Consider the following 115,013-nt stretch of genomic DNA (forward strand, 5'->3'; position numbering starts at 1 on the left):
GCGCCGACGCGCTGGTGCCGCTGGTCGAGAGCAAACCGATCATGCAGCCCTTCGGCGACCGCTCGAAGGTAGTGATCGAACCGATGCTGACCGACCAGTGGTTCGTCGAGACGTCAAAGATCGTGGGTCCCGCGCTGGACGCGGTGCGCGATGGCCGGGTCAAGATCATCCCGGAATCGGGTGAAAAGACCTATTACCACTGGCTGGAAAACATCGAGCCCTGGTGCATCAGCCGCCAGCTGTGGTGGGGCCATCAGATTCCGGTCTGGTACGGGCTGGACCTGTCCGCCGAGGATTTCAAGGATGACGAAAACGACGGCGAGCTGGACCTGGTCGAACTGGGCCGGCTGCTGAACGAAGGCGGCATGCTGCACCGGGGCGCGGTCATGGAGTGCGCCGCCAGCTTCGAGGACGTCACCGGGAAGTTCCTGGATGACAATGCCGACATTCCCAGCCCGCTCAGCCACGCCACGGTGATCGAGGTGGCCGACAAGCACGAGGCGATCCACCGGTTCGCCGAAAGCCTGGCGCAATACGCCATCGACCGCGATCCGACCAAGCTGGTTTATCCGGTCTGGCGCGATCCGGATGTGCTGGACACCTGGTTCTCGTCCGGCCTGTGGCCCATCGGCACGCTGGGCTGGCCCGAACAGACCGAGGAGTTGCAGCGCTACTTCCCCACCGATGTCCTGATCACCGGGTTCGACATCCTATTCTTCTGGGTCGCCCGGATGATGATGATGCAGCTGGCCGTGGTGAACGAAATTCCGTTCCACACCGTCTATCTGCATCAGCTCGTCCGCGACGAGAAGGGCAAGAAGATGTCCAAGACCACCGGCAACGTCATCGACCCGCTGGAAATCGTGGACGAGTTCGGCGCCGACGCGCTGCGCTTTACCAACGCGTCGATGGCGGCCATCGGCGGCGTGCTGAAACTGTCGCGCGAGCGCATCACCGGCTATCGCAACTTTGGCACCAAGCTGTGGAACGCCGTCCGCTTTGCCGAGATGAACGAGGTCTTTACCGACGCCGTCCCGCAACTGGACGTGGCCGAGTTGCAGCCCAAGGCCGCCGTAAACCGCTGGATCATCGGCGAAACCGCCCGCGTGCGCGAAGAGGTCGACTCGGCGCTGGAGAGCTATCGCTTCAATGACGCGGCCAATGCGCTTTATGCCTTTGTCTGGGGCAAGGTCTGTGACTGGTACGTGGAACTGTCCAAACCGCTGCTGCAGGGCGACGATGCCGAGGCCCAGGCCGAGACCCGCGCCACCATGCGCTGGGTTCTGGATCAGTGCCTGGTCCTGCTGCACCCGATCATGCCCTTCATCACCGAAGAGCTGTGGGGCCTGACCGGCACGCGGCCCAAGATGCTGGTGCATGCCGACTGGCCCAGCTATGCCGCCGACGATCTGGTCGACGCCGACGCGGATCGCGAGATGAACTGGGTGATCTCGGTGATCGAGAACACCCGCTCGGCGCGCGCCCAGATGCGCGTCCCGGCGGGCCTGTACGTGCCGATGCTGGTGACCGAGATCGACGCCCACGGCCAGGCCGCCTGGGACCGGAACGAGGCGCTGGTCAAGCGGCTGGCGCGGATTGACAGCCTGACCAAGACCGACACGCTGCCCAAGGGCACGATCTCGATCGCGGCGCCCGGCGCGTCCTTTGGCCTGCCGTTGGCCGACATCATCGACATCGGCGCCGAGAAGGAACGGCTGGAAAAAGCCAAGGGCAAACTGGCCAAGGAACTGGGCGGTCTGCGCGGGCGTCTCAACAACCCCAAATTCGTGGCCTCGGCCCCCGAAGAGGTGGTGGAAGAGGCCAAGGCCAACCTGGCCGCCCGCGAAGAGGAAGAGGCCCGCATCAACGAGGCGCTGGCCCGACTGGCCGAGATTGCCTGATCCGTCAGCCCTCCGCAGCTTGACGAAACCCCGCCGCGCACGCCCGGCGGGGTTTTTTGCACCCGGCCCTGTTCACCGGGCCAAACGGTTGCTAGCAATCTCGGGACCAATCCACCGAGGCCCCCATGTCCAGACCCTTTCCGCCGATGCAGACCGTTTCAACCGGGCTGGTCGTGGCCGTAGTCGGCTTTTTCAGCTCGTTTCCGATTGTCCTGCAGGGGCTGGACGCCATGGGCGCCTCGGGGCCTCAGGCGGCGTCGGGGCTGATGATGGCCGCCCTTGCAATGGGGCTGGCGGCGATCGTGCTGAGCCTGTGGTACCGCCAACCGATCAGCGTGGCCTGGTCCACGCCCGGTGCGGCGCTGCTGGCGGTTTCGGCCGCGCCGGCTGCGGGATTCTCGGGTGCCATCGGCGCGTTCCTGTTTGCGGGTGCGCTGACCGTGCTGGCCGGGATGTGGCGCCCGCTGGGACGGTTGGCGGCGGCGATTCCCACCTCCTTGGCGCAGGCGATGCTGGGCGGGGTGCTGCTGCCGCTGTGCATCATCCCGTTTCAGGCCGCGGTCGATATCCCCTGGCAGGCCCTGCCGGTGATCCTGACCTGGTTCATCGCCGGACGTGTGCACAGACTGCTGGCGGTCCCCGCCGCTGTTCTGGCCGCCGCGGTGGTCGTCGTTCTGTTTTCTGACGGACCGTCGGTCCGCCCCGACCACCTGCTGGCCGCGCCGGTCTGGACCACGCCTACCTTTTCGTTGGCGTCGATGATCGGCATCGGGGTGCCGCTGTTCGTGGTCACGATGGCCACGCAGAACATCCCCGGCATCGCGGTCATGCGCAGCTTTGGCTACGCCCCGATCGCAGGACGGCTGTTCTCGGCCGTGGGCGGGGCCAGCATCCTGTCGGCCCCCTTCGGCGCGCCGGCGACCTGCCTCGCGGCCATCACCGCTGCCATGTGCTCGAACGAGGACAGCCACCCCGACCGGGATCAGCGCTATTGGTCGGCGGTCATGGCCGGGGTGTTCTATTGCCTGTTCGGGGTATTCGCCGTGGCCATCACCGGGTTTGCCGCCCATGCCGATCCGATGCTGATGGGCACGTTGACCGGAGTGGCGTTGATCGGGGTCATGGCCAATGCCACCTTCGCCGCGCTCGAGGTTCCGGCCGAGCGCGAAGCCGCGATCCTGACCTTTGCCATCACCGCCTCGGGCATCACCGTTTTCGGTCTGGGCGCGGCGGTCTGGGGTCTGCTGGCAGGCGGCATCGCCCATGGGGTGACGACGCGCCTGCGGGGTTGAGTTGGATCTGGCCGCGGCCCGCGAGGTTTACTTGAACTCGGGCTTGCGGCCCTGCATCTGGGCCATCACCACTTCCATCTGGTCGGGTTTGCCGATCAGTTCGACCTGTTCGGCGGATTCGGCCAGCAGAACCTCGGCTCGCGACTTGGTTTCGGCCACCTCGATCAGGCGTTTCGCGGCGCGGATGGCCGAGGGGCTCTTGCCCGCAATATCCTCGGCCAGTGCGATGGCTTCGGTCAGCGGATCATCCGACAGGCTGGTGACCAACCCCCAAACGGCGGCCTGGGCGGCTCCTATGGGCCGCGCGGTGTAGGTCAGCAGGCGCAGCACGTCGGACCGCACCAGTTTCGGCAACAGGACCATGCCGCCCATGTCGGGGATGATGCCCCATTTCATCTCCATCACAGCCAGCTTGGCGTCGGGATGGACAATGCGGATATCGGCGCCCAGCGCGATCTGCAGACCACCGCCATAGGCCACGCCCTGAATGGCGCAGATCACCGGTACCGGCACGCGGCGCCAGATCAGCGCCAGTTCCTGCATCTCATTCGCGTCGTCATGGTTGCGGGTCATCAGCCACTCGGTCGGGTCCTTGTGCGCCATGGCCGCGAAGCTGGCCATGTCGAGCCCCGCGCAGAAGCTTTTGCCCTCGCCCGACAGCACCACGGCACGGGCGTCCGAGGCGGCGACTTCTTGCCCCGCTGCCAGGATCGCCTTGACCATCGCATCGTCCAGCGCGTTCATCTTGTCGCCGCGGGTCAGGGTGACATGGGCGATGTGGTTCCTGTATTCGACTGATACGCGCGCCATCTGGGCCTCCGGGTTTGATGTTCCGGGCAAACAATGCCCCGAAACCCACAGCCGACGCCAGCCCGACGTGAGGGCAGATCGGTCCGGACGCCCAGGCCCGATGCAAGGCTTGCCCCGGCCATGCCCTTGGGATTATCTGCGCCCATGACCGGACCCAGATACACCCCGCTTGCCCAATCCCTGCCCGCAACCGTGCCCTTCGTCGGCCCCGAGACGCAGGAGCGCCAGCGCGGTGCGCCCTTCGTGGCCCGACTGGGCGCGAACGAGAGCGTGTTCGGCCCCTCGCCCCGCGCGATCGAGGCGATGCGGCAGGCCGCTGACGGCATCTGGATGTATGGTGACCCCGAGAACCACGATCTGCGCCATGCGCTGGCCGATCATCACGGAATCAGCCCCGACAACATCGTGGTCGGCGAAGGCATCGACGGGCTGCTGGGCTATCTGGTGCGCCTGATGGTCGGTCCCGGCGATGCGGTCGTGACCTCGGACGGGGCCTATCCCACCTTCAACTACCACGTCGCGGGCTATGGCGGGGCGATCCACAAGGTGCCTTATGCCAACGATCACGAGGACCCGGCCGCTGTGTTCGCCAAGGCGGCCGAGGTCGGCGCCAAGCTGGTCTATCTGGCCAACCCGGACAACCCGATGGGCAGTTGGCATCGCGGCGCGGACATCGTCGCGGCGCTGGACGTCCTGCCCGACGGCTGTCTGCTGGTCCTGGACGAGGCTTACGTGGAATGCGCGCCTGAAGGCACTGCCGCGCCGGTCGCGGCGGATGATCCACGCGTGATCCGAATGCGCACCTTTTCCAAGGTCTACGGCATGGCCGGCGCCCGGGTCGGCTATGCAATCGCAGCGCCCGAGTTGATCTCGGCCTTCAACAAGGTGCGCAACCATTTCGGCATGAACCGCATGGCGCAGGCCGGAGCGCTGGCCGCCCTGCACGATCAGGACTGGCTGACGCAGGTACAAGCACAGATCGCCTCGGCCTGCGACCGGATCGGCGCGATCGCGCGTGACAACGGGTTGGCCCCGCTGCCCTCGGCCACCAATTTCGTGGCGATCGACTGCGGGCGCGACGGAGCATTTGCCAAGGCGGTGCTGGATGCGCTGGTGGCGCAGGGGATCTTTGTACGGATGCCATTTGCAGCCCCGCAGAACCGCTGCATCCGCGTCAGTTGCGGCACCGAAGCCGACCTGAACGCCTTTGCCGCCGCCCTGCCGCAGGCGCTGGCGGCCGCGCGCAGCGCCTAGCCCGCCAGAACCCCCGCCGCAGCCTCGAGCGCGCCGGACCCGCGTGGGATCTCCAACGCGGCCATGGCGGTTTCGATGCCGCCCAGCAGACCCATGACCATGTGCCCGTTCAGATGGCCCATGTGGCCCAGCCGGAAACATGACTCCTCGTCCGCCATGCCCAGCCCGATGCCAAGGGTCAAGCCCAGGTGCCGCTCGGTATAGCTGCGCAGGGGCGTGCCGCGACCCTCGGTCAAGCGCAGAGCGGTGACGGCATGGCTGCGATGCGTGCGATCGCCGACGTTCAGGTGCAGCGCCCCGGCCTCGGCCCACTTCTCGCAGGCGGCCCAGACGGCATGGGCCAGCCGCGCATGGCGGGCCCAAACCTGCTCAATCCCATCGGCATGGATCAGATCCAGGGCGGCGCGCAGGCCGTACAGGTGGTGCGTCGGCGCGGTGCCGCCGAAATACTGATAGAACCAGTCGGGCTCTGATCGTGGCTGCCAGTCCCAATAGGCCGAAACCCGCGGCATCGCGGCCCGTTTGGCCTTGGCCCGGTCGTTGAAGAACACGAAGGACATGCCCGCAGGGGTCATCAGCCCCTTCTGGCAGGCGGTGACCATGACATCGACGCCCCAGTCATCCATCTCGAACCGGTCGCAGCCCAGCGAGGCGATGCAATCCACCATCAGCAATGCCGGGTGGTTCAGGTCGTCCAGCAACGCCCGCAGCGCCGGAATGTCGTTGCGGATCGAGCTGGACGTGTCCACATGCACCGCCAGAACCGCCTTGATCCGGTGGTCGGCATCAGCCCGCAGGGCCTGCGCGATCCGATCCATGTCCCACGGGTCGGAGGGGCCGAAATCGATCAGTTCGACCTTGACGCCCAGACGCTCGGCCATTTCCGCCCAGCCATGGGTGAACCGCCCCGAAGCCGGAGCCAGCACGGTTTCCCCCGGCGCCAGAACGTTGGACAGCGCCGCCTCCCACGCGCCGTGGCCGTTGGCGATGTAGATCGCCACCTCGTGCCGGGTACGGGCCACGCGGCGCAAGTCGGCCGTCAGGTCGGGCATCATCTCGACCAGTTCACCGGCATAGATATTGGGTGACGGGCGGTGCATCGCCTGCAGTACCGCGTCCGGAATCACGGAAGGGCCCGGAATGGCCAGATAATTTCGCCCTTGGGCGAAGGAAATACTGTCTGTCATGTGGATCAACCTGCCTGTAATGGCGCCCACCCTAGCGCCCGGCCCGGCAAGGTCAATCCATCAGGGCGGCCGCCTCACGCGCGAGGGCTTCGATCCCCGCCCAGTCGCCCTGCGCCACCATCTGTTTCGGCGCAACCCAGCTGCCGCCCGCGCAGATCACGTTGGGCAGGGACAGGTAATCGCGGGCGTTGGCGGGCGACACGCCGCCCGTCGGGCAGAAGGTGATCTGCGGCAACGGCGCGCCGATCGCCTTGAGCGCAGGTGCCCCGCCCGAGGCTTCGGCCGGGAAGAATTTCAGCATGTCATAGCCCTGCTCGAGCAGGCGCATCGCCTCAGTCGCGGTGGCCGCGCCGGGCAGCAGCGGCAGGCCCTCGGCCTCGCAGGCGGCGATCAGGGCATCGGTGGCACCGGGCGATACGCCGAACTGCGCGCCGGCCTCTTTCGCGGCGCGGACATCGTCGGGCGTGACCAGCGTGCCGGCCCCCACGACCCCGCCGGGCACCTGCGCCATGGCGCGGATCGCGTCCAGCGCTGCGGGCGTGCGCAAGGTTACTTCGAGCGCGGGCAGGCCACCGGCCACCAGTGCCTCGGCCAGCGGGCGGGCATGGGCGGCGTCATCGACGACCAGAACCGGGACGATGGGCGCCAATGCGCAGATCTCGCGGGTGCGTTGAGTTTTTGCGGACATAGGCTCAGGCTCCGAAAATGCTGGCACCGGCATCGGCCGAGCCGACGGCGTTGCGGAACGTGGTGAACAGGTCGCGGCCCACCCCGTGTTGATGCGCCGAAAGATCGGCGGTGGCGACGGGGCGCTCCAGCACGCCGGGGGTCAGGATTTCGAGCTGGCCCCGCACCGCATCGACCCGCAGCAGGTCGCCATCGCGCAGCTTGGCGACCGGGCCACCATCCAGCGCCTCGGGGCAGACATGGATCGCCGCGGGCACTTTGCCCGAGGCCCCAGACATGCGGCCATCGGTCACCAGCGCCACCTTCTGCCCGCGCCCCTGCAGGATCGACAGGATCGGGGTCAGCGAGTGCAGTTCGGGCATACCATTGGCCTTGGGCCCCTGAAAGCGGACCACGACGATGACATCATCGGTGAACTCGCCCGCCTTGAACGCGGCCTTGACCTCGTCCTGGTCGTGGAAGACGCGAACCGGGGCCTCGACCACCTGGTGTTCGGGGGCCACGGCCGAGACCTTCATCACTCCGGTGCCCAGATTTCCGCTCAGGCGCGACAGGCCGCCGGTGGGCTGGAACGGGTCATTGGCCGGGCGCAGGATCTTTTCGTTCAGGCTGTGGCCTGCGCCGTCCTGCCAGACCAGCGCGCCATCGATCAGCTTGGGTTCCTGCGTGTAATGATGCAACCCTTGCCCCGCCACGGTCAGAGTGTCGGGATGCAGCAGGCCTTCATCCAGCAGCGTGCCGATGGTATACCCCAGACCGCCTGCGGCGTGGAAATGGTTCACGTCGGCCAAACCGTTGGGATAGACCCGCGCGACCAGGGGCACGACGCCCGAGATATCCGAGAAATCCTGCCAGTCCAGCACAATGCCCCCGGCACGGGCCATGGCGATCAGGTGGATCAGCAGGTTGGTCGACCCGCCCGTGGCCATCAGCCCCACGATACCGTTCACGAAAGCCCGTTCGTCGAGGATCTGGCACACCGGCGCGTAATTGTTGCCCAGCGCGCTGAGCGACAGGGCACGGCGGGCGCCTTCCTCGGTCAACGCATCGCGCAGCGGCGTGTTGGGGTTGACGAAGCTGGAGCCCGGCAGGTGCAGGCCCATGAACTCCATCAACATCTGGTTGGTGTTGGCGGTGCCGTAGAAGGTGCAGGTGCCCGGCCCATGATAGGCGGCCATCTCGGCGGCCATCAATTCTTCGCGCGTGGCTTCGCCGGCGGCGAATTTCTGGCGCACCTTGGCCTTTTCGTCGTTGGGCAGGCCGCTGGTCATCGGACCGGCGGGCAGGAACACCGCCGGCAGGTGGCCAAAGCTCTGCGCCGCGATCACCAGCCCCGGCACGATCTTGTCGCAGACCCCCAAAAACACCGCCGCGTCGAAGGTATTGTGGCTGAGCGCAACCGCAGCCGCCAGCGCGATCACGTCGCGCGAGAACAGCGACAGCTCCATCCCGGCCTCGCCTTGCGTGACCCCGTCGCACATGGCCGGAACCCCGCCCGCGACCTGCGCGGTGCCGCCCGCGGCACGGGCCGCGCGGCGGATCAGTTCGGGATAGCGCTCGAACGGCTGATGCGCCGACAGCATGTCGTTATAGGCGGTGACGATGCCGAGATTGCCCACGCTGGTCGTGGCCATCGTCTGCTGATCGGCCCCTGCCCCGGCATAGGCATGGGCCTGTCCGCTGCACGACAAGTGCGCGCGCGCCGGCCCTTCGGACCGGGCCTGCTCCATCCGCTGCAGATAGGTACGGCGGGGATCGGCGCTGCGCTCGATTATTCTTTGGGTGACATCGGTGATGACGTTGTGAACCATCTCAACCTCCGATCTGGCGCCAGCGGCGCCCGTCGCGATGCATCAGCATCAATGCGTCTTCCGGGCCAGAACTGCCCTGATCATAGCGCGAGGGACGGTCGCCGCGCTCTTCCCAGCCCTTGATGATGGGATCGACCCAGGCCCAGGCGGCCTCGACCTCGTCGCCGCGCATGAACAGGGTCTGGTCGCCGCGGATCACGTCCATCACCAGCCGCTCATAGGCGTCCTGCGCGCGCACATCAGCACCCAGCGCCTCGGCAAAGCTCATGTCCAGCGCCACGTCCGTCAGGCGGAAGCCGCCTGGGCCGGGATCCTTGATCGTGGTGCGCAGGGTGATGCCCTCGTCAGGCTGCAGGCGGATCACCAGAACGTTGCCGTGCAGCGGGCCGACATTGGGAAAGATCGTGTGCGGCGGGTCGCGGAAAAACACCGCGATTTCGGATTCCCGCGCGCGCAGACGCTTGCCCGTGCGCAGATAGAACGGAACCCCCGACCAGCGCCAGTTGCCCACGCGCACCTTCAGCGCGATGTAGCTTTCGGTCAGGCTGTCGGGGTTGCCCACATGATCGACATAGCCGTCGCCGCCCTTGTCCGCCCGGTACTGGCCGCGGGCGATGTCGGTCGGGGCGACAGGTTCCAGTGCCTCGATCACCTTGACCTTTTCACTGCGCACCGCGTTGGGCGAGAAGGTCGAGGGCGGCTCCATCGCAGTCAGGCACAAAAGTTGCACCAGGTGGTTCTGCACCATGTCCCGCATCGCGCCGGACTGGTCGTAATAGGCACCACGCCCTTCGACCCCGACGGTTTCGGCCACGGTGATCTGGACATGATCAACATGGGTCGCGTTCCACAGCGGTTCGAACAGCGAGTTGGCAAAGCGCAGCGCCATCAGGTTCTGCACCGTTTCCTTACCCAGGTAATGGTCGATCCGATAGATCTGATGCTCTTCGAAACAGGCGCGCAGACCTTCGTTCAGCGCCTTGGCCGAGGCCAGATCATGGCCAAAGGGTTTCTCGACCACGATGCGGCTGTCGGGCGTGGCAAGCCCGTGATCATGCAGGCGCTGTGCGATGCCGGGAAACAGTTTCGGACCGACCGACAGATAAAAGGCGCGCACCACGTCGGGGCGCAGCGATTTGGCCAGCTTGTCCCAGCCGTTTTCGCCCAGCGCATCGACCGGCACGTATTCGACCCGGGCCAGAAATCGGTCCAGCACGTCCTTTTTGAAGGACGGAGCGAATTCCTTCATCGACTTGCGCACCTGCGCGCGGAACCCGTCATCGTCCATATCCGACCGCGCGGTCCCGATGATGCGCGCATCTTCGGGCATCTGCCCCACTTCGAACCGATGGTAGAGGCCCGGCAGGATCTTGCGCTGGGCCAGATCTCCGGTCGCGCCGAACAGGACCAGGTCGAACGGATCTACCGGGATTACGCGTGAAACCATGGCTGGCTCCCTTCTTCGGACAATCCGGCGCGGTCTGCAGCCAGACACCCTGTTACCGCTAACATTCGTGGCTTGGATAGAAAGACCAAGCCCAAAAAGCAAGCCCGGATTTCGGAATCGGGCCTTTTTTCGCGGTCATCATGGCCTCAGCCGTTGTCGCGCAGATACTCCATGATCGCCGGGCGCACCGATTGTTCGCCGCGATGGCGCGCGTCGGCGATGATCTTGCGGACATCCTGCAGGTTGGACCGCAACAGCAGGCTTTTGACCGGGCCGATCGAGGCCGGGCGCATCGACAGGGTGCGGATACCCATCGCCGCCAGGCACAGTGCCTCGATCGGGCGGCCGGCATCCTCGCCGCAGAAACTCAGCGGCGTGTCGGAAATTCCGCACCGTTCGACGATGCGCTCGATCAGGCTGAGGAAGCTGACATTCAGCGTGTCATAGCGTCGGCGCACCAGCTCGTTTTCACGGTCGGCGGCGAAGAAGAACTGTTTCAGGTCGTTGCCGCCGATCGAGATGAAATCGACCTCGTCAAAGAACTTCTGGGGGGCGAAGGCCAATGACGGTGTTTCCAGCATCGCCCCAACTTCCAGCGTTTCCGGCAGGACGTGACCCAAGCGCTTTTCGCGCTCCAGCGTCTTGTTCACTTCCCAACGGGCCTCGCGGTATTCGTCGGCCTGGGCGACAAACGGGAACATGACCGTCAGAGGACGGCCATCCGCCGCGCGCAACAGGGCCTGCAACTGCATCCGCATCACGCCGCGCTTGTCCAGGCCAACACGAATGGCGCGCCAACCCAGCGCCGGGTTGGGCTCGGCGACATGCTTCATGTAGGGCAGCACCTTGTCCGATCCGATATCCAGCGTACGGAATACCACGCGCTTGCCATCGGCCGAATCCAGAACACGTTTGTACTGCGCCACCAGTTCGGACCGTTTCGGCATCTGGTTGCGGATCAGGAACTGCAATTCGGTGCGGAACAGGCCTACGCCCTCGGCCCCGGACGTCTTGAGCGACGGCAAGTCGGCCATCAGGCCGGCATTCATCACCAGATTGATCCGCTCGCCATCCTTTGTCACGGTCGGGGTTTCGCGGATCGAGGCATAGCGTTTCTGCGCCTCGGCCTGCATGGCCATCTTGTCGCGGAAGGCGCTGACGACGGTATCCTCGGGGCGCAGATGCACGACGCCCTCATCCCCGTCGACCAGAATATGGTCGCCGTTCAAAGCCTCGGTCGTGATCCGGCCCACATGTACCACCAGCGGGATGGCCAGAGCGCGGGCGACGATGGTGGCATGACTACCGACCGAGCCCTCCTCGAGCACGACACCTTTCAGCGAACGGCCATATTCCAGCAGGTCACCCGGGCCGATATTCCTCGCCACCAGGATCGGATCGGGCGGCAGTTCTTTACCGTTCGACCCGCCCTGCCCTGTCAGAATGCGCAGCAGACGGTTGGACAGATCGTCCAGATCCGCCAGACGCTCGCGCAGATAAGGGTCGGTGACCTGGCTCATCCGGGCGCGGGCCTGCGACTGCTCCTTTTCCACCGCCGCCTCGGCGCTGAGACCGCGGGCGATGTCCTCTTCCATCCGGCGCATCCAGCCCTTGGAATTGGCGAACATCCGGTAGGCTTCCAGAACCTGCAGCTGTTCCGTGTCGCCGCCCCGCGAGATTTCAAGCATCTTGTCGACGCCCACGCGCAGCTCTTCGACCGCCTCGTTCAGCCGCTCCAGCTCGCGATGTGGATCGTCGGCGATCGGGTTGGTGACGACGACACGCGGCTCATGCAGCCAGACATGCCCCTCGGCCGAGCCCTCCTGTGCCGGGCCACCGCGCAGCAATATGGATTGCTGATGCAACGGTGAAAGGGCGGCACCTTCGCCCACAAACGCACCCAATTCGGCCATTTCCGCAAGGACCATTGCCACGACTTCAAGCGCATAGACCTCATCCGCGGAAAATTCGCGTTGAGCGCGGGACTGGACCACAAGAACCCCAAGCTTCTGCCCCAGCCGCTGAACGGGCACGCCCAGGAACGACGAAAACCGCTCCTCGCCCGTTTCCGGCATGTACCGGAAGCCTTTCTCGGAGGGCGCATCGGCGGCGTTGACGACCTTGCCGAACTTGGCCACCCGGCCAACGAGACCTTCCCCCAGACGCATCCGGGTCTGGTGCACGGCCTCGGGGGCAAGACCTTCGGTGGCACACAGCTCCAGGGTTTCGTCGTCGCGGAACAGATAGATCGAGCACACCTCGCACCGCATGCTGTCGGCGATCAGGTGAGTGATCCGGTCAAGACGCTCCTGACCGGCAGCCTCGCTTGCCATCTCCTCGCGCAGCCGCCCCAGCAGCTTGCGGGATTCTGTTTCCATTCCGTCTGCCATCGCCCGATCTACTCTGCGGTGTCAGGCGGGACCTTGGCCGAGATGCTCAGGCCGCCTTTTCCAGTTCAAAGGCATCATGCAGCGCCTGAACGGCAAGTTCCATGTATTTCCGGTCGACGAGGACGGAAATTTTGATCTCGGAGGTTGTAATGACCTTGATGTTGATCCCCTCATCCGAGAGTACCTTGAACATCTTGGCCGCCACGCCCGACTGCGAACGCATACCGATGCCCACCACAGAAACCTTGGCCACATCGGTGTCGGCGACCAGCTCGGCATAGTTCAGCTCGCCACGCTCCTTGACTGCCAACAGCGCCTTTTCGGCGCGCGCCACCTGGTTGGTGGGGCAGGAAAAGGTCATGTCCGTGCGCCCCTCGTCCGAGATGTTCTGCACGATCATGTCGACGTTGATCCCCTCATCGCTGAGCGCGTTGAAGATGATCGCGGCGATGCCGGGGCGGTCGGCGACCGACACGACGGTCATCTTGGCCTCGTCCCGCGAATAGGCCACACCCGAGACTACATTGGATTCCATGATTTCCTCCTCGTCGACGACCAGGGTTCCGGCCTCGTCGGACTGTTCCTCGAAGCTTGAGAGAACACGCAGTTTCACCTTGTACCGCATCGCCAGCTCGACCGAGCGGGTCTGCAGCACCTTGGCCCCCAACGAGGCCAGTTCGAGCATTTCCTCGAACGAGATCTTGTCCAGTTTGCGCGCCTTCTCGCAGATGCGCGGATCGGTGGTATAGACGCCGTCCACATCCGTGTAGATGTCGCAGCGTTCGGCGTCGAAGGCGGCGGCAAAAGCCACGGCAGTGGTGTCCGAACCGCCCCGGCCCAACGTGGTGATCCGCCCCTCGGGGCTGAGACCCTGAAAGCCTGCCACCACCGCGACCTTCATGCCCTCGCCGAACTTCTGGTTGATGTTGTCGGTCGGAATATCAAGGATCCGCGCCGCCGAATGGGCGCCATCGGTCAGCAGCGGCACCTGCCAGCCCTGCCAGCTGCGGGCGGGGATCTCCATTTCCTGCAGCGTCAGCGCCATCAGACCGGCGGTGACATTCTCGCCCGAAGATACCACGGCATCATATTCGCGCGCGTCATACAGCGGCGAGATCTCGTCGACCCAGCCCACCAATTCGTTGGTCTTGCCCGACATGGCCGACACGATGACGATGACGTCATAGCCCTTGGCCACTTCGACGCCGATGCGCTTGGCCGCGCGGCGGATGCGGTCGAGGTTGGCGACGGATGTGCCGCCGAATTTCATCACGAGTACGGGCATGGGGGCAAATGTCTCCGCGCCTTGGATTTCCGGTCCCGAGCGTCTTATGCGAGGCAACACACAAGAGCAAGGGCACATAGAACGGCAGGACACTGCAGCGCAACGCTTTACAAGGACCGGCAGCAATGTCAGCGTATCGTCAAGGATTTAAACCATGAGGAATACCATGCTGCGTTTTGTTTTCGCCTGTGCTCTGATGTCCAGCCCGGCTCTGGCCCAGGTGGCTTCACTGTCCGGAACGGACGGCCAGAACGCGTTGGGAACGGTCCCCTGCGCCGCGTTGGCGGGTCAGCCATTGAAAAATTGCCCTGCCGAGTTGCGGCGCAAGGATGATGGCACTGCAACCCTGGCGGTTCAGTTGGATACTGGGGAAGTACGCCGCATCTATTTCACCGATGGAAAGCCGGATTCCAGCAGCTCGACGTCGAAGATCACTTCGGAAACGCGGGGCGAAATTCTGGTGATCTTCATCGATCCCGGTGAAGTCTACGAGATCCCCAAGGCAGCGCTGGCCGCTCAGTAAGGATGTGCCTGCCCGTCCCAGGTTTCAAAGCAGCCGGTGGAGTCCAAACTCAGCGCATCGAAACGCTCGGTCAACCCGGCAACGGCCTGTGACACGGTGATGTCGGCGGCCTGACCGCCCATGTCCGTCTGCACCCATCCCGGGTGATAAATGCCGACGGCGATGCCATCGTCCTTGATATCCACCGCCAGGTTGCGCCCAAGGTTCAGCACAGCCGCCTTGGAGGCCCGATAGATATAGCTGCCCCCGGGCGCCCGCGTGTGCGAGGCCATCTGCGACGAGATGATCGCGATCTTGCCGCGCGCCGCACGCAGATTGGGCAACAAGGACTGAATGGTCAGAAACACCCCGGTGACGTTGGCCGCAAAGGTCTGGCCCCACATCTCGGCCGGGTAGCCGTCGATTGTTTGGCCTTTGTCCAGATAGACACCTGCATTGCAGATCAACAGATCTACGGGCTGGCCATCCAACTTGCGCGCCATCTGCGCCTGTTGCGCCGGGTCGGTAACGTCCAGACGAATATCGGCGGAATCGTCCCGTGCGGTGCCGGTGACAGTATCGCCGCGGCCACGATAGCATTCAGCAAGAGCACGCCCAATGCCGCGATTGGCGCCGGTGATAACAAGATGCACGGTTCAGTTCGTCTTTCGGCTTGGAATGAACGGCAGAGGGGCCACGGGAACCCCATCTTCGATCAGGGCCTTGGCCTCTTCCGGCTTGGCCTCGCCATAGATGGCGCGCTCCGGGGCCTCGCCCAGATGTATCTTGCGGGCCTCGCGCGCAAATTCGCGGCCGACATAATCGGAATTCGCCTCGACCTTGGCGCGCAGGGCGTTGAGAACGCGCTCTATCTCGGCCTTGGTCGGTTGGTGCTGGGCTTCGGGTCGATCACTGTTCTCCGCGCGCGGCATTGCAGCAGATGAGCGCGCAGACTGGACCCGCGGCGTCATGATCGCCTTTTCGACCTGGGTGCTGCCGCAAGTCGCGCAAGAGACCATTCCAACCTTGGACAGCTTGTCGTAAGCGTCCGCAGACTGGAACCAACTGTCAAACGCGTGACCATTGCAGCATTTCAGTGAATATTGAATCATCTGTCGCCCAAAATGTCGGTGGGCCAATAGATACTGACAGACATGGCAATATCAAGTCTTTACAGAGGCGGTTCAATGAGGATTGAGCGCATTTGACCGCAACAGCCCGGAAAGCCCGCCGATCGAAACCGCTTGTGCTGCTTTTTCCGGCAGCATCCATCTACGCCGCCGTTCTGCGACTTCGGGGAACCGATCCGCCGTCTTGGTAACAAGCAACGGGTAGACATCAACGACGCATGTCACCCGCCCCAGATCCCGGTGGTGTTTGTCGAAAGAGAACTGCCCGATACTGCGCGTCTCACAACGGCCTGTCACACCGGCTTCTTCCCAAGCTTCCTGCGCTGCGGTCTCAGACCCGCTAAGGCCGTCGATCATGCGGCCTTTGGGGATGATCCACCGCCCCGACCCCCGGGTCGTGATCAACAATATCTCAGGCACCCCGCGCCGAAGCCGGTAGCATAGAGCCGCAGACTGCGGCAGAACCGGAAATGCCCCGGTTTCGGACAGAATGTCTGGTGACAGCCCTGCGCTTTTCACGCTGCCCCGCCTCTTGTTTTGTTCTTCTTGCCTGTTTTCGGCCACTTATCTTGCGGGCCGATTGGGTGCAGGATACCACATCCTGCGGTTCTGTCCAATTTTGAAACTGAGGATCAGGCCAACATGCGACGTTGCAGACGCTGCACAAGCTCGTCATGCGGAATATCGGCATCGATCGCCAGACGCCGCAGGCCGAAATGCACACGGGCAATCTGCTGATAGTACCGGGCGTAGAGGTAGTTCGCGCCACCTCCGGCCAAGGCCCCCAATACCGGAACGGTCTGTGCCGCCAGTTTCTGCCCCAAAACGACCGACAACCTCGGAGCGACGGCGGCAATGATCTTTTGCAGAGCGGGGCCCGTCACGGTCAGTCGGACTGAAAAGAACCCCATGTCTGCGCCGTCGTCATGCGCCAAGGGACCTGCCGCCGACAAAACGCGGATGCAATCGAACTGCACGTTCCTTGCCGAGGGGTCAAAACCTTCACGCGATGCGGCACCCTGTATTGAGCGCAACAACATGGCCGTGGTCGCCGGAAGCTCGATCAACGCCGTCGTCAGGCCGCCAGCCCCACCCGCGGCGCCCATCGTGGTCGATATGGCGGTGTTGACCCACGGCTTCTGGTCGGGAACCGCGCGGCGCGATCCGTCAGCGGCACGAACTGCAAGCCACAAGGCCTGCTCGGTTGCACCGGTCAGCCCATCGCGCACCGAACCGGGCAGCTGTTCCAGCAGCGACTCAGCCGATCCACCCAGACGATTGAGCAACCTGATACCGCTGCCGCCCGCGCTGCGGTAGTGGCTTGCCAGCCGGTCCAACTCAGCGTCGGGGTCGATTTCTCCGACGAGAACGACGTCATTCATTCGGTGTCCTCCTGACCCTGAAACATTGGCATTTCACAACGCCGTTTCAATAGATCAGCGCGTCCAGCGGGTCACCGAACCACTCACTCCGTGCCATGCGCCGGTGGTCAAATCCAGCCCGAGAACCCGATCCGGGTTGGTTGGTGGGGGCATCTCAACACCCTCGAGCCGGGCAAACCCAAAGCGTGAATAATAGGGCGCGTCACCGACCAGCATGACCCGGTCCCACCCTTTGGCCCGCCCGGCTTCGATACCTTCGTGGATCAGAAAACCACCCAAACCTTCCCCCTGGTGGGTCGGGTGGACGGCAACGGGCCCCAGCAAAAGCGCGTCGTGTGCGCCAACATGAACCGGCCAGAATCGGATGGCCCCAGCCAAGATGCCCTGCCCGTCACGGGCAATCATCGACAGGCCCGGCACTGGCGGAACATCGTCGCGCAAGCGGTAAGACGACAGCGCCTCGCGCCCCGGCGCAAAACACAGGTCGTAGAGGGCTTCGACTTCCCACCAATCCTCCGGCTCTTCCGGCCTGATCCCGAACTGCTGCACCGCGGCCCTCTTTTCGACTCTGGCAATCGCCCTAGCACTTCGCTAGGCCTTGAGCAAACGCTTGGAGATCAGATGTTCTATCGCCCCGAAGACGGTCACGGTTTGCCGCACAACCCGTTCAACGCCATCATCACGCCGCGCCCGATCGGATGGATCTCGACCCGCAGCGCCGATGGGATCAACAATCTGGCGCCCTATTCATTCTTCAACGGGGTCGCCTATACGCCGCCGCAGGTGATGTTTGCCTCCACCGGCACGAAACACGACCAGGACCGCGGAAAGGACAGCATCGCCAATATCGAGGCGACCGGCGTCTTTTGCGTCAACGTGGTAGCCCACGCCCATCGGGCTGCGATGAACGCAAGCTCGGCCAGCCTTCCGAAAGAGGTGGACGAGTTCGCCCACGCCGGCCTGACACCTGTGGAATGCGAAACCATCCCATGCGCTCGCATCGAGGGCGCCCCTGCCGCGCTGGAATGCAAACTGACCCAGATCGTCACGCTGCCCGGCCAGGCCAACCGGGTGGTTTTCGGAGAAGTCGTCGGCGTGCACCTGCGCGATGACTGCCTGAAGGACGGCAAGTTCGACGTCACCACCTTTCAACCCTTGTCGCGGCTTGGGTATCGCGACTACTCGGTGGTGACGGAGTTGTTTTCCCTCAATCGTCCAGACGATTGAGCCGGGTTTGGGGGCTCAATGGCCGCCCAGAATGCCGGTTCGAACAGAATAGTCGACCGCAAGGCCGTAATCCGGGTCATCGTCGCTGTCGACCATCAGGTGACCTGCTTTCTTGAGCAGCTTGTGGCAATCCCGGCTGAGATGGCGCAGCATGACGCGCTTGCCTGCCGCCTCATATTTCGCGGCGATGTTTTCGATGGCCTGCAGGGCAGATTGGTCGACCACGCGGCTGTCGGCGAAGTCCACGATCACCGTTTCCGGGTCGTTTTGGACATCGAACAGTTCGACAAAACCCTCGGACGAGCCGAAGAACAGCGGCCCCTTGATCTCGTAGACCTTGGCGCCTTTCTCGGTTTCCGAGTCGCGGGTGATCGCGTGGATGCGCTTGGCGTTGTTCCAGGCATAGGCCAGCGCCGAAACGATCACGCCGACCACGACGGCCACGGCGAGGTCTTCCATCACGGTGACGACGGTTACCAGAACGATGACGAAGGCATCCGTCAGCGGCACCTTGCGCAGGATGTTGAACGAATTCCAGGCAAAGGTGCCGATCACTACCATGAACATCACGCCAACCAGCGCGGCCAGCGGGATCTGTTCGATCAGGGATGAGCCGACAAGGATAAACACCAGCAGGAACAGTGCGGCGGCGATCCCCGCGATGCGCGTGCGGCCGCCGGACTTCACGTTGATCATCGACTGCCCGATCATCGCACAGCCGCCCATGCCGCCAAAGAACCCGGTGACGACGTTGGCGGTGCCCTGTGCAATGCATTCCTGCGACGCACCACCGCGCTTGCCGGTGATCTCGCCCACCAGGTTCAGCGTCAGCAGAGATTCGATCAGGCCGATGGCGGCGAGGATCACGGCGTAGGGCAGAATGATCTCGAAAGTTTCCCAGGTCAGCGGAACCATGGGGATGTGGAATTTTGGCAGTCCGCCCTCGATCGAGGCCAGGTCTCCGACGCGCGGGACATCCAGCCCGATACCGATCACCAGCGCGGCCACCACGACGATGCCCGCCAGCGGCGCCGGCACGATGCGCGTGATGCGCGGCATCACCCAGATCACCGCCATGGTCAGCGCGACCAGCCCCAGCATCGTATAGAGTTGCATCCCGGACAGCCATTCACCACCGCTCATGCCGTGGCCGGTGTTTTCCATGGTGCCCGGCACCTTGAACTGGCCCAGTTGCGCCAGAAAGATCACGATGGCCAGGCCATTGACAAAGCCCAGCATCACCGGATGCGGCACCAGCCGGATGAACCGGCCCCAATGCATGGCCCCCGCGATGATCTGCAGGATGCCCATCAGAACCACCGTGGCGAACAGGTATTCGACCCCGTGCTGCGCCACCAGCGCCACCATGACGACCGCCAGCGCTCCGGTTGCGCCCGAGATCATACCCGGACGGCCGCCGATCAGCGCGGTGATCAGCCCCACCAGGAACGCCGCGTACAGGCCTACCAGAGGATGAACCCCGGCGACGAAAGCAAACGCCACCGCTTCGGGCACCAGGGCCAGGGCGACGGTCAGGCCCGACAAAAGCTCGATCCGCAGGCGGGCGGGGGTCAGCTTTTCGTCCGGCATCCAGCTCAGATCGGGAATGGCGAGGCGATTGGCAAAGCTTGCCAGCAAGGCTCGGGGCATGGATTGGTCCTGTAGGTCAGAATGTTCGCGCGAAGGCGGTCGTATACCCGCCTTCGGCGCTGTCTGCTAGCCCATCGATCGCAGGCTGTCATGCAAAAACTGCAAGGCGACGCCCCTTGTGGCGCCTGTGCGGCGCAAAAACACCGGCAAGCCTTGCCAAATGCCCGACAAGCCCGCAGAAATTCCCACAGGCAGGTATCGCAGCGGAGAACGAAAGTGGCCCAGACAAAAATTGCCGTCATCGGCGGATCGGGAATTTATGACATCGATGGGCTGGAAACGCCGCAATGGGTTACCGTGGAAACGCCCTGGGGCGCGCCGTCCGACCAGATCCTGACCGGGACACTGGACGGCATCGAGATGGCCTTTCTGCCCCGCCACGGGCGCGGGCATGTGCATTCGCCGACGGAGGTGCCTTATCGCGCCAATATCGACGCGCTGAAACGGCTGGGGGTCACCGATGTGATCTCGGTTTCGGCCTGCGGCTCCTTCCGCGAACACATGGCCCCAGGCGATTTCGTGGTCGTCGATCAGTTCATCGACCGCACCTTCGCCCGCGAGAAAAGCTTTTTCGGCACCGGCTGCGTCGCCCATGTCAGCGTGGCCCATCCGACCTGCCCGCGCCTGGGGGATGCCTGTGAATCCGCCGCCCGGGCGGTCGGCATCACCGTGCATCGCGGCGGCACCTACCTGGCGATGGAAGGGCCGCAATTCTCGACGCTGGCGGAATCGAAGATGTACCGCGAGCAGTGGGGCTGCGACGTGATCGGCATGACCAACATGCCCGAGGCCAAACTGGCCCGCGAGGCCGAGCTTTGCTATGCCTCGGTGGCGATGGTCACCGACTATGACAGCTGGCACCCCGATCACGGCGAAGTGGACGTGACCGCGATCATCGCGACGCTGACCGGCAATGCCGAGAAGGCGCGCGCCTTGGTCAAAGGCCTGCCCGCCCTGCTGGGGGCGGACCGCGCGCCCTGCCCGCATGGCTGCGACCGGGCATTGGACCACGCGATTTTGACGGCCCCGGAAAAGCGCGACCTGCAAGTGCTGGCCAAGCTGGATGCGGTGGCGGGCCGGGTATTGTAGGCGGCCTTGACGGCCACGTGTTTTCTTAGGCTAGCTGCTGCGGATTTGACGGAGTTGGATGATGGATTTTGAACTTTGGCTGGCCTTTGTCGCCGCCTCGACCGCCCTTCTGCTGATCCCGGGCCCGACGGTCCTGCTGGTGCTCAGCTATGCGCTGTCCAAAGGGCGCAGCGTGGCCGTGGCCTCGGCCACGGGGGTTGCGCTGGGGGACCTGATTGCCATGACCGCTTCGCTGCTGGGGCTTGGGGCGCTGGTGCTGGCGTCGGCCACGCTGTTTTCGGTGCTGAAATGGGTGGGCGCCGCCTATCTGGTCTGGCTGGGCATCAAGCTGCTGCGCAGTGCGCCGTCCGGCGGGATGCAGGCGGTGGCCACCGGGCGCGACGTCACCGCGCGCGGCGTGTTCGGCCATGCGGCCGCCGTTACTGCCCTGAACCCGAAATCCATCGCCTTCTTCATTGCCTTCGTGCCGCAATTCCTGCGCCCGGCCGAGCCGTTGGGCCCGCAGTTCGCCATATTGATCGCCACTTTCGTTGGGTTGGCCGGGCTGAACGCGCTGGCCTATGCGCTGTTGGCCGATCGGCTGCGCCGCGTAATCGGCCGCCCCGGCATCATCACCGGCATGACCCGTTTCGGAGGGTTGACCCTGATCGGAATGGGCGTGGCCACGGCGGTACTGCGCCGCCCGGCCTGAAGGCAGTCAGGTCCCGGCGTTCTCGGCCATGAACGCGCGAATGAACTTGCGGATCTCGCGCGCGGCCGAGGTGTCGAGATCGCGGCACAGCGCAACGAACGCGTCGCGTTCGTCCTTGTCCAGGCGCAGAACCAGCTGGCTGTTCTTTTTGGTGGATCCCTTGAGGTCGGCCTTGGCCACGGCTGTCATCCTTGTTCTGGGCCTGCATCAGCGCGTGGCACCTTGTATAGACAAAGCGCATCGCTTGTCGATACCCGCAGCCCTCCAAGGGCGGGTGGTCCGGGCGCATCTGTTCCGCAGCAAATACGCGCAGGAAGGCAGCCGTGGCTTGCATGACTGGCCGTGATACGCCAAACACCGCCGTGTTTTGACGCAAGAAGGGTTGCCCCATGTCCAGAAGCAAAACGGTCAAGGATTACATTCGGACCATCGTCGATTTTCCCCACGAAGGGATCATGTTCCGCGACGTGACGACCCTGTTTGCGGATCCCCGCGGGTTTCGCATGGCCATCGACCAGATGCTGCACCCCTATGCCGGCGAGCGCATCGACAAGGTCGTGGGGCTTGAGGCACGCGGTTTCATCCTGGGCGGCGCGATCGCTCACCAGCTGAGCGTGGGCTTCGTTCCGATCCGCAAGAAGGGCAAGCTGCCGGGCACCACGATCAGCGAGGAATACAAGCTGGAATACGGCGAGGCCATCGTCGAGATCCACGATGACGCGATCCAGCCCGGTGAAAAGGTTCTGGTCGTCGATGACCTGCTGGCCACCGGCGGCACTGCCGCGGCAGGCATCAAGCTGATCGAACGGCTGGGCGGCGAGATTGTCAGCTGCGCCTTCATCATCGACCTGCCCGAGCTGGGTGGCCGGAAGGTGCTGGAGGAGATGGGCATGGACGTCCATGTCCTGTGCGAATTCGAAGGGCTGTGAACAGACAGCGGTCACGATTTCGTGACTTGCCGCTGGAAACGCCGCGCGCTTAGCGCGGCGTCGTTCGTTTTCCAGTCGGTTTTTTGCCCCCGACGCCTGATCTCCTTTCGGCATGTCGCCGTATAAACCGTGATGTCGCCGATGACATCCTCAACAAGGGAAGTAGATCATGTTTCGCAAATTCGCTGTTGCCGGTGTCGCCAGTATCCTGTTTTCGACCGCTGCCATGGCCGACGGCCACGGCAAGGACATTGTGGACACCGCTGTCGGGGCTGGCAGCTTCAACACTCTGGTCGCAGCCGTGCAGGCCGCCGAGTTGGTTGACACGCTGAAGGGCGAAGGCCCATTCACCGTTTTCGCGCCCACGGATGAAGCCTTTGCCGCGCTGCCCGAAGGCACCGTGGAAACGCTGCTGAAGCCCGAGAACAAGGATCAGCTTGTGGCGATCCTCACCTATCACGTGGTTCCGGGCAAGGTGATGTCGGGTGATCTGTCCGACGACATGACCGCCGCCACCGTGCAGGGTGGAGAGATCACGATCGATCTCGACAACGGTGTCATGGTCAATGACGCAAATGTCGTTCAGGCAGATATCGAAACCAGCAATGGCGTGATCCACGTAATCGACAAGGTTATCCTGCCGGCGTCGTAAACGACGCGCAGCTGCGGCCCGGAGCGTCCGGGCCGCACTTACACAGTTGACAGGACGGCGCCGGGGTTCATTACCCCGAGCGGGTCCAAGGCGGCCTTGATGGCGCGCATGGCCGACAGTTTGGCCGGATCACCATAACGTTCCAGATCACCGGTCTTCAGACGGCCCACCCCATGCTCGGCACTGACCGATCCTTCAAATTCATGCACCAGGTCATGAACCGCGCGCTTGATCGCGGCGCGCCGGTCATCGAACGCGCCCCGGTTGTGGCCTTTGGGGGGGAAGACGTTGTAGTGCAGGTTGCCGTCCCCCAAATGACCAAAACAGTTCACCCGGAAAGGTCCGAGGGCCGAAATCGCGTTGCCGCCTTGCCGGATGAAATCGGGGATGCGCGAAATCGGAACCGAGATATCGTGGCTGGACACCGAACCGATCAGCCGGTTCGCCTCGGGGATGCGTTCGCGCACTGACCACAGCGCGTCGCGCTGCGCGGCGCTTTGGGCGATGACACCGTCCGACACCAGACTACGGGCCTCGGCAGCGACGAACAAGGACTCCAGCGCCGCCTCGGGCTCGTGCCCGGCCGGCAATCCCAGTTCAATCAGGACCGACCATTCCGGCGGCGTGTCAAAGGGTTGCCGCACGTCCGGCAAGACCTCTGCCAGAAAATCCAGCCCCTGTCTGTGGATCAGTTCGAACGCGCTTACGGTTTCGCCCAGATGATCGCGGGCCAGGGCCAACAGGTCGATCGCCGCTTCGGGGCTGGCCACCTGAAAGACCGCCGTGCCCAGCCCGGCAGGGCGCGGGAAAAGCTTGAGCGAGGCGGCGGTGATGACCCCCAGCGTACCCTCAGACCCGATCAGCAGGTTGCGCAGATCATAGCCGGTGTTGTCCTTGCGCAAACGCCCCAGCCCGTGCCAGATGTCGCCGTTGGGCAGAACCGCTTCGAGCCCCAGGCACAGATCCCGCGCATTGCCATAGCGCAGGACGTTCACGCCCCCGGCATTGGTGGCGAGGTTCCCCCCGATCCGGCAAGATCCCTGCGCCGCCAGCGACAGCGGAAACAGCCGGTTGGCCGTCTCGGCCGCGGCCTGAATGTCGGCCAGCACAGCACCGGCCTCGGCGATCAGGATGTTTTCGGTCGGATAGACGGCCCGGATCGCGCGCATCCGCTCGAGCGACAGGATCAGGGGCTCGGGGCCATCCGCCATGACCTGTCCGCCCACAAGACCGGTGCCGCCGCCGTATGGCACCACCGGCACACGGGCCTCGGACGCCAAACGCACCAAGGCTGCAACCTCCTCAACCGTGCGGGGCAAGGCCAGCAGACCCGCCTGCCCGGCGAAGCGGCGGCGCGGCTCTTCCAGATAGCGCGGCTCGACCGGGCGCAGAACATCGTCACCCAGGCGGGCGCGGATGGTTTCGGCAAAGGTTTCGTCGGCAGGGTTCAAATGCATACCCTCTGCATGCCCAAGCCCGAGGCGCACGGCAAGGCTTATTCCAATTCCATCAGGTATCGCGGCTCGAGCACCACTACCGTCGGGCGGTCCGGCAGGGTCCGCAGCGATACTTCAATTTCCGAAACCCCGTCCCGGCGCACCGGGAAATCGGATCGGATATCGGCCAGGAACCGGTCCAGCGAATATCCCGAGAACCAATGCATCGGAATGATGACCGAACTTTTCAGCCGCTGCAGCACCGAGATCATCTCGGGCAAGGGCATGGTCGTGCCACCGTCCACCGCCGCCATGACCACGTCCAGCCGCCCAAGGGCCGCGAACTGCTCGTCGCTGGGGATGTGGTGCAGATGCCCCAGATGGCCGATGCACAGACCTTCGACCTCGAACACGAAGATCGAGTTTCCGCGCTCTTCCACCCCGCCATAAGCGGACCGGATGTCGGTCGATACGTTGCGCACCAGCAATTCGCCCAGGTCGAGGTGGTGTTCGATGCCCTGCCCGAACTCGCCCCAACCCGGCAGCACATGCGGGATGGCCGGGTCGGGATAGGCGGTCCAATGGGTGTCATGGGCGTGGTTCATCGTCACGATGTCGGGAATCAGATCCGCGCCGCCGATGAAGCCGGTATAGTCGGTCACGGCATTCAGCCCGCCGGGTGTCTGGATCAGAAAGGACGCATGCGCGACATAGCTGATCCGGACCGAGAATTCGGGCACCGGATCCTGCCACGCCGCCTTGTGCAGATACTGGATTCCAGGGGTGTTCTGGGCGATGGCGATGCAATGGCTCGGCCGACGCTCCTGCGCCGCCGCCGTCCCTGCCAGCAAGATCAGACCCGCCAAAACACTCCGCATGATCGGAAGTCTAGCGCATCGGCGCCTCGAGTCACGTCACTGGGCCCAAATTTCGGAAACAGTCCCGCCCACATCAGGTCCGAACGGGCGCCCTAGCCCGCGTCCGTCCGCCCGCGCCGGTCCGAGCGCAGCGACGCATAGAGCACATGCGTCCGCCACCGCCCGTTGATCTGCAGATAGGATTGCGCCACGCCCTCGTATTTGAACCCCGAGCTTTCCAACAGCCCGCGAGAGGCGGCGTTTTCCGGCAGGCAGGCGGCCTCGATCCGGCTCAGGTCCAGTCGGGTAAAGGCGTAATGCACCACGGCGCCGATGGCCTCGCGCATGTAACCCTGCCGGGCAAAGGCCTGCCCGGTCCAATAGCCCAGCGTTCCGGCCTGCGCCGGCCCCCGGCGGATGTTGTCCAGCGTAATGGCGCCCACCAGCATGTCATCCGTTCTGCGGAAGAGGAACAGCGGAACCGCCGTGCCATTGGCCACCGAGCGTTGCGCCCAGTAGACACGGTTGGTGAACGATTTGCGGGTCAGATGATCCTTGGCCCAGATCGGCTCCCACGGGGTCAGATACTCGCGCGAGGCCAGCCGCAGCGCGGCCCAGTCGTTGAAGTCGGAATGCACGGGCGGGCGCAAGCTCAACCGCTCGGTCTCGAGTTTCAGCCTGCGTCTGCCCAACAGCATCACGCCGCGCGCCTCTCCTGCAGCCTCTCCAGTGTCGGCGCACCACCCACAGGTCCGTAGAGCGCCAGTGCTGCCGGGGCCTGAACCGCCATCTTTTCGGCAAAGGCCCGGACGTCGGCGGTGCTGACCGCGTCGATCTTGGCCACGGTTTCCTCGAGCGGCGGAACACGGCCCCATATCTGCACCAGCCGGGCCAGACGTTCGGCCCGGTTCGAAGGGCTTTCCAGCCCCATCAGCATCCCGGCCTTCATCTGTGCGCGGGCGCGGGCAACCTCCTCGGGGCTCATGTCCTCGGCGGCGCGCTTCATCTCGTCGATGGTGATGGTGGCCAGCTCGCCCACCTGATCGGCCGAAGTGCCGGCATAGATCGTGGTCGTTCCCGTGTCGGCATAGGCGCCGGTCTGGGCAAAGATCGTATAGCACAGCCCGCGGGTCTCACGCACTTCCTGAAACAGGCGCGAGGACATGCCGCCGCCCAGCGCGGTCGAATAGATCTGCGCGGTATAGATCTCGTCATTACGATAGCCCGGGCTTTCCAGCGCCAGCGCGAAATGCGCTTGTTCCAGCGCCTTGTCCCGCCGCGCCTCACCGCCGGTGAACCGCGCGGGATCCGGTAGCAGCCCCTTGCGGGGTTGCAGGTGTCCGAACATCTCTTCGGCCAGTTTCATCAACTGGTCATGATCGACGGCGCCTGCCGCCGACAGGATCATCTGGTCGGGCGCATAGTGCTCGGCCACGAAGGCCGACAGGTCGTCGCGCGAAAAGGCGCTGACTCTTTCGGTCGGCCCCAGAATCGTGCGGCCCAGCGGCTGATCGCGATAGCTCTGTTCCTGCAGCCAGTCAAAGATCACGTCGTCGGGCGTGTCATGCGCCTGGCCGATCTCCTGCAGGATCACACCGCGCTCAACCTCGATCTCGCGCGGGTCGAAGACGGGGTTCAGGACGATGTCGCCGATCACGTCCATCGCCAGCGCCACGTCATCCTTCAGCACCCGGGCGTAATAGGCCGTCACCTCACGCGAGGTATAGGCGTTGATATAGCCGCCCACATCCTCGATCGCCTCGGCGATCTGCAGGGCCGAGCGCCGCTCGGTGCCCTTGAAGGCCATATGCTCGAGGAAATGCGCGATGCCGTTCTGTTCGATCCGCTCATGCCGCCCGCCAGCGGTCACCCAGATGCCGATGGCTGCCGATTGCAGCCCCGGCATCTGTTCGCTGACGATCCGAAAGCCGTTTGTTAGTTGGTCCAGTCTGACAGTCACTCAGCAATATGCCTTTTGATATGATCCTCGATTGTGCCCAGATCGTTGGCGATGCGGGTCACCCGTTCCGGACGTTCATACAGATCGGACATGCGCGAGGGAAGGGGCGGATGCACACCGCTGGCCTGCTCGACCGCGGCGGGGAATTTCGCAGGGTGGGCGGTGGCCAGCGTCACCATTGGCACATCGGCGGCGCGGGTGTCTTCGGCCACCTTGATGCCAACGGCAGTGTGCGGGCAGACCAGCTCGGCGCTGTATTCCAGCGTGGATTTGATCGTGGCGAGCGTTTCCTCTTCGGACACACGACCCGAGTCGAAGTTTTCGCGCAGGGCCTCCATCGCGCCCTGGCTGACGTGGAAGCCGCCCTGTTTCAGCTCGTCCATCAACTGCGCCACGGCCCGCCCGTCCTCGCCATAGGCATAGTACAGCGCGCGTTCAAAGTTCGAGCTGACCTGAATATCCATCGACGGGCTGATCGAGGGGATGGTGTCGCCCTTGAAATAGCCCTGCCCGGACAGGCAGCGATGCAGGATGTCGTTCTGGTTGGTCGCCACCACCAGACGGTCGATGGGCAGACCCATCCGCTTGGCGATATAGCCGGCGAAGATGTCGCCGAAATTGCCGGTGGGCACCGTGAAGCTGACCTTGCGATGCGGCGCGCCCAGGCTGGTCGCGGCCGAGAAATAATAGACCACCTGCGCCAGCACGCGGGCAAAGTTGATCGAGTTCACCCCCGCCAGCTTGACCCCGTCGCGGAAGTCAAAATCGTTGAACATGTCCTTCACGGCGGCCTGACAGTCGTCGAAATCGCCATCGACGGCCAGCGCGTGCACGTTGCTGTCGGCGGGGGTGGTCATCTGGCGGCGCTGCACCTCGGACACGCGGCCATGCGGGAACAGGATGAACACATCGACCGCATCCAGCCCCCGGAACGCCTCGATCGCGGCCGATCCGGTGTCGCCGCTGGTGGCGCCCACGATGGTGACACGCTCGCCCCGCCGCTTCAGCGCCACCTGGAACAGTTGACCGATCAGCTGCATGGCGAAATCCTTGAAAGCCAGCGTGGGCCCGTGGAACAGTTCCAGCAAAAAGTGGTTCTCGTTCAGCTGCTTCAACGGCGCGCGGGCATCATGGCCGAACCCGGCATAGGCGCGGGCGATGATCTCTTTGAACTCATCCCCGGCGAACGAGCCACTGACATAGGGCCACATGACGCGGAACGCGATCTCTTCATAGGGCAGCCCGGCAAGCGCGGCGATCTCGTCCTGACTCAGAACCGGAATCTCGGCAGGCAGGTACAGGCCGCCGTCGCGGGCCAGACCGGTCAGCATCGCCTCTTCAAAGCTCAGTTCGGGCGCCTGCCCGCGGGTCGAGATATATTTCATTGCGCGTCACTTTCTGATGGGGCGCGGCCGCGCCACAGGAAATATCCGGTCATTGCGGCCCAGACCAGCGCCAGGCCGAACCATGTCACCGCGTATTGCAGATGGTCGTTGGGAATACCCGCCGTATCCACCGGCAGCGGCGTGATGGCGGGATCGGTCTGGCTGCGGGCAACCATTAGGATCGGTTCGGCCCCAAGCGCATCGGCCAGCGCGGGCACATCGCGCGCAAACCAGATGTTGCCCGCCGGGTCCGGATCGGGGGTATAGCCGTCGATCTCATCGGGCCAATGCAGATTTCCGACAACCTGCATGGGGCCGATCTGGCGTTCGGCCTGCTTGGCCGTTGTGGGCACAAAGCCCCGGTCCACAAGGATCGTGCGATCACCGGTTTGGAAGGGCGCGATGACCCGATAGCCCGGCCCGACCTGTTTGACCGAAACCAGTACATGGATTTCGCCGGGCAGCATCTCGCCCGATACTTCGACGGGCAGATAACGGTCGGCTTCGGGATCGACCGCCTCGGGCAGCGGCACCGGATCGGCGGCGATCCGGGCTTCGATGTCGGCCAGAATGCCCTCTTTCCACGCCAGACGCTGAACCTGCCAAGTGCCTAGAGACACAAGAACCGCCAGCCCGGCGAGCCCGAAAATCAGCAGAAACAGGATGCGGCGCATGTATGGCCCTTGTTGCGTGTCATAGCGGCTCGGGGTCAAGCCGGCGTCTTGTTACGGTCTGTGCGCAAGGAAATGCAACCTTGCAATTGTACGGGGCGCAATCCCTTGCGCCCCTGATCGAGAAAAAGCCGCCCCGAGGGGCGGCTTTTGCAATTCGACAGCCTCGCGGGGCGTTACATCAGCGGTGCCTGACCCCAGATGTAGACTGCGAAGAACAGGAACAGCCAGACAACGTCGACAAAGTGCCAGTACCATGCGGCCGCCTCAAATCCGACGTGTTTCTCCGGGGTAAAGTCGCCACGCAGCGCGCGGATCAGACAGACCGTCAGGAAGATGGTGCCGATGATCACATGTGCGCCGTGGAAGCCGGTTGCCATGAAGAAGTTCGAGTAGAACTGATCGCCGCCGAACTCCCACCCTTCGTGGGCCAGCAGTTCGTAGTATTCGAAGGCCTGCAGGAAGGTGAAGGCGATGCCCAGGACGATACCGATCGCGAGACCCTGAATCAGCGCCTTGCGGTCGTTGTCGTGGACCAGCGCGTGGTGCGCCCAAGTGATCGCACAGCCCGACAGCAACAGAACCAGAGTGTTGATCAGCGGCAGGTGGAACGGGTCCACCGCGTGGATGTCAGGCTGGATGTATTCGGTGCCGGCATAGTCGTACATCGGATACATGCGATGTTTGAAGAACGACCAGAACCAGGCGAAGAAGAACATCACCTCGGACATGACGAACAGGATGAACCCGTAGCGCAGCCCGATCCGGACGACCGGAGTGTGATCACCCGCGCGGCTTTCGGCCACGACCTCGGACCACCAGGCAAACATCGTGTAGAGAACCGCCACAAGACCACCCCAGAACACGAAGGAGGTCATGCCGTGCATCCACAAGACGGCTCCGAACAGCATGACGAAGCCACCGATCGCGCCGATCAACGGCCAGATCGAAGGTGCCAGAATGTGGTAATCGTGGTTTTTTGCGTGTGCCATCAGCGTCCCTCACCTACAGGCGTTAGTTCGTGTTTGTTTCTGCCTGCGCATCCAGGGCGGCATAGCCCTCGGGCAGGTCTATTTCATAGAATGTATACGACAGTGTGATCGTATGAACATACTGTGCTTCTGGGTCTTCCACCATTTCGGGGTCGACGAAGAAAGTTACGGGCATCTCGACGCGTTCGCCGGGCTCCAGAACCTGCTCTTCAAAGCAGAAACAGGCGATCTTCTGGAAGTATCCGCCGGCGGAATAGGGCGTCACGTTGTACGATGCCTGTCCCGCAACCGGCTTGTCGGTCGGATTGTATGCTTCGTAAAAGGCCAGACCGGTCTCACCGATACGCACCTTCATCTCTCGCTCGACGGGTTTGAATTCCCACGGCATGTCCTTGGCCTTGGAGGCGTCGAAGCGAACGGTCACCACCCGGTCGAGGATATCGTCGGGCGTGGCCTCGGCAACGCCGGTGGTGCCCCCGAACCCGGTGACCCGACAGAACCAGTCGTAGAACGGCACGGCCGCCCAGGCCAGGCTGCCCATCAGAACAACCAGCCCAACGGTTTGTGCAACGGTCTTCTGCGGTCCGCTCAAAGCCATCAGTTCTGAACCTCCTCGCTGGGCACGCCGAAATCGCTGCCCGAGACCTTTACGATGGTCAGGCCGAAAATGATCACGATGAACGCCGCCAGCGTCAGCCCAACACCCAGGTTGCGGCCGAAGCGACGCTGGTGCAGCTCATGGCTTTTGCGCAGGCTCATGACCAGCCTCCCAACCCGTAGGGTTTCAGCAGCGCCTCGGCGAGGATCGCGCCGAAATGTAGGAACAGGTACAGAAGCGACAGCTTGAAAAAGCTGCGCTCGACCTTGAAATTGTCCGCCTCGGCATCGTCTTCGGTGCGGCGCGATATGGCCCACGCCCCCCGGAAGAACATAGCGTTCAACACCACGGCCACAGCCAGGTAAATCGGCCCACCAATGCCCGAGAACGCCGTGCCCACGGCCAGCAGAGCCAGCAATGCGGTATAGACCAAGATATGGGTCCGCGTGGCGCGGCGTCCATGCGTTACGGTCAGCATCGGCACGCCCGCGTCGTCATAATCCGAGCGCATGAACAGCGCCAGCGCCCAGAAATGCGGCGGGGTCCACATGAAGGTCAGGGCAAACATCAGCCACGGTTCGAGCGTCATCGAACCCGTGGCGGCAACCCATCCGATTACCGGCGGGAAGGCGCCCGCAGCGCCCCCGATCACGATGTTCTGCGGCGTCAGGCGCTTGAGCCACATCGTGTAGATCACGACATAGAAAAAGATGGTAAAGGCCAGAAACGCGCCCGCGAACCAGTTGGTCGCCAAGCCCAGCATGATCACCGACAGGCCCGACAGGGCCAGGCCCAGCGCCATCGCCTCGCCGGGCTCGACCTTGCCCGACGGGATCGGACGACCCTTGGTGCGCTTCATAACCTTGTCGATATCCGCATCCCACCACATGTTCAGCGCGCCCGAGGCGCCACCGCCGATGGCGATGAACAGGATGGCGCAGAAGCCGACGAACGGATGTACCGGCACAGGGGCGGCCAGCAGACCTACCAACGCGGTGAACACGACAAGCGACATCACCCGCGGCTTGAGCAGGGCGAAATAGTCGCCAAAGCCGGCCTCGTCCGCACGGGATTGTGCGGCAAGTGTGCTGGCATTGATGCTCGCGTCGGTCATGTCAGGTCCTTGTGGTGCGAAAGCTGCGCGAAACACGCGCAGCCTGTCCTTGGTTTCGATCGGGCCTCAGGCCCCGGGATCGTCAGTTCGAGGCGATCTGGAACGACGCCGGCTGGCCGGCGTATTCGTCCAACGCGCCCTGCAGCCATTCCTGATAGGCTTCTTCGCTGACGACTTTGACGGTGATCGGCATGTAGGCGTGGTCCTTGCCGCACAGCTCGGAGCACTGGCCGAAGTAGATGCCTTCCTTGTCGGCCTGGAACCACAGCTCGGCCAGACGGCCCGGAACGCCGTCCTGTTTGACGCCAAACGCCGGGATCGTCCATGAGTGGATCACGTCGGCCGCCGTGACCTGCATCACAACCACCTTGTTGACGGGAACCACGACTGCGGTGTCGGTGGCCAGCAGCCACTCATCCTCGCTGTAGCCGGCATCGGCCAGCTTGGCACGCATCGCATCGTCCAGAACGAACGGGGTTACATCCGCATCGGCGGGGCGTGCACCTTCGTCCAGGGTGGCCGGGTGACCCAGCAGGTAGCTGTCGAACGCAAAGTCGTGATCGACATATTCATAGGTCCAGTACCACTGGTTGCCGGTCACCTTGATGACGACTTCACCCTCGGGGATTTCCTGCTGCTTGAACAGCACCGGCAGCGAGAACGCTCCGATGAAGACCAGGATCAGGATCGGGCCGATGGTCCAGGCGATCTCGACCGGGGTGTAGTGCGAGAACCGCGCCGGGGTCGGGTTTACACGCTGGTTGTAGCGCACGATGCAGTATACCAGCAGGCCTGCGACCAGCAGACAGATCGCGGTGATGATAACCAGAATCATACCGTCAAGGCGGTGAATCCCTTCGGCCAGGCTGGTGGCCGCCGGCTGGAAGCCCATGCCGCCGTCGACCGGCTTGCCGATAATCTCAAGATCCTGAGCCATGGCGGGAAGGCTGGAGAGGGCTGCGAACACCCCCGAAAGCATCAAAGCATTCTTCATTTTCTGTCCTGATCGTTTGATCTTTGCGTCTCTGGCGAACAGGTGTGAATCGGTCACACCTCTCCCGTTGTCTTTGGCCGCGTTAAAAACCATATTCCGGGAGGTAGATAAAGCAAAATGCTTGCGTCAAACAGACGCTATTTTTGATCTGGATCAAACGCGAAAGGCCGCAACCCATGACTCAAGCCCCGTTTCGCCCGTTCGAGACCGCATTGCCGCATGACGAGGCACTGGCCGTACTGCGCTCGGCCACCGCCGGGGCCGAAGACGGCGAGCTGTTTGTAGAGCGTCGGAAATCCGAAACACTTGCCTTTGACGATGGGCGCCTGCGCACCGCATCCTACGATGCCTCCGAGGGATTCGGGCTGCGTGCCGTGCAGGGTGATGTGGCCGGTTATGCCCACTCGACCGATGTATCAATGCCCTCGCTGAAACGTGCTGCGGAAACCGCCCGGCTGGCGATTGGTGACGGCGGCGGCACTTTGGCCGACGCGCCAAGGCGCACAAACAAGCAGCTTTATACGGATGCAGACCCGATCGAATCCGCCAGCTTCCCGGTCAAGGTCGAGACTCTGCGCGAAATCGACGGATTTGCGCGCGATCTGGACCCCAGGGTGGTCCAGGTCAGCGCCGTGATCGCCGCGTCCGTGCAAGAGGTCGAGATCCTCCGCCCCGATGGCACCATGGTACGCGACGTTCGTCCGATGACCCGCCTGAACGTGTCGGTCATCGTCGAACAGAACGGCCGACGCGAAAGCGGATCGGCCGGCGGTGGCGGCCGCGTTGGTCTGGACGGCCTGATTGACCCGTCCGATTGGCAGGATAAGGTCCGAGAGGCGCTGCGCATTGCTTTGGTCAACCTTGACGCCGTTGCCGCTCCGGCCGGCGTGATGCAAGTTGCACTGGGCCCCGGCTGGCCCGGAATTTTGCTACACGAGGCCATCGGGCATGGCTTGGAAGGAGACTTTAACCGCAAGGGGAGTTCGGCCTTTGCCGGGCTGATGGGGCAGCGGATCGCCTCCAAGGGCGTGACCGTGGTGGATGACGGAACGATCCCGGATCGTCGCGGATCGATCACCGTGGATGACGAGGGGACACCGGGCTCGCGCACCGTGCTGATCGAAGACGGCATCCTGACTGGCTACATGCAGGACCGGCAGAATGCGCGCCTGATGGGCGTGTCCCCCACCGGCAACGGGCGCCGGCAAAGCTATGCGCACAAACCGATGCCACGCATGACCAACACGATCATGCTGGGCGGCGATGCCAACCCGGCGGATCTGGTGGCCGAGATCAAGGACGGCATCTGGGCCGTGGGTGTCGGCGGCGGCCAGGTCGACATCACCAACGGCAAATTCGTGTTCAGCTGTACCGAGGCCTACCGGGTCGTGAACGGCAAAATCGGCGCGCCGGTCAAGGGCGCAACGCTGATCGGCGACGGTCCTTCAGCGTTGAAACGTATCCGGGGTCTGGGCAACGACATGGCCCTGGATCCCGGCATGGGAACCTGCGGCAAGGACGGTCAGTGGGTGCCCGTGGGTGTGGGTCAACCCACAGTGCTGATGGAGGGGCTGACGGTCGGAGGATCGGCCGCCTGATGCGAATCGCGCGCCTTCGGCCGGCACCATGGTTAATCCGTGCTGCCGGCCACAAAAGGAATGAACCGTAGCGCATCGAAATAGGCGGCCTGAGAAAAGTTATTACTTTCAAATATTTGCGCACCCATTCCGCGAAACCCACACTGGAACACGCTAAAATTTTCTGCGATTCACAAGCTGTTAACCCGTCACGCCGTAAACCAGTTCTGCAATCAGGCGGAGCGACGGATGACCGAAGAGCAGCTTTCTTCCAATCACCCCCCACTCCCACCCACCACGGAAGAGGACCGGTTTTCCTGGCTTCGCCTGTTGCGCTCGCGCAAAGTTGGCCCGGCAACGTTCCGGCGCCTGATGCACGAACATGGCTCGGCGCAGAATGCGCTGGCCGCATTGCCGGAATTGGCACGCGCTGCCGGAATTGAAGGGTATGAAATATGCCCGCCCGGCGTCATCGAGGCGGAACTCAAGGCCGCAAAAACCGCCAAAGCGCGGCTTTTGTGCCTTGGGGCCGCCGACTATCCTATGGCACTGACCGATCTGAACGATGCCCCTCCTCTGCTTTGGGCAATAGGCGACGTTTCGGTGCTTCAGCGCCCGATGATCTCGCTTGTCGGCGCCCGCAACTGTTCGTCCTTGGGAACCAGGATGGCGCGGGCTCTGGCAGGTGGTCTGGGTGAGAGTGGCTATGTAGTCGTCTCCGGACTGGCCCGCGGCGTCGACACCGCCGCGCATCTGACCACGCTGCAAACGGGAACCGTTGCGGTCATGGCAGGTGGCGTCGACATCATCTATCCGGCGGAAAACAAGGAACTGGCCTGCGACATCGCAACCAGAGGATTGCGCATCTCCGAACAACCAATGGGCGTGACCCCGCAGGCCCGCCACTTTCCTCGCCGCAACCGGATCATATCGGGGCTGTCTCAGGCCGTCGTCGTCGTCGAGGCTGCCGCCAAGTCCGGCAGCCTCATCACGGCGCGCGACGCACTGGACCAGGGACGCGAGGTTCTTGCCGTGCCCGGCCATCCGTTCGACGCCCGCGCCGCCGGCTGTAATTTTCTGATCCGCGAAGGCGCCACACTTGTGCGCTGCGTGCAGGATGTAATCGACGCCCTGCCCCCGCAGCCGCGCAGAGCGCCCGAACCTGTCCCCGACACGGCGCCCGTCGCGCAGACAATCACTCCTCCCGAGGCGCTCCACGCCCGAATCCTGGAACGGTTGGGGCCTTCGCCTTTGGCCGAGGACCAGTTAATCCGGGATGTCGATGCGCCCGCCAGCGTGATCGGCCCCGCTTTGACCGATCTGGAGCTGGATGGTTTGATCCGTCGCCAACCGGGCGGTTTGCTGAGCCTCGCCGTCTAATCTGCCGAGGTGGTTCCAACCCGGGCCGCCGGTCTCAATTAGGCCGGATTTCGGGCCTTTCAGACTGTGCATTGACAAATCCATCTTGCCCTACACATTTTGCACGGCCATAGAAGGCGCCCAATCCGTCGAGCGAGGTTTTTAACTAAATGCCTGTAGTTGTTGTAGAATCCCCGGCCAAAGCAAAAACAATCAATAAATACCTTGGCCCCGACTACACGGTCTTGGCCTCTTACGGCCACGTTCGCGACCTTCCTCCGAAGGATGGATCGGTGGATCCCGACCACGAGTTTTCGATGACTTGGGAGGTCGGCACGGACAGCCGCAAACACGTCAAGGCCATCGCCGACGCGCTCAAGGATGACAACGCGCTGATCCTGGCAACCGACCCCGACCGCGAGGGCGAGGCGATCAGTTGGCACCTGCAGGAGGCGCTGACCAAACGCCGCTCGATCAAGAAGGATACGGCCGTCAGCCGCGTGACGTTCAACGCCATCACCAAGGATGCGGTGACCAAGGCCATGCAGAACCCGCGCGAGGTGGACATGCCTCTGGTCGAGGCGTATCTGGCCCGGCGCGCGCTGGACTATCTGGTCGGCTTCAACCTGTCGCCGGTTCTGTGGCGCAAGCTGCCCGGCGCGAAATCGGCCGGACGCGTGCAATCGGTCTGCCTGCGCCTGATCGTCGAGCGCGAGATGGAGATCGAGGCCTTCAAGCCCGTCGAATACTGGTCGGTCAAGGCGCTGTTCGAAACGCCGCGCGGCCAGACCTATGAGGCGCGTCTGGTCACGCTGGCCGGCAAGAAGCTGGACAAACATGACATCGCCAACGCCACCCAGGCTGAACTGGCAGTGCAGGCCATCACCAGCCGCGCGCTGAGCGTGACCTCGGTCGAGGCCAAGCCGGCCGCGCGGAACCCCAGCGCGCCGTTCATGACTTCGACCCTGCAGCAGGAAGCCAGCCGCAAATTCGGCATGGGTGCCCGCCACGCGATGCAGGTGGCGCAGCGTTTGTACGAGGCCGGACACATTACCTATATGCGAACCGACGGCATCGACATGGCACCCGAGGCCGTTGCCGCCACGCGGGACGCGATCAAGGACCGGTTCGGTGCCGAATACGTGCCGGACAGCCCGCGCATGTACAAGAACAAGGCCAAGAACGCACAGGAAGCGCACGAATGCATCCGGCCCACGGACATGACCAAGGATGCGGCCGCCCTGAAACTGTCGGATGACGATCAGCGCAAGCTGTACGATCTGATCTGGAAGCGCACGATCGCCTGCCAGATGGCGGCCGCGCGGCTGGAACGCACCACCGTCGAAATCGGCAGCGATGACGGTCAGGTCGGCCTGCGCGCCACCGGTCAGGTCGTGCTATTCGACGGCTTCATGCGCGTCTACGAGGAAGGCCGCGACGATGTCGAGGATGAGGATGACAAGCGTCTGCCCCAGATCATGCAGGGTGATCCGGCGCGCTTTGCCAAGGCCACGCTGAAGGATCAGTTTGACAAGGCCACCGCCGACGGCGCGGACAAGAAGGCCATCCTGTCGGAATACCAGGCGGTTCTGGCGCTGCAACACCACACCCAGCCGCCGCCGCGCTATACCGAGGCGACCCTGGTCAAACGGATGGAGGAGTTGGGCATCGGGCGACCCTCGACCTATGCCTCGATCGTCACCACGATTCAGGACCGCGGTTACGTCCGCAAGGACAAGAACCGCCTGATCCCCGAGGAAAAGGGCCGGATCGTCACGATCTTCTTGCTGAATTTCTTCCGCCAGTATGTGGGATACGAATTCACTGCCAACCTCGAAGAGCAGCTGGACGAGGTGAGCGCCGGCGCCCGCGACTACAAGGACCTGCTTTCCAAGTTCTGGCGCGATTTCTCGGCCGCGATCGCCGAGACGTCAGAGCTGCGGATTTCGGAAGTGCTCGACAAACTGGACGAGGCACTGGCCCCGCAGTTGTATCCCCCGCGCGAGGATGGCTCGGATCCGCGCATCTGCCCCAAATGCGGGGTCGGACGGCTGCACCTGAAAACCTCGCGGACCGGCGGATTCGTGGGCTGCGGGAACTATCCCGAATGCACCTATACCCGCCCCATCGCCGGTGAAGGCGCCGAGGGCGAGGAACGCATGCTGGGCATGGATGGCGAGGATGAGATCTGGCTGAAATCCGGACGCTTCGGCCCCTATGTCCAGCGCGGCGAAGCCACGCCCGAGAACAAGAAACCGCCGCGCGCCTCTTTGCCCAAGGGTTGGAGCAAGGACGACATGGACCTTGAGAAGGCGCTGACCCTTCTGAGCCTGCCGCGCGAGATTGGCGAACACCCCGAGGGCGGTATGATCAGCGCCAATTTCGGGCGCTTCGGTCCCTATATCATGCACCAGCTGCCGGACGAGGCGAAGCCGGTCTATGCCAACCTCAAGGATCCCAACGACGTGTTCGAAATCGGCATGAACCGCGCCGTCGAACTGTTGGCGGAAAAGCGCGCCAATCCCGGGCGGCGCGGACGGGCTGCGGCCAAACCGCTGAAGGAACTGGGCGAGCATCCCGATGGCGGCGCGATCCAGGTTCTGGATGGGCGCTATGGGCCTTATGTGAAGTGGGAAAAGGTCAACGCGACCCTGCCCAAGGACATCAAGCCCGAAGACGTGACGCTGGAAATGGCGGTGGAGCTGGCCAATGAGAAGGCCGCCAAGAAAGGCACCCGCAAAAAGGCCGCGCCCAAGAAGAAAGCCACCAAGAAGAAAGCCGGCTGATCCAAGCCCCCACGGGCGGTTAGGTAGAAATACCACCCGCCTGCGGGTTTCATTGACTTCCCAATGACGTGGCGGCACAACCTGCCCATCACCATGTCATTGGGGGAGTTTTCCATGAAGAAAGTCTATGCCAATGCCACCGAGGCCCTCGATGGGATACTTCGGGATGGCATGCTGATCGCGGCCGGCGGGTTCGGCCTGTGCGGCATTCCCGAATTGCTGCTGCAAGCGATCAAGGAGTCGGGCGTGAAGGATCTGACCTTTGCCTCGAACAACGCGGGCGTCGACGATTTCGGCATCGGCATCCTGCTGCAGACGCGGCAGGTCAAGAAGATGATCAGCTCGTATGTCGGTGAGAACGCCGAATTCATGCGCCAGTACCTGTCGGGCGAGCTTGAGCTGGAATTCACCCCGCAGGGCACCCTGGCCGAGCGCATGCGCGCCGGTGGCGCGGGCATCCCGGGCTTCTACACCAAGACCGGCGTCGGCACCGTGATCGCCGAGGGCAAGGAGCACAAGGAGTTCAACGGCGAGACCTACATCCTCGAGGAAGGGATCTTTGCCGATCTGGCCATCGTCAAGGCATGGAAGGCCGACGACACCGGCAACCTGGTGTTCCGCAAAACCGCCCGCAACTTCAACGTGCCGGCGGCGACCTGCGGCAAGATCTGCGTGGCCGAGGTCGAAGAGATCGTGCCGCGCGGTTCGCTGGATCCCGACTGTATCCACCTGCCCGGCATCTATGTGCACCGGGTCATCCAAGGTCAGCACGAGAAGCGCATTGAACAGCGCACCACCCGCAAGAAGGAGGAAGCGTAATGCCCTGGGACCGCAATCAGATGGCCGCGCGCGCGGCCGAGGAACTGGAAGACGGCATGTATGTGAACCTCGGCATCGGGATTCCGACGCTGGTGGCGAACTATGTGGGCGACAAGGACATCACCCTGCAATCGGAAAACGGCATGCTGGGCATGGGCCCCTTCCCCTATGAGGGCGAAGAAGACCCCGACCTGATCAACGCCGGCAAGCAGACCATCACCGAACTGCCCCGCACCGCCTATTTCGACAGCGCCACGTCTTTTGCCATGATCCGCGGCGGCAAGATCGCGGCGGCGATCCTGGGCGCGATGGAGGTCGACGAGAAAGGCGATCTGGCCAACTGGATGATTCCGGGCAAGCTGGTCAAGGGCATGGGCGGCGCGATGGACTTGGTGGCCGGCGTCGGACGGGTCATCGTGGTGATGGACCACACCAACAAGCACGGCGACAGCAAAGTGCTGAAGGAATGCACCCTGCCGCTGACCGGCAAGGGCGTGGTTGACCGCATCATCACCAACCTGGGCGTGCTGGATGTTGTCGAAGGTGGCCTGAAGATCGTCGAACTGGCCGATGGCGTCAGCGAAGAAGAGATGCGCGCGGCGACCGAGGCGACCATCGTCAACTGACTGCTGAGCAAACGGAGAAACCGCAAGGCCCGCCATTCGGCGGGCCTTTTTCAATTCATGGACTGAAAGACGCACCCGTCGGAAATCAGCATCGGCGGAGTGGCGCACAACGCTCGGGCCACCTGGAAGGCGGCAAGAACCTTGGGGACATAGTCCCGCGTTTCAGCATAAGGCGGAACACCATTGTGCTTTCGCACCGCGCCTTCACCGGCGTTGTATCCCGCCAGGACGAGAATCGGATCGTCGTTGAATTCACCCATCAGCCAATCCAGGTATTTCACGCCGCCGGCGATATTCTGTTCCGGCAACATGCTGTCGGTCACGCCGAACCGCTTGGCCGTGGCAGGCATCAGTTGCATCAAACCCTGTGCTCCGGCCGAGCTGACGGCAGTGGGGCGACCACCTGATTCAACGGACATGACCGCAAGGACCAGCGCTGGCGACACTTTTGTTCCTACAGTCGTACGGAGAATATCGACCCCGCGCTGCTCGACGATCTTCTGAAGGTTCTGCAGCCGCGGAGATGAAATCTGGGTCGCCGCCAGAGCCTGCAGGGCTTCGTCAAGGCGGCCAGGGCCGGCTCGAGTCATATCCGGCGATACCTTTTCCCAGAACGCCTTGTACGCGCCCTCAGGGGTCTTTTTCTTCATTATGTCCGGAAAGGCCGCCGGAGGGACTTTGGTCCGGGCTATGATATCGGGCACGACCAAATCGGGGCCCGTGCTGGGCGCTGAAGGTGCTGATGCGTGTTCTTGCGGACTGATCTGAACCGTCACTCGCGGGCGTTCCCCCGCTTTGGGAGCCTTGATCCGTTTGTAAACGCCGCGTGGCTCGATATCCGCAGCAGGTGCCGGAGCCGCCACGGCAACCAGCAACGCCAAAACGCCGGCGCATGTCAGTGCGTCCCGGAAAATCATTTCTGCCTGCCTCATCTGTTCTTTTGAGTTGATTTGATACGCGAATCTTCCCGCAAGGCCAGAAAAACAAAGCGAATTGGGGCGGTTTTGCCTCATTTGGCGCAATTTTGCACCGCCGAAACAGCGTGGCGGGTTGGTGTGGAAAAATTTTTATTATTTATTTCAATTAGTTAGCAGATTGGTGACCAAAAAGTTAAGCCTGAGGCAAAAAATTCGTTGTTTGGCCCAATTCCTGCCACGCACGAGGGGCAAACATAGTGCCATACCGAGACGGTCATGAGCCGACTGAGAGATGAAGCTCTGAAAGACCCCGAGGTTTTATTGACTTTTTGATCCTTTAGGAGGGACGTAACATGATCAAGTTCATCAAGAACTTCCGCAAAGACGAAGACGGCGCCGTAACTGTTGACTGGGTCGTTCTGACCGCAGCCGTTGTTGGCCTGGCAGCCGTTGCTTACCAGCAGATCGAAGGCGGCGCGACCGGCCTGGCAACCGACGTTTCCAGCGCCCTGACCAGCGCAACGATCAGCACCGGTTCGAACTCGGCAGCTGGTGGTATCACCACCGCTGGCAGCAACTAAGCTGACTTCATCCCAATCGGGATACAAGGCCGCGCCTGAGGGCGCGGCCTTTTCCTTTTAAGCAAGACAGACGCTGCGCATCGGATTTCGGGCGCCGGGCCAAGCATGGCCCACGTTTGGCCCAATTTCCGCCACGGAGACCGCGTTTAAGTCTTTGATAACTAGTATTTAGGTGCCCGCGAGAATTCTGGTCGCCATCAGAAACCGGAACTGGGCGGAATCACTCTGTCAGGAGGGACGCGAAATGATCAAGTTCATCAGGAACTTCAAAAAAGATGATAGCGGTGCGATCACCGTCGACTGGGTGGTCCTGACCGCAGCCGTCACCGGCCTGGCAGCGATTGCCTACGCTTTGATCCAAGGTGGGACCGAGGGCTTGGCTGACGATGTTGAGGCGGCCCTTTCCGACTCGGCAATCAGCATCAGCACCGGCGACAGCAACACGGCCGTTGGTGGGATCATCACCGGTGGATCGAACGGATCCGGCGGCAACTGATTTTCGGGAACTTGGCCGACCGGCCACATGACAACCGCGCCAGCCGGGCGCGGTTGTTCACGTTTGCCCCCTGCCTTCTCCGCACCGCGCAACCCATGCTGGGATACAGCAGACGCCACGTCACGAGATGCTCGTTCGCAACGCTCTGTGCCAATAAAACAACGAAAAATATCCATTTGTCCCACATTTCGACACAATTCCGATTTACGAAATATGCTGTTTCAATGTCCTGCCCGGACCGATACAGGTCCGGCCAGAGCAATAAAGAGGTATACGCATGCGAGCTGTATTTGGTCTTGTCCTGATCGTCGGGGTCGCCCTGGCTGGCGGTGCGGTCTATATGGCCCGCAACTATATTGCCGAGTATCAGAACGCCCTGGCGCGTGAACGGCAAATGGCCGAAGAGGCCCTTGCCAACGCCAAGGTCGACGTCGTTCCGACCGTCGGCGTGATCGTATCTGAACGTCCGCTGAAATACGGCGAACGCCTGACCCAGGAGGATGTGCGCGTCGTGGAATGGCCTGAGAATGCGGTTCCGGAAGGTTCGTTCACCGATATGACGGTTCTGTTCCCGGAAACCGGCAACAATGAACGCTTTGTTCTGCGCACCATGGAAAAGGACGAGGCCATCATGGAGGTCAAGATCACCCGACCGGGTGAGCTGGCCGGCCTGACCTCGCGTCTTGAAAAAGGTATGCGCGCGTTCGCCATCAGTGTTGATGTTGCCTCGGGCGTTTCGGGCTTTCTTCGCCCCGGCGACGTTGTTGATGTGTACTGGACCGGATCGCTGCGCAGCGCGGTCGAGGGGGCAAACGGCGAAATCACCCGCTTGATCCAGACCAATATCGAGTTGATCGCCGTCGATCAGACGGCAGGATCGGATGTGACCGGCACGACCATTGCCCGGACCGTCACCGTTGCCGCCACGCCGGAACAGATCGCGGCCCTGGCGCAGGCGCAAAACACCGGACGCCTGTCTCTGGCCTTGGTCGGGGTTCAGGATGAAACCATCGCAAGTGCGATCGAAGTTGACCAACGCAAACTGTTGGGAATCGAAGAAGCAGCCCCCGCACCGAAGAAAGAGGCAGAGAAGGTCTGCACCATCCGGACTCGCCGCGGCGACCAGATCGTCGAGACCCCGATCCCCTGCACAAACTGACGCCCATTCAGAGCGTTACCAAGCCCGAGCCGCGCATAATGCGCGGCTCGTTTCGTTTGGGTTGTTGCGCATTGTCCACATAAGGAAAATTCCAGAAACCCTTGATTATTGCAATAAATCCGGAATTCGCGCAGAGTTCGTCCCCATAGGGCATAAGACCCAAAAAAATAGAGTGGTGATCGGAGAGGCAGGTCACATGACAATACGTTCCTTGATTGGTTCGACCCTTTTGGGGTTGGCCCTAGTTCTGAGCCCGGTCGGCGATTCCGCCTGGGCCCAAAATCTTCGCGTGGTCAAAAAAGGCACGGCGGAAACGCTGGATGTGCCCATGAACCGCGCCATCGTGGTTGAAAGCGAACAGCCGTTTGCAGAGCTCAGCATCGCGAATGCCGGCATTGCGGACATCTCGTCGCTTTCGGACCGCACAATCTACGTCTTGGGCAAGGCACCAGGCATGACGACGCTGACACTGTTTGACGGCGCCGGAAACCTGATCACGAACGTCCGCGTTCGCGTTGCGCCCGATGTGACCGAATTCAAAGAGCGCCTGCGCCAGATTCTGCCAAATGAGCGAATCGAAGTGCGTACCGCCAATGACGGCATCGTTCTCTCGGGCACGGTTTCCAGCGCAGCCAAACTGGCACGTGCTCTGGAACTGGCCGAGCGCTATGCGCCCGAGCGTGTGTCGAACCTTATGAATGTCGGCGGCGTACAGCAGGTCATGCTGAAAGTCCGCTTTGCCGAGATGAACCGGTCGGTCGCCAAGAACCTGTCCGCCTCGCTTGGTTTTTCCGGCGGTGACGCGACCGGTGGTATCAACACGCTGAACAACCAGTTGTCCCTGAGCAACGCGTTGGCCAACAACATCCCGGCGGTTCAGTCGAATACTGGCGCGATTCTGTTCGGCTTTGGCGCAGGCTCCACCCAGGTCCGGCTGCTGCTGGAAGCGCTGGAAGCCAAGGGTCTGGCCCGTAGCCTGGCCGAGCCGAACCTGTCGGCACTGTCCGGGCAGGAGGCAACCTTCCTCGCCGGTGGTGAAGTGCCGATTCCGGTTCCTCAGGATGACGGTGTGGTTGCCATTGAATACAAGGCTTTCGGTGTCGAAATCGACTTCGTTCCGCGCGTCGTCGACGGTGACCTGATCAACCTTGAGATGGCGGCGGCGGTGTCCAGTATCGACACCAGCTCGAACTTCACCATCAACGGTGACACGGTCCCCAGCTTCATCACGCGCCAGACCAGCACAACGGTCGAACTGCGAGATGGTGAGAGCTTTGCGATCGCCGGCCTGATTCAGGACGACTTTACCGACCTGAGCAACCAAATCCCGTGGTTGGGTGACGTACCTGTTCTGGGTGCATTGTTCCGCAGCGCGGAGTACCAGCGCGAGCAGAGCGAACTGGTGATCATCATCACCGCGCATCTGGTTTCCCCGACCCGTGGCGAAGCCCTGGCGCTGCCGACCGACCGCGTGAAGCCGCCCAGCGAATTCGACCTGTTCATGAACGGCAGAACTGCCCGGACGGAACGGGTTGGCAATGGAGCCGCATCGGAAGTCGCCAAGCAGGACTTTGGCAACTCCTACGGCTACGTCCTGGATTGATAGGGAGGACAGACCAATGCAGAAGTGGATCATCACACTGGGTCTTACAGTCGCTGTCGCCAGCTGTACCCGTGAGGCCGGCTATGAAGTGGACCAGGGCGCATTCGGCAACGCAACGCTGAACAATATCCAGGTCATGAACGGCGAGTTGACCTATGGCCAGATCCTGGCGCAGCGATTCGCTGCCGAGGTTCCGACCCAGATCAACTTTGCGTTCGACAGTGCGCAGCTGGATTCGGCAGCACGCCAGATTCTGCTGTATCAGGCGAACTGGATCAAACAGTTCCCCGAAGCACGTTTCCGCGTGTACGGCCACACGGACGCCGTCGGATCCCAGTCCTACAACAACAGTCTGGGTCTGCGCCGCGCGCAAGCGGTCGTCAACTTCTTCGCGCAACAGGGTATTTCCCGCTCGCGTCTGGAAGCTGTTGTTTCGTATGGCAAAACGCAGCCACTGGTGGCCACGCCCAATCGGGATCGCCGCAACCGCCGCACCGTTACCGAGGTGTCGGGTCTGGTCGATCGCCATCCCAACATCCTGGATGGCAAGTATGCTGACTTCGTTTATCGCGAGTACATCGAAAGCGCGACATTCAAGAGCCAGCTGCGCCGCGAAACGGCCATCGGCGACACCAGCGAACAATAATCAGAAATTGGGCGGCATCGTCGCCCAATTCCCTACAATTGGTTTTTTTGCGCCCAATTCTTGCCCCACTTCCACGCAACATTGTGAACAATTGGGTGACCTGCGGCCAGAATTGACCGCTTAGGGCGACAGCAAGCTGAAACACGGACTGGTATTGTATCGACGTTTGCTGCGCTCTCACGACGAGGATTGTGTTAATGACGAGCGCAACGCCGCAAAACGACGACACCGGCATTCTGGCCTGTACCATCAGCCGAGATGTCCAGAACTTCGACCTGTTGATCGAAGACATGGAAGCCGCTTTGGGCGAGCGCTGGGGTGACCTTGGCTTTGCCGAGGCCCTTGCCTTTTTCAGCCAGCCTGAAGCTGAGTCGCTTCAATTCGTGGCCCTGGCGATCGACGGTGAGGACGAGGATAATCTGACCTTGATGGGTGAGATCATCACTCAGGCCAAGGAAAAGAAGATCAAAGTCGTCCTGATTGCCGAGGACGTGACCCCCGCCGCTCTTCATCAGTTGCTGCGCAAGGGGGCCGATGAATTCGTCCCCTACCCTCTTCCCGAGAACGAACTGCAGGAAGCGATCGACCGCATGAATGCGCCCGAGCCTGTCGTGACTCCGCAACAGGTTTCCGTCCCGCTGGCCTCAGGAGCTTCGAAAGAAGGCGCTTTGTTTGTTGTTCAGGGCTTGGCCGGTGGTGTCGGTGCAACGACTCTGGCCGTGAACCTGGCCTGGGAATTGGCAACCGTATCGCAAAAGGATGCACCCAAGGTCTGCCTGATCGATCTGGATCTGCAATACGGAACCATCTCGACCTATCTGGACCTGCCCCGCCGTGAAACCGTGTTCGAAATGCTGTCGGACACCGTGGCCATGGATGACGAAGTGTTTGGGCAGGCTCTGCAGACATTCGACGAAAAGCTGGATGTTCTGACGGCCCCGACCGACATGGTGCCTCTGGATATTCTCACGCACGAAGACATCCAGCGGGTGATCGATATGGCCCGCAAGCACTACGACTATGTCGTGGTCGACATGCCGAAGACGCTGGTGCACTGGTCCGAGACCGTTTTGCAGGCCGCGCATGTCTATTTTGCTCTGATCGAACTGGATATGCGGTCCGCTCAGAACGCGTTGCGTCTGAAACGTGCCCTTCAAGCCGAGGAATTGCCGTTCAACAAGCTTCGCTTTGCGTTGAACCGCGCACCCAAGTTCACGGACCTGAGCGGCAAAAGCCGCGTCAAGCGCATGGGTGAAAGCCTGGGAATCTCGATCGACCTGCAGCTGCCGGATGGCGGCAAGCCGGTCATGCAAAGCGGCGACCATGGTCTGCCTTTGGCCAGCTCGGCCGGCAAAAACCCTCTTCGCCGCGAAATCGCAAAGCTGGCTCAATCCTTGCACAGCCTCGGCAGCAACAGCGCCGAAGCGGCATAACAAAGGCTATTAGGGGGAGAAACCGCCGTGTTCTCACGTTACAAAAAACCATCAGGTGCGCAGCCGGTTGCGACCCCTGCGCAAGCCCCCAAGGCCGCCGAAGCCCCAGCTGCTCCGGCAGCGGCACCGTCGCCGTCCACCGCGATTGCCCGCAAACCGGTGGCCAAAACCGCCGCGGAAGCCAAGGGCAACGACCGCGAACGCAAGCGCAAGGAACGGCTGAGCGAAATCAAGATCGAGCTGCATCGGGAACTTCTGGAAAACCTGAACCTTGCGGCTCTGGAAAACGCAGCCGAAGCCGAACTGCGCGCCGAAATCAGCGCGATCGCGAGCGAGGTTCTGGAAGCCAAGAACATCGTTCTCAATCGCGAAGACCGGACCCAGTTGAACAAGGAATTGTACGACGAAGTCACCGGTCTGGGTCCACTGGAAACACTGCTTCAAGACGACTCGGTCAGCGATATTCTGGTCAACGGCCCGCATCAGATCTTTGTTGAACGCTTCGGCAAGCTCGAATTGAGCGACGTATCGTTCAAAGACGAAAAGCACCTGATGCGGATCATCGACAAGATCGTGTCCGCCGTTGGTCGACGGGTCGATGAATCCAACCCCTATGTTGACGCCCGTCTGCGCGACGGGTCTCGTTTCAACGCCATGGTTCCGCCGATCGCGGTGGACGGGTCCCTGGTTTCCATCCGGAAATTCAAGAAAGACAAGCTTGGCATCGACGACCTGGTCAATTTCGGGGCGTTTACCGAAGAAATGGCCGCGTATCTTCAGGCCGCCGTCTCCACGCGTCTGAACATCATCGTGTCTGGTGGTACGGGCTCGGGTAAGACGACCACGCTCAACGCGCTGTCCAGCTTCATCGATGACGCAGAACGCATTCTGACCATCGAGGACACAGCGGAACTGCAGCTGCAGCAGACCCATGTGGGCCGGATGGAAAGCCGCCCGCCCAACGTGGAAGGCAAAGGCGAAGTCAGCCCGCGCGACTGTCTGAAGAACGCTCTGCGGATGCGCCCTGACCGCATCATCGTGGGCGAAACGCGCGGCGCCGAGGTGATCGACATGCTGCAGGCCATGAACACTGGCCATGACGGATCGATGACCACGATCCACGCCAACTCGGCCCGTGACGGTATCTCGCGTCTTGAAAACATGATCGCGATGGCCGGGATCGAAATGCCGATCAAGGCCGTACGCAGCCAGATCGCAAGCGCTGTGAACCTGATCGTCCAGGCCAGCCGTCTGCAGGATGGTTCGCGCCGTATGACCTCGATCACCGAGATCACGGGCATGGAAGGTGACGTAATCTCGATGCAGGAAATCTTTAAATTCCAACGAGTTGGCCTGACGCCAGACAATAAGATCATAGGTCATTTCACGGCCACCGGCGTTCGCAGCCACTATTCCGAACGGTTCCGTCTGTGGGGGTATGACCTGCCCGCATCGATCTACGAACCGACGACAATGTAGGAGATCAGGGCATGCAACTGCCAACCGAGGCGCTCATCTATGTCGCGATCTTCGTCGGGGTTCTGGCGCTGGTCGAAGGTATCTATCTGGTGGCTTTTGGCAAATCCATCAGCCTGAACAGCCGTGTCAATCGTCGTCTGGACATGATCGACAAAGGCGTTGGACGCGAACAGGTTCTGGAGCAGCTGCGCAAGGAAATGCAGCAGCACATGAAGTCGCAGAGCATTCCGCTCTACTCGCTGTTGGCCGACAAGGCCCAGAAGGCGGCGATTGCCTTCAGCCCGCGGCAACTGGTCATGATCATGGCGCTTGTGTCCGTGGTCGCGTTCATGGGCCTGAGCATCGGCACCAGAACCGACACCATCCTGCGTGCGGCTCTGTCGATCGCAATCGGTGTCGGCGCTGTCTATGCCTGGGTCAATCACAAGGCCAAGAAGCGCATGGGCATGCTTGAGGAGCAGTTGCCCGATGCCGTGGAACTGATGGTGCGCTCACTTCGGGTCGGCAACCCTTTCGTTTCGACGATCCAGATCGTCGCAAACGAGGTGCAGGATCCGCTTGCGACCGAATTCGGCGTGATAGCCGACGAATGCGCCTATGGCCGTGACGTGGGCGAGGCGTTGAAGGACATGGCCGAACGTCTGGACATGCAAGATTTGCGCTTCCTCGCGGTCGCCGTTGGCATCCAGCAGCAGTCGGGCGGCAACCTGGCCGAGATCCTTGACGGGCTTGCCAAGGTGATCCGCGCACGGTTCCGACTGTTCCGCAGGGTCAAGGCGATCACGGCCGAGGCGCAATGGTCGGGCAAGTTCCTTTCGGGGTTCCCACTGTTCTGCCTGGTTTTCATTCTGGTCAAGGACCCCGGGTACTATGACTCGGTTCTGGACCACAAATGGTTCATTCCCGCCTGTTTTGTCGTGGGGATCATGCTGACGCTGAACCTGATCGTCATGCGCATTCTCACCAACATCAAGGTCTGAGGGCACGACCATGGAATTTCTGACCCAAATCAACGACATGCTGACGGATCAATTGGGCGAGTTCGGCCCGCTGATCGTCGTCGGCGTGCTGGGATTGTTCATGGTTCTGGTGACCATTCCGATCCTTTTGAACCAGCCGGAAGATCCCTTGAAAAAGCTGCAGCGTGCAAATGCTGCGCCCAAAAAGGAAAAGCGCGGCAAGAAGGATCAGTTGCGCAACTCGGGCCGGAACGAACAGCTTGAAAAGTTCGCGACCTTCCTCGAGCCGAAAGATGAAGAAGAATACTCGGCCATGGAGCTCAAGCTGCGCCAGGCCGGTTACCGCTCGAAAGACTCCGTTCGGTTCTTCCACTTTGCGCAATTTGCGTTGGGGATCACCGGGATCGTTTTGGGTGTTCTCCTGGTGACCGTGTTTTCAAACGGGCAGGAATTTACCGGCCAGCAAATGATGATCCGCGTTCTGGTACCGGGTGCCATTGGATACTACATCCCCAAATACTGGATCACGCGCCGGATCGAAGAGCGCAAGGAGAACATTACCGCGGGCTTTCCCGACACGCTTGACCTGATGCTGGTCTGCGTGGAAGCCGGTCAGTCTCTGGACCAAGCGATCGTGCGTGTAGCCGGCGAGATGAAGGCCTCCTACCCCGATATTGCCCAGGAATTCGAGATCGTCGCCTATGAGATGAAGGCCGGCAAAGAGAAGGATCAAGTTCTGCGCGATTTCGGGACGCGGTGCGGCGTCCAAGATGTGAGCTCTTTCGTGACGGTGATGATCCAATCGGCCACATTCGGTACGTCGATTGCCGACGCCCTGCGGGTTTATGCCGGCGAGATGCGCGACAAACGCGTCATGCGCGCCGAAGAAGCCGCGAACAAGTTGCCAACGAAAATGACCCTTGCCACAATGATGCTGACGGTGCCGCCGCTGCTGATCATTCTGGTCGGTCCCTCGGCGAAAGGCATCATGGAGTTCGGTAACAGAGGCCAATAAGCCCATGCCCTCACGCAACCGGTGCGCCCGCTTCGGGCTCCACCGCCTGATGATAGCCACCGCGGTTCTTGCCGTGGTGGCTTCGTGTACGGACCCAAGTCTTTCGAACGGGCCTTTCGCCCCCGGCGTCGACCCCAAAGGTGGGCCGATTGACGAAATTGCTGTCGGGAACCGATTGATGGCAGCCGGAGAATACGAACTGGCCATGGAATCGTTCACCCGCGCGGCCCTGACAGAGGGAATGACCCCGGAAATCCTGACCTCGATCGGAACCGCCAATCTCGGCCTCAGGCGGCTGGGACAAGCCGAGCCCCTGTTGCGACAAGCGGTCGAAGAAGACCCGGATTGGTCGGTTGCGTGGAACAATCTCGGCGTTCTGCTGATGGAAAAAGGTGAGTATGCCGAGGCCGCGCAGGTCTTCCAAAGGGCTTATGCGCTGGACAATGGCGAAAGTGACGCAATCCGTGACAATCTTCGCTTAGCGCTCGCAAAAATGGAAAATCCTGTTAATAATACACCACAAGAACAAGAATATACGCTGGAGCAGCAAGGGAACGGAGCTTTCCTGCTGCGGAAGAACCAGTAACAGAGGCAAGAGCAGTAAGGGACGCAAAAATGCGCCAACAATTCCTGATTCCGACAGTCGTCGTGTGCGGGCTGATCCTGTCTGCATGCGCAAAAGAAACCGAAGAGGAAAAAGTCGAACGCACGTTCCAGGAAGTGAACGTCATCGACGAGACGAACCTCAACGACGTGATGCTCAATGCGGCTGACCCGAACGAGGCAGTGACCTATTTCCGTGGAGCAGCCGGCAAGAATCCAGATCGGATCGATTTGCAGCGCGGCCTTGCCATTTCGCTGACCCGCGCCAAGCGCAGCACCGAAGCATCGGCCGCCTGGAAGCGCGTGACCGCGATGTCCGGTGCAACGAACGCGGATCGCGTCGATTATGCGGACTCGTTGGTCCGCAGTGGTGATTGGAAGGCGGCAAAGGCAGCGCTGGACCAGATCCCCCCGACCTACGAGACGTTCAAACGCTATCGGCTTGAAGCCTTGGTGGCAGACGCCAGCAAGGATTGGAAGCGTGCGGACCAGTTCTATGAAACCGCAATCGGGCTGACCACACGGCCGGCCGGCGTGATGAACAACTGGGGGTATTCCAAGTTGACCCGCGGCCAATATTCCGAGGCCGAGCGCCTGTTCACCGAAGCCATCAGACAAGACAGTTCATTGTTCACGGCGAAGAACAACCTGGTACTTGCCCGCTCGGCGCAGGGGAATTACTCCATGCCGGTGATCCCGATGTCCCAGACCGAACGCGCGGAACTCTTGAACACGATGGGCATCTCGGCCGTGAAGCGCGGTGACATCAACACTGCCAAGAACCTGTTCCGGGAAGCCATCGCCACCCATCCGCAGCATTTCGACGAAGCGGTTCGGTCGCTCCGCGCGCTCGAGGAAGCATAAAGCATGGCAATTCCTGCAGTGGCAGCCCTGTGGTTTCTACCATTTGTGCTGCCCATCTGTTTCTATGTCGCGTTCACCGACATGCGGGAAATGAAGATCAAGAACCATGCGGTCACAGCTTTGGCCTTGGTTTTTGTGGTGGTCGGGCTGATTGTGCTGCCACCTTGGTCCGGCGATTGGGTTGGGGCCAGCATCGGGCCTTTGCAGTTTTCTCTGCCGGTCTATGCTTGGCAGCTGTTCCATCTGGTGGTCGTGCTGTTTTTTGGCATTCTTCTCAATGCCGCAGGCGCCATGGGTGCGGGCGACGCCAAGTTCTGCGCGGCTGCGGCTCCGTTCGTATGGGTTGGTGATTTCTTGCTGGTGATGGTGATTCTGATGGTCACGACGCTGGCCGCGTTTGCCACCCATCGGCTGGCCAAATACTCCCGCCTGCGCCAGATCGCCCCGAACTGGGAAAGCTGGGATCAGGGCAAGAAATTCCCCATGGGGCTGGCCTTGGGTGCGAGTCTTGGCATCTATTTGATTTTGGGCGCAATTAACGGCTCGTAAACCATCATGTCTGCGCCTTGCCCGCGCCTTGGTCCTGCCACAAAGCTGCGCCAGATTTTCCGCAAGTGGTCCCTTTCGGGGCCCAAGGATTGACAACTGGATAGACGAGCCGCGCTCATGAACATGCAGACCTCATCCGTTATGGCTCCTCCTGCCCCGAAGGGTCTGGGGGAAATGCAGCTTCCGCTGGTTATGATGCGGGACATCCTTCTGAAGACCGTTTTCCGCAAGAATGTGGACACCGTGAGCGAGATCGCCGCCTCGATCTGCCTGCCGAGTTCGGTGACGCAGGAATTGGTCGACATCGCCCGCGAACAGAAGCTGCTTGAGGCAACGGGGACATTGAACGCCAACAGCGGCAACGAAATGGGCTATCAGCTGACCGACGCCGGCAAGGCACGGGCGTTGGACGCGCTGAGCCAGTCCGAATACTTCGGCGCCATGCCCGTTCCGCTGGAGGTCTACCGCGAGCAGGTCAAACGACAGTCGATCCGGAACATCCAAGTCACGCGCGATCAGTTGACCGGCGCCATGGGGCACCTTGTTCTGCCGGACAGCCTGCTTGACCACCTGGGCCCTGCGGTCAGCGCCGGTCGCTCGATCCTGATGTACGGCCCGCCGGGCAACGGTAAGTCTTCGATTTCCAACGGAATTCGGGATGCGTTGGGTGACAACGTCTTTGTTCCGTATGCCATCGAATATGCCGGTCAGGTGATCACCGTGTACGACCCGATCGTGCACACAGCGATCGAGCAAGAGGCTGACGACCCGAACAGCCTGCGCCGCCGCAAGCGGTTCGACACGCGGTACGTCCAGTGTGAACGCCCCACTGTGGTCACGGGTGGTGAACTGTCGTTGAGCATGCTGGACTTGGTCTACAACCCCACGGCGCGCACCTATCAGGCGCCGCTGCAGCTGAAATCGACCGGCGGCATCTTCATCGTGGACGACCTTGGCCGCCAGGCCGAGCCGCCGCAGGCCCTGATCAACCGATGGATCGTTCCGTTGGAAGAGGGCAAGGACATTCTGGGTCTTCAGTCGGGTGAAAAGTTCGAAGTTCCCTTCGACACGCTGGTCATCTTCTCGACCAACTTCCACCCGAACGAGATCTTCGACCAGGCCGCGCTTCGCCGGATCTTCTTCAAGATCAAGATCGACGGCCCGAACCAGGAAAACTTCCTGAAGATCTTCGCCATGGTGGCCCGCAAGCGCGGCATTCCGTTGGACGAAGCCGCACTGGTGCATCTGCTCAAGGTCAAGTATCCGACCATCAACAATGTCTATGCGAACTATCAGCCTATCTTCCTGATCGATCAGATGATCTCGATCTGCGAATTCGAGGGCATCCCCTATCAAATGAGCCCGGAATTGATCGACCGCGCCTGGGCGAACATGTTCGTCAAGGACGAGGAAATCGTTAAGTAAGACGGACCCAAACCGCATTCCGCTTTGTCACCGGGCGGGCTAGTCTGCGCATATGACGCAGATTCCCGCCCGGATTGACACCTGGTTTACCGCCAGGGGTTGGTCCATCCACCCGCATCAACAGGCCATGATCGACCGGGCGCAGGCCTCGGCGACGCTGTTGATCGCGCCCACGGGCGGCGGCAAGACGATGGCCGGGTTCCTGCCCTCGCTGATCGAACTGGCCGAGGGGCGGCACGCGGGGCTGCACACGATCTATGTCTCGCCGCTCAAAGCGCTGGCCGCCGACATCAAGCGCAACCTGCGCGGCCCGGCCGACGAGATGGGCTTGCCGATCCGGATCGAGGATCGCACCGGCGACACCACCCCCACACAGAAGAAACGCCAGCGCGTGGACCCGCCGCATATCCTGCTGACGACTCCGGAAAGCCTGGCGCTGCTGACGTCCTACGAAGATGCACCACGCATGTTTCACGGCGTCCAGCGCGTGATCGTGGACGAGATACACGCGCTGGCCGAAAGCAAGCGGGGCGATCATTTGATGCTGGCGCTAGCCCGCCTTCAGACCCTGTGCCCCGATCTGCGGCGCGTGGGCCTGTCAGCGACGGTCGAGGACCCGGACGCCATCGCGCGCTTTCTGGCCCGCCATCCCGACCCTTGCGACATCGTTCTGGCCGACCCAGGCCCCGACCCCGATATCGCCATGCTGCAAACGGCCGAAATGCCGCCCTGGGCCGGCGGCGGCGCGGCCTATGCCATCCCGGCGGTGCTGAAGCAGGTCCGGCAGCACAAGACGACGCTGATCTTCCACAACACCCGCGCCCAAGCCGAGATCTTCTTTCACAACCTGTGGCTGGCCAATGACGAAGGCCTGCCCATCGGCATCCACCACGGCAGCCTCGACCGGCAACAGCGCGAACGGGTCGAGGCGGCGATGGTCCGTGGAGACCTGCGCGCCATCGTCTGCACCGGCAGCCTCGATCTGGGGATCGATTGGGGCGACGTGGATCTTGTGATCCAGATCGGCGCACCCAAGAACGTCAAGCGCCTGGTCCAGCGGATCGGGCGGGCCAACCACCGCTACAACGCGCCGTCCAAGGCTTTGCTGGTGCCAGCCAACCGGTTCGAGGTGGTCGAATGCGTTGCCGCGCTGGAGGCCGCGCGCGAACACGATCTGGACGGCGAGCCGCGCGGCCCCGGACCGCGTGACGTCTTGTGCCAACACATCCTGGTCGCGGCCTGCGCCGGACCGTTCGATGCCGATGCCCTGTTTCCCGAGGTCACCTCGGCCGGTCCTTATGCCGATCTGTCTCGCGCGGCCTTCGATGCCTGTCTGGAGTTCTGCGCAACCGGTGGCTATGCGCTGCGGGCCTATGACCGCTGGCAACGCCTGCAACAGCGCCCCGACGGGCGGTGGCAGCTGCGCGACCCTCGCGCGGCGCAGCGAATCCGTATGAACCTGGGCACGATCCAGGACAGCGATACCCTGAAGGTCAGGCTGAAGCGAAACCGGGGCGGCAAACCCTTGGGCGAGGTCGAAGAGGCCTTTGCCGCATCGCTGACCCCGGGCGACACCTTCCTGATCGGCGGTCAGATCGTGCGCTATGAAGGGCTGCGCGAAACGGTTGTCGAGGTCACGCGCCGTGCGGACAAAAAGCCCAAGGTCGCCACTTTCTCGGGCACCAAGTTCGCCACCTCGACCCAGCTGAGCGACCGCATCCTGCGGATGTTCGCACAGCCCGACTGGCCGCAGCTGCCCGAACATACGGGTGAATGGTTGGCCCTGCAGCGCCGGATGTCGCGGCTGCCCGGGCGTGACCGGCTGTTGATCGAGAGCTTTCCCAATGACGGCCGCGAAAACCTGTGCGTTTACGGCTTTGCCGGACGCAACGCACAACAGACGCTGGGCCTGCTGCTGACCAAACGGATGGAGGAAACCGGGCTGGCCCCGCTGGGCTTTGTCGCGACCGACTATGCCACGCTGATCTGGGGACTGGACGCGGTGACCGACCCCAGCCCCCTGTTCCAGATCGAGGCCCTGCGCGACGGGCTGGACAACTGGCTGGCGGGCAATGCGGTGATGAAACGGACCTTCCGCGCCTCGGCCACCATCGCCGGGCTGATCGAGCGCAACACAGGTGGCCAACGCAAAAGCGGGCGGCAGGCGACGTTTTCGTCGGACATCCTGTACGACACGCTGCTGAAATACGACCCCGACCACCTGCTGATGCAGATCACCCGCGAAGAGGCCATGCGCGGGCTGGTCGATTTCGGACGGATCGAGGCGATGATCGCGCGCATCGGCGACCGGATCGACCTGATCCGGCTGGACCGGGTGTCGCCGCTGGCGGCGCCCTTGCTGCTCGAGGTGGGAAAGGTCCCGGTCAAGGGCGCGGCCGAAGAGCGGCTGCTGGCGGAAGAAAGCGCCCGTTTGCTGCGCGACGCCGGCCTGGAACCCGCCTGAAGAAACGACTTGCAAATCATGGCCCGGCAGGCAAAGAACGGACCATGAACAGCCTTGAATTTTCGTTTGCGGGTGCCCGGCTGCACGCCATGGGATCGGGCGCACTTTGGTGGCCGGGGCACGATCTTCTTTGTGTTTCGGACCTGCACTTGGGCAAGTCATCTCGGGTCGTTCGGCGGGGCGGACCGGCCCTGCCCCCCTATGACAACCGAGAGACACTGTCCCGGCTGGCCGCCGATCTGGACACGACCGGCGCCAAGACGGTGGTTTGCTTGGGGGACAGTTTCGATGATCTCGAAGCCTCGGAAACGCTGAGCGATGCAGATCGGCTCGAGATTTCTGCGCTGCAGGCCGGGCGGCTGTGGATCTGGATAGAGGGCAACCATGATCCGGGTCCCGTCGCGCTGAGCGGCACCCATCTGGCCGAGTGGGGCCAAGACGTGCTGGTCTTCCGCCACATAGCCGAACCCGACGCGCAAGGCGAAGTTTCAGGCCATTTTCACCCCAAGGTCCGGCTCAATGCGCGGGGCCGCATGATTTCGCGCCCGGCCTTCTTGTTTGACAGGTGCCGGCTGATCATGCCGGCTTATGGAACATATACCGGAGGGCTGCGCAGCTCGGATACCGCGTTGTCTCAGTTGATGCAGCCGGACGCCCGTGCCATTCTGACGGGCCCGCAGCCACAGCTGACGGCGATGCCGCGTTAGCTAACAGCTGGTTCAGATCACACCGTCTTCTTCCAGTTTGGGTTTGTACTTGCGGCTGACGGGAACCAGATCATCGTTCCGAAGGCGCAGGTAGGTCTTGCCGTTGTTTTTCTGGATTTCCAGAATGGCCGCGTCCGTGACCCAATGGGATCTGTGGGTACAATGGCCCGAAATCGGCTCCATCTCAGCAATCGCGTCAGTAAAGCGCGACCGGATCGTATAGGTTCCGCTGGTGGTCACCACATCAACGTAGTGATCCCGGACCGCAAGCCGCAGGATATCACCACGGAACCCATCCGGTAGGCGGCTCACCAAACGGGGTTGGGGTGCTTCGATGATTTCGTCATTTTCAGGCGGGGCTTCGCCTTTGCTGACAAGTACCAGACCTGTGCTAAACAGCGCACCGTAGGTGCCGACTGCCAGCAAACCGGGAGCATCGTGGCCACTGGCAGCGTACAGGATCCACGTCAGGATCCACAACGCAGGCGTGAACAATACAAGGATCACCAAGGCAAACGCCACGTCCCGGACCGTCAGTCCGACGTGGTCCAGACGATCTTTCACCAACTGCCGAGATCCCCACGTTGCCACAACCGCCAGAATCATCACTCCTGCCCAGAACGCCAGACGTACGGAGAAGGGCAGATCCATTTCTCGGAACGGTGGGAAAGTATAAGCGAGCAACGGGATGAACAGAATACCGGCGACCACCCTCTGAGGCGTGCATTCTGCAATGAAAGGGCTCAGTTTTGACAACATATCAAAATCAATGAGCAGCCTTTCGGGACCCAGCCCTTGTCCCTCAGACGCCCACTTATTCACTTCGTAACCGGCTGGAAACTCAAGCTTATCACGAAATGTCAGACAATCAAACACGTTTGCGGCGTGCTGGCGGGGGTCGTTTCATCCCCACGTTGGCCCCGGGGCGGACGCTCCGCCCCAAGACCGCCAGTGGTCAGGCCGTCAGTCCTTCGGGCTCGGGCAGGCCGTTCGACCGGCAACAGGCCGTCAAGGTGTTGGCCAACAGGCAGGCGATGGTCATCGGGCCAACACCACCGGGAACCGGTGTGATAGCGCCTGCGCGCTCGGCCGCGCTGGCGTAATCCACGTCGCCGACCAGCTTGTTTTTTTCATCACGCTCAATCCGGTTGATGCCAACGTCGATGACAGTGGCGCCCTCCTTGATCCAGTCGCCAGGCACCATCTCGGGGCGGCCCACGGCGGCCACGACGATATCGGCGCGACGCACGACATCGGGCAAGTCCTTGGTACGGCTGTGCGCGATGGTCACGGTGCAGCTGTCACCCAGCAGCAATTGGGCCATCGGCTTGCCCACGATGTTCGACCGGCCGATCACCACCGCATCCATGCCGGACAACGAGCCATGATGATCGCGCAGCATCATCAGGCAGCCCAACGGTGTGCAGGGGACCATGGATTTCTGACCGGTGCCCAACAGACCCACGTTCGAGATGTGGAACCCGTCGACATCCTTGGCCGGGTCGATCGAGTTGATCACCAAGTCCTCATTCAAATGCTTGGGCAGCGGAAGCTGGACCAGAATGCCATGCACCGCGGGATCGTTGTTCAGCTTCTCGATCAAGGCCAGCAGATCCGCCTCGGACGTGTCGGCATCCAGCTTGTGCTCGTATGAGTTCATACCCACTTCGACAGTCATCTTGCCCTTCGATCGGACATAGACCTGGCTGGCCGGATCTTCGCCGACCAGGACCACTGCCAGACCGGGGGTGATGCCGTTTTCTTCCTTGAGTTTTGCAACCTGATCGGCGACTTGCGCGCGGACCTTGGCCGCAAAGGCCTTGCCGTCGATGACTTGAGCTACCATCCTTTGATCCCTTCTTTCAAAAAGCGGATCGGGCGCGAAGGGCGCCCGGTCATTCAGTCAGGGCCGAGCACGTTCTCCTCGCGCGCAATCGACCAATCAATCAAGATGCGCCAAAGCCTTTCGGTCAGATCGGGGTCCATGCCCACCTCAACCGAGTTCGAACGCACCTTTTGCACCACATCCTCGACACGCTCGGGTATACGGGCCGGCAGGCCCTCGCCCGGTTTCAATTCGGACGCGCGATCGATGTAGGTTGCGCGCGTCGCCAACAGTTCGATCAGTTGGCGGTCCAGCTTGTCGATCTGAACCCGCAATTCCTGCATGGAATGACAGTCCTGCGGCAGTGTCAGAGTGGGCATCGCAATCTCCTCATGGCCCGGGGATTCCCCGGACCACGAGATGTCTTATTCAGCGGCTTAGAACAAGCCCTCGATCTGCCCTTCGTCGTTGAGGCGGATTGTCTCAGCCGCCGGTTTGCGGGGCAGACCGGGCATGGTCATGATCTCACCGCAGACCACCACGATAAAGCCGGCACCCGCCGACAGGCGCACCTCGCGCACCGGAACCGAATGGCCGGTAGGCGCGCCGCGCAGCGACGGATCGGTCGAGAAGGAATACTGTGTCTTGGCCATGCAGACCGGCAGGTTGCCGTATCCGGCAGCTTCCCATTCCTTCAGCTGGTTGCGGATCTTGGCATCGGCCAGAACCTCGTCGGCGCGGTAGATGCGCTTGGCGATGGTCTCGATCTTCTCGAACAGGGACATTTCGTCAGGGTAGATCGGCGCAAAATTCGCGGTACCGGCATCTGCCAGTTCAACGACTTTTTTTGCCAGATCTGCAGATCCTTCCGAGCCCAGTTCCCAATGCCGCGACAGAACCGCCTCAACCCCATGTTCGGCGCAGTAGTCCTTGACCGCCTGAACCTCGGCATCGGTATCGGTGACAAAGTGGTTGATCGCCACGACGACCGGCACGCCGAAGGATTTCACGTTCTCGATATGGCGGCCCAGGTTGGCACAGCCCGACTTTACCGCGTCGACGTTTTCCGCGCCCAGATCGGCCTTGGCCACGCCGCCATTCATCTTCATCGCGCGAACCGTTGCAACCAGCACCACGGCCGACGGCGCAATGCCTGCCTTGCGGCACTTGATATTCATGAACTTCTCCGCGCCCAGATCGGCCCCGAAACCGGCCTCGGTCACGACATAGTCGGCTACCTTCAGCGCGGTCTTGGTCGCGATGACCGAGTTGCAGCCATGCGCGATGTTGGCAAACGGGCCGCCATGCACGAAGGCCGGGTTGTTTTCCAGCGTCTGCACCAGGTTGGGCTGCATCGCGTCTTTCAGAAGAACGGTCATCGCGCCTTCGGCCTTGATGTCGCGGCAATAAACCGGGGTCTTGTCACGGCGGTAGGCCACGATGATGTCGCCCAGGCGCTTTTCAAGATCCTTCAGGTCGTTGGCCAGGCACAGGATCGCCATGACCTCGGACGCAACGGTAATGTCGAAACCTGCTTCACGCGGGAAACCGTTCGACACGCCCCCCAAAGAGGCCGTGATCTGGCGCAGGGCGCGGTCGTTCATGTCGACGACCCGGCGCCAAACGACGCGGCGGGTATCGATTTCCAGTTCGTTGCCCCAATAAATGTGGTTGTCGATCATCGCCGACAGCAGCGAGTGGGCCGAGGTGATGGCGTGGAAGTCACCGGTGAAGTGCAGGTTCATCTCTTCCATCGGCACGACCTGCGCATAGCCACCGCCCGCGGCACCACCCTTCATGCCGAAGTTCGGACCAAGCGAGGCCTCGCGGATACAGATCATCGCATTCTTGCCGATCCGGTTCAGGCCATCACCCAAACCGACGGTTGTGGTGGTCTTGCCCTCGCCCGCAGGCGTCGGGTTGATTGCAGTCACAAGGATCAGCTTGCCATCTTCGCGGTCCTGGACCGAGTTGATGAAATTCTGGCTTACCTTGGCCTTATCATGGCCATAGGGCAGCAGGTCGTCGCTCGAGATGCCGATTTTTGCACCAATCTCCTGGATTGGCTTCTTGTTCGCCTCGCGAGCGATTTCAATGTCGGATTTGTAGCTCATTGGGCAAGATCCCTGATTAAATTCCGTGCAAAACCGACGCCGCGCGTCGGTGCTGTCAAATCCATACCGTTGTGTACGGTTTGAATGGATGTGGATTCCGACATTTTCAGGCCGCGAAACGGCGTAGGCCTTGTTCGGACGTATCTAATCGGAAACCGCCGTCTGTTTTGGGTTCCATGCGCGCTGATCGGGGACGAACAGGGTCAAACTGTCTCCGAGCCTCAGAAGGCCCAGCCGTTCGACCCAAGCGGTCACCCCGCGCCGGCCCTGTGCGGCCGGTTTGAACCGGGCGCCGTGCCCCGGTGACTCTGCTTCGATTTCCCGTCCGGGCAGGACACAAGGGCGGTTCTCCATATCGACGGTCAGGGTCAATCCCGTATCCGCCTGCAGCCGTGACGAGGGCGGAACATGCGTGAAATCCGGAATGCCCTCGACAACGATACTTGCACCCAAAAGGGCCGGATCCAGCCGGTCCACGCCCATTTCAGAAGCAATGGCCGCCATTTCCTCGGCAGCCAGGATCGTCAACTGTCGCACGTTACGGATTTCGGTGCCTTCCGGGTACAGGTTCTTGACCCGCACGCAGGATGGTCGATTGAGCCCTTCATGACGCGCGCCCTTGTCGCCCGAGAACCCAAGGTCGAGCTGCGGCACTGGCTGAGCCCGCAGGGATTGCCCGGCAGGAACGTGGCCCAACCAGACGACCCGGGATTTGAATTCGGTTTCACGCAGGACAGGCATGCCATTTCCTTTCGACAGCGGATCAAAGTTCGCTGCAGCCTAACGCTCGCTGCCCTGATGGAAAGGCCGAAAAGAAAAGACCCGGCTCTGGGGCCGGGTCTCTTGCTTCATGCCGAAGGTTCAGGCTCCATCCCGCCCTCGGGCGGGGTCTTCTTGACCTTGGTCTTGGGAATCGCCGTCACGCTCGCGGCATTTCCGTGATCGGACTTGTCGCTTTCGTCGTCACTCTCATTCGGCGGTTCGCCATTCATGACGCGCTTGATTTCGTCACCCGTCAGAGTTTCGTATTCAAGCAGGCCCTGAGCCAAACGCTCCCATTCTTCCTTGTGTTCGGTCAGGATCTGATGGGCGCGGTCATATCCCTGTTGGATCAGCCGTTTGACCTCTTCCTCGATCAGTTCCTTGGTGTGGGCCGAAACCGAGAACCCGGCCGTGTTGCCCTGATAGCCTTCATGCGCCTCGGCATAGTCGATGTTGCCGACCTTGTCGGACATGCCCCAACGCATCACCATGGCCCGCGCCAATTGGCTGGCCTGCATGATGTCGCCGGCCGGGCCGTTCGAGACGTGGTCTTCACCGTATTTGATGACCTCGGCCGCCTTGCCCGCCATGGTCATGGCCAGCTTCTGCTCACATTCGTCCCTGTGATAGTTCAGCTGGTCCATTTCAGGCAGGCTTACCACCATGCCCAGCGCGCCGCCGCGCGGGATGATCGTGGCCTTGTAGACCGGATCGCACAACGGCAGGGTCATGCCGACCACGGCATGGCCGGCCTCGTGATAGGCGGTCTTTTCCTTCTGGTCCTGGGTCAGCACCATCGAGCGGCGCTCGGCCCCCATCATCACCTTGTCCTTGGCGTTCTCGAAGTCTTCCATGGTGACAAAGCGCCGACCGACACGTGCGGCCATCAGCGCGGCTTCGTTCACAAGGTTGGCAAGGTCAGCCCCCGAGAAGCCGGGTGTGCCGCGCGCGATGATGCGCAGATCGACATCCGGACCCAAAGGCGTCTTGCGGGCGTGAACGCCAAGAATCTTTTCGCGACCTTTGATGTCCGGGTTGCCGACGGTCACCTGACGGTCAAAGCGGCCCGGGCGCAGCAGCGCCGGGTCGAGCACGTCCTTGCGGTTGGTTGCAGCCAGGATGATGACGCCCTCGTTTGCCTCGAACCCGTCCATCTCGACCAGAAGCTGGTTCAGGGTCTGTTCGCGTTCGTCGTTGCCCCCGCCATATCCGGCACCACGATGGCGGCCCACGGCGTCGATCTCGTCGATGAAGACGATGCAGGGCGCGTTCTTCTTGGCCTGTTCGAACATGTCGCGCACGCGGGACGCGCCCACACCGACGAACATTTCCACGAAGTCCGAACCCGAGATGGTGAAGAACGGCACGCCGGCCTCACCCGCAATCGCGCGGGCCAGCAGCGTCTTACCAGTACCCGGAGGGCCAACCAGCAGCGCACCTTTCGGGATCTTGCCGCCAAGGCGCGAGAATTTCTGCGGGTTGCGCAGGAATTCGACGATCTCTTCCAGCTCTTCCTTGGCCTCGTCGATGCCCGCCACGTCGTCAAATGTGACGCGGCCGTGCTTTTCGGTCAGCATCTTGGCCTTGGACTTGCCAAAGCCCATTGCGCCACCTTTGCCGCCGCCCTGCATCCGGTTCATGAAATAGACCCAGACACCGATCAGCAGCAGGAACGGCAGCAGCGTGATCAGGAAAGACTGGAAACCCGATTGCTGTTGCTTTTCCGCCCGCACGGGAATGTCTTTCTCGATCAGCAGCTTGGTGACTTCGGCATCACCGGGCTTGATCGTGACGAAATTCCCGCCGGAACTGGTTGTGTAACGGATCTGCTCACCATCCAGCGTCACGCCTTTTACGTCGCCTGCTTCGACGGCGCTTACGAAATCCGAATAGGTTTTTTCATTGCTCTGGAGAGTTCCTCCCGGTCCGCTGAACAGATTGAACAGTGCAAGGATCAACAGGAAGAGAACGACCCAGAAGGCTATATTGCGAGCGTTGCCCAAGAAAATTCTCCCAAAAGACATCGGCAGATTAGGCGCTGCCGGGTTGCCTCTTAAAATAGAGATGATTGAAGCAGGTTCAATGCGATAAAAAAGAAGCCGAAAACTCGGGGAATTTCGGGTCCATTTCAAACGCCCATCCGTTCAAAAAACCGGCAAATGGCGCGGACACGATTTGGTCGCCCAGCCAAACGGCGGGCGTGACCATCAGCACCATGCGCGGCACCCCTGTCGCGCGCCAGTCGGGTACTTGTGGCAACCCCGTCTCGCCAAGCGCACGGATCTGTGCTCCGGGCGTGTCCGGTCCTGTCGCGATCCAACGCCCATCCCAGAGTTCGGCCGGTCGGGCCACGCATGCCGAAACGGCGGTCAGCTCTCTGCAAAACCACGAACTATTCCCGTCCGTCAGGATTTGACAACCGCTCAGCGTCGACGAACGTCCCGCAATAACGGCCTGTACGACCTGCTCGACTTTGGTTTGCCGCGGCGGGTACCCCGGACCCGAGATCCGCTGGAGGATACCGACTACAAGCCGACGCTGTATTTCCTCAGGCAGCGCGGCAAAACCGGCGCGATCCACACGCACCGCACAGGCTTTCTCTTTCGCGACACGGCGGGCGGATTCCTGCGCAAAATGCTCAAGCGCCCGGTTCGCACGCCCGAGGTTCGCAGCAACGCGCGACAAAGTTTCAGCCGTAATCCCCAAGCCGGACAGATGGCCCAACGCCTCGCGGGCTTTGATCCGGTCAAAGCGCAGGTCCTGATTCGAAGGGTCTTCGATCCATCGCACCCCCTCAGCCCGCAAGTAGTCCCGCAAAGCGGTGCGCGTTTCACCCAGCACAGGTCGCCAAAGCGTGACACCGTCCAGATCGCGCGCAAAAGACATGGCCGACAATCCGCGCACGCCGGCGGCGCGTCCAAGACGCATCAACACGGTTTCCGCCTGATCATCTGCGGTATGGCCCAGAGCGACCGCGGGAATGTCCTGCGACACCGCCCAGTCCCGCAGCAGGCCGTAGCGCGCCTGCCGTGCCTGATCCTGCAGGTTTCCCGACCAGTCCCATCCCGTCCATTTCAGAGTGACATGAGACACGCCCAAATGTGCACATGTCTCGGAAACACTGGCGGCCTCGGCGGCCGCATCCGGCCTCAGGCCGTGATCGACAGTGGCCGCAAACACCCGAACATCTTCATCCCGGGCGATCCGGACCAAAAGATGCAGCAATGCAAGCGAGTCGCTTCCACCGGACACGGCCACGCCCAGTCGCGACGGAAGCGTTTCAGGCAACAGTGCCCTGACGCGTTCCGGAAGGGTGTCGGCTGGTGAGCTCAAGAACAGCTCAGCGACGCCATTTCCTCGGTTGCCGTGGCCACAAAGGCCGACGACGGGAACCGGACGCCGACTTCTCCAAGCGTGATACAAGCCTGGTCTACCTGGCCCAACCGGCCCAATGCTGCCCCAAGTTCGTACAAGGCCTCGGGGGCCACCGGCCCTTCGGAATCGCCAGTAAAGCTGGCAAGGAAAGCCCGGGCCGCCTCGCGGGTATCACCCAGCCCTTCCAGGGCTTGCCCTCGCCTCAGATTGGCTTCGGGGGCCAGCGGGCTACCGGGATACGCGCTGTCAAATTGCGCAAAAAGATCGGCCGCCGTCTGGAAATCGCCGTCCGCAAGGGCTTGCGACGCGGCATCAAAATCGGCTTGTTCACCTACGGCCAGTTCGACCTGGTCGCCGTCGGCGGCATCGCCGGGCGTCGTCACCGGAGCGGTGATGGCCGCTGTGTCGCTATCTCCACCCAATGTCGGTGTGTCTTCGCCTGTGAACTCGCAACCGGGTTCCAGCTCGCAGAGACGGAACTCCAGATCTCCGATCCGGTTGGTTCCGTCCGTCACGACATTCTGAACACGCTGATTCAGCTGCTCGGTCTGCCGAGTCAGCCTCTGCAACTCGGCCTCGATGGCGTCAACGCGTTCCAGTATCGAACTGCCGGACAGGTTCGGCGCGGACGAGCCTGTCGTAGAAAACTCGCGCTTGAGCCGTTGGATTTCGACATGCAGCACCGTCAGTTCCTGGCGAATATCGGCCAGAGTCTGCTGATCCTGCGCTTGCGCGCCGCTGGCAAGGGTCAAAGCCGCCGCCAGAACCAATCCCGCAATTCTCATCCTGTTACCCCGTTGTGGATCCGGTCAGCACGGTGACCGCGCGGCGGTTCTTGGAATAGCATTCCTCGGTGCTACAGATTTCGATCGGGCGCTCCTTGCCATAGCTGATCGTCTGCAGACGGTTTCCGGCCACACCGCGGGAAATCAGGTATTCCCGCGCGGCATTTGCCCGGCGGGCGCCCAGCGCAAGGTTGTATTCCCGCGTGCCCTGTTCATCCGCGTGACCTTCGATCGTGGCGACGTAGTCGGTATTGGCCAACAGCCACTGGGCCTGCCCCTGAAGGATCGTCTGCGCCTCGGGCGAGAGCGTGGACTGATCCACGGCAAACAGGACCCGGTCACCGATCGCCTGCTGGAAATAGGCGGGCGAACGTGGGTCGCTGGGAGAACCCGGGACGATTGCGCCGTTGCCGCCGGCGCCACCGCCCAAAGCCGAGGGATCGTTGTTGGTACATGCGGCCACCAGCGCCAGCGCGCCCAGAGCCGCAAACTTGCTCAATACGTTCATTTCTGTTGCCTCTTGTCCCGTTTGTTTATTGACGTCTGTCTATCACAGCCAGCCTGCCTTGTGAACTTCGGCGCGACCGGCGGTCTCTTAATTCAACAGTGGCCCCCAGGACGGGTCACTGCCACCGTCCGGGGTGCGTACGGGGCGCAGGTTTCGGCCCGAAATGTCGACCGAGTACAGGGTCGAACGCCCGCTGGCGCCCTGGGTTTCCCGCGCAAACATTATGACCCGGCCATTGGGCGACCATGTGGGCCCCTCGTCCAGGAACGAGGCGGTCAACAGCCGCTCCTCGCTACCGTCCAGTCGCATCACGCCGATATGGAACCGGCCCTTGTTCTGCTTGGTAAAGGCCACCAGATCTCCGCGTGGTGACCAGACGGGCGTCCCATAGCGCCCTTGGCCAAAGCTGATGCGGGTCGCCTCACCGCCATTTGCCGGCATGATATACAACTGAGGGCTGCCTGACCGGTCGCTCTCGAAGACGATCCGCGATCCGTCAGGCGAATAGCTGGGCGCGGTTTCAATTGCGGGCGTGTTGGTCAGGCGCACGCTTTGGCCGGATGCCAGATCCATTTTCCACAGATCCGTATTGCCGCCCTGCGTCAGCGAATAGACGATCGAGCGGCCATCCGGCGAAAAGCGCGGCGAGAAACTCATCGTACCTTCCTGAGTCTGCAATTCCTGCCGCTTGACCCGGCCAACATCCAGAACGTAGATCCGCGGGCGGCCGCTTTCATAGCTGGTGTAGAGCAACCGGTCGCCCGTTGGCGAAAAGCGCGGGGCCAGAACGATCGCGGCACTGTCGGTCAGGTACTGAACATTCGCCCCGTCATAATCCATGATGGCCAGCCGCTTGCGGCGCTGATCCTTTGGGCCGGTTTCCGAGACAAAAGCCACTCGGCTGTCGAAATAGCCTCCCTCACCAGTAATGCGGCTGTAGACCTGATCAGCCACCTTGTGCGCCATTCGACGCCAGCCCTCGGTTGTACCAGCAAATTGCAGGCCGTTGCCCAATTCCTGACCCGAAAATACATCCCAGACCCGGAACCGGACGGACAGGGTATTGCCCGAGACATTCACCGCGCCGGTGACCAGCGCATCGGCATTGATCGCCTTCCAATCCGCAAATTGGACCGGCGCTTCGAAACTGCTGACACGGCTGATGAATGCATCCGGCGAAATCTCACGGAACAGGCCGGTTCCGGTCAGGTCCTCGGCGATGACGCGGCTGATGTCAGCCGCAAACTGGCTGGCCGCCGGACTGTCCGGTACAAAGCTGGGCACCGCAAATGGCAAAGGTTCGATGATGCCTTCATCCAATTCCAGCCGAAGTGGGCCGGTTTGCGCAGACACGGGGGCCGACAGAAGGGTCAGGCCAACGAAGAGGCTGGTCAGAAGTTTCATCATTTGATCCGCATCCTCTCGGGATTGAAGGTGATCTCAATATCCTTCCAATGCTCGTATTTGTCAGCAGGAAGGTCATATCCTTTTGCTCCACAGCGCAAAATCGCACGCCGGGCGGCCTCGTATGCCTGTTTTGCGGCCCCGTCCGAGCCACCGGAGCTGTCCAGAAGCTGCAGACTGCCGGGAACGATCGAGCCGTCGCGGTTCAGCGAGAAACCGACCACCACAACGGTCTTGAGCGCATCGGTCGACAACGAGCCCACGTTCCAGCACCGCGAAACAGCCAGACGCATCGCATCCTTTTCACCGCCGGTGAGAGGCGGACCGGACGGCTCGGACGCCCCGCCCAAGGCCTCGGCCAGCGCGTCATTGATCGCGGCCTCGTCGGGTTCCGCAGCCTGTTCGACAGGCTCGGCGGTCGCGGTCTGTTCGGTTTCCGGAGGCTTGGGCCGATTGGGCCGAACCCGGGGACGCGGCGAGCTTTGTGGCGACAGGTCCTTGGCCTCTTCCGCCTCGGTCACGATCTGGTCCGTGGCTTCCTCGGGCGCGGTCTGGTCTTGCTGCTCCTGCTGGATCTCAGCCCCTTCATCCAGCGAAACCGCCGGTGTTTCGATATCGTCCGGCTTTGCATCCAGTGGCGGCGGAGCGATGGGTTCGGGGGCCACCTTGTCCGCCGGGCGGGGCTGGGACTCGGGCAGCGCCGGCAAAACCGCAACCTCGGGTTCCGGTTCATCCAGTACCGGAGGCTGCTCGATCACGTCGGGTTCGGGTGGAGTCTCAACTGCCTCGGGTTGCGGCTCGGGCTCCGGTTCAGGTGGCGTGACCGGCTCGGGGCGCGGCTGTTCTTCGACCGACGGCTCCAGCACTTCGGGTGCCGGGGGTTGTACGATCGGATCTTCCAATGCGTTGGGGGGCGTCGGAACTTCGGGCGCATCGCTTTGCGCCGTCAGGGCAGCGAATTGCTCAGCCGAAACCACCGACACCTCCTGCACTGCAAAAGGCAGCGGCTCGGATCGGAACGTGCCGCCGAACAGGGCCCATCCGATCAATGTCACATGGGCAATCGCCGAAATCTTGGTGCCGGTATCCACCGCGCAGCCTCACTCTCCGCCCGCGTCCAGCGCCGGCCCGCCAGTATCGGTGACAAGGCCCACATTCGAAAACCCGCCGGCATTCAACGCACCCATGACCTGCATGACCTGCGCATAAGGAATGGCGCCATCGGCCCGCAGGTAGACGCGGTCGCTGCTGCGCTCGGCAGCAATGGCGCGTAACTTGCCGATCAACTCGTCGCGGGTCACCTCGGTGGTCTGGATCTGAACCCGCCCGTCGGCTGTTAGCGTGACGGTCAACGGTTCCTCGTTGTCGCCCGGCAGGGCACTGGCGGCGGTTTTGGGCAGGTCAACCTCGACCCCCACGGTCATCAGCGGAGCCGCGACCATGAAGATGATCAGCAACACCAACATCACGTCGACAAAGGGTGTGACGTTGATTTCACCCATCGGCTGCGCACGCCCGCGCCGCCGTCCTCGGCGTCGTCCGTTGCCGCCAGACGATTGCTGGATCGCCGCACCCATGTCAGCTGTCCAACTGGCGGGACAGAATGGTTGCGAATTCGTCGGCAAAAGCCTCATATCCGCCAACGATGCGATCGCTGTCCGCGCTAAGTTTGTTGTAGAAGATTACGGCCGGAATTGCGGCCAAAAGGCCAAGACCGGTCGCCAGCAAAGCTTCGGCGATGCCCGGTGCCACGACGGCCAGGTTTGTGTTCTGCTGTTCGGCGATTTCGATGAAGGCGTTCATGATTCCCCAGACCGTACCGAACAGGCCGATGAAGGGCGCAGTCGAACCCACGGTGGCCAGGATCGAAAGACCCTTTTGCAAACCCTCGGCTTCTTTGGCGATGGCCACATCCATCGAACGATCGATCCGTGCCTGAGCGCCAGCTATGAGCCCACCGTCGGCGCGGTGCGAGCGGCGCCACTCGATCATGCCGGCTGCGAAGATCTTTTCGGAACTGCCATCCGGCTGCGTTCCGATCTGCTCAAACAGCTCGTCCAGCGGGTTGCCCGACCAGAACGCCTCGTCGAACACCTGCGCTTCGCGTCGTGCGCTGCGATAGGTGATGAGCTTTTGAATGATGATCGACCATGACCAGAAGGATGCGACCACAAGGATCAGCATCACCACTTTCACGATGAATGTCGCACGGGCGAACAGCCCCCACATGGAGAAATCGATCTCCTGCGCCAGCGCCAGCGTTTCAGCTTCCATGAACCTGCTCTTTGTTTTGCCTGACAGCCGTTGATTGGCCTTGTTTTGCCAAACGCTAGCGTAGTTAGGGGCAAATTGCCAACAGAACCACAGGGGCTGAGCAAATTGTTACAGCAATGCGCGAATCTCTGCCGGGAGCCGGATCGGCCGGCCATCCTGATTGACGCAAACGGCCGTCACGGTCGCGCGGAAGACTTCGGTTTCCCCGCGCCGGATGAGTTGAGCCATGGTCAGTCGCACGCCGGAAATCGCGACGACCTCGGTTTCGACCAGCAACTCGTCATCGAACCGCGCAGACGCCAGATAGTCGGCCTCGACCCTCCGCACGACCCAAATGATACCAGCCTCGCGCATTGCGTTCTGGTCATTGCCCAGGTTGCGCACCCAATCCGACCGGGCGCGCTCGATATAGCGCAAGTAGTTGGCGTGATAGACCACGCCCCCCATGTCGGTGTCCTCGTAATAGACCCGGACGGGAAAGACATGCTTCATTGCGTCGGCTCCATGCGTGCGAACAGCCGCAGCGCATGGGACGGGTCCCGCGCCACCGCCGGCAAAACCGGATCATAGGCGGCGCGGATCAGCGCGGCAATGTCGGGCCGCAGGATCGTCGTGTCTCCCGCCACGGCCAGGGGCGAGCGCTCTCGGAAGGCTGTGTCCGACCACAAAAGAACGGTCTGAACAACCTGCGACAAGGCCAGCGTTTCAGCCGACACTTTCGATAGCTCACGGTCCATCCTCACAAAGACAAACGCAGCACGGATCGCGCCGTCCGGATCGAACCTGAAGGCTCGATACTGGTTGGCTCCGCCAGCATCGAGCCGTTCGACCAGCGGAGCGAGGTCCGGGATCAGCCGGTCAAGGTCAGGCACCTCGAGCAGCTCGGCCCAATCGCGAAAAAAGAACACCATGCAGTTGGCGCCCAACTCTGGGTCGGTCTCGGCCATCTTATGGCCGGCCAGTGCAACCACCGCCTCGAACGCGCCTTTGACCGTTGCTAGCGTCTTGTCTTCCACACCAAATACGATCGGCACGATGGGCCGTCCCCAACGTGCGAAAAGATAGCTCCCGTCCGCGCGAAAAAACAACTCGGCAACACCCTCAGGCGTCATTGGCAATTCCCTCTTTTTTCAACCTCGGGGCCGTTGCTTACTATCGTAAACAACGATATGCCCGCGACAAACGCCATGTTGCCCGGGCGTTACCGACACTACCAGACCAGACGGTCTCGGCCATATCTGACAAGGACGAAACATCGGCCCAATGCTTTCCTGGATCAGAAGAAAACCGCCACAGCACAAAGGACGGCTAACTCCTGAATTTGACCGCGTCTACCATTATCACATCAGAAAAACAGCCGGCTCTTCGTTGACTGCGGCGTTCCTGTCGGCGTTCGCCGGCAAGCGTGTGACAGTGAAAGCTCTTGCGGGCGCCCCCAAACACCAAATTGCCGGCGAGATCGGACCTGCGGTCGGCCGGTACGAGCGGCTGATCAAGTCGGGCAGCTTTGCTTACGCGTTGCACATTCGCCGTTCCATTCACTGAAGGTGCCCGCCAAGACCTGCACATTTACCGTGTTCCGCGATCCGGTCGAGCGGGCCTACAGCCACTTTTTGATGCTGAAAGGGTATATCGAAAACGGCGTCGATCACCCCTGCCTAGCATCCGAAGGCGAGTGGGCGATTGGCGACTTTGCCGATTTCATCGCATCCGCTGACCGCAATCACCTGCTGCGTCAGTTTTATATGTTCAGCGAAAACTTCGACGTGGACGAGGCTGTCGAGGCTGTGTCCTCTCTAGATCAATTCGGTTTCTTTCACGAACTCGGCAATTTTCTTGAAAGCGCCCAGGCGTTGTTCTCGGTGGATTTGCCTATGCGCCACGAAAATAGGTCGTTGTCACGCAAGAAGCTGTCTGCGGAAGACTTGGCCGCATTCCGTCCTCATTTCGAACCTGAGTACGAGATGCTGACAAATATCCGCGAGCGTAGCGGCTGATCTACAATCGTCAGCCAAAAAGGTCACTCTGTCCCTTGGGCGCAGCCATGCCCAGATGCGTCCAGGCCTTCTGCGCCAGCATCCGGCCGCGCGGCGTGCGCTGGATCAGGCCCTGTTGCAGCAGGTAGGGCTCGATTACTTCCTCCAGTGAGTCGCGGCTTTCGGACAGGGCGGCCGACAGGGTCTCGATCCCTACCGGACCTCCGCCATAGTTCTCGGCGATCAGTTTCAGATAGCGGCGGTCGGCCCCATCCAGACCCAGATTGTCAACGCCCAGCCGCGTCAGCGCGCCATCGGCCAGCTCGCGCGTGATGCGTCCGTCGCCCTCGACGATGGCGAAATCCACGACCCGCCGCAGCAGCCGCCCGGCGATACGGGGGGTGCCCCGCGACCGGCGCGCGATCTCGCGGGCTCCATCGTCCTCGGCCGGCGCGCCCAGCTTGCGGGCGTTGCGGGTGACGATCTCGTGCAGCTCGTCCTCGGTGTAGAATTGCAGCCGTGTGGGAATACCGAACCGGTCGCGCAGCGGGGTGGTCAGCAGGCCCATCCGCGTGGTCGCCCCGACCAGGGTAAAGGGCTGCAGCTCGATCCGCACGGTACGGGCCGCAGGGCCCTCGCCGATCACCAGATCCAGCTCGAAATCCTCCATCGCCGGGTACAGAACCTCTTCCACCGCCGGATTCAGGCGGTGGATCTCGTCGATGAACAGCACGTCGCGCTCTTCGAGGTTGGTCAGGATCGCCGCCAGATCCCCGGCCTTGGCCAGAACCGGCCCCGAAGTCATGCGGAAGTTCACCCCCAACTCGCGCGCCATGATCTGCGCCAGCGTCGTCTTGCCCAAGCCCGGAGGGCCGTGGAACAGCGTGTGGTCCATCGCCTCGTTCCGCTGGCGGGCCGACTGGATGAAGATGCGCAGATTGGCCCGCGCCTCGGCCTGGCCGATGAATTCGTCCAGCCCCTGCGGGCGCAAGGCGCGGTCGTTGTCCTCGGGCAGAGGCTGAGGGCGCAGGGTCGGGTCGGCATCAACCATTCATTCAGCCTTTCGGAGCCAGCAGTTTCAACGCCGCGCGGATCAATTCGGCCTCGCCGGCATCGGGAAGGTTGGCGGCGGCCGCGGCCACGGCAGAGGCGGCCTCGGACGGGCCATAGCCCAGGTTCGACAGCGCCGACAAAGCCCCCGCCGACGCCGCACCCGCGCCGGGTTTCGGGGCCCGCACCGGGGCCGGCGCCGGGTCTGTGGGCTCAACCACCTCGGCCACGGGGCCGTCCATCGCCTCGGTCACCGTGCCGCCCATCGCCATGACGCCGGGCGCCTTGTCTTTCAGGTCCAGCACGATGCGCTGCGCGGTCTTGGGCCCGACGCCCTTGGCCGCCTTTACCGCGCCCCAATCGCCCAGCGCGATGGCCCGGCTGACCCCGTCCGGCCCCAGCGCGCCCAGAATGGCCAGAGACACCTTGGCCCCCACCCCTTGAACCGAGCAGAGCAGCCGATGCCACTCTTTCTCGACCAAAGACAGAAATCCATAAAGCTGCATCAGGTCCTCGCGCACCACCAGATCGGTGTACAGCGAGACCGCCTCGCCCACCCCAGGCAGGGCCGCCATGGTGCGGTCCGAGCAATAGACGATGTAGCCGACCCCGCGCACGTCGATCAGAAGGTGATCCGCCGCGCGGTAGTCGATGCGTCCGGTCAGTTTGCCGATCATGTGGCCACCTGCTTGATGCGCGCCTGCGGTGTCGCACCGTAGAACGCATGACAGATCGCGATCGCCAGCGCATCCGCGGCGTCGGCCCCCTTGGGCTGGCATCCCGGCAGTTGAAGTTTGACCATGTGCAGAATCTGTTCCTTCTCGGCGTGCCCCACGCCCACCACGGTTTTCTTGACCCGGTTGGGCGCGTATTCGCCCACCGGCAACCCAGCCTGCGCCAAGGTCAGCAACGCCACTCCGCGCGCCTGACCCAGCTTCAGCGTCCCGGCGCCGTCCTTGTTGACAAAGGTCTGTTCGATGGCTGCCTGGTCGGGCTGATGTTCGGCGATCACCTCGACGATCTGGTTGTGCAGCGACAAAAGCCGCTCGCCCAGATCATCCCCGTCGGATTTGCACAGGCCGTTGGCAACATGGCTCAGTCGGCTGCCATGTGATTCGATGACGCCCCACCCCAGGGTTCGCAGCCCCGGATCAATGCCCAGAATTCGCATGTTGTGCCTCGGCCTGCTCGGGTTTTCATTGTCTTTTCTCTCGATTAGCACGAAGCGTGAACATTTTCCAAGAAAATTGATCCGGCACCCAAATGCGACACGCCTGTTCCGTCCGCGACAACTCGGACGCATTGCGACCCTAGAAAGTCTGAAACCGACACATTCCCAAAGCAGTTTTCACCAATAATTTAAGGGACTTTCATCATTTTCGAAGCATTGCAAAAACTGCATAGGACACATGCAGTTTCAGCACTTGCAAGGTCAATCCGACATCACTAACTGGCCCGGGAATTCGACATTAAACGTCAACACTGAACAGAAGGAAGCAGGATATGGCTGCAATTGACACAACCCGAGCCTCGATTGGCTCGTTTGGCCTTGTCGGCCGTATCGGCGCCTTTCTGGCATCCGTCGTGAACGCCGTTGTCGCCTGGAACGACGCACGCGTGACGCGCAATGCATTGAACGGTCTGAGCAACCGTGAACTGGAAGATATCGGCCTGTGCCGCGGTGACATCGACGAGGTCGCTGCTGGCCGCCGCCGTCTGTACTGAAACCACCCGCTCTCGCCCCTATCCTCCCTCGGGGCAGCACGGAAACACCGCGGACCGATAGGTACGCGGTGTTTCTGTCTTTTGAAGGCTCTTTAGGAGAGAGAGTTCAGTAGAGAATCTTGTTCAGCTGTGTCGAAATGGCCTGCGACAATGGATCGATCTGCATGATCCACGCGCCCGCCTGTTCAACCGATGTCCCTTCGTTCAGGGCATCCACCCGATACTGGTATCCGGTCGGACCGAGATTGGATAGCAGGAACGCTTTGAAAGCAAAAAATCCGCACAGGCACAGCAACAGAACCTTGGCCGGAACCGCCGAGCGTACCCGCTGGGGTTTCATGACGACCAGACCATCTTTGCGCATGGTCGCGCGATAGCCACGGCTCATCTTGTTGTGTTTCTTTGTCAGCCGATGAACGCGCTGATCGAATTCAAGTTGTTTTCCTGTCATGGCAGCCTCCAAAAACCGCCCCCCAAATTCATTGGATGACGGTAGAAAGAGAATGCGTCAAAACCGTGGCAAAAATCCACAAAACTCCTGCAAATGGTCTAATTTGCGCCCTGTTTGGTTAAGACTAGCGTCGTCCATTCACCAATCATTGACCGATCCATCGTATTGAACCCGTTTCGTGAATAAACTGATTCCACTTCGTCGGCCTGCTCGTTGAGGATTCCCGACAGGATCGCATGTCCGCCTCCGCGCAGATTCTGCGCGATCTCCGGCGCAAGGGCCACCAGCGGTCCTTTCAGAATGTTGGCGAAAATCAGATCGTAAGGCGCCGCCGCCTGGAGGTCAGGATGGTCAAATCCGGCAGCCTCGACACAACGGACGGCCCCGGCCATGCCGTTGGCCTTCAGGTTGGCCTCGGCTACGTCGACGGCGACCTGATCAATGTCGCTGGCCAGGATTTCACCTTCCCAGACCCGCGCCGCCGCCATCGCCAACACCGCCGTACCGCAGCCGATATCAGCGACCTTGCTGGCCTCGAACCCATTCTCAATCAGCTTGTCCAGCGCCTTCAGACACCCCAGCGTCGTTCCGTGGTGCCCAGTGCCAAAGGCCATCGCTGCCTCGATCAGCAGCGGAATACGCCCCTCGGGCAGCTTGTCGGCATCGTGGCTGCCATAGACGAAAAACCGCCCGGCCTCGACCGGGGCCAGCTCGCGCCGGACATGGGCGACCCAGTCAGTTTCCGGCAGTTCCGACACCACGAAGGGCTTGGCCTCGAAGGCCGCCGCCAGCAGGGCCAGGGCGGCCTCGTCGGGGCTTTCGGTGAAGTAGCCGCCGACCTCCCACAGGCCCGAGCCGTCCTCGACCTCGAAGACACCCACGCCGGTGGGTTCGGGCTCCAGACGCTCCATCGCTTCGCCCAGGCTTTCGGCCGCGGCTTTGCCTTTCAGGGTGGTCAGGGCGGTGAATGTGGGCATGGGAACCTCCTGCAGAAACCGCCTTTGCGCCTAGGGCCGTCAGCCGCCGAGGTCAAGCGTCGCGCGTGTCATTCGGCCGGTGCGGGCGCGTATTTCGAAAACACGGTCTCGTTCCCCGGCTCGGGGTGGCGCGGGATCAGCAGCGACAGCGCCAGAGAGATCAGCGCCATGCCCGCCGCCAGGCCGAACACCGCCCCCGGCGACACGACCCACAGCAGCCCCAGCAGCGCCGGCAGGAACACCGCCGCAATATGGTTGATGGTAAAGGCCACCGCCGCGGTGGGGGCAATATCGGCCGGATCGGCGATTTTCTGGAAATAGGTCTTGAGCGCCAAAGCCAGCGCGAACAGCACGTGGTCGATGACGTAGAGAATGGCCGCCAGCAGCACACCCCAGCCGAACCAGTAGATGCCACCATAGGCCGCAAATACGATGGCAAGGCCCAAATATTCGAAGATCAGCGTGCGCCGCTCGCCAAACACCGCGACGGCCTTGCCCAGCAGAGGGGCGGCGGCCATGTTGATGATCAGGTTGATGAGGTACAGACTGGTCAGGTGATGCACTTCGAAGCCAAAGCGCTCGACCATCATGAACCCCGCGAACACGACGAAGATCTGCCGCCGCGCGCCCGCCATGAACTGCAGCGCGTAATACAGCCAGTAGCGGCGGCGCAGCACGATTTTCTTGGTCTGCGGTGTCGGCGCATCGAATTGCGGATAGGCGATCAGGCAGAACAGTGCGAGTACCGCGGTCAGCCCACCAGCCGCCATGAAGACCGTGTTGTAGGACAGATCGAACCGATCCCACGTCAGCACGATCAGCCCATAGACCACCAGCGTCGAGGCCGACCCCATCGCCACCAGCCAGCCCAGCACCTGCGGGGCGCGGTCCTTGGGCAACCATTGCAGCTGAAGCGACTGATTCACCGTTTCGTAGTAATGAAACCCGATCGAGCTGAACAGGGTCACGAACAGCAGCCCGCCGAGGCTGGGAAACCAGGCCGTCACCGCCGTGGCGACGCCCAGCAGCATCAGCGAAATCATGGCCAGCACCTGCTCGCGCACGAAAATTATCACCGCGATCACGCCCACGGCCAGAAAGCCCGGGATTTCTCGCACCGTGTGTAGCAGGCCGATGTCTGCCCCGTCGAAATCCGCGACTTCGATCACGAAGTTGTTCAGCAGTGCGCTCCATGCGTTGAAGGCGATCGGCATGGTCAGCGCCATCACGAACAGCAACGTGACGGGGCGGCGCCAGAACGGCAGGCTCTGGGCCTGGGACAGGGGCATCGGTTTCAGCATGAGAGTTCTCTACGCCCAATCCGCCCGGCTGGCGAGAGGAAATCCCCCGTGCACATGGGGTCTGCGCTGATGCAGAGTCAGTAGAAGCTCTGCGGGTCGATATCGACGGTCAGGCGGATGTCTCCCTTCAGGCGCAGAGGTGCGATCCAGCGGGCGATGGCGTCCTGGATCGGTGCCCCCTTGGGCGCCTTGACCAGCAGCCTTACCCGGTGCCGCCCGCGGATACGGGCAATCGGTGCCGGGGCAGGCCCAAAGACCTGTGCCCCGATCTGCCGCAGCGGCGCGTCATTGCGCGCCAATACGTTGCCGATGTCAAAGACGGGCCCGACCTCGGGGCCGGACAGCACGATCCCCGCCATCCGGCCATAAGGCGGCACCCCGGCCGCCTGACGCCCGGCGGCCTCGGCACGCCAGAACCCTTCCTCATCCCCCGACAGGATCGCGCGGATCACCGGGTGTTCGGGCTGAAAAGTCTGCAGCAGCGCCGTCCCCGGCTTGTCGGCCCGCCCGGCCCGGCCCGCCACCTGCCGCATCAGTTGAAAGGTCCGCTCGGCAGCGCGCAGGTCGGACCCGTGCAGGCCCAGATCCGAGTCGATCACCCCGACCAGCGTCAGGTTCGGGAAATTGTGCCCCTTGGCCACCAGCTGCGTGCCGATGACGATATCTGCGTCACCCTCGGCAATCTCTTCGATCTTGGCCTTCAGCGCCCGGGCCGAGCCGAACAGGTCGGAACTGAGCATGGCGATGCGGGCGTCGGGAAAGGTCGCCTCGGCCTCTTCGGCCAGACGTTCGATGCCGGGGCCGACCGGGGCCAGCTTGCCCTCGACCCCGCAGGCGGGGCAGGCTTCGGGCATGGGCTTGGTCTCGCCGCACTGGTGGCACATCAGACGTTTGAGGAACCGGTGTTCGACCATGCGCGCATCGCAGTGGTCGCAGGCGATCTGTTCGCCGCAGGCCCGGCACAGCGTCACCGGCGCATATCCCCGGCGGTTGATGAACAGCAGCGACTGTTCGCCCTTCTCGATCCGCGCCTGCACCGCTTGGCGCAGGCTGGGGGAAATCCAGGTGCCCGGCTGCATCTTCTCGGCACGCATGTCGATGGTCTTCATGTCCGGCAGCACCGCCGCCCCAAAGCGCGCGGTCAGGTCCAGCCGGTCGTACTTGCCGGCCTCGGCATTGGCCCAGCTTTCCAGCGACGGCGTGGCACTGGCCAAGATCACGCGCGACCCGCAGATCGCCGCCCGCAGCACCGCCATGTCGCGCGCACTGTAGTGCACGCCGTCTTCCTGCTTGTACGAGGTGTCGTGTTCCTCATCCACCACGATCAGGCCCAGATCGCGGAACGGCAGAAACAGCGCCGACCGCGCGCCCACCACCATCTGCGCATCGCCCTGCCCGACCATTCGCCAGACCCGGCGGCGTTCAGTCATCGTGGCACCGGAATGCCATTCGGCCGGGCGCGCGCCGAACCGCTCCTCGACCCGTGTCAGAAACTCGGCGGTCAGGGCAATCTCGGGCAGCAGCACCAACGCCTGCCGGCCCATGCGCAGCGCTTCGGCCACGGCTTCAAGGTAAACCTCGGTCTTGCCCGACCCGGTCACGCCCTTCAGCAGCGTGGTGCCATAGGTTCCGCTGCGCAGTGCAACCCGCAACGTGTCGGCGGCAGCGGTCTGATCGGGGGTCAGCGCCTTGCCGGGCCGGTCCGGGTCCAGGGTCGGATAACGCAGGTCGCGGGGGCTGTCCTCCTCGCGCACGGCGCCCTGCTTGACCAGACCTTTGACGACCGACGAGGTGACCCCGGCCATCTCGGCCAGTTCTTTCAGGGTAAAGGCCAGCCCGCCATAGTCGCGCAGCACCTCCAGCACCCGGGCCCGGGCATCGGTCATGCGGTCGGGCGTGCCGCTGCCCAGCCGATAGATCTTGCGCATCGACAGCGGGTCGCCCAGCCCGGGCGCGCGGGTGGCCAGCCGCAGCATGGCCGGCATCGGCGTCAGCGTGTAGTCGGCCGCGCGCTGCAGGAACAGGCGCATCTCTTCGCGCATGGGCGCCACGTCCAGCACCCGGATGACCGAGCGGATCTTGCTGCGGTCGAAATCTCCGCGCCCCGCGCCCCAGACCACACCCAGAACCTTGCGCGGGCCCAGCGGCACCTCGACGAAGGCCCCCAGGAAACACCCCCCCTCGGGCGCCTTGTAATCCAACGTCCGGTCCAGCGGCTGGGTCGTCAGAACCGCCACCAGCTCACCTTGGTCGAAATGCACCGGGTCGCTCAATGCGCGCCTTTCTTCAGCAGGGGTTTCAGCACGGGTCTCTTTGAGGTAAAGGCATCCGCGAGCAAGGCCAACCCATCAAAGGACTGCCCCGATGAAATTCTTCGTAGACACAGCCGAAATCGACGCCATCGCCGAATTGAACGACTTGGGCATGGTGGACGGTGTCACCACCAACCCCTCGCTGATCCTGAAATCCGGTCGCGACATTCTGGAAGTGACCAAGGAAATCTGCGACTTGGTCGATGGCCCGGTTTCCGCCGAAGTCGTCGCCACCGAGGCCGAGGACATGATCGCCGAAGGCCGCAAGCTGGCGCAGATCGCACCGAACATCGCCGTCAAGGTGCCGCTGACCTGGGCCGGTCTAAAAACCTGCAAGGCGCTCAGCGACGAAGGCAAGATGGTCAACGTCACCCTGTGCTTCTCGGTCAATCAGGCGCTTCTGGCGGCCAAGGCGGGCGCGACCTTCATTTCGCCCTTCATCGGACGGCTGGACGACATCAACCTCGACGGTATGGACCTGATCGCCGACATCCGTCAGGTCTATGACAACTACGGGTTCGAAACCGAAATCCTCGCCGCCTCGATCCGCAGCGTAAACCATGTGGCCGACAGCGCCCGCATCGGCGCCGACGTGATCACCGCCCCGCCTGCCGTGATCAAGAAGCTGGCTGATCACCCGCTGACCGACAAAGGGCTCGAGGCCTTCCTGTCGGATTGGGCCAAGACCGGTCAGAAGATTCTGTGATCCATTGATCCCATGTACAACCGCGCGGCCCCGACTGGGGCCGCGCCTGGCCCAACTTCAGTGGGCCTGATCTTTGATCAGACGCCTGCAGGCGGGAGCCACGCCCCCACACACGGCGCCTAATCCACCTAAACGTGCATTTTTCCCAAGGTATTTCCGGGCACCCGTGCTATAACGCCCCCAACAAAAAAAGACCGGACAGGATATGAGCAGCAATCCCAAACTCGAGGACAACCTCCGCGCCGCGATTCTGGCCGAGCCGGACGCCGTACTGGACGACAAGGATCTGATGCAGGCGCTGGTCGCCGCGAACGAACGCGCCCGCGGAGACAACATAATCGACCTGCGCGGAATCGCCATGCAACGGCTTGAGGCACGGCTGGACCGGCTGGAGGACACTCACCGCTCGGTCATCGCCGCTGCCTACGAGAACCTCGCCGGAACCAACCAGGTTCACCGAGCCATCCTGCGCCTTCTTGAGCCGACGGAATTCGAGGACTTCCTGCGCGTGCTGGGTACGGAAGTTGCCGAAATCCTCCGCGTCGACCGCATCACGCTGGTCCTGGAAACAACGTTGGTCCAACAGGACCCAAGCATCGACCGGCTGGACGGTGTTTTGGCCGTGGCGGAACCGGGTTTCGTGCAATCCTACATGGACAACGCACCGAACCACCCCGCGCGCGAGGTTGTCCTGCGCGAAATTCGCCAGCCCAACCGCAGAGTGCACGGGGATCAGCTGGACCAACTGCAATCTGAGGCATGTATGCAGCTGGATCTCGGCAAAGGGCGTCTGCCGGGCATGATTGTCATGGGCGCGCGCGACCCAAGGCACTTCTCGCCTCAATTGGGCACTGATCTGCTGGCCTTTTTTGCAGGCGTATTCGAACGGTCGATGCGCCACTGGCTGTCGTGAGCCTGATCTCTCCAGCCTGCCGCGATGCGTTGCAGTTGTGGCTGGAGGGGTTGACCGCTTTGGCGGGCCGTTCGGAAAACACCATCAACGCCTACCGCGGGGATGTCTCGGATTTCCTGTCTTTCATGACTTTGCATTACAGCGAACGGCAGGGGCTGGCGGCGCTCGAGCGCATCACCGTTTCGGACATGCGGGCCTGGATGGCACATCAACGCGAATCCGGCGTCGGGGCACGGTCACTGGCGCGAAAACTGTCCGCCGTCAAAAGCTTCTATCGCTGGCTGGCCGAACGCGAGGGATTCGAGCCCACCGCCGTCCTCTCCACCCGCGCCCCGAAATACACCAAGAAACTGCCGCGCCCGCTGGCCGAAGACGCCGCCCGCGCCATGATCGAGACGGTCGAGCTGCAGTCCGGATCAGATTGGGTTGCCGCCCGCGATGTTGCCGTCGTGACCCTGCTGTATGGCTGCGGCCTTCGCATATCCGAAGCCCTGTCCCTGACCGGCGCGGATGCCCCCCTGCCCAACACGCTGAGAATTGTCGGCAAGGGTGACAAGGAAAGGATCGTTCCGGTCATCCCCGCTGCGCGCCAGGCGGTCGACCGATACCTGGAGTTGTGCCCACATCCCCAAAGCCCGACCGCCCCATTGTTCCGCGGCGTTCGAGGCAAGGCCCTGAGTCCAAGGGCAATTCAGGGCGTCATGGCCAAAGCACGTATGCAACTGGGTCTTCCGGCAACGGCCACTCCACACGCGATGCGGCACAGCTTTGCCACCCATCTTCTGTCGGCCGGCGGAGACCTCCGGGCCATTCAGGAACTGCTGGGTCACGCGTCCCTTTCGACCACCCAAGCCTATACAGCGGTCGACACCGCGCGCCTTATGGAGGTGTACAACCGCGCGCACCCCAAAGCCTGAGACGCAGCGGAATTGCAGCAATCAAATTTCGGTGCTGATACCGCTGGCTTTTTGCTTTGCATCTCGGGCGCGCATCGTACATGACACGGGTCATGACACTCAGATTCAAAGCCTTAGCCGTTCACCTGTTTACCGCGACCGGAGCCGTATTTGCGATGCTGGCCATGCTGGCCGCGGTCGAGGAAAAGTGGAGCCTGATGTTTCTGTGGCTGGTCGTTTCGTTCATCGTCGACGGAATCGACGGCCCCTTGGCCCGGCACTATCACGTCAAAAAGAACGCCCCCGAGTTCGACGGTGTTCTGCTGGATCTGATCATCGACTATCTGACCTACGTCTTCATTCCGGCCTATGCGCTGTTCAAATCCGGTCTGATGGACGGCTGGACCGGCTGGTTCGCGATCATCGTCATCACATTCGCCAGCGCGATGTATTTTGCCGACACCCGGATGAAGACCAAGGACAATTCCTTTTCCGGTTTTCCGGGCTGCTGGAACATGGTCGTGGTGGTGATCTTTGCGCTGAAGCCCGACTTCTGGTTCAGCCTCGTCCTTGTGGCGTTGCTGGCCGTTGCAATGTTTCTGCCCCTGAAATTCATTCACCCCGTGCGCACCGAACGCTGGCGCAACCTGTCCCTGCCCATGGCCTTCGCCTGGACTTTTTTTGCCGGATGGGCCGCTTGGGTGGATTTTCACCCGCAAAGCTGGGCGCATTGGGGTCTGGTGGTGACCAGCCTGTATCTGGTCTCGGCGGGGATCGCCCAGCAAATCATGCCGCCGAGCCGCGATTGAGACGCGGCCCGAACGGGCGAAAATCACAGATCAGAGAATTTCCCGGATCTCGAACTCGGTGCCATTATGGGTGAAGACGTCGCCCTTGCGCATTCCGGCCATGGCCAGATAGATCGGGCTTTGGGTTGAAATCCCCATATATGTTTCACCATCCACGTCGAACTTGGTGGTCGACACGCAGACGACGAAATGCCGATCGCCCAGCCAGACTACGGCGCCCGGCTGCACTTTGTCCGTCAGGCTGAAATCGGTGTTTTCGATCACGTCAATCTTGGCATGATGCGCATGCACCGGCCCGTCAAACGCGGCGGCCAGATCTGCGCTTTCGCGCGATGCCGCGATATCATCCTTGTCGTGGCCTTCCCGGTCATCCAATTGGGACTCTTTCTGAAAGGCATCGTGGTGCGCCTGCGCCGTCGCCAACTCCTGTGCCTCCAACGCCATCAATTGGTCAATGATGGCCTTCTTCCGGGCGGCGGGGTCAATTTTCGCAGTCATGAATTGCAGTCCTTCGGGTTCGAAAACTGTCTCAGGTTGGGACGCTTTGCGAAAGATTGCAACCGGATTCCGGCGGTCAGATCAGGAGACTGGCAGCCCCCTCGTGACGCAACAGGGCAACCTTGCCCTCAACCCCGCCCTGCCCCGAGAACCCCCCAAGGCCGCTTGCCGCCAGAACGCGGTGACAGGGAATGATCACCGGAATCGGGTTGGCACCACAGGCCTGCCCGACAGCTTGCGCCGGACACCCAAGATCATGCGCGATATCACCGTAAGTCCGCGTGTCACCGAAAGGAATCGCGGACATCAAGCCGCAGACCTGTTTCTGGAATTCGGACCCAACGACACGCAGTGGCAAGTCGAACTTTTGCAACCGGCCCTCGGCATAGGCCCTGATCTGTGATGCCGCTTCGATCAGCAGCGGGGTCGTCTCACCCGTTGTGTGACCGTCCCACACCAGACTGGTGATGGCACCGTCCTCTTCTTCGATCCCGAGGCATCCGAACTGGTTTTCCACTGCAATCATCGGCATGGGCGCAGAGTTTCAGATCGGCGAGTGCGTCGCAAGCCGCAAGAAAAACCCCCGCGCGATGGCGGGGGTTTCAGGGATCATTTTCAGCTCAGCGCCGTATCGCATCGGCCACAGACGCCGGGGTGGGAGTGGCGTCCCACATCTGGCAGGATCTTCCAGCAGCGCTGGCACTTGGCCCCTTCGGCCTTTTCGAACACGACACCGACGCCCTCGATCTCGGGCAGGCGGAACGCCTCGGCCGGGGCAGGGTCGGCGGTGACGGTCAGGCCCGAGGTGATGCACAGGTCATCTACGTCGAAGGTCGCCAGCAGGTCGCGGGTTTCCGCATCCTCGACATGCACGATCGGCGCGGCTTCGAGGCTGGAGCCGATGACCTTGTCGCGGCGCTGCACTTCCAGCGCGGCGGTCACCGCACGGCGTACACGGCGGATCTTGGCCATGTTCGCCTCGAGCTCGGCATCGCGCCAATCGGCAGGCGTGTCGGGGAAGTCGACCAGATGCACCGAGCTGTCCTCGCCCGGGAACCGCTCGAGCCAGACCTCTTCCATCGTGAAGACCAGAATCGGCGCCAGCCAGGTAGTCAGACGGTGGAACAGGATGTCCAGCACCGTGCGCGCGGCCCGGCGGCGCGGGGTGTCCCCGTCGCAATACAGCGCATCCTTGCGCACGTCGAAATAGAAGGCCGACAGGTCGACCGTGGCAAAATTGAACACCGCGCTGAACACGCCTTGGAAGTCGAACGCGGCATAACCCTTGCGGACCTGCTCGTCCAACTCGGCCAGGCGGCTGAGCACCCAGCGTTCCAGACGCGGCATCTCGGCCGGATCGATCCGGTCGGCCTCGGTGAAGTCGGCCAGCGAGCCCAGCATGAAGCGCATCGTGTTGCGCAGCCGGCGATAGCTATCGGCGACCCCTTTCAGAATTTCCGGCCCGATCCGCTGGTCGGCGGTATAGTCGGTCTGGGCCACCCAAAGGCGCAGGATGTCGGCACCGTATTGCTTGACGACCTCTTCCGGCACGATGGTATTGCCGAGCGATTTGGACATCTTGTTGCCCTTCTCGTCCAGCGTGAACCCGTGCGTAACCACATTGCGATACGGCGCGCGGCCGATCGTGCCACAGGCCTGCAACATCGAGGAATGGAACCATCCGCGATGCTGGTCGGTGCCCTCCATGTAGACATCGGCAATGCCGTCGTCGGCGCCATCTTCACGGTCGCGCAGAACGAACGCATGGGTCGAGCCCGAGTCGAACCACACGTCCAGTACGTCGAACACCTGGTCATAATCGTCGGGGTTCACGATGCCATCCAGCACCTGCTGTTTGAAGCCGTCGGTGTACCAGACATCGGCGCCGTATTCTTCGAACGCGGCCTTGATGCGGGTGTTCACGTCCGGGTTGCGCAGCAGATAGTCCTGGTCGGTGGGCAGAGCGCCCTTCTTGGTGAAGCACGTGAGTGGCACACCCCAGGCACGCTGGCGCGACAGAACCCAGTCGGGGCGCGCCTCGATCATCGAATACAGGCGGTTGCGGCCCGAGGGCGGCGTCCATTTTACCAACTCGTCGATCGAGCGCAGGGCGCGTTCGCGGATAGTGCCGCCCATTTCGTCCATGCCATCGTCCAGCTTGCGGTCGACGGACACGAACCATTGCGGTGTGTTGCGATAGATGATCGGCGCCTTGGACCGCCAAGAATGCGGATAGCTGTGCTTGATCTTGCCACGCGCCAGCAGCCCGCCGACCTCGGCCAGCTTGTCGATCACAGCCTTGTTCGCATCGCCCTCGCCGCCCTTGCGCGACAGGATGTACTTGCCGCCGAAGAACGGCATGTCAGCGCGGAAGCTGCCGTCGTCCATCACGTTGTAGGTGATGACCTGCTCGAGCATGCCCAGATCGCGGTACAGCTCGAATTCCTCCATCCCGTGCGAGGGCGCGCAATGAACGAAGCCGGTGCCTTCGGTATCGGTCACGAAATCGGCCGCGCGGAAATCGCGGATGTCATCCCATTCACCGTTGGACCCTTCGGCCCCTGCCAGCGGGTGCTGCAGCTGGATCTTGGCCAGATCGTCCTGCGTGACGTCGCACAGGCGGCGGTACATGGTGTCGTCCAGCCGCGCGCGGGCGAACACGTCGGCGGCCAGGTTATCGGCCAGCAGATAACGGTCACCGATCCGGGCCCAGCATTCCTCGGGGCGGCCGGTCACTTCGTACAGCCCGTACGAAATGTCCTTGCCATAGACCACGGCCTTGTTCGACGGCATGGTCCAGGGCGTCGTGGTCCAGATCACCACATAGGCGTTGTCCAGCGTGGTGTCACCAGTGTTCACCACCTTGAACTTCACCCAAATGGTAAAGCTTTCCTTGTCGTGATACTCGACCTCGGCCTCGGCCAGGGCGGTCTTCTCGATCGGCGACCACATCACCGGTTTCGAGCCCTGATACAGCGTGCCGTTCATCAGGAACTTCATGAACTCGTCCGCGATCACCGCCTCGGCGTGATAGTCCATGGTGACGTACGGATCGGCCCAGTTGCCGGTGATGCCCAGACGCTTGAACTCCTCGCGCTGGATGTCGATCCAGCCTTCAGCGAACTTGCGGCACTCCTGGCGGAAGTCAATGACCGGAACCTCGTCCTTGTTCTTGCCCTTCTTGCGGTACTGTTCCTCGATCTTCCATTCGATCGGCAGGCCGTGACAGTCCCAGCCGGGCACATAGCGCGCGTCAAAGCCCATCATCTGGTGGCTGCGCACGATCATGTCCTTGATCGTCTTGTTCAGCGCGTGGCCGATATGCAGATGCCCGTTGGCATAGGGCGGGCCGTCATGCAGCGTGAAGGGCTTGCGACCCTGTTTGTCGCGCAGGCGGTCATAGACGCCGATCTTTTCCCAGCGGTCCAGCCATGCGGGCTCGCGCTTGGGCAGGCCGGCGCGCATGGGGAATTCGGTTCGGGGCAGATTCAGCGTGTCTTTGTAGTCGGGTGTCTGGGTCGTGTCGGCGCACATGGAGAGGCGTCCCTTGGATGATCTTGGCGTGTTTGGATCGAAGCGGTCGGTGCGATGAACTCAAGCACCTTTGCCCGGCGTCTCAGAAACTCAGAGCGCCGGGGAAATAATTCGAATGATAATGGCCAAAACGTCTTGCATGGCCGGGCTTATAGGCCGGTTGCTCCTATTGGTCCAGAGCTTCCGGCCCCTGCGGCGAATGGCGCAGCTTGGCCCAGCGGTTCAGCCAGGCCAGACCCGCCAGCGCCAGCCCCAAGGCCAGCAACGAAAACACCCGGATCAGACCGCCCAGCCCCGAGATGTCGATCAGGAACACCTTGGCCACCGCCAGCCCGATCACCGCCAGCCCGGCCTTGCGCATCAGGTCCGACCGACGCGCCAGCGACTGATAAAACAGCGCCGCGCCGATCACCAGCAGGGCGAGCGTATAGGTATAAAGCTCGGGTTGGGACACGCCGTTGCCTTCATACATCCCTGCCGCACCCTGCCAGAAATGCCGGATGGTCAGGCCCAGCCACAAGGCGCCCAGTGCGACGGCCAGCCCCCGGCAGGCCAGCCGCAACTGCGCCGGCATCTTGGGGATCCGCCACGCGGACAGGCCGATGACGAGGGCCGGCAGCAGATAGGCAATGGCAAGCGTGTTAACCACCGGAGGCCCCAGAACAGGATCTGCCCCAAACCGCAAAACAGGGTTGGCCACTGTCGCAGCCAGCGCCAGCCACAACAGGCCATGCGCGGCAAAGAACACGCCCAGTGCGACCCGAACCCAGTTCAGTCGCCCGCCCAGCGCAAACCGCTGCACCTGCGCAAAGGCCAGCAGCAGCCAAATGGCCGACAGCAGGCCCAGCCCCCAATGGCTGTCGTCGGCACCGCCTTCGCCGAGCCCTTCCAACCAGCGCAACAGCAGCAGAGACACCAGAACGCCACCCGTCGCCCACGCTGCGCTGTCCAACATGACATTGGCGACTGGGCGGTCCAGCGGGCGCAGCATCCACCATGCGGCAAGATAGCCTGCAACCGCAGCTCCATAGACCAGAGACATTTCCGCAACCGGTGCTTCCAGCGCCCAGTCCAGACCCGGGTTCAGGATCAGTCGGAACGTGACGGTGGCAACGCCGGCCCAGATGAACCAGCTCATCGGCGGCAGATTGAACCGCCGGTCCAGTGCCGCCGCCGCGATGATCGTGACCACGAAAGCGATGGTCAGCGCCGCCGAGCTGAGCACGATCACGCAGCCGAAGGTCAAGCAGGACAGGGCCGACAGCGTGGCCAAAGCCGGACGCATCCGGGCCTCGCCATCCACGCGGGCAAAGCGCTCGGCCAGTACCACCATCAGCGCTGCAAGCGCGACCGCATGCAGGGCCCAGGGGTAAGCGCCGATCACGCTGGCCGGGCGCCAGCCAAGCTCAAGCGCGATGGCCAGCGCCGGGGCGTACAGCGCGGCGGCACCGGTCCAGACCAGCGGGTACCGCCCACCCTGGAACGACCGCCATGCCGCCAGAAGTGAGATCACCGCGCCCAACGCAACCAGCCAGGTCACGGCCAACGGAAAATCGGCCTCGGGCGTTTCGGAATAGGTCTGCCAGAACCCACGCGCCACCGCGCCGTCATCAAATCCATGCGTGAATACGAAACCACCCAGCCCCAAGGCAGGCAGCGCGGTCATGTCCTGCAGGGCCGGCGCGTCCTTTGCCCAGATCAGCAGGGCGAAAGCCAGCCCGGCCAGCAGGATCACAGCCAGCCAGAACTCACCGCTCGTATCGGCCCATTGCAGCGCCAGAATGGCCGAGCTTGCCAGCACCGCCCCAAAGGCCAGGCGCGTCGGAAATTCGGGCCACGGACCACTGGTTTTTTTGACTAGGAGTTCGCTGAACATCGCGCCGTCGTGATCGGGCCAGATCCGGCGCACGGGAACGGCAATGGCGATCACGGCAACGGCGGCCACGTAGACGAGGAAAGCCGGTTCCGTGATCGGCGAACCCGTCACCAGCAAAAGGCCCGCTAAATAGGCGCCCACCAGCGACAGCACCGACACCCAGGCCCAGCGCCGCACCGTGTCGATCCCAAGCCCCAGCCCGGTGATCACGAAGAAATATCCGTACAGCCAAGACGGGTCAGCCGAATCGCCACCCACGACGAAAGGTGCAGCAAAGGCTCCGATCAACCCGATCGCCGCCAGCAGCGGGCCGTGGAACCAGCCCAGAACCAGCCCGACAAGAGCGATGGCGATCATGCCCGCCAAGGCCGCCTCGGGGCCGATCAGGTCATAGAGCTGGCGCGCCGCCAGAACGCCGCCAAACAGCGTGACCAGCCCCGCGCCGGAAAACACCGAAGGCAGATAGGCAGTCGCCGAGGACTCGTCATCGCCGTATCGGCGCCGGACGACCTCTCCGGCCACGATCAGCAGCGCGCCGAAACCCAAGGCCGCCAACACGCGCGCGGTGGGCGGCAGCAACCCGTTTTCGACCCCGTATTGCACCAAGAAAATCCCCGCCAGCGCCAGCGATAGGGCGGATACGGCATAGAACCAGTTCTCGCGCAGCCACGCGCTCAGATCGTCAAACCGCTCGGCGCGGAACACCACTGCGGCCGGAGGCGATGCACTCTCAGTGACAGTTGCCGATTCTTCAGCGTCAGGCCGTTGGTCCGGCGTCGGTGGGCTTTCCTGTTTCGGCGGGCCCCAAGGGGCCGGTCGCGGTTCAGGCGTCGGTGCTTCGATTGGCGCGGACTGCGTCTGTGGTGGCCGCTCCGCGTCCGGTTGCGGCCCGGCACCCAACCGACTCTCCAACTGCTCGACCCGCCGCCGCAGACGGGCATGGCCGACCAGCAAGACGACAATAGATACCGGCATCGCCAAAACGACCAAGCCAACAAGAACAAGCAGAGATTCCAAACCGCACCTCCGGGCAAATCTGCATTACAGGCTATCCTGTGCAGGTGCGGTAAGACAGTCGGGAAATCCCGAATGGTTTCAGCTTGTTGCGATCTGGCGCCAGTGATCTAAGGATGGAACAGAGACCCGACGAGATAGGCAATTGCCGCCGCCGCTCCACCAATCGCCAGCGTCTCAAGCCCCGAGCGCCACCAAGGCGCCAGCGACCACCGGCTTTTCATCGCGCCGATGGCAAAGAACACGCCCAGCGTCATCAGGACCGAGGCCGCAAACGCGCCCTGAACCCCCAACAGGAACGGCACGAGCGGAACCATGCCGGCCACGACAAAGGCCGCGAAGGTGGCCGCAGCGGCCTTGAGCGGATGCGGATCGACGCTGCCCAGCCCGTATTCGCCCTCGAGCATCAGGTTGATCCAGGTGTTACGATCGGCGGTGATCGCATCGGTTGCCTGTTCCAGCACCCGGCCCGACAAGCCCTTGCGGGACAGGATCTCCAGCACCTCGCCACGCTCGCCGTCGGGGTAGAGGCGGATGTGGCGCTCTTCGATGGCGCGGATCCGGCGGATATTGTCCAACTCGGCCTTGGTCCCCGAGTAGTTGCCCGCCGCCATCGAGAATCCGTCGGCCAGTACGTTGGCCAGGCCCAAGGCCACGATGACGAAGGGCGACAACCCGGCCCCGGCCACGCCCGCCACGATGGCCAGCGTGGTCACCGATCCGTCGATCCCGCCGTAAACAACGTCCCGCAGGAACCCGCGCCCGGGTGGGGCGTCGATCCGGTCTGCGATTTCCTGTTGGCTGTGGCCGTGATCCGCCATGGCTGGTCTCCCTTCCGGAAGACTGTGCCCCGCGCGGCGGCCCGCTGGCTTTGCGGCAGATCAACCCTTGGAAAACAGCCCGCTCAGCGCGCGCGAGACCATGCCGCGGGTCGACGGCCTGTGGCGGTCCGAGAAGGGCAGCGGACGGCAGACCTCCATCGCGGCCACGCCGACGCGGGCGCTGAGGGCGCCGTTGACCAACCCTTCGCCAAAGCGGCGCGACAGCTTGCTGAGGACCGACCCGCCCAGAACCGGTTCGAGCAGGTCGTCGCCCACGGCCACCGCACCGGTGGCCACCAGGTGAACAAAGACAGCGCGGGTCAATCGCCAGCCCCCTAGGAACCCGGCCCGCCCGCCATAGATTTCGGCAATCCGGCGGATCATCCGCAACGAGGCCAGCAGCGCCGTCGCCACATCGGCCAGCGCCAACGGCACCAGCGCCGTCACCGTCGCGACCTGGCGCGCGGCGGCCTCGACCTCGCGGCTGGCGGCGGCGTCCAGCGGGGCCAGCAATTCGTCCTCGACCAGTCCCAGCAGGCCCGAGGCGTCGAACTGTTCCTCGATCCGTTCGGTCAGACGGTCGCGGCCCCAGCGCATATCCTCGCGCCCGCGATAGAACGCGATCAGGCGCTGCGTCACGGCCCGGGCCTGCGCCAGATCGGCATCGGCCAGCGCGGCATCGGCGGCACGGCGCATCCCGTCCACCCGCGACAGCCGGCCCAGCGCGGCCAGTTCGCGCAGCGCGATCAGCAGGGCCACCAGCACCAGTGCGCAGATCAGGCCGGTCACGATCCAGCCCAGCACCGGCACGCTGGCAATCAACGAGGTGGCAAAATTCCACGCAGCGACAGAGACCGCCGCCCCCACGACCGCAACCGCCAGCCCCCAGAACCAGCGACCCAGAACCGACGGCTTGCGCGCGGCCAGTCGTGCCGCGGCCTGCATCGCCTGCCCCTGGGGCGGCGCGATATCCGGTACCGGCGCGGCCTTCGCCACGTCGGCGGCCGGGGCATCCTCGTCAAGCTCAATCAGAACCGGACCCTTGGCCATGCGTCACTCCTTTTTCCGCCAGACGAACCGAATGTCCGGCAGCTGTTCATCATTGTCGGCCCCGTTGCTGCGGGCCACTTCGACAAAACCGTGCCGTTCGTAGAACCGGCACGCGCCCGTGTTGGCCTGAAACGCATATAGCGCCAGTTCTCGGCGACCGGCCTTGGCGCTGTCCAACAGTTGCGTGCCGATCCCCTGGTTTCGCGCGGCAGGGCCTAGGTACAGGCAATGAACCTCGGTCCCGTCTACGGCCAGAAAGCCTGCGACCTTGCCGCCCTGTTCGGCAACCGTGACCCATCCATTGTCGATCATCCGCCCACAAAAAGCGATGGCTTCAGCCCCCGAATGCAGCTCGGGCATCCAGTCGTTTTCGCGTGCAAAGCCGTGCAGGATCTCTCCGACCGCCCCAGCGTCGAGGCTGCGCGCGGGCCTGAGGGTGACGGTCACAGCCGGTCTCCGATCAGAAACTGCGCGGCGCGGTCCAGCCGGATATGCGGCGGGCCGTCACCGGGGCGCAGCGAAAGATGCGCCGGGGCAAAGGTCATGAACCCGTACTCCTCGCCCAACCAGGTGTCGGCCCCTTTGCGCGCAGGGTTAAGCAGATGGGCGGGGTCTTCGGGCAGCTCTCCGGGATAGAAGGCCGCCTGTTTTCCATTCTCCAAAGTTCCGCGCACGCAAGGCAGTTCGATGCCGTTGTGATTGCGGATCTCTTCAGTCGTCACGCGCAGCGCGGCGATGGACATGGCGGCGGTCTCGGCCCCGGCGAACCTGGCGCGGTCGCGCGCCTCGCGGGTCAGGGCCTCCATGATCGCGGTCAGGCGCGGGTGCTGCAGGTGGTGCAGGTGATCGGCCTTGGTGGCCGCGAACAGGATGCGTTCGACCCGCTTGCCCAGCAGCAGCTGGCTGAGCCATGCGTTGCGGCCGGGCCGGAAGGCCGACAGGATGTCGCCCATGGCGCGGCGCATGTCCTCGACCGCCTGCGGACCCTTGTGGATCGCGCCCAGCGCATCCACCAGCACCACCTGCCGGTCGATCCGGGCGAAATGATCCCGGAAAAAAGGCTTCACCACCTGCGCCTTGTAAGCCTCGAACCGGCGCTCCATCTCGCGGTGCAGGCTGCGGCGGCGCGAGACGCCCTCGACCGGCAACGGCGCAAAGGTCAGCACCGGCGACCCGGCCAGATCGCCCGGCAGCAGGAACCGGCCCGGCGTGCAGTCATAAAACCCCGCATCCCGCGCGGCAGTCAGATAGTCGGCAAAGCCCCGCGCCAGGGCCTGCGCGGTGGGTTCATCATGTGGGTCGGCCGGATCAACGGCTTTGATCTGGGCCAGGAAATCGGCCGCGGCCGGACGCTGCGCGATCCGCTCCAGCGTTTCGCCAGACCAGTCGTCATAGGTTTTTTCGAGCAGCGCCAGATCCAGCAACCATTCGCCGGGATAGTCGACGATGTCCAGATGCACGGTGCGTGGCCCCTGCAGGCCAGCCAGCAGCCCGGCAGGGCGGACCTTGAACGACAGGCGCAGCTCGGACACGGCGCGGGTGCTGTCGGGCCAATGGGGCTGAGGCCCGGTCAAGGCCGACAGGTGCGATTCATAATCGAACCGGGGCACTGTGTCGTCGGGCTGCGGCTGCAGGTAGGCGGCGTTGATGCGCCCCTCCTGTTGGGCGACCAGGCCGGGCATCCTCCCCCGGTCCAGCAGGTTGGCCACCAGCGACGTGATGAACACCGTCTTGCCCGACCGCGCAAGACCGGTGACGCCCAGCCGCACGACCGGTTCGAAAAACGTCTCGGACACGCGGTCGCCGACGGATTCGACGCCGCGCACAAGACTGTCTGCCAGTGATGAGATGACCAAACCGCCGCCCCGCATTTCTTGTTTGTCCCAAGATAGGTAGCCGCTGCCCCGGTTGCCAGCGCTTTTGCCGCCTGCCCTTGCCCGGGCGCCTCCGGCAGGGTACCAGCAGCCCATGCCCAGATACGCGTTGAAAGTCGAATACCAAGGTGAGCCGTTTGCCGGATGGCAGCGGCAGAAGGATCTGCCCTCGGTCCAGGGCGCCATCGAGGCGGCGTTGTCGAAACTACAGCCCGGGTCACACACGATCGCGGCCGCCGGGCGCACGGATGCGGGCGTTCACGCGCTGGGGCAAGTGGCCCATTGCGACCTGGAAAAAGATTGGGACCCGTTCCGCCTGTCCGAGGCGCTGAACTATCACCTCAAGCCGTTGCCGGTGGCGATTCTCAAGGCCGCGCGGGTGGCGGATGACTGGCATGCGCGGTTCTCGGCCATCGAGCGGCAGTACCTGTTCCGCATACTGATCCGCCGTGCGCCCGCGACCCATGACAAGGGCCAGGTCTGGCAGATCGGGCATCCGCTGGATGTCGCCGCGATGCAGGCTGGGGCCGACATGTTGATCGGGCGGCACGATTTCACCACCTTCCGGTCCTCGATCTGCCAGGCGGCCAGCCCGGTCAAGACGCTGGACGAGCTGCGCGTCGAACAGGTTCCGGGCTTTTCCGGCCCCGAGGTGCATTTCCACGTCCGCGCCCGGTCCTTCCTGCACAACCAGGTGCGCAGTTTCGTCGGCACGCTCGAACGGGTCGGCGCGGGCGCCTGGACACCGCAGGACGTGCGCGATGCGCTCGAGGCTGCCGACCGCGCGGCCTGCGGGCCGGTCTGCCCTCCGCAAGGTTTGTACCTGGCGCGGGTGGGCTACCCCGATCCTGTTTTCGACTGACGTCAGAGCGCGCGCAGCAGCAATCCACCGGCGATCACCGCGATCAGCAGCCCGGCCACCAGTTCGATCGTGGGCGCCAGCACGGCCGCGAACCGCGTAGCCGAGGCCGAGGCCAAGAGCCCTCCTCGCAACCCGAACGACGTCCAGCCAACCAGGGTGGTGACGGTCGCGGTGCCCAGCGCCATGGCAAAGGCCCCGGCGATACCGACCATCGCGATGCCCATCTGCCAGGTCAGGATCAGCACGAACAAAGCTCCGGTACACGGTCGCGCGGCGATGCCGGCGATCAGGATCAGCGCCTCGCGCAGGCTGCCGACCTGGGCCACCTCTTCGGCGGTGGGGCCATGACGATGCCCGCAATCGGAACAAGCCTCACTGTCGTGATGGTGATGATGCCCGTGATCATGATGATGGTGATGGTCTTGCGGGGCACTGTCCGAACGACCGCGCCGGGCGAAACTGCGCAGCGATCGCAGAACCAGCCACAGCCCGATGGCCGCGATCGCACCATAGCTGACCGGGGCCATGATCTGCTCGGTGGTGCCGACCAAGCTTTCCCGCGACATCTGGAACACCAGAACGCCTGCATACACCAGAACGATCGCCGTCACGGCCTGCCCCAGCGAGGACAGTACGCTGATCGCCGACAGGCGCAGAAAGGCGACATTGCGGCCCAGCCCATACCCTCCGATCAGCACCTTGCCATGGCCCGGCCCCACCGCATGGAAGAACCCATAGGCAAAACAGACGGCCAGCAGCGTGGCCACGGCCTCGGGCTGTTCGGCCCGCGCGGCCCGAAGGGCTCGGGCGATCTGGTTCTGAAATTCCCGCTGCTCGCCCGCGGCCCAGGACGCGAGGCTGTCAAAGCCTCCGCTGCCCCAGAACCACAGCAGCAGCGCTATTGCCAGGCCGACCGGCAGGATCAGGTAGCGGGACATGAAACGCGGATCTCGGTGGCAAAGCGTTCACCGACCAGGGGGATGTCGTTCTCCTCGAGGTCATAGTCGGCGTCCAGGGTCAGCAGAAAGGCCTGCATCTGGGCCAGTTCGCCGTCGATATCCGGCTCGAACCTGTCGACCCGGCAGGTTTCAGGCCCGGAAACGGTGACCGGGCGCGTCACTTCGTAGGCGGTATAGAATGTCTCATCAAAGGGTTTGGCCGACAGGCCTCGGGCGGGCACAGGCTCGCCCTCGACCTTACGCAGATGGGTGGTAACGATACGGCCATCCTCGGTCGTGGCGCGCGGTTCCAGCGGACCGGACAAGGCAACCGGCTGATCGGCGGCCAGGATGACCAGATCGCCATTGTATCCTTCGACCCACTGCGCGTCGAAACCGGCGAGGCGCTGCTCTTCGGCTTCGGACAGCACGCCGTCGCCGTCCTGATCCAATCTCATGTCTTCAAGCACTAGCAGCGAGTAGAACTCGTCATAGGCCCAGGTGACGCGGACATGGGTCAGGTTGCCCGACTCGTCCACTATGAACTCCAGCCCGGTGTCGATGAAGACATGCGGGTGCGCCACCGCGGAAAACGGCAGGCAACAGGCGATAAAGGTGGGTATCCAGCGCATGAACGCGAAGATAGGGTGCCCGACCGGCGCTGGCAACGCGGTTCGGCGGGGAGAACGGATTTTGCCGTTCATTTCGGCGGAAACAGGACCAGCGTCTGCAGCGCCGTGCCGATCGGCCCTTGAGTATCATACAGAACCGACTGCGACATCCCGATGCCGCTGGGTTGCCAGTGTGACACGGAATCTGAGGCGAGCCAGTCGGACATCGGCTCGCGGTGGATCTGCACCGTCAGGTCGGTGTTCATGAACCCCATTTCCGAGGTCGGCGCATTCCAAGAAATGCCATTGCCACAATCGGCCAGCGGGCACAGCGACTGGATCGGCGAGGGGTTTTCGCCCTCGAGCAGAGGCGGGGTGCGCATCCAAATGGTTTTTGGGCCCGCCCCCTGATTACCGCCTTTGGGATAGGCCACCTCGGAATGATGGGCAAAGCCGGGCAGGTCATGCCGCATTTCACCGATGGGAAACGGGCCGTCTTCGATCTGCGAAAGGTCGGGGGCTTGGATCGCCACATTCGGCACCGGCCCCAGATCCCGGCGCGCCAGATGCATCGTGGTGGCGGTGGCGCACAGCGTGTCGTCCAGATCGTGCACGGTGACACGCGTGGTGGCCAGCGTCTTGGTGTGGCGCACGGTTTCGGCGGCCACGCGCAAACCGGACAGAGGCAGCGGGCGCAGCAGATCGACGGTCAGGCGGGTCAGCATCTTGTCGGGACCGACCTCGATCTCGGCCGCGCGCACGATCAGGCCCGCAACCGGGCCGGCATGACAGTGGTCGGCCGACCACGGCCCGCGCGCCGGGTCATTGCCGACAAAGGCCCCGTCGGGCGCGACCCGGAAATAGGCGGTCTCACCCACCACTGGCTGCATCGCCGCGTCCTGCATGTCAGATCTTTTCCTGAGTGTGCTTCTTCAGCTCGGCCCGCGCCACCTGACGGCGATGCACCGCATCCGGGCCATCGGCCAGCCGCAACGTGCGCACATGCGTCCAGGCGGTGGCCAGCGGCGTATCCTGGCTGACGCCCTGCCCGCCGAACATCTGCACCGCCTCGTCGATCACCTTCAGCGCGACGCGCGGTGCCACGACCTTGATCTGGCTGATCCACGGGGCTGCCGCGCGCGCATCGCCCTGATCCATGTACCACGCGGCCTTCAGACACAGCAGGCGGGCCATCTCGATCTCCATCCGGCACTCGGCGATGATGTCGAAATTGGCACCCAGCTGCGCCAGCTTCTTGCCGAAGGCTTCGCGCTGCAGGGCGCGTTTGCACATCTGTTCCAGCGCCATCTCGGCCTGGCCGATCGCGCGCATGCAATGATGGATGCGACCGGGCCCGAGGCGCCCCTGCGCGATTTCGAACCCGCGGCCCTCGCCCAGCAGGATGTTCTCGGCCGGCACCCGGACATCGGTGAACCGGATATGCATGTGCCCGTGCGGCGCGTCGTCATGGCCGTACACTTCCATCGGGCGCAGGATCTCGATCCCCGGCGTGTCGGCGGGCACCACGATCATCGACTGGCGCTGGTGCTTGGGCAGGTCGTCGCCGCCGGTCTTGACCATCACGATGTAGACCTTGCAGCGCGGATCGCCCGCGCCGGACGACCACCATTTCTCGCCATTCAGAACATAGTCATCCCCGTCCCGCACGCAGGACATCGAGATATTCGTGGCATCCGACGAGGCCACATCCGGTTCGGTCATCAGATAGGCCGAGCGGATCTCGCCCTCGAGCAGCGGTTTGAGCCACCGCGCTTTCATCATCTCGGTGCCGTAGCGCTCGAACACCTCCATGTTCCCGGTGTCGGGGGCGGAACAGTTGAACACCTCGGCGCCCAGCGGGGTCTTGCCCATCTCTTCGGCGAAATAGGCGTACTCGACTGTAGTCAGGCCAAAGCCCTTGTCGCTGTCGGTCAGCCAGAAATTCCACAGACCCGCCGCCTTGGCCTTGGCCTTCAACCCCTCCAGGATCTCGGCCTGGCGGTCGGTGTACCGCCAGCGGTCACCCTTGTTGATCTCGGCCTGGTATTCCTCTTCCAAGGGCATGATCTCGTTGCGGATCATGTCGCGGACCCGCTCCAGCAGCGCCCGGTTCTCCTCGCGCAAGACGAATGACATGTTCATGAAGAATCCTCCGTAGATCCCGGAACCGGGCTTTACCTTTGCGCCGAGGATGGCTTAGCTGCAGCAACTGTGTCCAGCCGCGTGACGGCACGTCACTTGCAATCAATTTGAAACGGAAGAGGGGCGCAGATGGCGTTGTTGATCGATACCGGGCTGTCCGACTGGATGAGCGATGCCGAGATTGCCGAAGAGGTACGGCGACATGCACCAACGGCCGATGTGCGCACGCCAAGCACCATTGGTGACCCGGCCGAGGTCACCATGGTGGCGGTTGTCTCCCTGCGGGACGATCACGCGAGTCGCCTGCCCAATCTGCAGCTGGTGCAAAAGTTGGGCGCCGGGGTCGAGACGATCGTGTCGAACCCCGCCCTGCCCGCGCATGTTCGCGTGGCCCGCCTGAAACCGGACGCCCCGGCGCAAGGCATCGCAGAGTGGTTTCTGGCCTATATCCTGTACGCTCACCGGAACATGGGCTTTCACGCAAACGCTCAGCGGCGGGCCGAGTGGCGGCCGAAAGCGCCGGTGCTGACATCTGACACCGTAGTCGGAGTTCTGGGGCTGGGCCATATCGGCAGCCGTACCGCCTGCATGCTGCGCGATGTCGGGTTTCAGGTCATCGGCTGGAGCCGGTCACCCAAGCAAATCGAAGATGTCACCTGTCTGCACGGGCAGGATGCTTTGCCGGGAATGCTGGGCGGTTGCGGCCATGTCTGCGCGATCCTGCCCTCGACCCCCGAAACCATCGGCTTGTTCGACGCAGAAATGCTCGGCGCGATGAAGGACGGCAGCCAGTTGTTGAATGCGGGACGTGGCGACCTGATCGACGAAACAGCCTTGATCGAGGCACTTGACCGGGGTCGTCCTGGGCGCGCGGTTCTCGATGTGACCGCACAAGAACCGTTGCCCAAAGACAGCCCCTTATGGCGGCACCCTGCGGTCACGATCACACCGCATGTGTCGGGATGGCATCTGGGTGATGCGTTGGCGGATGTTGCCCAGAACTTTCTGCAGCTGAGTGCAGGTCAGCCCCTGCTGCACGAGGTTGACCGCAGCCGCGGTTACTGAGCCGCGATTACGGCGTCAGAATCCAATTGCCGCTGGCATCCTTGCACTGACGGGTGCGGATTTCCGGGTTGGGCGCCGCCCCGGACGGCTGGACAAAGTGCTGGAAGTGAACGCAGTTGTCCTTCACGTCCCGTATCCTGACCGTGCCTTTGGTGCCCGTTTTCTCGTTGACCCAGTTGCGCTCCTGCCCGACGCTTGGGTTCCCGCCTGCCAGCATCGAAGACGTCGTCGCGTCCAGAACCTGATAGTCGTCCGGGCTCAGCCCCATTTCGGCGATGATCCGGGACAGAGGCTTGGCATCGACCGCCCCCACGACACCCGACAAAAACAGCGCAAACAGGGCAGCAGGCAACCGGACATTCATGCGAAACTCGCTTTCGTGAAAATTGATCTGCACCAAGAATATACATCCGAGCAATCAGGGCCAAGCCCCCGCGGCCGGACCTTCAAATAATGCCGAACAAACCTATCGGACTGCCGGCGCTATCGGCCCGCCGCTGATGCGACCATAGTAATCGGAAACCAAGCTTGAGGCACAGGAATGGCTCATCAAAACTACTACGCGCCCACCGGCGGGCTTCCGGACCAGACTCAGCTGCTGACCGACCGCGCCATGTTCACTGACGCCTATGCCGTCATCCCGAAAGGCACGATGCGCGACATCGTGACCAGCTTTCTGCCGTTTTGGGAACAGACCCGACTGTGGGTCCTTTCGCGCCCCCTCAGCGGGTTTGCCGAGACGTTTTCGCAATACATCATGGAGGTCCAGCCGGGCGGCGGCAGCGATACGCCCGAGACGGACCCGAAGGCTCAAGGCGTGGTCTTCGTCGTCGAAGGGTCGGTTACCCTGACCCTTGCGGGGCAGGTCCACGAGCTGGACACAGGGGGCTATGCCTACATTCCGCCCGGGTCCGATTGGACCTTGCACAACCGCTCTGACGCCGTGGCCCGGTTCCATTGGGTACGCAAGGCCTATGAGGCCGTACCCGGATTGCCGGCCCCCGATCCGATCATCACCAACGAACGCGACGTCGCCCCAACCCCAATGCCCGGCACCGAAGGTCGGTGGGCCACCACGCGCTTCGCGGATCCAAGTGATCTGCGCCATGACATGCATGTGAACATTGTCACGTTTGAACCAGGCGGGGTCATCCCCTTTGCCGAAACGCATGTCATGGAGCACGGGCTTTATGTGCTTGAGGGCAAGGCCGTCTATCGACTGAACCAGGATTGGGTCGAGGTCGAGGCCGGTGACTACATGTGGTTGCGCGCGTTCTGTCCTCAAGCCTGCTACGCGGGCGGGCCGGGGCGATTCCGGTACCTGCTCTACAAGGACGTCAATCGGCACATGCCGTTGAAACTGTCCACACGATGACCAGCAAAAGGTTCTGAAAACGGGCTTTTGCGTCGGCAGGGGTTCACAGGGACGGCGGAATTTGCTGAAATCAGAGGTGATTTCGTTTTGTTCATTCGTGGAGATTGGTCGATGAAACTGCGCGCCCCTCTGACGGCACTGGCCATGATCGGCCTCATGGTCGCCGTCGACACCGCCCCGGTCGTGGCAAAGGAAGCGACCAAAACCGTATCCGTCATGAGCCGCACATGGGCTGTGACGCAGGTTGCGGACGCCCCTGTCGTGTATCGTGCGACCCGCGACAACAACAACCTCAACCCGTTCGGCCCGCCGCCGCGCCTGCGCACGGTTCAGGCCATTGCGGCCATCCAGCAGGCAACCGGGTGCAAGGTGATCCGGTCAAGCATGTACCAGAATATTTCGGGCCAGTTCTTCTCGCAGGTCAGCTGCGGATAACGGAGACTCCATAGGGGCATTGAGGTCGGTCAGACGGCCTGCCATAGCTTGCGCATGAAACTCGCAATCAACGGATTCGGCCGCATCGGCCGCACGATCCTGCGGCAGGTCATGGCCCTGCCAGCGGGTTCGGATGTTCAAGTGGTGCTGATCAACGACATCGCACCGCTGGAGACCTGTGCCTATCTGTTCAAGTACGACAGCACGTTCGGCCCCTATGCCGGTTCGGTCGAAACCAGCGCCGGGGCCTTGCAGGTAGATGGACATTCGATTCCACTGAGCCACAGCGACGACCTTGCCGATGTCGATCTGTCCGGCGTGGACGTGATGCTGGATTGCACGGGTATCGCGCGCAGTTCGGATGTCGCGATCCGGGGCCTGCAGGCAGGGGCTGGCAAGGTGCTGATTTCCGGCCCGTCCCCGGCCGCCGAAAAAACGATCGTTCTGGGTGCCAACGAAGACATGCTGGGCAGTGCCCGGATTGTGTCGAACGCGTCCTGCACCACCAACGCGCTGGCGCCGCTGGCCAAGGTGATCGACGAGATCGGAGGCATCGCCTCAGCGCACATGACCACGATTCACTGCTACACAAACAGCCAGCCGATGGTGGACGCCCCGCGCGGCGACCTGGCGCGGTCGCGGGCCGGGGCCTTGTCGATGGTACCCACAACGTCAAGCGCGACCCATCTGATCGACGAGGTTCTGCCCCATCTGGCCGGACGTATTTCCGGTGCGGCGGTGCGGGTGCCCACTGCCAGCGTCTCGGCCATCGATCTGGTTGTGACCCTGCAAAAAGGAATGGAACCCGAGCTGTTCTCGGCCGAATTGCACCGCGCCGTCGAGGCATCAAAGGTGCTCGGCTGGACCGACTTGCCGCTGGTCTCGTCTGATCTACGTGCGCGACCGGAATCGCTGGTGATTGCCGGACCGGAAACGCGGGTCGTCGGGCAAAACCAGGTTCGGGTTTTCGGATGGTACGACAATGAGTGGGGTTTTTCGGCCCGTATGCTCGATGTCGCCGGGATGATGGCCCAGTCGGAATAGCCCGCAGCGCGCTTGGCGCTGCAGGGCTGAGCTACAGGTTTCAGTCGTGCGGCAGACTGCCAGCGCCGTGACCGGCCATTCCGCCCGAGACCTCTTCGGTCGACTCCTCGGCCAGTTCATGCGGCAGAATGAGGTTCAGCACGATGGCGATCAGCGCTGCGGGCAGCAGTCCGCTTGTCATCAGGATGCGGATTGTGTCCGGCAAGTGCTGAACCGCGCCGGGCTCCAGCTGCAAACCAAGCCCGATCGACAGCGAGATGGCGAAGATCACCATGTTGCGGCGATTCCAGTCCACGTCAGACAACATCGAAATACCGGCAGCCACCACCATGCCGAACATGACGATCACGCCGCCCCCCAGAACTTCGATCGGAACAGTGCGTATGATGGCGCCGACCTTGGGAACAAGTCCGCATAGGATCAGGAAGAGCGCACCAATCGTGACGACATGGCGGCTCATGACACCGGTCATCGCGATCAGGCCGACATTCTGACTGAACGAGGTATTCGGCAAACCGCCAAAGATACCGGCGACAGCCGTGCCAACACCATCTGCGTAGGTCGCTCCCGCGATCTCTTTGTCCGTGGCCTCGCGACCCGCGCCACCTTTGGTAATGCCCGAAACGTCACCGACGGTTTCGACCGCTGACACGAAAGCCATGAGGCAGAACCCGATCACCGCCGCCAGCGAGAATTCGAACCCATATTTGAAGGGCACCGGCAGCGCGAAACCAGCGGCCCGCGACCAGCTTGTTCCAATGGCTTCAAACGTCACCATTCCGACCATCAGGGCGTAGACATAGCCGACAGCCAATCCGACCAGAACCGCAGACACCGACAGCATTCCGCGGGCAAAGAACTTGAGGCCCAGCGTGACGATCACGACGACCAGTGCCGCAGACCAGTTGAGCAGCGATCCGTATTCCGGCGTACCGATCGCAGGGACACCACCCGCCGCATATTGGATGCCGACCTTGACAAGTGCCAATCCGATCATCGTCACAACAAGGCCCGTGACCAATGGCGGCAGAGCGAAGCGGATCTTGCCAATGAACATCCCAAGGCAGGCGTGAAAGATGCCGCCGATCAGAACGCCTCCGAACAGCGCGGCAAGGGCCTCAACGCCCTTGCCAGCCACCAATGGGATCATGATGGGCAGGAACGCAAAGCTTGTTCCCTGAACGATGGGCAATGCCGCACCAACCGGGCCCAGCGTGATGGTCTGCAACAAGGTCGCCAACCCTGCAAACAGCATCGACATCTGGATCAGGTACAGCAGCTCGGGAAAATCGGGCGAGTTCGACCCGAAGCCAAACCCGGCCGCACCGGCCACGATGATGGCGGGGGTCACGTTTGACACAAACATTGCCAGAACGTGCTGAATCCCAAGTGGTATCGCCTTGTGCAGCGCAGGCGTGTAATTCGGATCCCGAAGCTGATCGGGTGTTCCTATCGAAGTTTCGGCCATGATCTCAACTGTCTCCCTGTTTTCTCATGGGGGTCTTGCCGCTTCTCCGGCGGCTTCAAAATTGGCTTAGCGTTCAACCACCTCGTAAGGGGTATCGAACCAGTGCTCCTCGAGGTTTGCGCCTGAACCGATACGGTCGACTACCGCGAAAAGGCCTGGCGCGTGCAGTGGCGTCAGCACACCGTGCCACGTGCCCCTATGGTAGTTCACAGCCTGCCCCGGCTGCGTCACGAAGGCCAGCGGCCGGCCGGGAACGCCATCCTCATCCGGCGCGACGATCACCAGGAACGGCTGGTTGGTCATGGGAACGAAAGCCTGGCTGCCTTGGGGGTGACGTTCGACCATGTCCAGTTGATAGGGCAATGCCCGCGGATTGGCATCGAACAGGCTGATCCCCGCGCGCCCATCCGCGAAATCCAGAACCGCCCGGTCATGGTATCGCCCGCACTGACCCTGGTTGATGATCTTGTCCGGCGTGCCCGAAACCTCAAGCACATCGCCGAACGGTGCAAAGGCTTGGGCCGTCAGCGGCGCGATAGGAATGATCCGCGTCATGAGGGCAGCACGTCGCGCAGCCGGAACTCGGCGATGCGCTCGACCTGACGGCAAGCCTCGGCGAGTTCGGTCTCGCGGTCATTCTCGATGCGTCGCTGGAACGCCTGCAGGATCGAGGCCGTGTCGTGGTCGCGCACGGCGATGATGAAGGGGAAGCCAAATTTCTCGGTGTAACGCGTGTTCAGATCGGTAAAGGCGTCGCGCTCGGCGTCGGTCAGGGCGTCCAACCCGGCGGAGGCCTGTTCCGAGGTGCTTTCGGCCGTCAGGCGTTTGGCCTGCGCCAGCTTGCCCGCCAGATCCGGATGCGCGGTCAGAACGCCCAGGCGTTCCTCGGGCGAGGCCGAACGGAACACCCGTGCCAGCGCGTTGTGTAGCCCGCCCGCCGTATCATGAGCGGGGCCCAGTTCCAGCGCCCAGGCGCGCTCGGCGATCCAGGGTGAATGTTCGAAAATACCGCCATAGGCCGCCACGAAGGCGTCGCGGTCCATCTGCGAGGGGCGCGGGCGATCCTGCGGCGGATGATGCGCGGCCCAGTGTTCGGCAATCTGCAACCGGGTCGCGAACCACACATCGGAAAAGCCGCGCGCATAGTCCAGAAACCGCTTCAGCGCCATCACCCGGCCCGGCCGGCCGATCAGGCGGCAATGCAGACCGATCGACAACATCTTGGGCGCGCCCGCCTGCCCCTCGGCATAGAGCGCATCGAAGCTGTCGCGGAGATACGCAAAGAACTGTTCGCCCGAGTTGAACCCCTGCGGCGTGGCAAAGCGCATGTCGTTGCAGTCCAACGTATAGGGCACGATCAGCTGGTCGCGCCCACCGGTATGCATCCAATAAGGCAGATCGTCGGCGTAGGTGTCGGCCACATAGGCAAACCCGCCTTCCTCGGCCACCAGCCGCACGGTGTTGTCCGAGCACCGCCCCGTGTACCAGCCGCGCGGACGTTCCCCGACCACCTCGGTATGCAGGCGGATCGCCTCGGCGATCTGGGCGCGCTCCTCGTCTTCGGGCATGTCCTTGTGCTCGACCCATTTCAGGCCGTGGCTGGCGATCTCCCACCCGGCGGAATTCATCGCCGCCACCTGATCGGGCGAGCGCGCCAGCGCGGTAGCCACGCCATAGACGGTCACCGGCAAGTCGGCCATCAAGCGATGCAGCCGCCAGAAACCGGCGCGGGCGCCGTATTCATATATGGACTCCATGTTCCAATGACGCTGGCCGGGCCAAGGCGCGGCACCCACGATTTCGGACAGAAATGCCTCGGACGCGGCGTCGCCATGCAATACGCAGTTTTCGCCGCCCTCTTCATAGTTCAGCACGATCTGCACTGCCAGCTTGGCTCCGCCCGGCCACTGGGCTTCTGGCGGGTTGGCTCCGTATCCAATCATGTCGCGGGGGTATCGGGGGGGCTGCATTCTGCTTTCCGTCTTCAATTTCAGGCTTCCATTCGGTTTATCCCATAAAACCGTGATGGATTATCAAATCAATCCGAACGCTGTTTCCGGTTGTTTCGGCGTTCCCTGCGCCATGGCCTTTGCCGCAAGGTGGGCAATGCAAACCGGATTGCCTAAAATGGCATCCGAAGACGAAACGTGCAGACAACAGCAGGAGCAACTCGTGGCAGGCTATCTGACGACCCATGTTCTGGACACGGCGCGGGGATGTCCGGCCGAGGGGCTGAAAATCGCGTTGTACCGCGTGTCCGGCAATTCGCACCGGAAATTGGTTGAGATGGAAACCAATGCGGACGGGCGCACCGACAGTCCCATCCTGCCGGAAAAGACTTTCAAGACCGGTATCTACGAGTTGATCTTCTTTGCGGGCGACTACCTGCGGGCCTCCGGACAAGCCGTTGAAGAGCCTCTTTTCCTTGATCAAATACCGATCCGGTTCGGCATGTCCGACCCCGAGGCGCATTACCATGTGCCGCTATTGCTGTCGCCATTCGGGTATTCGACCTACCGGGGCAGCTGACTCCTCAGACCTGCGACATCCGCACCACGTCGCCGATCCGCGAGACCATGAAATCCATGAACAGGCGCGCCTTGGGGTCCTGATGACGCCGATGCGTGTAGAGGCACGCCATCTGCACCGAAACCGGTGGCGTGTCGACGGCAACGGGCACCAATCGCCCAGCCTTGAGATGCTCGGCCACTTCAAAAACGGGTTTCATCGCGATCCCCTGCCCAGCCAGCGCCCAATCAGTCAGAACATCGCCATCGTCGCACTCGAACCGTCCGGACACCGCAAACCGTTTGGGTCCTTCGGCTGTCTGCAGTAACCATTGGAACTCGGTCGCCCCAGGGAATCGCAGGTTCAGGCATTCGTGCCGGTCCGAGATCAGCTCCGCCCCGGTCCGGGGCATGCCTCGGCGCGCGACATAGTCTGGCGCAGCACACAAGACACGCTGGCAATCCGCGATTTTGCGGATCCGCAATGTGCTGTCTTCGGGTTGACCGATGAAGAACGCCAGATCCAGCCCTTCGGTCGTGAGATCAACAGACCTGTCCGTCAGACGCAGCCGCACGTCAATCTCGGGGTAGTCGGCAAGAAATTCAGGCACTTGAGGCGCCAACAGCCGTCGCCCGACCCCCAGTGGAGCCGCTACGAAAAGCGATCCCCGGGGCGCTTCGGTCAGGTGCACGACCTGCGCTTCGGCCTCGTTCACGGCATCCAGAACCGCAACCGCACCGGGGTAGAACGCCCGGCCCTGCTCGGTCGGGCTGAGGTTTCGGGTCGTACGCTGGAACAATCGCACACCCAAATGATCTTCGAGCTGGGAAATCCGCGCCGAAGTCACCGCTGGCGAGATTCGCAGATCGCGCCCGGCCGCGGACATGCTGCCAAGATCATAGACCCGGACAAAGGTACGGATATTGTCGAGATAGGACATCTTTTCGTTTTTTTTGATACAGTTTGACAATATACGGGAATACCGAAGAAAACCCCGTTTGCCTAGTGTGTCGGCAAGCAATCGGAGAGCTTTGCATGTATGAATTCGCCGTGTTCTGGGACTGGATGGCATTTGCGGTGCGGTGGCTGCATGTCATCACGGCAATCGCCTGGATCGGATCGTCATTCTATTTCATCGCGCTGGACCTCGGCCTGAACCGCGACATCCCCGGTCCTGCGGATGGCGAGGAATGGCAGGTGCATGGCGGCGGCTTCTACCATATTCAGAAATACCTTGTGGCGCCCGAGCGGATGCCCGACCACCTGACCTGGTTCAAATGGGAAAGCTATGCAACCTGGCTCAGCGGTGCGGCCTTGTTGATGATCGTCTATTGGGTGGGCGGTGAGCTGTATCTGATCGACGCACAGAAGGCCGATCTGGCGCTTTGGCAGGGCATCCTGATCTCGGCGGCGTCGCTGACCGTGGGCTGGCTGATCTATGACTTCCTGTGCAAATCGGGCCTGGGCGAGCGTCCGACGCTGCTGATGCTGCTGCTGTTCGTTCTGCTTGTGACGATGGGTTGGGGATACAACCAGATCTTCACTGGCCGCGCGATGATGCTGCATCTGGGCGCTTTCACCGCCACGATCATGACGGCCAATGTGTTTTTTATCATCATGCCCAACCAACGGATCGTGGTGGATGACCTGAAAAACGGCCGCACCCCGGACCCGAAATACGGCAAGATCGCCAAGCTGCGCTCGACCCACAACAACTATCTGACTTTGCCGGTGGTCTTCCTGATGCTGTCGAACCATTACCCGCTGGCCTTTGCGACCGAATACAACTGGATCATCGCGGCGCTGGTGTTCCTGATGGGTGTCACCATCCGGCACTACTTCAATACGCGCCACGCCCGGGCCGGCAACCCGACCTGGACCTGGCTTGTGACGGCCCTGCTGTTCATCGCCATCATGTGGCTGTCCACTGCGCCGATGTACAAACCGCTGGAAGAGGCCGAGGCGCAGCCTCTGACCCAGTTCGAGGAGCGCTTTGTGCAGGCCAGCGGCTTTGAAGAAGCCCATGACGTAGTCTTGGGGCGCTGTTCCATGTGCCACGCGCGCGAGCCCGTCTGGGACGGAATCCTCTGGGCCCCCAAGGGTGTTCTTCTGGAGACCGAAGGTGACATCGCGCGCAATGCCGAGCAAATCTATCTGCAGGCTGGAGTCAGCCACGCGATGCCGCCGGCCAACGTCACCTATATGGAACCCGAAGACCGCGAGGCCATTATCCGTTGGTTCCGAAACGCGGGCCTGTAGCGGCAGCTTTTCCACAACTTCGCATGGGAACTGGGAAATCCGCGTTTATTTCTTTGCCTGAGCGGTTTGAGATGGTCTAACTGTTTCCAAGGGATCGCGGCGCCGCGACAAGCAGCGCAAATCAATGCGGCCCGGGACAGGTGGAGCCATTTGATGCAGGCGAGCAGACGTAGGGTCGGTCTGAAGAACTGGTGTGCGGGTGTGTTTTTTGCCCTCGCCCCGACCTGTGCGATGGCACTGGAAACATCGCTTGCAGCGCCAGGATTGTCGGACGACTTGAAAAAGCAGATTGAGGAAACGTCCTCGGTCATGACTGCCGACAACCGGGGGCTGGACACGCCGCTTGAAGTTCTGTCAGCCGCGTTGTCGGATTACCGAACGATCGTGCAAATTCTCTATGATGCAGGATATTTCGGCCCGTCGGTCAGCATCAAGCTGGACGGGAAAGAAGCGGCAGATCTCAGCTCGCTGAGCGTTCCTGCGCAGATCAATCGGGCAACGATCACCATTCGCCCCGGCAAAGCGTACAATTTCGGAACCGCAGTCGTTCAGCCTTTGGCCCCCGATACCGAATTGCCCGAAGAGTTTGCCCCCGGCAAGCTGGCCACGACCGGCGCCATTCAACAGGCGACTTCGGCCGGGATTCAGGCCTGGAAGGACGCGGGCCACGCCAAAGCGAAACTGCGCGATCAACAGATCATCGCCCGGCACGCACAGGCCCAGCTGGACGCCCGGATCGACCTGGATCAGGGGCCGCGCCTGAAGTTCGGCAAGATGTATATCGAAGGCGGCACCGATGTCCGCCACAGTTCGATCGAGAAAATCGCCGGTTTCCCGTCGGGCGAGGTCTACTCGCCCGAAAAGTTGCAAAAGGTCGGCACACGGCTGCGGCGGACTGGTACGTTCAGCACCGTCTCGATCCAGGAACGGGACACGCCGAACCCGGACGGCACGCTGGATTTCGACGCCACCTTCGAGGACTTGCCCAAACGCCGCCTGACGTTTGGGGTCGAACTGGCCTCGCGCGATGGCTTGGACCTGACCGCGACCTGGACCCACCGCAACGTGTTCCGCCGCGCTCAACGGCTGCGCTTTGAGGCCGCTATCCGAAATATCGGCGGGTCTGAGGATATCGACGGGCGGTTGGGTCTGCGTCTGGATCAGCCCGACCGACTGGGCCCGGACGACAATACCTTCTGGAGCGCGCTGCTCGAGCGCCGAAACACCGACAACTACAGCGTGTCGGTTGCCTCGCTGACCTATGGTGCGCGGCGGACGTTCTCGGACGAGTTGTATGCCGAGGCGGCTGTGGGCTTCTCCATCTCGAACGCTGACGACGCCTATGGTGACGGCCGCAAGTTCCGATATTTCATCATTCCGTTCCGGTCCGAGTGGGACAAACGCGACAGCAAGGTCAGCGCCACCCGCGGGTATTACCTGGACAGCCAGTTCATGCCCTTTGTCGGCATCTCGGGCACGGATACCGGGCTGCGCCTGTTTTTCGACGGTCGCGCCTATACCAGCCTGGGCACTGGCGGCCGGATCGTGCTGGCCGGGCGGGTGCAACTTGGATCGATACTCGGCCCCCCGGCGGATGGTGTCACACCGGATTTCCTGTTCTTCTCCGGCGGCGCGGGCACCGTTCGCGGTCAGCCCTATGAAAGCCTTGGTGTCCCCGTCGGCACGGGCATTGCCGGCGGCAAGTCCTTTCTTGGCCTGTCGGGCGAGGTGCGCGGCAAGGTCACTGAAAAGCTGTCTCTTGTTGGGTTTTACGACTACGGTATCGTGGACACGTCTTCGTTCATTGGCAGTGGCGCCGAGTACCACGCGGGCGCGGGCCTTGGCGTTCGGTACGATCTGGGCGGCTTCGGCCCGCTAAGGCTGGACCTGGCGGTGCCTGTGCAAGGTGACACGGGCAACGGGCTGCAGTTCTATATCGGGATTGGGCAAGCATTTTGAGGCGTTACCTTTCATATCCTCTGGCCGTCGGGGCAACCGCCTTTGCCCTTTCCGGCCCCGTGGCCGCGCAAGAGGAAGAGAGCGGCGGTCTGCTGACCGATTTCCTGCAGAACACGTTATCCGGGGACAACCGCAATATCCGGGTCATCGGGCTGGAGGGCGCGCTGAGCTCTCGCGCACGCATCCAGGAGATCACGGTGGCCGACGACGAAGGAGTCTGGCTGACCATCAAGAACGCCGAGCTGGATTGGAACCGGCTAGCCCTGATCCGCGGCCGGTTTTCCGTGAACGCCCTGACCGCCGAAGAAATCGACATCGCACGCGCACCCGGCAAGACCACCACGGACGAACCGGCCGCCACCGCCGAGACCGAACCCTTTCAACTGCCAGAACTGCCCGTGGCGATTGAGATCGGTGAACTGCGCGTCGACGAGTTGTCCCTGGGCGAACCGCTGATCGGCGTTGCAGCAGACCTTTCAGTGGACGGAAACCTGAATCTTGCCGATGGCGCGTTGGACACCAAGCTGGATATCAATCGGTTGGACCGGGCCGGCGATCAGATAAATCTTGTGGCCGGTTTCCAGAACGAAAGCCGGCAAATCGACCTGGACCTGACCGTCTCCGAGGCGTCAGGTGGGCTGATTTCGACCGCATTGAATATACCGGACAGCCCACCCATCGGCCTGACGGCCAAAGGATCCGGTCCGATCACCGACTTCACGGCAGATATCGGGCTGAGCAGTAACAATGTCGACCGTGTCTCGGGCCAGGTGCGCCTGCGCGGGATAGAAAAGACGGAAGGGGCGGCAGACGAAGGCATTGCCTTTACCGCCGATCTAGGCGGCGACCTGACCCCATTTCTGGCCACCAACATGGATACCTTCTTCGGAACGGATACACGTCTGTATGTCGATGGCCGTACCGGAGCCGAAGGTGCGCTGGAGATTACCGAGGCGGACATCACGTCCGAAGCTTTGAAACTGGAAGCGCAGCTCAGCCTTGGGAAAGGCGGGGCGCTGCAACTGGCAGCCGTCCAGGCACGGATCTCGCCACCGGCCGGGGACGACGTGGTCCTGCCATTCGGTGGAGGAGACACATCCGTCAAGGCCGCACAGCTCTCTGCCCTGTTCGACCACGAGAACGGCAATCATTGGGACCTGAGCCTGACGACCGATAATGTTGTCACACCCCAAGTCCAGGTTGCGCACACGCGGTTGACCGCACAGGGCACCCTGACTCAGATCGGCGGTCTGGACCTGTCCGGAGATCTTCAAGCCTCTCTGGATGGTTTGGACTTGGCTGACCCTGCTCTGAACACAGCGGTGGGCGATCGCATTACCCTGGATGGCCTGTTCGAATACGGACGGGACAAATCGCTCCGACTCTCGGGTTTCGAACTTGGGGGAATCGACTATTCGGCGACCGCCGATGCCGTCGTCAACGGGCTTGAAAGCGGTCTGAAGATTGACGGATCGGCAACGGTGCAAGCGTCAGATCTGTCTCGTTTCTCTGAGCTCGCCAAATTGGATCTGGGCGGCCGGGCGTCGGTCCGGGTCGAGGGGGCGGGCTCGCCGTTGGAGGGCAGTTTTGACGGCAAGCTGGCCGTTTCCGGACAAAACCTGTCCACTGGTCGGGGCGACATCGACCCCATCATCGCGGGCGAGACGGACATCACGCTGGACGCCAAGCGGGATGCAAACGGCATCCTGATCCGCGCTTTCACCATCGACGGCGAAACATTGAACGCACAGGCGGATGGCGCTGTCACCACTCCGAACGGCAATTTGACCATGGACGGCCAGGCCCGCGTGAATGCCTCGGACCTCTCAGTATTCTCCGGCCTCGCCAAGCGCGATCTTGCGGGGGCCGTTCAGGCCCAGGTGGATGGCAAGGGCACCGTGCAGACCCTTGAGTTTGATGGCACTGCGCAGGTGACGACTACAGACCTGCAAACCGGGCTGGATCAGGTGGATCCGCTTGTGACCGGGCGCGTTGTCCTGAACTTCGACGGGGCCCGCACCGGTGACCGGATCGAAATTCGAAAAGCAACCGTTGACGCAGCCGCGCTGAATGCCCAAGTCGCGGCAACCATCGACGATCCGACCGGAAACCTGGCTTTTGACGGTCAGGCGCAGGTCGATGCCCCCGACCTGTCCGTCTTTTCCGGACTGGCAGGCCGTACGTTGGCGGGCGCGGTCACAGCGGATGTGACTGGTCGAGGGGCCCGTGGCAGCAAAGTCTTCGACGTGCAGGGCAAAATCAATGCAGAGGACATCTTGACCGGAATCGAAGCGGTGGATGCGCTGATCCCCGGACAGACGACGCTGACAGTCGACGCATCAAACGGCGATGAAGGGTTGAACATCCGAAACTTCCGGCTTGCAGGGACAGCCTTGTCCGCCAACGCATCCGGCATCTTGAGCCGCGAAAGCGGCGGGCTGAGCTTCTCCGCCGCGTTGGACGACCTCGCCCGGGTTTCACAGACCCTGACGGGACCGCTGAAGGTGAACGGGAATGTGGCCCCCACATCCAGCGGAGTCGAGGGCACGGTCAGAGTGACCGGCCCGGAGACGTCCTACGCCAATCTTGTAGGCAGCGTGAATACGGATGGCTCGGCCGACCTGGACTTTGACGCCAAGTTCGATCGGGTCGAACGTTTTGCGCCCGAGTTTCCGGGCAGCTTGACGGCGAAAGGCAATGCAACGCGCCAGAACGGCGTGTGGACCATTGATGCCAATGCCGCCGGACCGGCCGAGATCAGCAGTGCAGTCAAGGGAACCTATGACGAAGCCTCGGGCAATGCCGACATTTCTGCACAGGGCGGCGTCAATTTGGGTATTGCAAACATCTTCATCACGCCCAACAAGATCGACGGATCGGCCCGGTTCGACCTGGCGTTGAAGGGCAAGCCGGCGCTGGAGTCGGTGAGTGGTCAGATCACCACCTCAGGGACGTCGATGGCGATCCCCAGCGTTGGGCAGACCATCACCGATATCGGCGGAACTGTAGACCTTGCCAACAGCCGCGCAACGATTTCGATGCGCGGCGGCATGCGCGCCGGAGGCGGATTTACGGTCAGTGGCCCGGTCGACCTGACACCGCCTTTCAACGCGCAGATCACAACTGCAATCAACAATCTCGTCCTGACCGACAATCTTCTGTACGAGACCACGTTGAACGGCCAGATCGCAATGACAGGCGCCCTGGCAGGAAACAGTTCGTTGGCCGGGCAGATCACGTTTGGCGAGACCAATATCAACCTGGCCGCGGCATCTGGCGCGGTGGGGGCCGCGCCGATCCCCAAGATCGAACACGTGAACGAAAGCAATGCCAGCTACGTCACTCGGGAACGGGCGCAGCTGGTAGAAAAGGAGAAAACGTCGCAATCGGACTCTCGCATATCTCTCGACATCAGCCTGTTGGCCCCCAAGGCGGTTTTCGTGCGGGGCCGCGGTGTGAATGCTGAATTGGGCGGTGCGATCTTCATCAAGGGCACCACCAAATCCGTCATCCCATCGGGCCAGATCGAACTGATCCGCGGTAATCTGGACATCCTTGGCCGGAGGCTGGCGCTGACCAAGGGCGTGGTCAGCCTGCAGGGCGACCTGACGCCGTATATCGAGTTCGAATCCTCGGCCAGCACTTCGGATGGAACCGCAACGTTGGAAATCGCGGGCCCGCTGGATTCTCCGACAGTCGATGTGTTCTCGGACCCAGAACGCCCCGCCGAAGAGGCGCTGGCCATGCTGCTGTTCGGCAACCGCTTTTCCGAACTGTCCCCGTTTGTCATCGCCCAGATGGCCGCGTCGCTGGCCCAACTGAGCGGTGCCGGTGGCGATGCCACCAAGGGCGTTCGGGACGCCACGGGGGTAGATACCGTCGACGTCGGCGCGACCGAGGGCGGCGGCGGGCGTCTGGGCGCCGGCGCTTATCTGAGCGACAACCTGTACACCGATTTCACCGTGAACACCGAAGGCGACACCGAGGTGAACCTGAACCTGGACGTCAGCGACAGCGTGACGGTGCGCGGCACCGTAGATGGGCGCGGCGATACCGGCATCGGGATTTTCTTCGAGCGTGACTACTAGGGTTGGGCGGGACCGCCACCCTAGACCTCTTCGACGGAC

At 62.5% G+C, this 115,013-nt stretch carries 111 protein-coding genes (2 of these 111 only partly in view); 45 read left to right on the top strand and 66 right to left on the bottom strand.

The features are described from left to right. Together ACR0BA_RS15010 and ACR0BA_RS15015 are read left to right on the top strand one after the other, a co-directional pair. Positions 1-1,901, top strand: partial view of a valine--tRNA ligase gene (locus tag ACR0BA_RS15010; RefSeq protein WP_480728707.1) — the 3' portion only. 1,261 nt of this gene lie to the left of the window's left edge; 1,901 of the gene's 3,162 nt are visible here — the last part of the coding sequence; its start codon lies beyond the left edge, outside the window; it ends in the stop codon at positions 1,899-1,901. Between the two features lie 125 nt (positions 1,902-2,026). Next, positions 2,027-3,193: a benzoate/H(+) symporter BenE family transporter gene (locus tag ACR0BA_RS15015; RefSeq protein ID WP_480728709.1), complete on the top strand. Its 1,167-nt coding sequence runs from the start codon at positions 2,027-2,029 to the stop codon at positions 3,191-3,193. A 27-nt stretch (positions 3,194-3,220) separates the two neighbouring features. Here the strand turns inward: ACR0BA_RS15015 and ACR0BA_RS15020 are convergent, their stop codons facing one another. After that, complete coding sequence (locus tag ACR0BA_RS15020) at positions 3,221-4,003, bottom strand: crotonase/enoyl-CoA hydratase family protein (protein WP_480728711.1); 783 nt, start codon at positions 4,001-4,003, stop codon at positions 3,221-3,223. 144 nt (positions 4,004-4,147) lie between these two features. Here ACR0BA_RS15020 and ACR0BA_RS15025 point away from each other — a divergent pair, with 144 nt between their 5' ends. Continuing rightward, a complete protein-coding gene (locus tag ACR0BA_RS15025; protein WP_480728712.1) occupies positions 4,148-5,257 on the top strand; it encodes a pyridoxal phosphate-dependent aminotransferase in 1,110 nt (369 codons plus the stop codon). On the opposite strand, the gene ACR0BA_RS15030 is transcribed toward ACR0BA_RS15025, so the two are convergent. The 6 genes from ACR0BA_RS15030 to ACR0BA_RS15055 form a co-directional block, all read right to left on the bottom strand. Then, a complete protein-coding gene (locus ACR0BA_RS15030; RefSeq protein ID WP_480728713.1) occupies positions 5,254-6,444 on the bottom strand; it encodes a pyridoxal-phosphate-dependent aminotransferase family protein in 1,191 nt (396 codons plus the stop codon). The genes ACR0BA_RS15025 and ACR0BA_RS15030 overlap by 4 nt on opposite strands. Positions 6,445-6,496: 52 nt before the next feature. Then, a complete protein-coding gene (gene eda / locus ACR0BA_RS15035; protein WP_005977713.1) occupies positions 6,497-7,132 on the bottom strand; it encodes a bifunctional 4-hydroxy-2-oxoglutarate aldolase/2-dehydro-3-deoxy-phosphogluconate aldolase in 636 nt (211 codons plus the stop codon). 4 nt (positions 7,133-7,136) lie between these two features. Then, positions 7,137-8,942, bottom strand: coding sequence for a phosphogluconate dehydratase (gene edd, locus ACR0BA_RS15040; RefSeq protein WP_480728714.1), 1,806 nt, complete (start codon positions 8,940-8,942; stop codon positions 7,137-7,139). Position 8,943: 1 nt separating this feature from the next. Next, positions 8,944-10,389 (bottom strand): glucose-6-phosphate dehydrogenase, encoded by a 1,446-nt coding sequence (zwf, locus tag ACR0BA_RS15045; protein WP_170337966.1) that lies wholly within the window; start codon positions 10,387-10,389, stop codon positions 8,944-8,946. Between the two features lie 146 nt (positions 10,390-10,535). Then, positions 10,536-12,779 carry a phosphoenolpyruvate--protein phosphotransferase gene (ptsP, locus tag ACR0BA_RS15050; protein ID WP_170443496.1) on the bottom strand — a complete coding sequence of 748 codons (2,244 nt, stop codon included), beginning with the start codon at positions 12,777-12,779 and terminating at the stop codon, positions 10,536-10,538. A gap of 46 nt (positions 12,780-12,825) precedes the next feature. Continuing rightward, positions 12,826-14,064, bottom strand: a complete 1,239-nt coding sequence (locus tag ACR0BA_RS15055) for an aspartate kinase (RefSeq protein WP_170337962.1) — start codon at positions 14,062-14,064, stop codon at positions 12,826-12,828. Between the two features lie 166 nt (positions 14,065-14,230). On the opposite strand from ACR0BA_RS15055, the gene ACR0BA_RS15060 reads away from it, so the two are divergent. Further along, positions 14,231-14,587 (top strand): hypothetical protein, encoded by a 357-nt coding sequence (locus tag ACR0BA_RS15060; protein WP_170337960.1) that lies wholly within the window; start codon positions 14,231-14,233, stop codon positions 14,585-14,587. Here ACR0BA_RS15060 and ACR0BA_RS15065 read toward each other — a convergent pair. The 5 genes from ACR0BA_RS15065 to ACR0BA_RS15085 all read right to left on the bottom strand — a co-directional run bounded on the left by ACR0BA_RS15065 (position 14,581) and on the right by ACR0BA_RS15085 (position 17,627). Continuing rightward, on the bottom strand, positions 14,581-15,219 hold the full coding sequence (locus ACR0BA_RS15065) for an SDR family oxidoreductase (protein ID WP_170337552.1): 639 nt from the start codon (positions 15,217-15,219) through the stop codon (positions 14,581-14,583). The genes ACR0BA_RS15060 and ACR0BA_RS15065 overlap by 7 nt on opposite strands. 3 nt (positions 15,220-15,222) lie before the next feature. After that, entirely contained in the window at positions 15,223-15,678 is a 456-nt protein-coding gene (locus tag ACR0BA_RS15070) for a DUF1178 family protein (RefSeq protein ID WP_480728717.1), read from the bottom strand. Positions 15,679-15,750: 72 nt separating this feature from the next. Continuing rightward, complete coding sequence (locus ACR0BA_RS15075; RefSeq protein WP_170337953.1) at positions 15,751-16,215, bottom strand: NUDIX hydrolase; 465 nt, start codon at positions 16,213-16,215, stop codon at positions 15,751-15,753. A 113-nt stretch (positions 16,216-16,328) separates the two neighbouring features. Next, on the bottom strand, positions 16,329-17,078 hold the full coding sequence (locus tag ACR0BA_RS15080) for an EcsC family protein (RefSeq protein ID WP_170337952.1): 750 nt from the start codon (positions 17,076-17,078) through the stop codon (positions 16,329-16,331). Positions 17,079-17,132: 54 nt separating this feature from the next. Beyond that, positions 17,133-17,627: a GNAT family N-acetyltransferase gene (locus ACR0BA_RS15085; protein WP_170390634.1), complete on the bottom strand. Its 495-nt coding sequence runs from the start codon at positions 17,625-17,627 to the stop codon at positions 17,133-17,135. Between the two features lie 72 nt (positions 17,628-17,699). On the opposite strand from ACR0BA_RS15085, the gene ACR0BA_RS15090 reads away from it, so the two are divergent. Next, positions 17,700-18,305 (top strand): flavin reductase family protein, encoded by a 606-nt coding sequence (locus ACR0BA_RS15090; protein ID WP_480728720.1) that lies wholly within the window; start codon positions 17,700-17,702, stop codon positions 18,303-18,305. A 15-nt stretch (positions 18,306-18,320) separates the two neighbouring features. Here ACR0BA_RS15090 and ACR0BA_RS15095 read toward each other — a convergent pair whose 3' ends face one another. Then, on the bottom strand, positions 18,321-19,955 hold the full coding sequence (locus ACR0BA_RS15095; protein ID WP_480728722.1) for a SulP family inorganic anion transporter: 1,635 nt from the start codon (positions 19,953-19,955) through the stop codon (positions 18,321-18,323). A gap of 216 nt (positions 19,956-20,171) precedes the next feature. On the opposite strand from ACR0BA_RS15095, the gene ACR0BA_RS15100 reads away from it, so the two are divergent. Both ACR0BA_RS15100 and ACR0BA_RS15105 read left to right on the top strand, forming a co-directional pair. Continuing rightward, the gene (locus ACR0BA_RS15100; protein WP_480728724.1) at positions 20,172-21,044 is read left to right on the top strand and encodes an S-methyl-5'-thioadenosine phosphorylase; all 873 of its coding nucleotides are present in this window, start codon (positions 20,172-20,174) and stop codon (positions 21,042-21,044) included. Positions 21,045-21,105: 61 nt separating this feature from the next. Next, a complete protein-coding gene (locus tag ACR0BA_RS15105) occupies positions 21,106-21,735 on the top strand; it encodes a LysE family translocator (protein WP_040634229.1) in 630 nt (209 codons plus the stop codon). A 6-nt stretch (positions 21,736-21,741) separates the two neighbouring features. Here ACR0BA_RS15105 and ACR0BA_RS15110 read toward each other — a convergent pair whose 3' ends face one another. Then, positions 21,742-21,915 carry a hypothetical protein gene (locus ACR0BA_RS15110; RefSeq protein WP_222457049.1) on the bottom strand — a complete coding sequence of 58 codons (174 nt, stop codon included), beginning with the start codon at positions 21,913-21,915 and terminating at the stop codon, positions 21,742-21,744. Positions 21,916-22,124: 209 nt separating this feature from the next. Between ACR0BA_RS15110 and ACR0BA_RS15115 the strand changes: the two genes are divergently transcribed. Both ACR0BA_RS15115 and ACR0BA_RS15120 read left to right on the top strand, forming a co-directional pair. Then, on the top strand, positions 22,125-22,664 hold the full coding sequence (locus ACR0BA_RS15115) for an adenine phosphoribosyltransferase (protein ID WP_170337941.1): 540 nt from the start codon (positions 22,125-22,127) through the stop codon (positions 22,662-22,664). Positions 22,665-22,833: 169 nt separating this feature from the next. Beyond that, positions 22,834-23,316, top strand: a complete 483-nt coding sequence (locus tag ACR0BA_RS15120) for a fasciclin domain-containing protein (RefSeq protein WP_170337939.1) — start codon at positions 22,834-22,836, stop codon at positions 23,314-23,316. Positions 23,317-23,354: 38 nt separating this feature from the next. Here ACR0BA_RS15120 and ACR0BA_RS15125 read toward each other — a convergent pair whose 3' ends face one another. From ACR0BA_RS15125 to coxB, 11 genes are all read right to left on the bottom strand, one after another. Then, positions 23,355-24,773: an FAD-binding oxidoreductase gene (locus ACR0BA_RS15125; RefSeq protein ID WP_480728727.1), complete on the bottom strand. Its 1,419-nt coding sequence runs from the start codon at positions 24,771-24,773 to the stop codon at positions 23,355-23,357. A gap of 38 nt (positions 24,774-24,811) precedes the next feature. Next, positions 24,812-25,630, bottom strand: coding sequence for an MBL fold metallo-hydrolase (locus ACR0BA_RS15130; protein WP_170438231.1), 819 nt, complete (start codon positions 25,628-25,630; stop codon positions 24,812-24,814). A gap of 92 nt (positions 25,631-25,722) precedes the next feature. Further along, on the bottom strand, positions 25,723-26,307 hold the full coding sequence (locus ACR0BA_RS15135) for a GNAT family N-acetyltransferase (RefSeq protein WP_093962743.1): 585 nt from the start codon (positions 26,305-26,307) through the stop codon (positions 25,723-25,725). Next, entirely contained in the window at positions 26,307-27,569 is a 1,263-nt protein-coding gene (locus ACR0BA_RS15140) for a M16 family metallopeptidase (protein WP_170599168.1), read from the bottom strand. The genes ACR0BA_RS15135 and ACR0BA_RS15140 overlap by 1 nt, the downstream gene beginning before the upstream one ends. Continuing rightward, positions 27,566-28,954 (bottom strand): threonine synthase, encoded by a 1,389-nt coding sequence (gene thrC / locus ACR0BA_RS15145; protein ID WP_480728730.1) that lies wholly within the window; start codon positions 28,952-28,954, stop codon positions 27,566-27,568. Before thrC ends, ACR0BA_RS15140 begins: the two co-directional genes overlap by 4 nt. Then, positions 28,951-29,628 (bottom strand): SURF1 family protein, encoded by a 678-nt coding sequence (locus tag ACR0BA_RS15150; RefSeq protein ID WP_170390732.1) that lies wholly within the window; start codon positions 29,626-29,628, stop codon positions 28,951-28,953. Before ACR0BA_RS15150 ends, thrC begins: the two co-directional genes overlap by 4 nt. A gap of 173 nt (positions 29,629-29,801) precedes the next feature. Continuing rightward, positions 29,802-30,617, bottom strand: a complete 816-nt coding sequence (locus ACR0BA_RS15155) for a cytochrome c oxidase subunit 3 (RefSeq protein WP_093962747.1) — start codon at positions 30,615-30,617, stop codon at positions 29,802-29,804. 22 nt (positions 30,618-30,639) lie between these two features. Then, a complete protein-coding gene (locus tag ACR0BA_RS15160) occupies positions 30,640-31,215 on the bottom strand; it encodes a cytochrome c oxidase assembly protein (RefSeq protein WP_093962748.1) in 576 nt (191 codons plus the stop codon). Next, positions 31,215-31,376 (bottom strand): hypothetical protein, encoded by a 162-nt coding sequence (locus tag ACR0BA_RS15165; protein ID WP_170337538.1) that lies wholly within the window; start codon positions 31,374-31,376, stop codon positions 31,215-31,217. The genes ACR0BA_RS15160 and ACR0BA_RS15165 overlap by 1 nt, the downstream gene beginning before the upstream one ends. Next, positions 31,373-32,329: a heme o synthase gene (gene cyoE / locus ACR0BA_RS15170; protein ID WP_480728733.1), complete on the bottom strand. Its 957-nt coding sequence runs from the start codon at positions 32,327-32,329 to the stop codon at positions 31,373-31,375. Before cyoE ends, ACR0BA_RS15165 begins: the two co-directional genes overlap by 4 nt. An 82-nt stretch (positions 32,330-32,411) precedes the next feature. Then, positions 32,412-33,323, bottom strand: coding sequence for a cytochrome c oxidase subunit II (coxB, locus tag ACR0BA_RS15175; RefSeq protein WP_480728735.1), 912 nt, complete (start codon positions 33,321-33,323; stop codon positions 32,412-32,414). Between the two features lie 176 nt (positions 33,324-33,499). Between coxB and tldD the strand changes: the two genes are divergently transcribed. The 5 genes from tldD (at position 33,500) to ACR0BA_RS15200 (ending at position 40,490) form a co-directional block, all read left to right on the top strand. Next, on the top strand, positions 33,500-34,921 hold the full coding sequence (tldD, locus tag ACR0BA_RS15180) for a metalloprotease TldD (protein WP_480728737.1): 1,422 nt from the start codon (positions 33,500-33,502) through the stop codon (positions 34,919-34,921). 228 nt (positions 34,922-35,149) lie between these two features. Next, on the top strand, positions 35,150-36,280 hold the full coding sequence (dprA, locus tag ACR0BA_RS15185) for a DNA-processing protein DprA (RefSeq protein WP_480728739.1): 1,131 nt from the start codon (positions 35,150-35,152) through the stop codon (positions 36,278-36,280). A 149-nt stretch (positions 36,281-36,429) separates the two neighbouring features. After that, the gene (gene topA / locus ACR0BA_RS15190; protein ID WP_480728741.1) at positions 36,430-39,045 is read left to right on the top strand and encodes a type I DNA topoisomerase; all 2,616 of its coding nucleotides are present in this window, start codon (positions 36,430-36,432) and stop codon (positions 39,043-39,045) included. A gap of 114 nt (positions 39,046-39,159) precedes the next feature. Continuing rightward, positions 39,160-39,864 carry a CoA transferase subunit A gene (locus ACR0BA_RS15195; RefSeq protein ID WP_040634234.1) on the top strand — a complete coding sequence of 235 codons (705 nt, stop codon included), beginning with the start codon at positions 39,160-39,162 and terminating at the stop codon, positions 39,862-39,864. Then, positions 39,864-40,490: a CoA transferase subunit B gene (locus ACR0BA_RS15200; protein WP_480728743.1), complete on the top strand. Its 627-nt coding sequence runs from the start codon at positions 39,864-39,866 to the stop codon at positions 40,488-40,490. Before ACR0BA_RS15195 ends, ACR0BA_RS15200 begins: the two co-directional genes overlap by 1 nt. A 50-nt stretch (positions 40,491-40,540) precedes the next feature. On the opposite strand, the gene ACR0BA_RS15205 is transcribed toward ACR0BA_RS15200, so the two are convergent. Beyond that, complete coding sequence (locus ACR0BA_RS15205) at positions 40,541-41,422, bottom strand: lytic transglycosylase domain-containing protein (protein ID WP_254430689.1); 882 nt, start codon at positions 41,420-41,422, stop codon at positions 40,541-40,543. Positions 41,423-41,760: 338 nt separating this feature from the next. Here ACR0BA_RS15205 and ACR0BA_RS15210 point away from each other — a divergent pair, with 338 nt between their 5' ends. From ACR0BA_RS15210 to pdeM, 15 genes are all read left to right on the top strand, one after another. Continuing rightward, positions 41,761-41,988 (top strand): Flp family type IVb pilin, encoded by a 228-nt coding sequence (locus ACR0BA_RS15210; protein ID WP_093962753.1) that lies wholly within the window; start codon positions 41,761-41,763, stop codon positions 41,986-41,988. Positions 41,989-42,232: 244 nt separating this feature from the next. After that, a complete protein-coding gene (locus tag ACR0BA_RS15215) occupies positions 42,233-42,484 on the top strand; it encodes a hypothetical protein (RefSeq protein WP_170337531.1) in 252 nt (83 codons plus the stop codon). Between the two features lie 277 nt (positions 42,485-42,761). Next, complete coding sequence (gene cpaB, locus ACR0BA_RS15220; RefSeq protein ID WP_170358187.1) at positions 42,762-43,643, top strand: Flp pilus assembly protein CpaB; 882 nt, start codon at positions 42,762-42,764, stop codon at positions 43,641-43,643. Positions 43,644-43,839: 196 nt separating this feature from the next. Next, entirely contained in the window at positions 43,840-45,246 is a 1,407-nt protein-coding gene (locus tag ACR0BA_RS15225) for a type II and III secretion system protein family protein (protein ID WP_093963039.1), read from the top strand. A gap of 16 nt (positions 45,247-45,262) precedes the next feature. Further along, positions 45,263-45,892 (top strand): OmpA family protein, encoded by a 630-nt coding sequence (locus ACR0BA_RS15230; RefSeq protein ID WP_093962756.1) that lies wholly within the window; start codon positions 45,263-45,265, stop codon positions 45,890-45,892. 197 nt (positions 45,893-46,089) lie between these two features. Then, positions 46,090-47,325, top strand: a complete 1,236-nt coding sequence (locus ACR0BA_RS15235; protein ID WP_093962757.1) for a CpaE/TadZ family protein — start codon at positions 46,090-46,092, stop codon at positions 47,323-47,325. A 27-nt stretch (positions 47,326-47,352) separates the two neighbouring features. Continuing rightward, a complete protein-coding gene (locus ACR0BA_RS15240) occupies positions 47,353-48,804 on the top strand; it encodes a TadA family conjugal transfer-associated ATPase (protein WP_170401742.1) in 1,452 nt (483 codons plus the stop codon). A gap of 11 nt (positions 48,805-48,815) precedes the next feature. Then, positions 48,816-49,784 (top strand): type II secretion system F family protein, encoded by a 969-nt coding sequence (locus tag ACR0BA_RS15245; RefSeq protein WP_170337910.1) that lies wholly within the window; start codon positions 48,816-48,818, stop codon positions 49,782-49,784. A 10-nt stretch (positions 49,785-49,794) separates the two neighbouring features. Next, entirely contained in the window at positions 49,795-50,778 is a 984-nt protein-coding gene (locus tag ACR0BA_RS15250) for a type II secretion system F family protein (protein WP_170337908.1), read from the top strand. A gap of 4 nt (positions 50,779-50,782) precedes the next feature. Then, positions 50,783-51,364, top strand: coding sequence for a tetratricopeptide repeat protein (locus ACR0BA_RS15255; protein ID WP_170337528.1), 582 nt, complete (start codon positions 50,783-50,785; stop codon positions 51,362-51,364). Positions 51,365-51,393: 29 nt separating this feature from the next. After that, positions 51,394-52,245 carry a tetratricopeptide repeat protein gene (locus ACR0BA_RS15260; protein ID WP_170358176.1) on the top strand — a complete coding sequence of 284 codons (852 nt, stop codon included), beginning with the start codon at positions 51,394-51,396 and terminating at the stop codon, positions 52,243-52,245. A gap of 3 nt (positions 52,246-52,248) precedes the next feature. Next, positions 52,249-52,794 carry a prepilin peptidase gene (locus ACR0BA_RS15265; protein ID WP_170370882.1) on the top strand — a complete coding sequence of 182 codons (546 nt, stop codon included), beginning with the start codon at positions 52,249-52,251 and terminating at the stop codon, positions 52,792-52,794. Between the two features lie 117 nt (positions 52,795-52,911). After that, positions 52,912-54,219, top strand: coding sequence for a P-loop NTPase family protein (locus tag ACR0BA_RS15270; RefSeq protein ID WP_093962764.1), 1,308 nt, complete (start codon positions 52,912-52,914; stop codon positions 54,217-54,219). A 52-nt stretch (positions 54,220-54,271) separates the two neighbouring features. Continuing rightward, on the top strand, positions 54,272-56,683 hold the full coding sequence (locus tag ACR0BA_RS15275; RefSeq protein ID WP_480728748.1) for a ligase-associated DNA damage response DEXH box helicase: 2,412 nt from the start codon (positions 54,272-54,274) through the stop codon (positions 56,681-56,683). Positions 56,684-56,727: 44 nt separating this feature from the next. Then, on the top strand, positions 56,728-57,390 hold the full coding sequence (gene pdeM, locus ACR0BA_RS15280; protein WP_480728750.1) for a ligase-associated DNA damage response endonuclease PdeM: 663 nt from the start codon (positions 56,728-56,730) through the stop codon (positions 57,388-57,390). 12 nt (positions 57,391-57,402) lie between these two features. Here the strand turns inward: pdeM and ACR0BA_RS15285 are convergent, their stop codons facing one another. From ACR0BA_RS15285 to ACR0BA_RS15355, 15 genes are all read right to left on the bottom strand, one after another. Further along, complete coding sequence (locus ACR0BA_RS15285) at positions 57,403-58,266, bottom strand: LytTR family DNA-binding domain-containing protein (RefSeq protein ID WP_480728752.1); 864 nt, start codon at positions 58,264-58,266, stop codon at positions 57,403-57,405. 79 nt (positions 58,267-58,345) lie between these two features. Continuing rightward, positions 58,346-59,236, bottom strand: coding sequence for a bifunctional methylenetetrahydrofolate dehydrogenase/methenyltetrahydrofolate cyclohydrolase FolD (folD, locus tag ACR0BA_RS15290; RefSeq protein ID WP_480728753.1), 891 nt, complete (start codon positions 59,234-59,236; stop codon positions 58,346-58,348). Between the two features lie 53 nt (positions 59,237-59,289). Beyond that, positions 59,290-59,595, bottom strand: coding sequence for a chorismate mutase (locus ACR0BA_RS15295; RefSeq protein WP_170337522.1), 306 nt, complete (start codon positions 59,593-59,595; stop codon positions 59,290-59,292). A 57-nt stretch (positions 59,596-59,652) separates the two neighbouring features. Further along, complete coding sequence (locus tag ACR0BA_RS15300; protein WP_170337521.1) at positions 59,653-61,329, bottom strand: formate--tetrahydrofolate ligase; 1,677 nt, start codon at positions 61,327-61,329, stop codon at positions 59,653-59,655. Between the two features lie 144 nt (positions 61,330-61,473). Beyond that, the gene (locus tag ACR0BA_RS15305; RefSeq protein ID WP_480728755.1) at positions 61,474-62,070 is read right to left on the bottom strand and encodes an MOSC domain-containing protein; all 597 of its coding nucleotides are present in this window, start codon (positions 62,068-62,070) and stop codon (positions 61,474-61,476) included. Positions 62,071-62,177: 107 nt separating this feature from the next. Then, complete coding sequence (ftsH, locus tag ACR0BA_RS15310) at positions 62,178-64,094, bottom strand: ATP-dependent zinc metalloprotease FtsH (protein ID WP_093962771.1); 1,917 nt, start codon at positions 64,092-64,094, stop codon at positions 62,178-62,180. A 76-nt stretch (positions 64,095-64,170) separates the two neighbouring features. After that, entirely contained in the window at positions 64,171-65,424 is a 1,254-nt protein-coding gene (gene tilS / locus ACR0BA_RS15315; protein WP_480728757.1) for a tRNA lysidine(34) synthetase TilS, read from the bottom strand. Next, positions 65,421-66,251 carry a tol-pal system protein YbgF gene (ybgF, locus tag ACR0BA_RS15320; protein ID WP_480728759.1) on the bottom strand — a complete coding sequence of 277 codons (831 nt, stop codon included), beginning with the start codon at positions 66,249-66,251 and terminating at the stop codon, positions 65,421-65,423. The genes tilS and ybgF overlap by 4 nt, the downstream gene beginning before the upstream one ends. A 4-nt stretch (positions 66,252-66,255) precedes the next feature. Next, complete coding sequence (pal, locus tag ACR0BA_RS15325) at positions 66,256-66,759, bottom strand: peptidoglycan-associated lipoprotein Pal (RefSeq protein ID WP_093962774.1); 504 nt, start codon at positions 66,757-66,759, stop codon at positions 66,256-66,258. An 87-nt stretch (positions 66,760-66,846) separates the two neighbouring features. Continuing rightward, complete coding sequence (gene tolB, locus ACR0BA_RS15330) at positions 66,847-68,166, bottom strand: Tol-Pal system beta propeller repeat protein TolB (RefSeq protein ID WP_093962775.1); 1,320 nt, start codon at positions 68,164-68,166, stop codon at positions 66,847-66,849. Further along, positions 68,163-69,254, bottom strand: coding sequence for an energy transducer TonB (locus ACR0BA_RS15335; protein WP_480728761.1), 1,092 nt, complete (start codon positions 69,252-69,254; stop codon positions 68,163-68,165). Before ACR0BA_RS15335 ends, tolB begins: the two co-directional genes overlap by 4 nt. A gap of 9 nt (positions 69,255-69,263) precedes the next feature. Further along, positions 69,264-69,740, bottom strand: a complete 477-nt coding sequence (gene tolR / locus ACR0BA_RS15340) for a protein TolR (protein WP_093962777.1) — start codon at positions 69,738-69,740, stop codon at positions 69,264-69,266. A 1-nt stretch (position 69,741) separates the two neighbouring features. After that, positions 69,742-70,437, bottom strand: a complete 696-nt coding sequence (tolQ, locus tag ACR0BA_RS15345) for a protein TolQ (protein ID WP_093962778.1) — start codon at positions 70,435-70,437, stop codon at positions 69,742-69,744. A gap of 108 nt (positions 70,438-70,545) precedes the next feature. Next, entirely contained in the window at positions 70,546-70,929 is a 384-nt protein-coding gene (gene ybgC, locus ACR0BA_RS15350) for a tol-pal system-associated acyl-CoA thioesterase (protein WP_093962779.1), read from the bottom strand. After that, complete coding sequence (locus ACR0BA_RS15355) at positions 70,926-71,549, bottom strand: hypothetical protein (protein WP_170337516.1); 624 nt, start codon at positions 71,547-71,549, stop codon at positions 70,926-70,928. Before ACR0BA_RS15355 ends, ybgC begins: the two co-directional genes overlap by 4 nt. A 151-nt stretch (positions 71,550-71,700) precedes the next feature. On the opposite strand from ACR0BA_RS15355, the gene ACR0BA_RS15360 reads away from it, so the two are divergent. After that, positions 71,701-71,982: a hypothetical protein gene (locus tag ACR0BA_RS15360; protein WP_480728764.1), complete on the top strand. Its 282-nt coding sequence runs from the start codon at positions 71,701-71,703 to the stop codon at positions 71,980-71,982. Positions 71,983-71,984: 2 nt separating this feature from the next. Then, positions 71,985-72,434, top strand: coding sequence for a hypothetical protein (locus ACR0BA_RS15365; protein ID WP_480728766.1), 450 nt, complete (start codon positions 71,985-71,987; stop codon positions 72,432-72,434). Positions 72,435-72,444: 10 nt separating this feature from the next. Here the strand turns inward: ACR0BA_RS15365 and ruvB are convergent, their stop codons facing one another. The 3 genes from ruvB to ruvC are packed head-to-tail and all read right to left on the bottom strand — an operon-like array spanning position 72,445 to position 74,634. Further along, positions 72,445-73,464: a Holliday junction branch migration DNA helicase RuvB gene (ruvB, locus tag ACR0BA_RS15370; RefSeq protein WP_170337513.1), complete on the bottom strand. Its 1,020-nt coding sequence runs from the start codon at positions 73,462-73,464 to the stop codon at positions 72,445-72,447. A 4-nt stretch (positions 73,465-73,468) separates the two neighbouring features. Beyond that, positions 73,469-74,140 (bottom strand): Holliday junction branch migration protein RuvA, encoded by a 672-nt coding sequence (gene ruvA / locus ACR0BA_RS15375; RefSeq protein ID WP_170337871.1) that lies wholly within the window; start codon positions 74,138-74,140, stop codon positions 73,469-73,471. Then, positions 74,137-74,634 (bottom strand): crossover junction endodeoxyribonuclease RuvC, encoded by a 498-nt coding sequence (ruvC, locus tag ACR0BA_RS15380; protein WP_149775764.1) that lies wholly within the window; start codon positions 74,632-74,634, stop codon positions 74,137-74,139. The genes ruvA and ruvC overlap by 4 nt, the downstream gene beginning before the upstream one ends. Positions 74,635-74,966: 332 nt before the next feature. Here ruvC and ACR0BA_RS15385 point away from each other — a divergent pair, with 332 nt between their 5' ends. Beyond that, entirely contained in the window at positions 74,967-75,188 is a 222-nt protein-coding gene (locus ACR0BA_RS15385; protein WP_093962786.1) for a DUF1127 domain-containing protein, read from the top strand. A 106-nt stretch (positions 75,189-75,294) separates the two neighbouring features. On the opposite strand, the gene ACR0BA_RS15390 is transcribed toward ACR0BA_RS15385, so the two are convergent. The 4 genes from ACR0BA_RS15390 to ACR0BA_RS15405 form a co-directional block, all read right to left on the bottom strand. Next, positions 75,295-75,639, bottom strand: coding sequence for a hypothetical protein (locus ACR0BA_RS15390; RefSeq protein ID WP_170366671.1), 345 nt, complete (start codon positions 75,637-75,639; stop codon positions 75,295-75,297). A 98-nt stretch (positions 75,640-75,737) separates the two neighbouring features. Further along, the gene (locus ACR0BA_RS15395) at positions 75,738-76,616 is read right to left on the bottom strand and encodes a 50S ribosomal protein L11 methyltransferase (protein WP_480728769.1); all 879 of its coding nucleotides are present in this window, start codon (positions 76,614-76,616) and stop codon (positions 75,738-75,740) included. Positions 76,617-76,684: 68 nt separating this feature from the next. After that, complete coding sequence (locus ACR0BA_RS15400) at positions 76,685-77,917, bottom strand: MFS transporter (RefSeq protein ID WP_170372019.1); 1,233 nt, start codon at positions 77,915-77,917, stop codon at positions 76,685-76,687. 77 nt (positions 77,918-77,994) lie between these two features. Then, on the bottom strand, positions 77,995-80,190 hold the full coding sequence (locus ACR0BA_RS15405) for a primosomal protein N' (protein ID WP_480728771.1): 2,196 nt from the start codon (positions 80,188-80,190) through the stop codon (positions 77,995-77,997). 91 nt (positions 80,191-80,281) lie between these two features. On the opposite strand from ACR0BA_RS15405, the gene fsa reads away from it, so the two are divergent. The 4 genes from fsa (at position 80,282) to ACR0BA_RS15425 (ending at position 83,553) form a co-directional block, all read left to right on the top strand. Next, complete coding sequence (gene fsa / locus ACR0BA_RS15410; protein WP_480728773.1) at positions 80,282-80,935, top strand: fructose-6-phosphate aldolase; 654 nt, start codon at positions 80,282-80,284, stop codon at positions 80,933-80,935. A gap of 205 nt (positions 80,936-81,140) precedes the next feature. Then, on the top strand, positions 81,141-81,848 hold the full coding sequence (locus tag ACR0BA_RS15415; protein WP_170337506.1) for a DUF484 family protein: 708 nt from the start codon (positions 81,141-81,143) through the stop codon (positions 81,846-81,848). Then, positions 81,845-82,765 (top strand): tyrosine recombinase XerC, encoded by a 921-nt coding sequence (locus ACR0BA_RS15420; RefSeq protein ID WP_480728775.1) that lies wholly within the window; start codon positions 81,845-81,847, stop codon positions 82,763-82,765. The genes ACR0BA_RS15415 and ACR0BA_RS15420 overlap by 4 nt, the downstream gene beginning before the upstream one ends. A 92-nt stretch (positions 82,766-82,857) precedes the next feature. Beyond that, entirely contained in the window at positions 82,858-83,553 is a 696-nt protein-coding gene (locus tag ACR0BA_RS15425; RefSeq protein ID WP_093962794.1) for a CDP-alcohol phosphatidyltransferase family protein, read from the top strand. Positions 83,554-83,583: 30 nt separating this feature from the next. On the opposite strand, the gene ACR0BA_RS15430 is transcribed toward ACR0BA_RS15425, so the two are convergent. The 8 genes from ACR0BA_RS15430 to ACR0BA_RS15465 all read right to left on the bottom strand — a co-directional run bounded on the left by ACR0BA_RS15430 (position 83,584) and on the right by ACR0BA_RS15465 (position 94,202). Beyond that, a complete protein-coding gene (locus tag ACR0BA_RS15430; protein WP_480728777.1) occupies positions 83,584-84,051 on the bottom strand; it encodes a hypothetical protein in 468 nt (155 codons plus the stop codon). A 76-nt stretch (positions 84,052-84,127) separates the two neighbouring features. Next, a complete protein-coding gene (locus tag ACR0BA_RS15435; protein WP_480728779.1) occupies positions 84,128-84,583 on the bottom strand; it encodes a methylated-DNA--[protein]-cysteine S-methyltransferase in 456 nt (151 codons plus the stop codon). 83 nt (positions 84,584-84,666) lie between these two features. Then, positions 84,667-87,585, bottom strand: a complete 2,919-nt coding sequence (ileS, locus tag ACR0BA_RS15440) for an isoleucine--tRNA ligase (RefSeq protein WP_480728781.1) — start codon at positions 87,583-87,585, stop codon at positions 84,667-84,669. Positions 87,586-87,751: 166 nt separating this feature from the next. Then, positions 87,752-90,478 (bottom strand): DUF2339 domain-containing protein, encoded by a 2,727-nt coding sequence (locus tag ACR0BA_RS15445; RefSeq protein ID WP_480728782.1) that lies wholly within the window; start codon positions 90,476-90,478, stop codon positions 87,752-87,754. A 107-nt stretch (positions 90,479-90,585) separates the two neighbouring features. Further along, positions 90,586-91,296 (bottom strand): VIT1/CCC1 transporter family protein, encoded by a 711-nt coding sequence (locus ACR0BA_RS15450; protein WP_480728783.1) that lies wholly within the window; start codon positions 91,294-91,296, stop codon positions 90,586-90,588. Between the two features lie 60 nt (positions 91,297-91,356). Further along, positions 91,357-92,346, bottom strand: a complete 990-nt coding sequence (locus tag ACR0BA_RS15455) for a YcjF family protein (RefSeq protein ID WP_170458262.1) — start codon at positions 92,344-92,346, stop codon at positions 91,357-91,359. A 3-nt stretch (positions 92,347-92,349) separates the two neighbouring features. Next, positions 92,350-92,793 carry a GNAT family N-acetyltransferase gene (locus ACR0BA_RS15460; RefSeq protein WP_170458260.1) on the bottom strand — a complete coding sequence of 148 codons (444 nt, stop codon included), beginning with the start codon at positions 92,791-92,793 and terminating at the stop codon, positions 92,350-92,352. Beyond that, entirely contained in the window at positions 92,790-94,202 is a 1,413-nt protein-coding gene (locus ACR0BA_RS15465) for a YcjX family GTP-binding protein (protein ID WP_480728786.1), read from the bottom strand. Before ACR0BA_RS15465 ends, ACR0BA_RS15460 begins: the two co-directional genes overlap by 4 nt. Positions 94,203-94,314: 112 nt before the next feature. Here ACR0BA_RS15465 and truA point away from each other — a divergent pair, with 112 nt between their 5' ends. After that, complete coding sequence (truA, locus tag ACR0BA_RS15470) at positions 94,315-95,082, top strand: tRNA pseudouridine(38-40) synthase TruA (protein WP_170358129.1); 768 nt, start codon at positions 94,315-94,317, stop codon at positions 95,080-95,082. A gap of 2 nt (positions 95,083-95,084) precedes the next feature. Here the strand turns inward: truA and ACR0BA_RS15475 are convergent, their stop codons facing one another. The 4 genes from ACR0BA_RS15475 to ACR0BA_RS15490 all read right to left on the bottom strand — a co-directional run bounded on the left by ACR0BA_RS15475 (position 95,085) and on the right by ACR0BA_RS15490 (position 98,773). Further along, on the bottom strand, positions 95,085-96,020 hold the full coding sequence (locus ACR0BA_RS15475) for a nickel/cobalt transporter (RefSeq protein WP_480728787.1): 936 nt from the start codon (positions 96,018-96,020) through the stop codon (positions 95,085-95,087). Further along, a complete protein-coding gene (locus tag ACR0BA_RS15480; protein ID WP_480728789.1) occupies positions 96,005-96,652 on the bottom strand; it encodes a DUF1007 family protein in 648 nt (215 codons plus the stop codon). The genes ACR0BA_RS15475 and ACR0BA_RS15480 overlap by 16 nt, the downstream gene beginning before the upstream one ends. A gap of 68 nt (positions 96,653-96,720) precedes the next feature. Continuing rightward, positions 96,721-97,536, bottom strand: coding sequence for a thioesterase family protein (locus ACR0BA_RS15485; RefSeq protein WP_480728791.1), 816 nt, complete (start codon positions 97,534-97,536; stop codon positions 96,721-96,723). 1 nt (position 97,537) lies between these two features. Then, on the bottom strand, positions 97,538-98,773 hold the full coding sequence (locus tag ACR0BA_RS15490; protein ID WP_480728793.1) for an acyl-CoA dehydrogenase family protein: 1,236 nt from the start codon (positions 98,771-98,773) through the stop codon (positions 97,538-97,540). 129 nt (positions 98,774-98,902) lie between these two features. On the opposite strand from ACR0BA_RS15490, the gene ACR0BA_RS15495 reads away from it, so the two are divergent. After that, positions 98,903-99,838, top strand: coding sequence for a 2-hydroxyacid dehydrogenase (locus tag ACR0BA_RS15495; protein WP_480728795.1), 936 nt, complete (start codon positions 98,903-98,905; stop codon positions 99,836-99,838). A gap of 7 nt (positions 99,839-99,845) precedes the next feature. Here ACR0BA_RS15495 and ACR0BA_RS15500 read toward each other — a convergent pair whose 3' ends face one another. After that, entirely contained in the window at positions 99,846-100,235 is a 390-nt protein-coding gene (locus tag ACR0BA_RS15500; protein ID WP_170371999.1) for a hypothetical protein, read from the bottom strand. 144 nt (positions 100,236-100,379) lie between these two features. On the opposite strand from ACR0BA_RS15500, the gene ACR0BA_RS15505 reads away from it, so the two are divergent. The 3 genes from ACR0BA_RS15505 (at position 100,380) to ACR0BA_RS15515 (ending at position 102,692) form a co-directional block, all read left to right on the top strand. Further along, positions 100,380-101,213: a bifunctional allantoicase/(S)-ureidoglycine aminohydrolase gene (locus ACR0BA_RS15505; protein WP_170358122.1), complete on the top strand. Its 834-nt coding sequence runs from the start codon at positions 100,380-100,382 to the stop codon at positions 101,211-101,213. A 111-nt stretch (positions 101,214-101,324) separates the two neighbouring features. Further along, positions 101,325-101,648: a hypothetical protein gene (locus ACR0BA_RS15510; RefSeq protein ID WP_170337821.1), complete on the top strand. Its 324-nt coding sequence runs from the start codon at positions 101,325-101,327 to the stop codon at positions 101,646-101,648. Between the two features lie 54 nt (positions 101,649-101,702). Continuing rightward, positions 101,703-102,692 (top strand): type I glyceraldehyde-3-phosphate dehydrogenase, encoded by a 990-nt coding sequence (locus tag ACR0BA_RS15515; RefSeq protein ID WP_480728797.1) that lies wholly within the window; start codon positions 101,703-101,705, stop codon positions 102,690-102,692. Between the two features lie 40 nt (positions 102,693-102,732). Here ACR0BA_RS15515 and ACR0BA_RS15520 read toward each other — a convergent pair whose 3' ends face one another. The 3 genes from ACR0BA_RS15520 to puuE all read right to left on the bottom strand — a co-directional run bounded on the left by ACR0BA_RS15520 (position 102,733) and on the right by puuE (position 106,130). Next, entirely contained in the window at positions 102,733-104,160 is a 1,428-nt protein-coding gene (locus tag ACR0BA_RS15520; protein WP_093962810.1) for a uracil-xanthine permease family protein, read from the bottom strand. A 66-nt stretch (positions 104,161-104,226) separates the two neighbouring features. Further along, the gene (locus ACR0BA_RS15525; protein ID WP_170337816.1) at positions 104,227-104,715 is read right to left on the bottom strand and encodes an ureidoglycolate lyase; all 489 of its coding nucleotides are present in this window, start codon (positions 104,713-104,715) and stop codon (positions 104,227-104,229) included. Then, positions 104,712-106,130, bottom strand: a complete 1,419-nt coding sequence (gene puuE / locus ACR0BA_RS15530; RefSeq protein ID WP_480728799.1) for an allantoinase PuuE — start codon at positions 106,128-106,130, stop codon at positions 104,712-104,714. Before puuE ends, ACR0BA_RS15525 begins: the two co-directional genes overlap by 4 nt. Before the next feature lie 202 nt (positions 106,131-106,332). Here puuE and uraH point away from each other — a divergent pair, with 202 nt between their 5' ends. After that, on the top strand, positions 106,333-106,689 hold the full coding sequence (gene uraH, locus ACR0BA_RS15535; RefSeq protein ID WP_170435373.1) for a hydroxyisourate hydrolase: 357 nt from the start codon (positions 106,333-106,335) through the stop codon (positions 106,687-106,689). Between the two features lie 4 nt (positions 106,690-106,693). On the opposite strand, the gene ACR0BA_RS15540 is transcribed toward uraH, so the two are convergent. Continuing rightward, the gene (locus ACR0BA_RS15540) at positions 106,694-107,608 is read right to left on the bottom strand and encodes a LysR family transcriptional regulator (RefSeq protein ID WP_480728801.1); all 915 of its coding nucleotides are present in this window, start codon (positions 107,606-107,608) and stop codon (positions 106,694-106,696) included. A 95-nt stretch (positions 107,609-107,703) separates the two neighbouring features. Here ACR0BA_RS15540 and ACR0BA_RS15545 point away from each other — a divergent pair, with 95 nt between their 5' ends. The 3 genes from ACR0BA_RS15545 to ACR0BA_RS15555 all read left to right on the top strand — a co-directional run bounded on the left by ACR0BA_RS15545 (position 107,704) and on the right by ACR0BA_RS15555 (position 114,974). Then, positions 107,704-108,927 (top strand): urate hydroxylase PuuD, encoded by a 1,224-nt coding sequence (locus tag ACR0BA_RS15545; RefSeq protein ID WP_480728803.1) that lies wholly within the window; start codon positions 107,704-107,706, stop codon positions 108,925-108,927. Positions 108,928-109,080: 153 nt separating this feature from the next. Continuing rightward, complete coding sequence (locus tag ACR0BA_RS15550) at positions 109,081-110,886, top strand: autotransporter assembly complex protein TamA (RefSeq protein WP_480728804.1); 1,806 nt, start codon at positions 109,081-109,083, stop codon at positions 110,884-110,886. Next, on the top strand, positions 110,883-114,974 hold the full coding sequence (locus tag ACR0BA_RS15555; RefSeq protein ID WP_480728806.1) for a translocation/assembly module TamB domain-containing protein: 4,092 nt from the start codon (positions 110,883-110,885) through the stop codon (positions 114,972-114,974). Before ACR0BA_RS15550 ends, ACR0BA_RS15555 begins: the two co-directional genes overlap by 4 nt. 20 nt (positions 114,975-114,994) lie before the next feature. On the opposite strand, the gene dnaE is transcribed toward ACR0BA_RS15555, so the two are convergent. Then, positions 114,995-115,013 carry the 3' portion of a DNA polymerase III subunit alpha gene (gene dnaE, locus ACR0BA_RS15560; RefSeq protein WP_480728807.1) on the bottom strand. The gene runs 3,482 nt beyond the window's last position, so the window shows 19 of its 3,501 coding nt (coding positions 3,483-3,501); its start codon lies beyond the right edge, outside the window — the gene reads right to left on this strand; its stop codon occupies positions 114,995-114,997.

It is taken from the genome of Ruegeria sp. CI5 (genome assembly GCF_056536885.1).

Coding starts and splice junctions, on each gene's coding strand:
- ACR0BA_RS15015 (WP_480728709.1), top strand. CDS start 2,027: ATGTCCAGACCCTTTCCGCCGATGCAGACCGTTTCAACCGGGCTGGTC.
- ACR0BA_RS15020 (WP_480728711.1), bottom strand. CDS start 4,003: ATGGCGCGCGTATCAGTCGAATACAGGAACCACATCGCCCATGTCACC.
- ACR0BA_RS15025 (WP_480728712.1), top strand. CDS start 4,148: ATGACCGGACCCAGATACACCCCGCTTGCCCAATCCCTGCCCGCAACC.
- ACR0BA_RS15030 (WP_480728713.1), bottom strand. CDS start 6,444: ATGACAGACAGTATTTCCTTCGCCCAAGGGCGAAATTATCTGGCCATT.
- eda (WP_005977713.1), bottom strand. CDS start 7,132: ATGTCCGCAAAAACTCAACGCACCCGCGAGATCTGCGCATTGGCGCCC.
- edd (WP_480728714.1), bottom strand. CDS start 8,942: ATGGTTCACAACGTCATCACCGATGTCACCCAAAGAATAATCGAGCGC.
- zwf (WP_170337966.1), bottom strand. CDS start 10,389: ATGGTTTCACGCGTAATCCCGGTAGATCCGTTCGACCTGGTCCTGTTC.
- ptsP (WP_170443496.1), bottom strand. CDS start 12,779: ATGGCAGACGGAATGGAAACAGAATCCCGCAAGCTGCTGGGGCGGCTG.
- ACR0BA_RS15055 (WP_170337962.1), bottom strand. CDS start 14,064: ATGCCCGTACTCGTGATGAAATTCGGCGGCACATCCGTCGCCAACCTC.
- ACR0BA_RS15060 (WP_170337960.1), top strand. CDS start 14,231: ATGCTGCGTTTTGTTTTCGCCTGTGCTCTGATGTCCAGCCCGGCTCTG.
- ACR0BA_RS15070 (WP_480728717.1), bottom strand. CDS start 15,678: ATGATTCAATATTCACTGAAATGCTGCAATGGTCACGCGTTTGACAGT.
- ACR0BA_RS15080 (WP_170337952.1), bottom strand. CDS start 17,078: ATGAATGACGTCGTTCTCGTCGGAGAAATCGACCCCGACGCTGAGTTG.
- ACR0BA_RS15090 (WP_480728720.1), top strand. CDS start 17,700: ATGTTCTATCGCCCCGAAGACGGTCACGGTTTGCCGCACAACCCGTTC.
- ACR0BA_RS15095 (WP_480728722.1), bottom strand. CDS start 19,955: ATGCCCCGAGCCTTGCTGGCAAGCTTTGCCAATCGCCTCGCCATTCCC.
- ACR0BA_RS15105 (WP_040634229.1), top strand. CDS start 21,106: ATGGATTTTGAACTTTGGCTGGCCTTTGTCGCCGCCTCGACCGCCCTT.
- ACR0BA_RS15115 (WP_170337941.1), top strand. CDS start 22,125: ATGTCCAGAAGCAAAACGGTCAAGGATTACATTCGGACCATCGTCGAT.
- ACR0BA_RS15120 (WP_170337939.1), top strand. CDS start 22,834: ATGTTTCGCAAATTCGCTGTTGCCGGTGTCGCCAGTATCCTGTTTTCG.
- ACR0BA_RS15125 (WP_480728727.1), bottom strand. CDS start 24,773: ATGCATTTGAACCCTGCCGACGAAACCTTTGCCGAAACCATCCGCGCC.
- ACR0BA_RS15130 (WP_170438231.1), bottom strand. CDS start 25,630: ATGCGGAGTGTTTTGGCGGGTCTGATCTTGCTGGCAGGGACGGCGGCG.
- ACR0BA_RS15135 (WP_093962743.1), bottom strand. CDS start 26,307: ATGCTGTTGGGCAGACGCAGGCTGAAACTCGAGACCGAGCGGTTGAGC.
- thrC (WP_480728730.1), bottom strand. CDS start 28,954: ATGAAATATATCTCGACCCGCGGGCAGGCGCCCGAACTGAGCTTTGAA.
- ACR0BA_RS15150 (WP_170390732.1), bottom strand. CDS start 29,628: ATGCGCCGCATCCTGTTTCTGCTGATTTTCGGGCTCGCCGGGCTGGCG.
- ACR0BA_RS15155 (WP_093962747.1), bottom strand. CDS start 30,617: ATGGCACACGCAAAAAACCACGATTACCACATTCTGGCACCTTCGATC.
- ACR0BA_RS15160 (WP_093962748.1), bottom strand. CDS start 31,215: ATGGCTTTGAGCGGACCGCAGAAGACCGTTGCACAAACCGTTGGGCTG.
- ACR0BA_RS15165 (WP_170337538.1), bottom strand. CDS start 31,376: ATGAGCCTGCGCAAAAGCCATGAGCTGCACCAGCGTCGCTTCGGCCGC.
- cyoE (WP_480728733.1), bottom strand. CDS start 32,329: ATGACCGACGCGAGCATCAATGCCAGCACACTTGCCGCACAATCCCGT.
- coxB (WP_480728735.1), bottom strand. CDS start 33,323: ATGAAGAATGCTTTGATGCTTTCGGGGGTGTTCGCAGCCCTCTCCAGC.
- tldD (WP_480728737.1), top strand. CDS start 33,500: ATGACTCAAGCCCCGTTTCGCCCGTTCGAGACCGCATTGCCGCATGAC.
- dprA (WP_480728739.1), top strand. CDS start 35,150: ATGACCGAAGAGCAGCTTTCTTCCAATCACCCCCCACTCCCACCCACC.
- topA (WP_480728741.1), top strand. CDS start 36,430: ATGCCTGTAGTTGTTGTAGAATCCCCGGCCAAAGCAAAAACAATCAAT.
- ACR0BA_RS15195 (WP_040634234.1), top strand. CDS start 39,160: ATGAAGAAAGTCTATGCCAATGCCACCGAGGCCCTCGATGGGATACTT.
- ACR0BA_RS15200 (WP_480728743.1), top strand. CDS start 39,864: ATGCCCTGGGACCGCAATCAGATGGCCGCGCGCGCGGCCGAGGAACTG.
- ACR0BA_RS15205 (WP_254430689.1), bottom strand. CDS start 41,422: ATGAGGCAGGCAGAAATGATTTTCCGGGACGCACTGACATGCGCCGGC.
- ACR0BA_RS15210 (WP_093962753.1), top strand. CDS start 41,761: ATGATCAAGTTCATCAAGAACTTCCGCAAAGACGAAGACGGCGCCGTA.
- ACR0BA_RS15215 (WP_170337531.1), top strand. CDS start 42,233: ATGATCAAGTTCATCAGGAACTTCAAAAAAGATGATAGCGGTGCGATC.
- cpaB (WP_170358187.1), top strand. CDS start 42,762: ATGCGAGCTGTATTTGGTCTTGTCCTGATCGTCGGGGTCGCCCTGGCT.
- ACR0BA_RS15225 (WP_093963039.1), top strand. CDS start 43,840: ATGACAATACGTTCCTTGATTGGTTCGACCCTTTTGGGGTTGGCCCTA.
- ACR0BA_RS15230 (WP_093962756.1), top strand. CDS start 45,263: ATGCAGAAGTGGATCATCACACTGGGTCTTACAGTCGCTGTCGCCAGC.
- ACR0BA_RS15235 (WP_093962757.1), top strand. CDS start 46,090: ATGACGAGCGCAACGCCGCAAAACGACGACACCGGCATTCTGGCCTGT.
- ACR0BA_RS15245 (WP_170337910.1), top strand. CDS start 48,816: ATGCAACTGCCAACCGAGGCGCTCATCTATGTCGCGATCTTCGTCGGG.
- ACR0BA_RS15250 (WP_170337908.1), top strand. CDS start 49,795: ATGGAATTTCTGACCCAAATCAACGACATGCTGACGGATCAATTGGGC.
- ACR0BA_RS15255 (WP_170337528.1), top strand. CDS start 50,783: ATGCCCTCACGCAACCGGTGCGCCCGCTTCGGGCTCCACCGCCTGATG.
- ACR0BA_RS15260 (WP_170358176.1), top strand. CDS start 51,394: ATGCGCCAACAATTCCTGATTCCGACAGTCGTCGTGTGCGGGCTGATC.
- ACR0BA_RS15265 (WP_170370882.1), top strand. CDS start 52,249: ATGGCAATTCCTGCAGTGGCAGCCCTGTGGTTTCTACCATTTGTGCTG.
- ACR0BA_RS15270 (WP_093962764.1), top strand. CDS start 52,912: ATGAACATGCAGACCTCATCCGTTATGGCTCCTCCTGCCCCGAAGGGT.
- ACR0BA_RS15275 (WP_480728748.1), top strand. CDS start 54,272: ATGACGCAGATTCCCGCCCGGATTGACACCTGGTTTACCGCCAGGGGT.
- pdeM (WP_480728750.1), top strand. CDS start 56,728: ATGAACAGCCTTGAATTTTCGTTTGCGGGTGCCCGGCTGCACGCCATG.
- folD (WP_480728753.1), bottom strand. CDS start 59,236: ATGGTAGCTCAAGTCATCGACGGCAAGGCCTTTGCGGCCAAGGTCCGC.
- ACR0BA_RS15295 (WP_170337522.1), bottom strand. CDS start 59,595: ATGCCCACTCTGACACTGCCGCAGGACTGTCATTCCATGCAGGAATTG.
- ACR0BA_RS15300 (WP_170337521.1), bottom strand. CDS start 61,329: ATGAGCTACAAATCCGACATTGAAATCGCTCGCGAGGCGAACAAGAAG.
- ACR0BA_RS15305 (WP_480728755.1), bottom strand. CDS start 62,070: ATGCCTGTCCTGCGTGAAACCGAATTCAAATCCCGGGTCGTCTGGTTG.
- ybgF (WP_480728759.1), bottom strand. CDS start 66,251: ATGAGAATTGCGGGATTGGTTCTGGCGGCGGCTTTGACCCTTGCCAGC.
- pal (WP_093962774.1), bottom strand. CDS start 66,759: ATGAACGTATTGAGCAAGTTTGCGGCTCTGGGCGCGCTGGCGCTGGTG.
- tolB (WP_093962775.1), bottom strand. CDS start 68,166: ATGATGAAACTTCTGACCAGCCTCTTCGTTGGCCTGACCCTTCTGTCG.
- tolR (WP_093962777.1), bottom strand. CDS start 69,740: ATGGGTGCGGCGATCCAGCAATCGTCTGGCGGCAACGGACGACGCCGA.
- tolQ (WP_093962778.1), bottom strand. CDS start 70,437: ATGGAAGCTGAAACGCTGGCGCTGGCGCAGGAGATCGATTTCTCCATG.
- ybgC (WP_093962779.1), bottom strand. CDS start 70,929: ATGAAGCATGTCTTTCCCGTCCGGGTCTATTACGAGGACACCGACATG.
- ACR0BA_RS15355 (WP_170337516.1), bottom strand. CDS start 71,549: ATGACGCCTGAGGGTGTTGCCGAGTTGTTTTTTCGCGCGGACGGGAGC.
- ACR0BA_RS15360 (WP_480728764.1), top strand. CDS start 71,701: ATGCTTTCCTGGATCAGAAGAAAACCGCCACAGCACAAAGGACGGCTA.
- ruvB (WP_170337513.1), bottom strand. CDS start 73,464: ATGGTTGATGCCGACCCGACCCTGCGCCCTCAGCCTCTGCCCGAGGAC.
- ruvA (WP_170337871.1), bottom strand. CDS start 74,140: ATGATCGGCAAACTGACCGGACGCATCGACTACCGCGCGGCGGATCAC.
- ruvC (WP_149775764.1), bottom strand. CDS start 74,634: ATGCGAATTCTGGGCATTGATCCGGGGCTGCGAACCCTGGGGTGGGGC.
- ACR0BA_RS15385 (WP_093962786.1), top strand. CDS start 74,967: ATGGCTGCAATTGACACAACCCGAGCCTCGATTGGCTCGTTTGGCCTT.
- ACR0BA_RS15390 (WP_170366671.1), bottom strand. CDS start 75,639: ATGACAGGAAAACAACTTGAATTCGATCAGCGCGTTCATCGGCTGACA.
- ACR0BA_RS15395 (WP_480728769.1), bottom strand. CDS start 76,616: ATGCCCACATTCACCGCCCTGACCACCCTGAAAGGCAAAGCCGCGGCC.
- ACR0BA_RS15400 (WP_170372019.1), bottom strand. CDS start 77,917: ATGCTGAAACCGATGCCCCTGTCCCAGGCCCAGAGCCTGCCGTTCTGG.
- fsa (WP_480728773.1), top strand. CDS start 80,282: ATGAAATTCTTCGTAGACACAGCCGAAATCGACGCCATCGCCGAATTG.
- ACR0BA_RS15415 (WP_170337506.1), top strand. CDS start 81,141: ATGAGCAGCAATCCCAAACTCGAGGACAACCTCCGCGCCGCGATTCTG.
- ACR0BA_RS15425 (WP_093962794.1), top strand. CDS start 82,858: ATGACACTCAGATTCAAAGCCTTAGCCGTTCACCTGTTTACCGCGACC.
- ACR0BA_RS15430 (WP_480728777.1), bottom strand. CDS start 84,051: ATGACTGCGAAAATTGACCCCGCCGCCCGGAAGAAGGCCATCATTGAC.
- ACR0BA_RS15435 (WP_480728779.1), bottom strand. CDS start 84,583: ATGCCGATGATTGCAGTGGAAAACCAGTTCGGATGCCTCGGGATCGAA.
- ileS (WP_480728781.1), bottom strand. CDS start 87,585: ATGTGCGCCGACACGACCCAGACACCCGACTACAAAGACACGCTGAAT.
- ACR0BA_RS15450 (WP_480728783.1), bottom strand. CDS start 91,296: ATGGCGGATCACGGCCACAGCCAACAGGAAATCGCAGACCGGATCGAC.
- ACR0BA_RS15455 (WP_170458262.1), bottom strand. CDS start 92,346: ATGGCCAAGGGTCCGGTTCTGATTGAGCTTGACGAGGATGCCCCGGCC.
- truA (WP_170358129.1), top strand. CDS start 94,315: ATGCCCAGATACGCGTTGAAAGTCGAATACCAAGGTGAGCCGTTTGCC.
- ACR0BA_RS15475 (WP_480728787.1), bottom strand. CDS start 96,020: ATGTCCCGCTACCTGATCCTGCCGGTCGGCCTGGCAATAGCGCTGCTG.
- ACR0BA_RS15480 (WP_480728789.1), bottom strand. CDS start 96,652: ATGCGCTGGATACCCACCTTTATCGCCTGTTGCCTGCCGTTTTCCGCG.
- ACR0BA_RS15485 (WP_480728791.1), bottom strand. CDS start 97,536: ATGCAGGACGCGGCGATGCAGCCAGTGGTGGGTGAGACCGCCTATTTC.
- ACR0BA_RS15490 (WP_480728793.1), bottom strand. CDS start 98,773: ATGAACATGTCATTCGTCTTGCGCGAGGAGAACCGGGCGCTGCTGGAG.
- ACR0BA_RS15495 (WP_480728795.1), top strand. CDS start 98,903: ATGGCGTTGTTGATCGATACCGGGCTGTCCGACTGGATGAGCGATGCC.
- ACR0BA_RS15505 (WP_170358122.1), top strand. CDS start 100,380: ATGGCTCATCAAAACTACTACGCGCCCACCGGCGGGCTTCCGGACCAG.
- ACR0BA_RS15510 (WP_170337821.1), top strand. CDS start 101,325: ATGAAACTGCGCGCCCCTCTGACGGCACTGGCCATGATCGGCCTCATG.
- ACR0BA_RS15515 (WP_480728797.1), top strand. CDS start 101,703: ATGAAACTCGCAATCAACGGATTCGGCCGCATCGGCCGCACGATCCTG.
- ACR0BA_RS15520 (WP_093962810.1), bottom strand. CDS start 104,160: ATGGCCGAAACTTCGATAGGAACACCCGATCAGCTTCGGGATCCGAAT.
- ACR0BA_RS15525 (WP_170337816.1), bottom strand. CDS start 104,715: ATGACGCGGATCATTCCTATCGCGCCGCTGACGGCCCAAGCCTTTGCA.
- puuE (WP_480728799.1), bottom strand. CDS start 106,130: ATGCAGCCCCCCCGATACCCCCGCGACATGATTGGATACGGAGCCAAC.
- ACR0BA_RS15540 (WP_480728801.1), bottom strand. CDS start 107,608: ATGTCCTATCTCGACAATATCCGTACCTTTGTCCGGGTCTATGATCTT.
- ACR0BA_RS15545 (WP_480728803.1), top strand. CDS start 107,704: ATGTATGAATTCGCCGTGTTCTGGGACTGGATGGCATTTGCGGTGCGG.
- ACR0BA_RS15550 (WP_480728804.1), top strand. CDS start 109,081: ATGCAGGCGAGCAGACGTAGGGTCGGTCTGAAGAACTGGTGTGCGGGT.